This is a genomic window from Gammaproteobacteria bacterium, from assembly GCA_019911805.1.
Taxonomy (GTDB): Bacteria; Pseudomonadota; Gammaproteobacteria; order Thiohalobacterales; family Thiohalobacteraceae; genus JAHJQQ01.
Genome location: JAIOJV010000052.1, coordinates 1 through 115,343, shown reverse-complemented (window position 1 = coordinate 115,343; position 115,343 = coordinate 1). Strand labels below are relative to the sequence as shown.

Genomic DNA, 115,343 nt, shown 5'->3' with positions numbered 1-115,343 from the left:
CCGATCGCGGCTGTCGACGAGAAAGCGCCACGACTGCAGCAGTGCGGCCGGCCCGAGAAACTTGTCCGGATTCCACCAGAACGACGGGCAGCTGGTGGAACAGCAGGCGCACAGGATGCACTCGTACAGGCCGTCCAGCCGGGCGCGCTCCTGCGGCGACTGCAGGCGCTCGACCTCGGGCTGCGGGGTGTCATTGATCAGATACGGCCGCGCGGCACGGTACTGGGCGAAGAACTGGCCGAGGTCGACGATGAGATCGCGGATCACCGGCTGCCCCGGCAGCGGCCGCAGCTCGATCGGCGTCCTGAGCCCGGCCAGCGGCGTGATACAGGCGAGTCCATTCCGACCATTGATGTTCATGGCATCCGAACCGCACACGCCCTCCCCACAGGACCGCCGGAAGCTCAGACTCTCGTCCTGTGCCTTCAGCTCGATCAACGCCTCCAGCAACATCATACCGGGACGGACCCGGGCATCGTCCAGCTCGTAGTCCCGCATGTACGGCTGACTGTCCTGGTCCGGATCGAAACGGTAGATGGAGAATTTCATGGGTGAGCTCCGGGGAGTGAGGCGTTAGGCGTTAGGCGTTAGGCGTTAGGCGGAAACCCATTATGGCCACGGAAGCACACGGAAGCACACGGAAGCACACGGAACAACACGGAAAAATATAGTATGGAAAATTCCACAATGCCATACCGTCTGCGCCGCATCCGAAGGCTACCTCCGCCGGTTGTTACGCTTCATCACAGGGCCCTAAGGGGTTTAGAGCCATAGATCTTTCCGTGTATTTCCGTGTGCTTCCGTGGCCAAGATCTTTTCGCCTCACGCCTCACGCCTCACACCTCACACCTCACGCTAATACACCCGCGGCTGTGGCGGGAAGCTGTCCACGCTCATCGGCTTGAGCCGTACCGGCTTGTAGTCGACGCGCCGGTCTTCGCGGTAGAACAGGCTGTGGCGCAGCCAGCGGGCGTCGTCGCGTTCGGGGTGATCGACGCGCGAATGTGCGCCCCGGCTTTCGCGGCGGTGCAGCGCTGCGCATACCGTTGCCAGACCGAGTTCCATGAGGTTCTCCAGCTCCAGGGCCTCGATACGCGCGGTGTTGAACACACGGCTGTGATCGGTGATCGCCACCTGCTGCAGACGCTCCTGCAGCGCGAGCACCTGCTGCAGACCTTCACTCAGCACCGCCTCGCTGCGGTAGACGCCGCAGTAGCGCTCCATGACCCCCTGCAGTTCGCGCCTTACCCCGTCGATGCTTTCATTGCCGGTGCGGCGATCCCAGCGCGCGAGTCGCGCCATGGCGCGCTCGACGCTGGTCTCGTCCAGTGGCCGGTGATAGCGATTGACGGCGAGAAACTCGCTGATGTGATTGGCGGCCGCGCGACCGAATACCAGGATATCCAGCAGTGAGTTGCCGCCCAGGCGGTTGGCGCCGTGCACCGACACGCAGGCGCATTCTCCGGCGGCGTACAGACCTACCACCGGCTCCTCCGGACCCGTATCCTCCGGCACCACCACCTGGCCGTAGCGGTTGGTGGGGATGCCGCCCATGGCGTAATGCGCCGTCGGGTACACCGGGATCGGCGCCTCGATCGGGTCGATGTGCAGAAAGGTCTTGACCATCTCGCGTATGCCGGGCAGGCGCTGTGCCACGATATCCGCACCGAGGTGATCGAGCTTGAGCAGGACATGATCCTGCTGCGGCCCACAGCCACGGCCTGCGTGCACCTCGGTGTAGATGGCACGGCTGACCACATCACGGCTGGCGAGATCCTTCGCCTGGGGGGCGTAACGCTCCATGAAGCGCTCACCGCGACCGTTGACCAGATACCCCCCCTCACCCCGTGCACCCTCGGTGATGAGCATGCCCTTGCCGGCGATGCCGGTCGGATGGAACTGGAAGAACTCCATGTCCTGCAACGGGATCCCCGCGCGCAGTGCCATGGCCATGCCGTCACCGGTATTGATCAGCGCATTGGTATTGGTGCGGAACAACTGCCCCGCCCCGCCGGTGGCCAGCAGTGTGGTCTTGGCCTCGATCACCAGCGGCTCGCCACTGGCGATATCCAGCACCAGCGCGCCGAGCACGGTGCCCTGGTCGTCGGCCAGCAGGTCGACGGCGAAGAATTCGTCGAAAAAATGCGTGCGGGCGCGGATATTCTGCTGATACAGCGTCTGCAGAATCGCGTGTCCGGTACGGTCAGCGGCGGCGCAGGTCCGGACCGCCTGCTCGCCGCCGAATTCGCGGCTCTGACCGCCGAAGGCGCGTTGATAGATGCGACCGTTGTCGAGGCGTGAGAACGGTACGCCCAGGTGCTCGAGTTCGTAGACGATCCGCGGTGCGGCGCGGCACATATACTCGATGGCATCCTGGTCGCCCAGCCAGTCGCTGCCCTTGACGCTGTCGTACATGTGCCAATGCCAGTTGTCGGGCAGCCCGTTGCCCAGCGCGCCGGTCAGCCCGCCCTGGGCCGCGACCGTGTGCGAGCGTGTCGGAAACACCTTGGATACCACCGCGACATGCGCCTCGGCCTGCGCCAGCTGCAGCGCCGCACGCAGCCCACCGCCGCCCGCGCCGATGATCAGGGTGTCGAATTTGCGCCGCTGCAGAGTCATTGAAAGCTCCCCTGTGGGGAGCAGATGCAAGATACAAGGTGCAAGATACAAATACCTTTCCGCTCCAACATGGGCGGGGAAATGGTTTTGACTTGCATCCTGTCTCTTGCCTCTTGCCGCTTCATTATTTGCATCTGCATTATTTCAGTTCATCACCAGAAACAGCAGTCGCAGCATCTACAACCCGTTCGGGGGGCAGATACAAGATACGGGGTCAGATACAAGATACGGGGCCAGATACAAGATACAAGGTGCAAGATACAAACATCCTTCCGCTCCAACACGAGCGGGGAACCGGTTTTGACTTGCATCCTGTCTCTTGCCTCTTGCCTCTTCATTATTTGCATCTTCATTGTTTCAGTTCATCACCAGGAACAGCAACCGCAGCATCCACAACCCACAACCCGTGAGCGTCAGGGCCACCAGCGCGAACAGTGTTATCCGCAGACCGGTAGCGTGTACGTAGTCCATAACGACATCCCGCATGCCGACCCAGGCGTGGATGAGGATGGACAGCAGGAACAGGCCGCTGGCGAGGTTGACCAGTGGATCGGCGAGCCAGCGCTGCCAGTCCGAAAATTCGTGTGCCGGCGCCGCCAGCCAGTGGATCAGGACATAGGGCAGGAACACCGCCATGTAGACGGCCGAGAAGCGCTGCAGCAGCCAGGCACGCAAGCCGTGCGCCTGGCGGCTCACCACAACCTCCACAGTATGATCAGTGTCAACACGGGTGCGGCGAGATTCACGACCAGCGCCGAGCGGCGCGCGGCCATACGACTGGTGCCCCAGCCCAGGTCGAAGGCCAGGAAGCGCAGGCCGGCCAGAAAGTGGTGCAGCAGCGACCAGGCGACCCCGACCTGCAGCACCCGCAGCCAGGGTGACTGCAGCAGCTGCACGGCGTGTGCGAAGCCATCCGATCCCTGCAGCGACAGGTCCAGTAGGAAGGCCACGAGCGGCAGACACAGGAACAACAGCAGGCCGGCGACACGGTGCGCGAACGAGGCCACGGCACCGACGGGCATGCGGATGACAAGAAGGTTCAGAAATTTTGGTCGGGGTGCGGTAGAAGGCATATTGGATTTGCGGTTGTTTCACCCTGTGTCAAAAACCGCAGGCCCCGGAATGTCACGAGAAAACACCCACGGGAACCAAGGCCGCAGTCAGACAGCGTAGTCACCTGCAAGCCGGAGAACAACCGCTTACAGGGCGGCCAAGCGTTGCCGTGCCTGCCATATGTTACCGTGGCTGAAATAATTTTTTCAGGTTTATAGCACTGCCGTACGCACCATACCACCCCGTCGCCGGCGGGGTCGGATAGCGGCTGACACCGTCGTCCAGATTGACTACCATGGCCAGGCTTGGACACGGGGGTGCGAGACATATGAATGCGCAGTGGAAGACTTTCCTGGAAGGCACCGGTGCGGAGTTCAACGGCAGCGGGTGCGTCGTGAGCTTCGGCAATCCGCAGCATGAGTTGAGCGCCGCGCTCAACGGCAATGTCTTCGCCGACCTCTCCCACCAGGGGCTGCTGGCGGTCGGTGGCAACGATGCGCTGGAGTTCCTGCAGGGCCAGTTCACCAACGACCTGCGCCATCTCGGCCAGGATACCAGTCAGCTGAATGGCTACTGCAGCGCCAAGGGTCGCCTGCTCGCCAGCTTCCGCGTCATCCCCGAGGCCGACGGTGTATTGCTGCGCATGCCGCGCGCCATGATCGAACCGATATCCAAGCGGCTGCGTATGTTCGTGCTGCGCGCAGCCGTGACTCTGGAGGATATCGGCGATTGCCGGATCCGCCTGGGCGTCTCGGGCCCGAGTGTGGAAAGCGAGTTCGGTACGCTGCTGCCGGCGCTGCCGCAGGCGGTCGACGGCATCACCCGCAGCGGCGGCTATACTGCGATCCGCCTCCCTGGTGTGCATCCCCGCTTCGAGATCCACGGCGATCTGGAGGCGATGCGCCGACTGTGGGACACGCTCAATGTGCGCTGTGCGCCCGTGGGCGAGGCGGCCTGGGGCCTGCTGGATATCATGGCCGGTATCCCGACCATCCATCCGCAGACCAGTGACGCCTTTGTGCCGCAGATGGTCAATCTGCAGCTGCTCGGCGGCGTCAGCTTCAAGAAGGGCTGCTATCCCGGCCAGGAGGTGGTCGCGCGCATGCAGTACCTGGGCACGCTCAAGCGACGTATGTACCTGGCACGGGTGTCAGGCGAGGCCCAGCCGCGCCCGGGCGACGACCTGTTCAGTCCGGAAGGCGGCGAGCAGAGCGCGGGCAAGGTGGTCGACGCCCAGCCGCACCCCGATGGCGGTTTCATGCTGCTGGCGGTGATCCAGATCGCCAGCCGCGAGGCGGGCGACATCCGCTACGGCGCCACCGACGGGCCACCGCTGGAATTTGTCGATCTGCCCTATCCCCTGGCGCCGGTGGCGTAGCACCCGCGCCGGATCTGCAGCAGAAATTCATTGGCCACGGAACCACACGGAATATAAAACCCATTATGGCCTGACACCGGTAGGAGCGGCATTCCTGGCGCGATGCTGGCGGGTCGTGGCGGGTCGCCCGCCCAACCCGATCGCGCCAGGAATGGCGTTCCTACAGCAAAAGATCTGCTGTGTCGCTCGCCCAATCCAATCGCTGCGTGATACCAGATCTACCGCGGGTGCCCGCCGCGCCGACGCCGCGCTCAGGCAGGTCGTGGCAGCCACGAGGTATCCGCCAGAAACTGCGTGAAAGCCTCTGCCGGTAGCGGTGGACCGAGATGATGCCCCTGTACATACCGGCAGCCCATCGACTGCAGCAGCTCCAGCGTGCGCGCATCCTCGACGCCCTCCGCGATCACACCCAAGCCGAGATTTCGCGCCAGATCCACGGTCGAGCTGACGATCACCGCAGCGTCGCGGTTGGTCTTCATGTCCTTGACGAAGGACCGATCGATCTTCAGCTCGCTGACCGGGAGCCGGCGCAGTCGGCTCAGCGACGAATGGCCGGTGCCGAAGTCGTCGATGGAAAACAATACGCCGTGGCTACGCAGCAGCGCGAGTACCTGCCGCACCTTGGCGTGCTCGCGCAGGAACACGCTCTCGGTGATCTCCAGTACCAGGCGCAGTTGCGGCAGGACGGACTGTCCCAGCCGCTCCAGCAACTGCTGGGGAAAGTGCGGGTCCAGCAGGCTCTGCATGGACAGGTTCACGGCCACCGAGAGATCGAGCCCCGCGGACCGCCAGGCGACGCACTGCTGCGCGGCGTGCTCGATGGCCCAGAGCGTGAACGGCCGGATCAGGCCGGTCTGTTCCATGACGTCGATGAACGCCTCCGGCGCGACGGCACCGCGCTGCGGGTGCGTCCAGCGTGCCAGCGCCTCCACCCCGTAGATCTGCCCACGTTCCAGATCGACCTTGGGTTGGTAGTACAGCTCGAATTCCTGGCCGGCCAGGGCCTGGCGCAGATCTCCGGACAGGCTCAGCCGCCCGGTCGGTGGCAACGTCGTGGCCGCCTCGAACAGTGCATAGCCGAAATGCATCTGCTTCGCCGAGTACATGGCGATATCCGCCCCCTTGAGCAGCGCCGCCACGTCCCGCCCGTGCTCCGGGAAGAGTGCCACACCGATGCTGGCAGACACCGAGAACCGTGTACCTTCGATCTCGAAGTCGGCCTCCAGCGCCGTCAGCAGAGTACGGGCGACCTGGGTCGCGTTGGCGGCATCAATGTGAGGCAGCACCAGCGCGAACTCGTCGCCACCCATACGCCCGACCGTATCCGTATGCCGCAGGTCGGCGGTTAAGCGGGTGGCGACCTGCTGCAGCAGCTGGTCGCCGGCCGCGTGACCCAGCGTGTCGTTGACCTCCTTGAAGCTGTCCAGATCGATGACCATCACAGCGATGCTGTGGTGATCGCGCTCGGCCGCGAACAGTGCCTGCTGCAGCCGGTCTTGTACCAGCGAGCGGTTCGGCAGCCCCGTCAGCTGGTCATGCAGGGTGAGGTATTCCAGCTCGGAGTTGATGTGGGTGAGGGTACGATTCAGCTGGCTCAGCTCGTGCTGATAAGCCTCCGCCTTGGCCTTGGCCTTGGCGAGTTCCGCATAGGCGATGGCATTCTCCACCGCGATACTGACCTGCGAGGCGAACAGTGACAGCAGATTCAGGTCACGGCGTGTGAAGTCACCCCCACCGACCTTGTCGATGCCGGCGAGTCCCCCGAGGAACTGCGCCTTGCCTCGCAACGGTACCAGGATCAGGGTCCCCGCCTCGCGTTCCCAGCGGTTGCGCTCGGTCGCGTCGAGTTCGTCCAGCATCCCGCGCCACCAGGGCCGGTTGTGGCGCCACACCCAGCCGCACACCCCGAACTCCAGCGGCAGGGACTGTCCCACGATCTCGTCGGCATGGCGGCCCGCACCGGCCCGGTAGGTGTAGTTTTGAGCGCCCTCGTCCAGCACCGGGATGAGCAGCGTCTCGGCCTGAATGAGCCTGCGCGCCCGGTCGGCGATCAGCTGCAACACGCGATCGAGGTCGAGCTGGTTGCCGACCGCCTGGGCAGTCTCCTTGAGCAGTTCGATCTCATACTCGCGATGACTCAGTTCCAGCTCGAGTTCCCGCAGGTAAGCGGCCGAAGAGACCTTGTCGTCGGGGTGGTTCACAGGCGGCAGCATCCATTGGACAGATGGAGAACAACGCCCGCGTCCCTGCAGCGGCGGTTTGGTGCGTTATCGGAGGCACCCCCGGTTTATATCAAAACCCCATATCAAAACTTCTCACTACTGTCCCATAAACCCCAAAAACTCATTTCAGCCACGGAAGCACACGGAAAAACACGGGCAAGATCATATGGCTCTACACAACAGCTCACGTCACCCGCCAGGTGTTGCGGCAGGGCTTCGTGATGCGATTTCATTGCGGTGTTTTTCCGTGTGCTTCCGTGGCTGAAATGCGTTTTATTTTTAGGGTAAAGGCAATTGGGACGGCAGTGAAAACTCCTGAATCTTACCTAAATGCATTCCTGAATACATTTACCCGCTCGTTACACCGTGTCATATTCCCGACTGAATATAGATACTACCACCGATATACTAAATAAATACATGATAATAAAGATTAATATATCATGCCAGTGGCCGCAGATGCGGGAACAGTAACACGTCGCGGATCGACGGCGCGTCGGTGAACAGCATGACCAGGCGGTCGATGCCGATGCCCTCGCCCGCGGTCGGCGGCATACCGTGCTCCAGGGCGCAGATGTAATCGGCGTCGAAGTGCATGGCCTCTTCGTCGCCGGCCTCCTTGTCCTCCACCTGGCGGCGGAAGCGCTCGGCCTGGTCCTCGGCGTCGTTCAGTTCGGAGAAGCCGTTGGCGATCTCACGGCCGCCGACGAAGAACTCGAACCGATCGGTGACGAACGGGTCGTGGTCGTTGCGGCGGGCCAGCGGTGAGACCTCGGTCGGATAGGCGGTGATGAAGGTCGGCTGCGCCAGGCGGTGCTCGACCGTCTTCTCGAAGATCTCGACCTGCAGCTTGCCCAGACCATAGCCTGGCTTGAGCACGACGCCTGCGTGTACGGCGATGCGTCGTGCGGCCTCGAGGTCGTCGAGCTCGGCGGCGACGATGTCCGGATTGAAATGCAGGATGGATTCCTTGATCGTCATACGCGCGAACGGCCGGCCGAGATCGTAGTCCTCGCCCTGATAGGCGATGGTCGTGGTGCCCAACAGCGCCTGTGCCATGCTGCGCAGCAGGGTTTCGGTGAGGTCCATCAGGTCATGGTAGTCCGCATAGGCCTGATAGAACTCCAGCATGGTGAACTCGGGGTTGTGGCGCGTCGACAGACCTTCGTTGCGGAAGCTGCGGTTGATTTCGTAGACCTTCTCGAAGCCCCCGACCACCAGGCGCTTGAGATACAGCTCCGGCGCGATGCGCAGAAAGAGTTGCATGTCCAAGGCATTGTGATGGGTGATGAATGGCCGCGCCGTGGCGCCGCCGGGGATCGGCTGCATCATCGGCGTCTCGACCTCCAGAAAGCCACGTTCGTCGAGGAACGTACGGATGTACTGGATGATCCGGGTGCGCAGCCGGAAGATGCTGCGCGAGGCCTCGTTCATGATGAGATCGAGATAACGCTGCCGATAGCGCGTCTCCTGATCCGCCAGGCCATGGAATTTCTCCGGCAGCGGCCGCAGTGATTTGGTCAGCAGGCGGATCTGCTCCACCTTGACGCTGAGTTCGCCGGTGCGGGTCTTGAACAACACACCCTCGGCGCCAACGATATCGCCGATATCCCAGCCCTTGAACTGCTGATAAACACCATCCGGCAGGCTGTCGCGGCCCAGGAACAGCTGGATACGCCCGGACATATCCTGGATGTGCGTGAAGCTGACCTTGCCCATGATGCGCTTGGCCATCATGCGCCCGGCCACGCGTACGCGGCGCGCCCCGGCGTCCAAGGACTCGGTGGACTGGTCGCCATACTCGGCATGCAGCTCGCCGGCCAGGGCGTCACGGCGGAAATCGTTCGGAAAGGCGATGCCCGCGGCACGCAGCAGCCGGAGCTTCTCGCGGCGCTCAGCGATCAGCCGATGCTCGTCCTGTTGCTTGTCTTCACTGTCGTTCATGGTTTTCTCTGGTGAGGAGTGAGGAGTAAAACCTTTATTGGCCACGGAAGCACACGGAACAACACGGAAAAATTATTCCAAAATCATAGCGTGGACGACCGTAGCCCCTGGAGCCGGCTTGGGCAGTGGTGCAAACGTTGCAAGCGTGCGAGCCCCTAGCCTTATAGATATTTCCGTGTATTTCCGTGTGCTTCCGTGGCCAATATCTTTTCGCCTCACTCCTCACGCCTCACTCTCAAAGTCCACTCTTCAGACTGGCCTCGATGAAGTCGTCCAGGTCGCCGTCGAGCACGGCCTGGGTGTTGCCGACCTCCACGCCGGTGCGCAGATCCTTGATCCGCGACTGATCGAGCACGTAGGAGCGGATCTGCCTGCCCCAGCCGATGTCGGATTTGTTTTCCTCCACGATCTGCTGATCGGCGCGGCGCTTCTGCATCTCCATTTCGTAGAGTTTCGCCGCCAGTTGCTTCATGGCGGTGGAGCGGTTCTTGTGTTGCGACCGGTCGCTCTGGCAGGCCACCACGATGCCGCTGGGGACGTGCGTGATGCGGATTGCCGACTCGGTACGGTTGACGTGCTGACCACCGGCGCCACTGGCGCGGTAGGTGTCGACCTTGAGATCCGCCGGATTGATCTCCACTTCGAAACTGTCATCGACTTCCGGTGAGACGAACACGGAGGTGAACGAAGTGTGGCGGCGGTGGCCGGAATCGAACGGCGACTTGCGCACCAGCCGGTGTACGCCGGTCTCGGTGCGCAGCCAACCGAAGGCGTAGGCACCATCGATTTTCACGGTGGCGCTCTTGATGCCGGCGACCTCACCCGCAGAGGCCTCGATGATCTCGGTCTTGAAGCCGTGGCGTTCGGCCCAGCGCAGGTACATGCGCAGCAGCATCTCCGCCCAGTCCTGCGCCTCGGTGCCGCCGGAACCGGCCTGGATGTCGACGAAGGCGTTATTGGGATCCATCTCACCGGAGAACATGCGGCGGAATTCGAGTGCGGCAATCTGCTTCTCCAGGGCGGCGAGATCGACACGCACGGATTCCAGCGTCGACTCGTCGTCCTCCGCGCCGGCCATCTCCACCAGCTCCGCGGCATCCTCGAGGTTATCGTTCATGTCGCCCAGGGTCAGGACGATCTCTTCCAGGCGCGCACGCTCGCGCCCGAGTCCCTGGGCGCGCTCGGGATCATCCCAGACGTTGGGCTGTTCCAGCTCGCGCTTTACCTCTTCCAGGTGTTCGCGCTTGCCTTCGTAGTCAAAGATACCCCCTCAGGCTCTCGGCGCGGCCTTTGAGGTCTTCGATGGTGTGGAGGACGGGATTGATTTCCAACATATGCTCAGTACTGCCCGGTGTGATAAAGCCGCAGATTGTACCTCAAGAACGCATGGGCTGGCGCAGTTGTAGTTGCAGGGATGCCCCGGTGGTGCTGGGCCCTGAGCCCCATGCCGGAGGCGAATCTGTCAGGGGGTAAACCCACGGCATCCGGCTGCCGACCGGGCCACGCCGTGAAGCCGACTTGCGACAGCCGGAGGCGGAAGGGTGTGGCCCGGTCGGCAGGCCTGCACCAAGGCCGGTTCCGTCACCCCGCACACCGACCCATCCCCGCATTGTGGAGCTTGACGTGGAGACAGTATCTACAGTCTAAAACCTAAGAGGCAATCCACTACCCTGCGCCACGGCGCCAGTTCGTGATCGGGGCGATCAGGACGCGACCTTGCTGTCCGGTACGCCGCGCCGCGTGCGTACGGCCTCCGCCAGCATTTCCAGCACGGTGACGCTGTCATCCCAGCCGAGGCAAGCGTCGGTGATACTCTGGCCGTAGGTCAGTGCCTGCTGCGGTATGACGTCCTGGCGACCGGCCTGCAAGTGACTCTCGATCATCGCCCCGATCAGGGCACGGTTGCCGGCAGCGATCTGCGCGGCCACGTCGCGGCCGACCTCGATCTGGCGCTGATGATCCTTGAGGCTGTTGGCATGGCTGAAGTCGACCATCAGGCGCAGCTGCAGACCGGCGGTCTGCAGGTCCGCGATCGCCCGGGCCACGCTGGCGGTGTCGTAATTCGGCTGCTTGCCGCCACGCAGGATGATATGACAATCCTCGTTACCGGCGGTCGAGAAGATCGCCGACCGGCCGTCCTTGGTCAGCGACAGGAAGTGGTGCGGGTGGGAGGCGGAGCGGATCGCGTCGATGGCGACCTTGAATGTACCGTCGGTGCTGTTCTTGAAGCCCACCGGACAGGACAGCCCGGAGGCGAGTTCACGGTGCACCTGGCTCTCGGTGGTGCGCGCGCCGATAGCACCCCAGCTCACCAGGTCGGCGACATACTGCGGGCTGACCAGGTCAAGGAACTCGGTCGCTGCCGGCACACCCAGTTCGTTCAGGTCGAGCAGCAGCTTGCGGGCGATGCGCAGACCTTCATTGATACGGAAACTGCCATCCAGCTTCGGGTCGTTGATCAACCCCTTCCAGCCGACGGTGGTGCGCGGCTTCTCGAAATAGACGCGCATGACGATCAACAGGTCCTCGCCCAGGCGCTCGCGCAGCGCCCGCAGGCGGCGTGCATACTCCAGTGCCGCTGCCGGGTCATGGATGGAACAGGGGCCGATGATCACCAGCAGGCGATCGTCGTGGCCGGTCAGGACGTCGTGGATGGCGTGGCGCGTCGCCACCGTGGTGCGAGCGGCGGCCTCGGTGACCGGCAATGCCTGGTGCAGCTCTGCCGGCGAGGTGACCTCCTTGATGCTGAGGATGCGGAGGTCGTCGGTAGCGTATTGATTCGTCATGGAGTGCAGGTTCTTACCGGGGTGTCGCCCCGCTTCTGGGGCCAGGCGCTGAAGCACGCGGAAAGACGGATTATCCCAAAAATGGGCGGCAGTGTCAGTGCCTCGTCCAAACCGCCGCCCCGCTCGAGGCAGGCCGCGGCCCGCCCCGGTCAGACCGGGGACTCAAGCGCGTACCGTAGCGGGATTACTCGTAGTCGAAGCTGGGCGGCGGTGGGTGGCCGTCGTAGATGCGGTCCCAGCGGTGTTGCCGGTAGGCCTCGCGGGTGAACAGGTAGGGGTCCAGGGCCGCCGTGTCACGGAGCCTGGTGGCGCTCAGCAGGCGCGCACGGGTATCGACCACGCTCAACGCGGCCAGGGAGTTGCGCTCACGCACCTCATCGTGCTGCGCCAGCGGATCGATCTGATAATCGACCACCATACCGACACCGTCGCGCACGGTGCTCGGTCCGAGGATGGGCAGCACCAGATACCAGCCTTCACCCACCCCCCAGCGCCCGAGGGTCTGGCCAAAATCCTCATGGTGCTTCTCCAGCCCCATCTGCGTCGCCGGATCGAACAGCCCGAACACACCGAGAGTCGTGTTTACCAGCAACCGTCCCGTATCCGCCACCCCCTGCCGCGGCTTGCCCTGCAGCAGGTTGTTCACGATCACGATGGGCTCGCGGAGGTTACTGAAGAAGTTGGTCACACTGCTGCGCGCCAGCGGCGGCACCGCCTTTTCGTAGACCTGGGCCGTCGGCTTCAACAGCGCGCGATCGAACTTGTCGTTGAAGGTATCGACGGCCCGGTTGACGGGTTCGAGCGGATCGCTGATGTCTTCGTACGGCGGTCGGTTGGCGCAGCCGGACAGTGTAGCCAACAGACCCAAGGCGATCATCCGAGAAGCAACATTCATGTCCACAGACTTTCCTGATCCGTTTATACAATCCGGGCGATGTTGCATGCCGGCGGTGCTGTCGCGACGTCTGGAAACCGGAGCAGCGGCAAGCTTCGGTGAAACTTGACGATTGCCGAAGCCCTTCGGACCAATACCGCGGCAGCATGGGTGACAAGCGCACATTATAGAAGTCGACACGCCAAATGATCTACTCGGTCATCTCTTTCCCGTGAAGGCGGGTGTCCGATCACCACTTCCGGATCAGGTTATTGGCCAGGACGCCGACTCCTGAATGATCGCGGGGTGCAACCTTCTTGTACGTGATGCCATCCGTTATGTCCGGTTATAGCCCCACCTGCAGACCGATCTCCAGGACCCGTTCCTCGGGCAGGCGGTAATATGCCGTGGCCCGTGCAGCATTGCGCGCGAGCCAGACAAAGATCAGTTCCTGCCAGTACGGCAGCCCGGGTAGATCGCGCCGGGCGAGCAGGGTCTCGCGTCCCAGGATGTAGAGTACGGCGTCGGTATCGATGGGAATACCGATGTGCTCACCGAGTTTCAACGCTACCGGGATGTTCGGTGGCTGCGAGAAACCGTACTGGACGCGCATCCGCACCACGCCCTGCCCCAGGTTTTCGAAATCCAGACGGTCGGTGGCGGCTACATGGGGACGGTCGGCGGTGGCCACGGTAAGAAAAATGACCTGCTCATGCAACACATGTGTGCAGGCCAGGTGGTGCACCAGCGCGGCCGGCACATACTGACCGTACTGTCCGGTCAGCACCACGGCGGTACCCGGCACGCGATAGGGGGGATTGATCTCGATCTGCTGGAGGAATGCGTCCTGCGAGACGGCCCGTTGCGACAGCCGGGCCGCCAGCAGGGCCCGGCCTGCCCGCCAACTCCACATCAGCAGAAACATCACCCCCGCGACCAGCAAGGCATACCAGCCACCGTCGGGTATCTTGCTCAGATTGGCGCCGAGGAAGGCACTGTCGATAACGATGAACAGCGCCCCGGCCCCCACCGCCAGCAACGGGTGCCAGCCGAAACGCCATGCCACACTCACCGCCAGCAGTGTAGTCACGACCATATCCAGCGACACGGCCACGCCATAGGCCGAGGCCAGCGCCGCGGAGCTGCCGAAACCCAGCACCAACGCCACGCAGGCCACCATCAATAGCCAGTTCACCAAGGGTAGATAGACCTGACCGGATTCTTCCGCCTGGGTGTAAATCACCCGCATACGGGGCAGTTGGCCGAGCTGGACGGCCTGCCGGGTGAGCGAAAAGGTCCCGCTGATGACCGCCTGCGAGGCGATGACAGTCGCCATGGTGGCCAGCGCCACCAGCGGCATGGCCGCCCAGCCCGGTGCCAGATGGAAGAACGGCGAGCTGATTGCAGCCGGTTGAGCGATCAGCAGCGCGGCCTGGCCCAGATAGTTCAACAGCAGCGCCGGAAACACGATCATGAACCAGGCGCGCCGGATCGGTGACACGCCGAAATGTCCCAGACTGGCATACAGTGCCTCGCCGCCCGTAACGACCAGGAAGACCGCGCCCAAGGTAAAATACCCGGTCAGACCGTTGCTCGCGAAGAACGTCACTGCATAGTAGGGGTTGAACGCGGCAAGGACGGCCGGCTCCATGAGGATGCCGCGCACCCCCAGCAACCCCAGCACCACGAACCACACCAGCATCACCGGGCCGAACAGCCGCCCGATCCGGTCGCTGCCGCTGCGCTGCACACTGAACAATGCAACCAGTATGACAATGGTGAGCGGTATCACGAAGACATCCAGCCCCGGCGCGATCACCTGCAGGCCTTCGACGGCGCTCAGCACCGAAATGGCCGGGGTTATGGTCCCGTCCCCATAGAGCAGGCAGGCCCCGAACAGTCCCATGAGCATCAACAGATGCCGCGCCGCGCCTGGCCTGGCGTGCCAGGGGTTGAGCAGCGCCACCAGGGCAATGATGCCACCTTCCCCCTGATTGTCCGCGCGTAGCACGAACACCAGGTATTTGACCGATATCACCAGTATCAGCGCCCACAATATCAGCGACAGGATGCCCAGTACGTCCGGCCGGTCCAGCGGCGGTGCGCCGACGCCATTGAAGCTCTCGCGCAAGGCATAGAGTGGACTGGTTCCGATATCACCGAACACCACACCGAGGGTGGGCAGCAGTACCATCCCATCCGCTGGTGGCGATCCGGTGGTGGTTGCGGCCAGATCAGACATTATCCTTCGGCCTCCCCTGTCAGCGTTATCCCTGTGTACCTACCCGGATTCAACCTGATACAGGTGGGCCGCTGTCGGCTGCATCCGGTTTTGTGCGAAACAGCAGCAACAGCGGTGCCAGCATCACGAAACTCAAAGCCACGATCCAGAAGGCATCTATGAAACCGATCATGCTGGCCTGACGTTCAAGTTCTTGGGCGAGCAGTTGGGGGGTCAAGGGATCAGTCAGATCAAGCTGCCTGGTGGTCAGCCACTGCTGCAAGGCGGGATTATACGGGTTGATGTCGCCACCGAGGCGATTCCAGTTGACCTGCGACATGCGCGTAAATACCGTCACGGCGATGGATATCCCCATGGAGCCGCCGACCGTACGCGCCAGGTTGAAAATGGCCGACGCCTGATCGGTGGCCGCAGGCGGCAGGCTCGCGTACACCAGCGTCGACAGCGGTACGAAAATCATCCCCATACCCAGCCCCTGCACCACGCTCGGCCAGACGAACCAGCCGACGGACAGGCCGAGATTGTAGTAGGTCATCAACCCGGTGCCGCTGGCAGCCAGCACCAGCCCGGCCAGTATCAGTCGCGGCGCGCCCAGCCGGTTGATCAGGCGCGACACCAGGAACATGCCGAGCGCCGATGCCAGGCCGCGCGGCGCCATCACCAGACCGGTGGTCTGCGCCGGGTAATCGAACAGACCTTCGAGCATGAGGGGCTGCAGTGCGATCGTACCGAACAGTCCCATACCGAACACCGCCATCATCAGTGAGGCCAGCGCCAGGTTGCGATCTTTCAGCAGACTGAGTTGCAGCACGCTGTCACTGCGCGACCAGCTGCGCAGCACAAAGGCCACCAGCCCGGCCACGCTCACACCGACCAGCATCACGATCAGGCCCGAGTGCAGCCAGTTCTCCTGATTGCCGCGATCGAGCAGTGTCTGCAAAGCGCCGATCCCCAGTGCCAGCAGCAGCATCCCGATCCAGTCGACCCGTACGCTGCGCGCAGCCTCCGGCCTGACCAGGCGGGCGATCAGCAGCAGGTTGACGATACCGACCGGCACATTGATATAAAACACCCAGCGCCAGTCGAGTTGCTCCGTGATATAGCCACCCAACGTCGGCCCCAGGATCGGCCCGAGCATGATGCCGACACCCCACAATGCCATGGCCTTGCCGCGCTCTTCACCCGGGAAACTGTCGACCATGATGGACTGGGACAGGGGGATCACCGCGGCACCGAACCCGCCTTGCAGCAAACGAAACACCACCATCTCGGGGAGCGAGTCCGCCTGGCCGCACAAGGCGGAGGTCAGGACGAAACCGGCAATACTGATCAGCATCAGCCGGCGGCGTCCCAGCCAGGTCGCAAGGAAGCCGCTCAGCGGGATGACGATGGCCTCCATGACGATATAGCCCGTCAGTACCCAGGTGATCTGGTCGGCGGTCGCGCCGAGTGACCCCATCATGTGCGGCAGGGCCACGTTGACGATGGTCATATCCAGGATGACCATCACCGTGGACAGCATCACCGCAATACTCAGCAGCCAGCGGGGCGCACCGGCACCCGCGGACGACGGTGGCGCGGCGATGCTCATCGGGCTTCTGCCATGCCGGGCGGCATATCAACGTCCGGCCGGCGGCGGCTGTGGCGCAGACAACCCGGGATTCTGCACGGTTCGGGTGGTATCGATCGTCACGGCACAGCTGGCACCGATGCGCAGCGGTGAGTCACTGCCGCCACCAATGATCCGCACGCGGACCGGAAACCGCTGGGTCACCTTGACCCAGTTGCCGGTGGCGTTCTCGGGTGGCAGCAGGGAAAACGCCACACCGCTTGCCGGACTCAGTGACTCGACGACACCCTGAAACGCTGCGTCCGGATACATATCCATACGGATCGTCGCAGGCTGCCCCGGCCTTATGCGCTCGAGATCGGTTTCCTTGTAATTGGCCTCGACCCAGAAAACCCGATCCTCCACCAGGGGAAACAGCTGTTGGCCCACTTGTACAATATCGCCGGGCCGGATCGGGATCTCCCCCAGGGTGCCCGACGCCGGTGCGGTGATGACGGTATACGACAGATTCAGGCGCGCCTGGTCGAGCGCCGCCTGGGCGACTCCGATACGCGCACCAGCCTCGCCCTGTTGGTGCAGGGACTGCTGATAACCGGCCTGGGCGGCGTGCAACTCGGCCTCGGTCGCACGCAGTCTGTCGTGATCGGAATCCACCTGCGCCTGCGACACAGCCTGCGTTGCCAGCAGGCGGGTAGCGCGCGTATAGGCGTGCCGCGCATCGTCCAAGCGTGCCTGCTGCTGGCTGATCGTCGCGCTGGCGGCCGCCAGCGCCGCCGTGGCGGCCAGCTGCTGCTGCCGGGCGAGCGCCAGTTCCGCCTGCGCCTGCTGCACGGCGATGCGGTAAGGCTGTGCATCGATCTCCAGCAGCAACGCACCCTGGGTCACGTGCTGGTGATCCCGGACCGGCAACTTGATGACCCGCCCTTCGATCTGCGGCCCGATGCGCACCACGTGCGCGGTTACATAGGCATCGGATGTGCTCGGATAGGCCTGTTCATACCGCCAGAACGCGTACCCACCGGCCACCGCCACCACCAGCAGGATCGACAGCATCACCCAGCGGAATCTGATCATTTCCACAGTAGTTCAACTTGGCTCATTCTTGTCGGGAAACCGGCCGTGCCGGGGTAACCGGACCGGATTACCGCAGCGATAAAATCCCATAGCTCCCTTTGTGACGCTCGCCCGGCTAGCCGGCATCGCCACACAGCCGGCCACGCACAGCGTCTCAGGCCTGCTGACGGGCGAGGGATTGACGGTGGGAACAGGCGGTATCAACGAGGGATCAGTCACCTCCAAGACGCACAGACCACTGGATACAGGCGTGCGCGCCAGCGTACCAGCCCCCGCGTCGCGGCCGACCATGATGGTGCCGGCCTCTACCTCAGCCGCCGTGACTGAAGTCGGGATAGATCAACATACCGCCGTCGACCGCCAGCGTGGTACCGGTGATATAGCTGGCAAGATCACTCGCCAGAAATGCCGCAACGCGGCCGATTTCATCCGGTTCCCCTGGTCGGGCCATGGCGATTTTCTGATCGAGGTCACGCAGACCATCCGGGTTGTTCCACACATCGGCGTTGATCGGCGTACGAATGGCACCGGGTGCGATCGCCAGTACGCGCACACCCTGGGTGGCCACTTCCTGTGCCACGGTCTTGGTGAACATCGACAGTGCCGCTTTGGCACTGGTGTAGGCACTGTAGCCGGCCCAGGGGATGAATTCGTGCACCGAGGTAATGTTCAGGATCACGCCACGCTGTTGTGGCAACATGCGCTTGAGTGCGTGTCGGGTACAGTCATACGGGCCCCGCAAATCGACGTCGATCACCTTCTGCCAGTGTGCGAGGTCGCTGTCGACGCACAGCGCCCGTATACCATCCAGGCCGGCGTTGTTGACCAGGATATCCAGCCCGCCGAAGGCCGCGTCGACGTCGGTAAATAGTTTCTCCACCTGTACCGGCTGACTGACATCACCATAGACCGCCACCGCCTCACCGCCCGCCTGCTGAATCTGTTCGATTACGGTTGCGGTACTGACCGGATCATTCAGGGCGTGCACGGCCACGCGTGCACCGGCGGCGGCAAGATTGAGTGCGATGGCACGACCCAATCCGGAATTTGCACCCGTGACGAGTGCGCGTCGGGTTGCTAAATCGATGTTAAGCATGGTAGGTCCTTTACTACGATGACCGTTTGAAACTCCTTGCCTGCCAAGCGGCACGGCCTGGCCAGCAAAATGTGAAATTAAATGCCTGACACAGAGATTGCCCGGTACCTTCCGCTCATCGGGATGGTGGCTACTCACCCGGACCGCGAATGCCCATGCACAGTGAGAGTTATAGACCATAAACATCACTACGCTGATCGCCCCGAGCTCAGGCGTGATGATCTTCCGCGGCGTGACCGAACCGTTTTTCTGGATAGTCCCCGCCTACACGGGCGTGGCCACCCGTGCCTTTCGCGAAGCACCGCTTCGCGCGACCCGAACGCCCTGAGGCTATGCCGAAGGGCCGGGAATCCGAACGCGCCGGGCAACGAAAAAAGCCGTTCGTGAGAACGGCTTTTGGAGTTGGTCGGGGCGCGAGGGTGAGGGGCGTGCCTTTCGCGAAGCACCGCTTCGCGCGACCCGAACGCCCTGAGGCTATGCCGAAGGGCCGGGAATCCGAACGCACTGGGCAACGAAAAAAGCCGTTCGTGAGAACGGCTTTTGGAGTTGGTCGGGGCGAGAGGATTTGAACCTCCGACCACCTGCACCCCATGCAGGTACGCTACCAGGCTGCGCTACGCCCCGAAAAATACAGTGATCAAGCTTTGACCGCCCTTTGCGGGCGGGGCGCCATCATAACCGAATCCCGACGCAGTGGAAACGACCGGTGGGTCAGCGACGCAGCAACTGCAGGAGGTCCTCGAGTTCCAGACGCATCTGGCGGATGATCTGCTGACTTTGCGTGAGGTCGTCCTTGGCCTCTTCACCCGACAGGCGCTGGCGCGCGCCGCCGATGGTGAAGCCCTGCTCGTACAGCAGACTGCGGATCTGACGGATCATGATCACGTCGTGCCGCTGGTAGTAGCGACGGTTACCGCGACGCTTCACCGGCTTCAACTGTGGGAATTCCTGTTCCCAGTAGCGCAGGACGTGTGGCTTCACACCGCACAGTTCACTCACCTCACCGATGGTGAAGTAGCGTTTGCCGGGAATCAGCGGGAGGACGCTGTTATTGCTGGCTTCCAGCATATGCCTCTACCCTGGACTTGAGTTTCTGACCTGGCCGGAAAGTGACGACGCGCCGCGCGGAGATCGGAATCTCTTCGCCCGTCTTGGGGTTGCGGCCCGGACGGCGGTTCTTGTCGCGCAGATCGAAATTGCCGAAACCCGACAGCTTGACCTGATTGCCGGACTCCAGCGCCTGCCGGATCTCTTCGAAGAACATCTCGACGAGCTCCTTGGCCTCACGCTTGTTGAGACCCAGCTCTTCGAACAAGGTTTCGGCCAATTCCGCCTTGGTCAGCGCCATATGGTTCACTCCCTCAGATTTGCCCCAAATGATGCGTTCAATGCGGTCTGCACGTCAGCCAGAACCGCCTCCACATCCTGCTCCGCTAGTGTGCGTGACGAATCCTGTAGAATCAAGCCCAAAGCGATGCTTTTTCGTCCCGATTCTACTCCTGGGCCCTGGTACAGATCGAACACCGCCAGGTCCCGCAGCAACGGCCCGGCGGCGGCACGGGCCACGGCACTGAGCGCGTTGGCCGTAACCTGCGCGTCGACGATGAAGGCGAGATCGCGCCGGATGGCCGGGAAACGCGATATTTCCTGGAAACGCGCAATGGCGCCGGCCGCGACCCGCTGCGCCTCCAATTCGAATACCACCGTGTTCTCAGGGACATCCAATTCGGCCGCGAGTTCCGGGTGCAGCGTACCCAGCCAGCCCACGGTCTCAGCGCCCCGTTCGATCCTGGCCGTGCAGCCGGGATGCAGGCTCGGATGGCAGTCTGCCCGGAAGGTGAAGGCCTCGCCCACACCGCCCGCCGCGAGCAACGCCTCGACGTCGGCCTTGACGTCGAAGAAGTCCAGCGGCGTCGCCGTGACACCCCACTGCTCGGGCAGGCGACTGCCACAGGCCAAGCCTGCAATGTATGAATCTTGCGTTAATTCATCATCATGGATTATATAGTTGAGTCCATACTCGAAGAGACGGACGCGCGCCTGCTGCCGGTTCAGGTTGTGCTGCGCCGCCCGCAGCAGCCCCGCCCACAGGGTCGTGCGCATGACCGACATCTCCGACGAGATCGGATTGGCCAGTGCCACCGGCGGTCGCCCGGGATCAAGCCGCTGCTGCAGCCGGGGATCGACGAAACTGTAGGTGATCGCTTCCTGATAGCCGCGTTGCACCAGTATCTCGCGCCACTGGCCGATGCTCACCCGCGCCTCCGAGGGCGGCGTCGCCCGCAGGGCCGCGCGCGGACGGAGGCTGGGCAGCCGATCGTAGCCGTGAATGCGGCCGATGTCCTCGATCAGATCGGCCTCGATGGCCATGTCGAAGCGGTACGACGGCGGTTCCACGTCCCAGCCGTCGGCGGTCGCGTTCAGCCTGGCGCCGAGCCGCAGCAGGATGGCCTCGACCTCGGCATCGGCCAGTTCCACGCCCAACAGCCGCCGGATGCGGGCGCGCCGCAACCGGATCACGTCGCGGCGCGGCAACCGCTCCGGCGCGCAGACCTCGATGATGGGACCCGCAGTCCCGCCGACCAGGTCCAGCAGCAGCGCGGTCGCCCGCTCCATGGCGCGGTGCTGTAGTTCGAAATCGACGCCGCGCTCGAAGCGGTGGGAAGAATCGGTCTGCAGGCCGTAGCGCCGCGCCCGCCCGGCCAGGACCTCCGGGCTGAAGAAGGCACATTCGAGGAACAGATCGCGGCTGTCTGTGCCGACGCCACTGTCCGCGCCGCCCATGACGCCGGCGATGGCCAGGGCCTTGGCGGCATCGGCGATGACCAGCGTCTCCTCATCCAGCGTCAACTCGTGGCCGTCCAGCAGTTGCAGCGTCTCGCCGCTGTGTGCGTAACGCACCTCGATATGCCCGTCCAGCCGCGCCAGATCGAAGGCGTGCATGGGCTGACCGAGCTCCAGCAGGATGTAATTGGTGACGTCGACCACCGGGCCCAGGCTGCGCAGCCCGCCGCGGCGCAGGCGTTCCTGCATCCACAGCGGTGTGACTGCCGCCGGGTCGAACCCGCGGATGATGCGGCCGAGATAGCGCGGACAGCCCTCGGGCACCGCCACGCGCACCTCGAAGCGGTCGTCACAGCCGGCCGTTACCCGGCTGATCTGCGGCGGCGTGACGGCGCAGCCGTTGAGCACGCCGACCTCGCGGGCGATGCCCGCCAGCCCGAGGCAGTCGCCGCGGTTGGGCGTCAGGTCGACCTCGATGATGCGGTCGTCGAGGCCGAGGTAGGCACGGAAATCCTGACCCACCGGCGCCCCGGCCGGCAGCACCATCAGACCCTGGTGATCGTCGGCAAGCCCGAGTTCGCGGGCCGAACACAGCATGCCGCTGGAGACGACGCCGCGCAGCTTGGCCTGCTTGATCTTGAGATCGCCCGGCAGGCGCGCGCCGACCAGCGCGGTCGGCACCTTCATGCCCCTCCTGACGTTGGGCGCACCGCAGACGATCTGCAGCGGTTCACCACCCGTAGCGACGCGGCAGACGCGCAGTTTGTCCGCGTCCGGGTGCGGCTGCACCTCCAGCACCTCGCCCACCACCACATCGCTGAATTCGGGCGCGGCCAGCTCGACACCGTCGACCTCCAGGCCCGCCATGGTCAACTGTACGACCAGCTCATCAGTCGACACCGGCGGGTCGACCCATTCACGCAACCAGTTTTCGCTGAATTTCATAAGTCAGATGCAAGTCATAAAAAGATTGGCCATGGAAACACACGGAAATACACGGAATGTAAAACCCGCTGCATCCCCGGCTTCCGTGTATTTCCGTGTGCTTCCGTGGCTAAAATAAATTCCCCATCAGAGTCTTCCAGGTGTTTCCGTGGCTAAAACGGGTTTTTAAAGATTACCTGAATTGGCGCAGGAAACGCAGGTCGTTCTCGAAGAACAGGCGCAGATCGTTCACACCGTAGCGCAGCATGGCCAGGCGCTCGACGCCCATGCCGAAGGCGAAGCCCGTGTAGCGTTCGTTGTCGATGCCGACATGCCCGAACACCTTCGGGTGAACCATGCCGCAGCCCAGCACCTCCAGCCAGCCGGTCTGCTTGCAGACACGGCAGCCCGTACCACTGCAGATCACGCAGGCGATGTCGACTTCCGCCGATGGCTCGGTGAAGGGGAAATAGGATGGGCGGAAGCGCACGGCGAGATCGCGCTCGAAGAAGTTGCGTAGAAAGTCATCCAGCACGCCCTTGAGATCGGCAAAGCTGACGTCCTCATCGACAAACAGCCCCTCGACCTGATGGAACATCGGCGTGTGCGTCAGATCCGAGTCGCAGCGGTAGACACGACCCGGTGCGATGACGCGCAACGGCGGCGTGCGGTTCTCCATGACGCGGATCTGCACCGGCGAGGTGTGCGTGCGCAGCACTGTATGCGCATCGAAATAAAAGGTGTCGTGCATGGCGCGTGCGGGATGATGCGCCGGGATGTTGAGGGCCTCGAAGTTGTGGTAGTCGTCCTCGATCTCGGGGCCTTCGGCGATCTCGAAACCCAGTTGCGCGAACATGGCCTCGATGCGCGCCAATGTCCGGGTGACCGGATGCAGCCCGCCCGGCGCCTCGCCGCGTCCCGGCAGCGTCACGTCGAGGGCCTGCGCGGCCAGCCGCTCGGCCATGAGCGCGCCTTCCAGTGCCGTCTTGCGCGCATCCAGCAGCGCCTGCACCTGTTCCTTGGCCACATTGATGACCTGGCCAGCCGCTTTGCGCGCCTCCGGGGCAAGCTGTCCCAACTGCTTGAGTTGTTCCGTCAGCACGCCCTTCTTGCCGAGCACGCGCACGCGCACGTCGTCGAGCGCCTTGAGGTCGGCGGCTGCGGCAATGGCCTGTTCGGCGTCGCGGGCGATTTGTTGTATGTCGTTCATGCCCAAAACCCCCAGATCAGTGAGGCGTGAGGAGTGAGGCGTGAGGCGTAAAACCCAAACCCCAAACCCAAACCCGGTTTTAGCCACGGAAGCACACGGAAATACACAGAAATATCTATAAGGCTACGGGCTCGCACGCTTGCAACGTTTGCACCACTGCCTAAGCCAGTCCCAGGGGCTACGGCCATCCGCGCTACGGTTTTGCAATAATTTTTCCGTGTTGTTCCGTGTGTTTCCGTGGCCAATATCTTTTCGCCTCACGCCTCACAATAAACAAAAAGGGGACGGCCTTGTCAGCCCTCCCCTTTCCGTATCATCACGACATGCCGGCCGCGGCCGGTGGTCGTTCAGCCCAGGCTGGCCTTGGCCTGCTCGGCGATGATGCCGAATGCGGCCTTGTCGAAGACCGCGATGTCCGCGAGCACCTTGCGGTCGATCTCGACGTGTGCCTTGCGCAGGCCGTTGATCAGCCGGCTGTAGGACAGGCCGTTCTCCCGGGCCGCGGCGTTGATGCGGGCGATCCACAACGCACGGAACTGACGCTTGCGCTGACGACGGTCCCGATAGGCGTATTGACCGGCCTTGATGACGGCCTGCTTGGCGATGCGATAGACCTTGCGGCGGGCGCCATAGTAGCCCTTGGCCTGGTCCAGGATCTTCTTATGTCTGGCGTGTGCGATCACGCCGCGCTTGACGCGTGCCATATGCTATCTCCTCAGCTGTACGGCAGCATGCGGCGGACAGCCGCCACATCGGACTCGTGCACCTGGGCGGGGCTGCCCAGCTGACGTTTCCGTTTGCTGCTCTTCTTGGTGAGGATGTGCCGCAGATGGGACTGCGCGCGCTTGAAGCCGCCGCTCGCCGTGCGCTGGAAACGCTTGGCTGCGCCGCGGTTGGTTTTCAACTTCGGCATTGGAATGCACTCCGTATTCGTCATATCAATAGTCATCCGTACAGGGCGCCACCCGCAACCTGCGCGCGACGACTTTGGCCTGACGGACCGCTCACTTCTTCGGGGACATCACCATGACCATCTGGCGGCCTTCCATCCGGGGGAATTGCTCGACGACTCCGAGTTCCTCGAGGTCTTTCTTCACCCGTTCCAGAAGTTCCGTGCCCAGTTCCTGATGCGCCATTTCGCGCCCGCGGAACCGCAGCGTCACTTTCACTCTGTCCCCTTCTTCCAGGAAACGTATCAGGTTGCGGAGCTTGACCCGATAATCCCCTATGTCGGTGCCGGGACGGAATTTGATTTCCTTCACCTGCACCTGCTTCTGCTTCTTGCGGGCGACGGCCTGCTTCTTGTTCTGCTCGAACAGGAATTTGCCGTAGTCCATAACGCGGCAGACCGGTGGCTCGCTCTGGGGTGCGATCTCGACGAGATCCACGCCCGACTCTTCCGCGAGCGCCAGGGCCTGCTCGATGGTCATCACGCCGGCCTGTTCGCCTTCGACATCGATGACGCGTACCTGTCGGGCCGTGATCCGCTCGTTGACCCGGTATTTCTCTTTTCCAGCGCTGATACTCAGCCCTCCAAAACAGTTCGGCCGCGGCTCGCGATCTCGGCGTTCAGGCGCGCGACGACGGTCTCCACCGGCATCGCGCCCAGATCCTTGCCTGCTCGCGTGCGCACGGCCACAGAATTCGACTCAGCCTCGCGATCGCCGACTACCAACAGGTAGGGCACGCGCTGAATCGTGTGCTCGCGGATTTTAAAGCCGATCTTCTCGTTTCTCAAGTCCGATTTCACCCGGATACCCTGATTTCGCAAGGATTCCTCGACCGCCAGGACGGCCGCGTTCTGACGGTCGGTGATACTCATGACCACCGCCTGCACCGGGGCCAGCCAGGCCGGCATGATGCCTGCGTGGTGTTCGATGAGGATACCGATGAAGCGCTCCAGGGAGCCGAGGACCGCCCGGTGCAGCATCACCGGCACCCGGCGGCTGTTGTCCTCGGCCACATATTCCGCCCCCAACCGGCTGGGCATGACGAAGTCCAGTTGCAGGGTGCCGCACTGCCAGACCCGCCCGAGGCAGTCCTTCAGGGAGAATTCGATCTTGGGCCCGTAGAAGGCCCCCTCGCCCGGCTGCAGGTCCCAGTCCAGGCCCGTGGCATTGAGGGCCCGTTCCAGGGCGTGTTCCGCCTTGGTCCACACCTCATCGCCACCCACGCGTTTATCCGGGCGGGTCGAGAGCTTGAACAGGATGTCCTCGAAGCCGAAGTCCCGATAGACCTCCAGCACCAGTTCGATGAAGCGCTCGGCCTCATCCTGCATCTGCTCCTCGGTGCAGAAGATGTGCGCATCGTCCTGCGTGAAGCCACGCACGCGCAACAGGCCGTGCAGCGCGCCGGAGGGTTCGTTGCGGTGGCAGGAGCCGAACTCGGCCATGCGCAGTGGCAGGTCGCGGTAGCTGCGCAGGCCGTGGTTGAAGATCTGGACATGGCACGGGCAGTTCATCGGCTTGACCGCGTAGTCGCGGTTTTCCGATTGGGTCGTGAACATGTACTCCCCGTAGAAGTCCCAGTGGCCGGATTTCTCCCACAGGCTGCGGTCCACCACCAGGGGCGTACGCACCTCCTGATAACCGTGGGCGTCCAGCTTGGCGCGCATGTACTGTTCCACCGCCTGCCAGATGACCCAGCCGTTGGGGTGCCAGAACACCATGCCCGGCGCCTCCTCCTGCATGTGAAACAGGTGCAGCTGTTTGGCGAGCTTGCGGTGGTCGCGCTTCTCGGCCTCTTCCAGACGGTACAGATAGTCCTGCAACTCGGCCGGGGTACGCCAGGCCGTGCCGTAGATGCGCTGCAGCATGGCGTTGCGGGAATCGCCGCGCCAGTAGGCGCCGGCCACACTCATGAGCTTGAAGGCCTTGCCGAGTTTGCCGGTGCTGGGGAGATGTGGGCCGCGGCAGATATCGAACCAATCGCCCTGACGATAGACGGAGACCGCCTCGCCCTCGGGGATGAGGTCCTCGATGATCTCGACCTTGTAGGCCTCGCCGAGGTCGCCGAAGACCTTGATCGCCTCGCTCCGGTCCCAGACCTCGCGATGGATCGGCAGATCCCGTTTGACGATCTCGTGCATGCGCGCCTCGATCCGGGTCAGGTCCTCGGGCGTGAAGGCTTCGTCGCGGGCAAAGTCGTAATAGAAGCCATGCTCGATGGCCGGGCCGATGGTGACCTGGGTACCCGGATACAGCTCCTGCACCGCCTGGGCCATCACATGCGCGGCGTCATGACGCAGCAACTCCAGGGCGTCCTCGTCCTTACTGGTGACGATGGCCAGGCTCGTATCCCGGTCGATCACATGGGAGGTGTCGACCATGCGCCCGTCGATCCGACCGGCGAGTGCGGCCTTGGCCAGCCCGGGGCCGATGGCGGCGGCCACGTCCTGTACGCTGACCGGCTGATCGAACTGGCGCTGACTGCCGTCGGGAAGGGTGATGGTGGGCATGGTCGTCTCCAGTGGTGACCTGTACGCGGGGCCACGTGGTGTCCTGGAAACCCGGGCCGTTCGGGGCGGGTTCCCTGAATTCGCCTCATCAGAGGGTGAATCGCGCCCCTATCAATCACTTACAGGGCATCATCGGAGCGCGGATACTACACGTCGGTGGTCGGGCGGGTCAAATCACGGCGCGCTGTTGTCACACAAAAATCCGTCCTTCAATTAGAAGGCAGGGCGTTTGCGCGTCTTCATCCAAACTGCACTGTCCGCTATGGCCGGGAGACTGTCGGGATACCTACCACCGACCCAAACCGTATACTCATGCGAATTCATTCGAGATAACAAGGAGATAGAATGGTCTATCGGCGATCGGCCTGTCGAGAACATTTACAGATCACCTTAATAGAATAACCGTCAGCGCGCCCCGAGCCTGACAGATAAAGGGATCAAATTCATCTGATAACAAGATGTTATCGCTCGCCTGGGCTGAAACGGAACAATACTTGCTGTGTATGCGCGGGACGTTATACCGTCTGACCGGCAACCAGTCGGCAAGTCGAACATATTCCAAAAAATTATTCTGGAGGGGAAGGTGGCTATGAGGAAATACATCTGCGCGGTTGTGTGCTCACTCGCCCCACTGTCCATCCATGCCGCATCGCTGGGGAGTCTCGGTAACTTCCCACCACCCGTTTCCGACACACGGGTAGGGCTTACGCCGGGCAGCTACGATGACTATTACACGTTCTTCGCTGTCGCGGATACCGCCGACGCGATCATCAGCTTCAGTCTGGTGCCATCGGGCACCGGGATCTTTCAGGCGGGTGCCTTCTCTATCGAGTTGTATGCGGGGGTTTCATCCCCGGCTGGCTCCCCGATCGCCTCCGGCCTGAGCGGCGGCGGACAGTCAAGTGTCTCCTTTTCAGCAGACTTGGTGAACAATACGACGTACACGGTACGCACCGCTTTCAGCTTCGGCGTGGCGGGAACTGACGTGGCCGTTGATGCGACGACCCAAGTGAGCCCGATACCGGTACCGGCGGCTGTCTGGCTCCTGGGCTCCGGCCTGTTGGGGCTGGTCGGGGTCGCTGGGAAAAAGAGACGTCACTAGTACCGGAGAGGGTCACAGCCTCTGGCCGGTGATAATCCGAGCTGCCAGTACAAAGTTGTTGACGTTCCAGGGTATGAACGAACTGAACCCTGCGCACCGATGAAGTGCGCCCATGCCAGGCGCAGACGACAAAGCCCCGGAACGCCCGGGGCTTTGCAATAGCCGCTACGACACCCGTCAGAGTTTCGCTGTCCGCAGGTAGGGAAAGATCTCCTTTACCTTGCCGTACTTCTTCTTCGCATCCTCGGTCGAAACGGACGTCGGCACGATCACGTCTTCGCCGACGTTCCAGTCGGCCGGCGTGGCGACATTCTCCTTAGCCGCGGTCTGCAGCCCGTCCAGTGCCCGCAGGATCTCGGCGAAATTGCGGCCCACGTTCATCGGGTAGGTCATGGAAAGTTTCAGCTGCTTATCCGGCCCGATGATGTAGACCGACCGCACGGTCGCGCTGTCGGCCGGGGTGCGGCCATCCGGCAGGTAGGCCTCGGCTGGAAGCATGCCATAGAGCTTCGACACCTTCAGGTCTTCGTCCGCAATGATCGGGAAATCGACGTCGGCACCGCTGAATTTCTCGATGTCGCCGATCCATTTCATGTGATCCTCGACACCGTCGACGGAGATACCGATGACCTTGGTATTGCGTGCCTTCCATTCATCGTTCAACTGCGCCACAGCGCCGAATTCAGTGGTGCACACCGGTGTGAAATCCTTCGGGTGGCTGAACAGGATCGCCCAGCTGTCACCGATCCAGTCGTGAAACCGGATCTTCCCCTGGCTGGTATCAACCGAGAAATCGGGCACAGTATCGTTGATGCGTAAACTCATGTCGGTCTCCTTGTGTGTTGTGTACTTCAGGGCGGCGACCCTGCGGCCCCCGTACTCCAGGATCATCAATATATATATGGATGGTCCCGACGCCTTTCAAGTGTGCCGACAACCATTCTGACGCAGGGGTACGAGCTGCAGGGCGCTTACTTGAACCAGGTTCTTGGAAATATGGCCAGGGAATCCACGGAACAACACGGAAAAAAGCTCGTGGTGTAAAGCCCGGATAATGATCCTGGATTTACAGGGGGTAGTGGTGGGCAAGAACCGCCTCCAGCGGAGGCCTGCACGCGACACCACGTGGTATCTTGGACCCGGGCGTTCGGGGCGACCGGCGCAGGATTTCCGACAAGGGTTCCGATAGTGCGGCCCTGGTACCGGGTTCAGGGGTGGATCATGCCACTATCAATGTATCGCCCGAGTCAAATGCTCGAACAGGCGTGGTTGGGGAAGGGGCATGCATGACAAAAGCCAAGCTCCTGCTTGCGGACGTTGCGAGCGATAGCACGGATTTGCATACTCCCCGGAAGCACGGGTTCAGCGCACACAGCCGTCACGAAAATACCACGTAAGCAGGGGGCGCCTCTTGTCAGCAGACCCAGATCTCACCTGTCCTGAGTCATTGCATCGTCCGGCCCCACGGCCGCCGGCCCCGCCGCTGGCAGACTCCGCAACCGTTGCAACGCCCCCGCTGTGAGCCCGCAAATCTCAGCGACCTCTTTCTGGGAAACGTTCTTCGGTCTGCGTCTGCGCGCACGCCTGTTCCTGCTGGTGACACTCGCGACCCTGCCGGCCCTGGGCGTGATGGTCTACACGGCAACCGAGCAACGCGCCACGGCGGCGGCGGCGGCGGAGAGCGACGCGCTGCGCGCCGCCCACATGATCGCCAACAGTCAGGCGCTGCTCACCGAGAACGCCCGCTATGTCCTCCAGGCGCTTGCCGAACTCCCACCGGTACGCGCGGCCGATGCTACCGTTTGTACGAGCCATCTCGCCCCGCTGATCGCCGAGCAGGGGCGCTACATCAATGCCGGCCTGATCCGGCCCGACGGCGAGATCCTCTGCAGCGTGCGACCGATACTGCGCCCGGACGATCTGCGCCAGTGGAGTTTCTTTCGCCAGGTGATCGAAACCCAGACCTTCAGCGTCGGGGACTACCACGCAGCCTTTGCAGCGAACCAGGCCGTGTTGCATCTCGCCGTGCCGGTCTTCGCGGCACCGGGCAGCATTCGTGCCGTCCTGTTCGTCGCATTGGATCTCGGCTGGCTCAACGAATACCAGGCGAAGACCGAACTGCCAGCGGGCTCCGTGCTCACGCTCTGGGACCGCACCGGCGTTGTCCTCAGCCGGTACCCCGACCCGCAGGACTGGCTGGGACGGGACATGCGGGATTCGCCGCTGTTCCGCCACGTTGCCGCGCGCGCCCACGAGGGTACCGCGGAACTGACCGACACCGGCGCCGTGCAGCGCCTGTATGGGTTTCTGCCGATCCGGCACACAGAGCGCGACCTGGACGCCTATGTGGCCGTCGGCATCCCCACGGCCATCGCCTATCGTGATGCGGACCGTCTGCTGTGGCGCAATGTGATCATCCTGACCCTGGCTGCGGCCCTGACCATCGCCATGGCCTGGCTGGGCGCCGACATGTTCGTGCTGCGCCAGGTCCGCACCCTGGTCGCCGCGTCGCACCGCTTGGCCGGCGGCGAACTCGGCGCCCGGACCGGGCTGCGACACGGCCCCGGCGAGTTCGGTACACTCGCGCGGGCCTTCGACGAGATGGCGGCCAGTCTCGAGCGCGCCGACCGGGCGCGCGGCGCTGCCGAGGCCGAACTGCGCCATCTCAACGCCGAGCTCGAACACCGTGTCCAGGCCCGCACGGCGGAGCTGCAGAAGGCCAATGTCGCCCTCAAGACCGTCAATACGGAACTGGCCAGCTTCGCCTATGTCGTATCACACGACCTCAAGGCGCCGTTGCGCAGCATCGGCTCACTCGCAGACTGGCTGTCGACGGATTACGCCGAGCAACTCGACGGTCAGGGGCAGGAGTTTCTCCGGCTCCTGAGACAGCGGGTGCGCCGCCTGGATGGGCTGATCGACGGCATCCTCGAGTATTCACGCATCGGGCGGGTGCGCGAGACCATCGTACCGGTACACCTGCAGCAACTGGTGGAGGACGTCGTGGATGCCCTCCACCCGCCGGAGAACATCCGTGTAACCATCGAGAATCCGCTGCCGACCGTAGAGGCCGAACCCACGCGCATGCAGCAGCTGTTCCAGAACCTGATCGCCAACGCCATCACCTATCTGGACAAGCCGGAGGGCGACATCCGCGTCGGCTGCACCGCCGCCGGCGGGATGTGGAAATTCCACATCACCGACAATGGGCCGGGCATCGATCCCGCCCAGTACGACAAGGTATTCCAGCTCTTCCAGACACTGCAGCCGCGCGACCGGGTCGAGAGCACCGGCGTCGGCCTGGCGATCGTGAAGAAGATCGTCGACCTGTTCGGTGGGCGGGTCTGGGTGGAATCCACGCCGGACACGGGCAGCACTTTCTTTTTCACTCTGCCCATGGAACATGCACATCAAGCGACCGGAGAAGTGAACGATGAGAAAGACCGCACGCCCCATTCTGCTGATCGAGGATGATCAGGTCGATGTCATGACCGTGCAGCGCGCCCTCAAGGAGCTGCACGTCACCAACCGTCTGGACGTCGCGGAGAACGGCCAGCAGGCGCTGCACAGGCTGAAGGCGGCGGACATCGAGCGGCCGTGCCTGATCCTGCTGGACCTCAACATGCCCATCATGAACGGCATCGAGTTCCTGCGGGTCGCGAAGAACGACCCCGAGCTGAGGCGCATCCCGGTGGTGGTCCTGACCACGTCCGAGGAGCAGCGCGACAAGATAGAGAGTTTCGATCTGGGCGTGGCCGGTTATATGTGCAAGCCGGTCGACTACCGTCAGTTCGTCGAGACCATCCGCTCCATCGACACCTACTGGACCCTGAGCGAACTACCCGAATGACTGGAACGCCCATCCAGCTGCTGATCATCGAGGACGATCGGGTCGACCGCATGGCCTGCCGGCGTGAGCTGACACTGCAGACGGACGTCGAGTACCACTTCAGTGAGGCGGACACCGGCCGCGAGGGGTTGCGGCTGGCGCGGCGGCTGCAGCCGGACTGCATCCTGCTCGATTACCAGCTACCGGATCTGAGCGGTACCGAAGTATTGGTCGGCCTGGCCACGGACGCAGGCAAGATTCCGGTGCCGGTGATCATGCTGACCGGCGCGGACCGGGCCAGCCTGGCGGTCGAGAGCCTGCGCCTGGGTGCGCACGACTATCTGGTCAAGGATACCGAACGCCAGTACCTGAAACTCCTGCCGACCGTGATCGAGCGCGCCCTGCGCGAACGGCGGCTGCGTACCGAAAAGCGCGAGGCCGAAGAACGGCTGCAGGCAGTGGCCAACGGTTTTCCCGGCCTGCTGAGCTATGTCGACCGGTCGGAGCGCCTCCGCTACACCAACCAGCGTTATGCCGAATGGTTCGGGCTGACGTCCGAGGTATTGTATGGCATGACCCTGAAGGAATTCCTCGGCGAGAGCTACGCCGCGACCCACTCCGATATCCAGGCAGTGCTCGCCGGAGAACCCCGTGAATTCGACCGCACCTTCAGCGTCAACTGCGAGCAGCGAAAGCTGCATGTGCGCTACCTGCCACATATCGGGCGACAGGGCGGAGTACTGGGTTTCTATGTGATCGCGCTGGACATCACCGAGCAGAAACGTGCAGAGAAGGAACTGCAGCGGCGCCGCAGCGAGATGGAGCGCCTCATGCATCTGAACACGGCCAGCCAGACCGCCGCGGCCATCGCGCATGAACTCAACCAGCCGCTGAACGCCGTGGCCGCGTATACCGAGGCATCGTTGCGGATGCTGCACGATGGCGCAGACATGGCCAAGGTGCAGCATGCCCTCGGGCAGAGCGTCAGGCAGGTCCAGCGCGCCGGCAACGTCATGCGCGAGCTGCTCGCCTTCCTCCACCGCGGCGAAGTCGCCACCGAATCACTGGACCTCAATACCACCATCCGGGATGCCGTGGTGCAGTGCGAGGCCATCGACTGCCTCAACGGCCAGCCTCTGCGGCTGATGCTGGCGACGGACCTGCCGCGTGTGCGGGCCAGCCGTGTACAGACGGAGAAGGTCGTGATGAACCTGCTGCAGAACGCCGGCGATATCCTGTGCACAAAGGATGGCAGTGATGCCACGATAACCATCCATACCCTCATCAACGCCGAGGGTCAGGTGCAGACCACCATCGAGGACACCGGCCCCGGCCTCCCTCCAGCGGTACTGAGCCGGATCTTCGACCCCTTCTTTACCACCAAATCCGATGGACTGGGGATGGGACTCGCTCTCAGCCGCACCCTGATCGAGGCGCAGGGCGGGCGACTCTGGGCCGAGTCGCCCGGGACCGGTGCCCGCTTCAGCTTCATCCTGCCGGCGGACGAATCATGAGCGCGACACCCACCGTCTATCTGGTCGATGACGACACCGCCGTACGCGATGCGCTGTCCATGCTGCTGGAGGTCTCGGGCTTCCGTGTGGAGCGTTACGCCGGCGGTGAAGCCTTCCTGGCGGCCTGCAGGGACATCGTCCATCCGGCCTGTCTGATCCTGGACGTGCGCATGCCGGGCATGAACGGGCCGGCCCTGCAGCAGGAGTTGAACCGGTGCGGCATCCACCTGCCGATCATCTTCCTGACCGCCCATGGCGACATCCCCACCAGTGTGGCGGCGATCAAGGCCGGGGCAATGGATTTTCTGACCAAGCCGGTCGAGGGCGGGCTGCTGATCGACCGCGTCCGGGCCGCCCTGGCGACCGCCGCCCGGCAGCAGGCGCAGCGCGACGAGTCCGAGGCGCTGCGGTCGCGGTATGCCTCGCTCACGGACCGTGAACGGGATGTGCTCGCGCTGGTGGTCGCCGGGCACAGCAGCAAGGAGATCGCCCGGGTGCTTCGCATCAGCCACCGCACCGTAGAGACCCACCGCACGCACATCATGCAGAAGATGGCGGCCCGCTCGGCCGTCGATCTGACCACCATGAGCCAGGCCCTGGGCCTGCTCGACACCGATCCCGCACGCCCCTAAAAGCCTGACGGACTTGGGACTGATCTACTGCGCCGGCAGGATAGCCGCTGTGGTGCGCCACGATCATGACGCCCTCCGGGCCACCTCGACCTTGTATCCCGGGATACACCGCGATGAACTACGTACTTATACGTACGTAGACGCCCGGATTTTCCCATCCGCGCGAAGACGCTTTAATTGCGACAGCCCCGCCAGACGAACGGGATACCCAAACGAAGGGAGTCGGCATGAGAGCAACCACCCACGCAACTACAGCCCCCCGCCGGGGCCGCGCAGCAGCGGCCCACCCGGCCTTCGAGATCGGCAACGCAGCCACACCGTTTGACGACGATGAGGTGCGTGAAACCGGGAATACGGCATCAACAAACCGTCGCACCGGCAGCGTCCCTGCCGTCGATGCCCAGTGGGACGCCACCCGTCTGTACCTGAACGAGGTCGGCACGTCACCCCTGCTGAGCGCCGCAGAAGAGGTCCATTACGGCCGGCTGGTACGGCAGGGCGACGCGTCCGCCCGCCGGCGCATGATCGAAAGCAATCTGCGCCTGGTCGTCAAGGTCGCCCGCCGCTACCTGAACCGCGGCCTCCCTTTCCTCGATCTGATCGAGGAAGGCAATCTCGGTCTGATGCATGCCGTCGAGAAATTCGACCCCGAGCGCGGTTTCCGCTTTTCCACTTATGCCGTGTGGTGGATACGCCAGAACATCGATCGGGCCATCATGAACCAGTCCCGCACCATCCGTCTGCCGGTCCACATCGCCAAGGCGATCAATACCTGTCTGCGTGCCCAACGGACCCTGACACAACACCATGGTTTTGAGCCGAGCATCGAGGAGATCGCGGCACACCTGAACAAGCCGCAGGATGAGGTCAGACAGATGCTGGCGCTGCGTGAGGTGACCGCCTCGGTGGACGACACTCACGGTCATGATTCCGACAAATCACTGTTCGACTGCATCCCCGACGAGAACAGCAGCGACCCGCTGGAGCTGCTTGCTGACGATGATCTGCACAAGCAGATGGAAGGCTGGCTCGGCCAGTTGAACAGCAGGCAGCGGACCATGCTGGAGCGGCGCTTTGGCCTGAATGGCCGCAAGGTCGCTACCCTCGAGCAGATCGGTGCGGAGATCGGCCTGACGCGTGAACGCGTGCGTCAGATCCAGCTGGAGGCCCTGAAGCGATTACGGGAGATCCTCGAAGATGAAGGCGTCTCGGTGGAGACATTGTTTGCGTAGGGAACACGGCAAGAGCCCGCGCAAGGTTGAACACGATCACATTCCGGCTGTCCGTACTCTGCAATAGTCAGATCAAGACGAGGAGGATACGTGATGGAACACCGTTGGGGAAGCCGCAGACATGCCGAGATCGTAGTGCTGGTCGATCTGGGTCAGAACGTGTTGGAACGTGGCGTCATTCTCGATGTCAGTGCCAGCGGTCTGCGGGTACGCATGCCAGCCGGCCTCGAGCTGATGCCGCATTCGATGATGACAGTCCTGCACGTGGAGCGCGGTCCCGAACGACCGCATCGGGTGCGCCCCATCGAAGCACTGGTGGTGCGGCAATCGGGCCACGACGTCGGCGTGACCTATGCCGAGTTCAATCCCCCTGAAGCCTCTGCGCTGCTGCATCTGGCGGAGGCCGGGTCGGCCCTGTCGGCACGGGTTCCGGCGGCGCCAGGCACTGGTGCTGCGCGCCGGGTCGGGGCCTGAATGGGAATCCGCAGGCCCGTCCCAGCTTGCTAAAACTTTTACCACGAAGGACACGAAGGACACGAAGGCAACACCAAGTGTATGTTGGCTGATTTTACACTGGCCAGATTCTTCTTCGTGTCCTTCGTGTCCTTCGTGGTTCCTGGGTCAGATCTATCCCCTCCCCCGCCTTCGGGCCGATCGCTTCAGCCTCGTCAGAATTTTCTTAAACCATTTCTGGCCACGGAACCCACGGAACGACACGGAAAGAATTCATTGTATACACCCGGGACCATTACCCGCGGGTTGATCCTGGGGCTTTATGCAATGAGCCTGCTTCCGTGGCTGGCTTTCCTCTCTGCAGTCACGCATGGTGCAGGTCGGTGACCGGACGGCAGGCCTGACCCGCGCAGCCAATGTGGGATTTTACGGTTGGGATACCCTCGGGGTGCAAGGAACAGCTCTTGACTCTATAGTAGGCTACAGGGTTTAGAATGCCTGCATCGCGATGAGGGGTGACCATGCAGACCTTGACCGTGGGCAAGTTGGCCAGACAAACCGGTGTGGCGGTGGAGACCTTGCGTTATTACGAACGGCGCGGGTTGTTGCCCGAAGCCGAGCGTACGGCATCCGGCTACCGTTTGTTCCGTGCAGATGCGGTACGGCGCCTGCGCTTCATCCGGCGCGCACAGGCCCTGGGTTTCTCACTCGATGAGATCGCCGAACTGCTGTCGCTCAGTGATGACCCGGGCAAATCGGCGGCCGAGGTGAAGCGGCTGACCCAAAGCAAGATTGCCGATATCGATGTGCGTATCCGTGACCTGCAGCGTATGAAACGTGGGTTGTCGAAGCTCGACCGGCGTTGTTCCGGCCACGGTTCAACCGAAGAGTGTCCGATTCTCGCGGCGCTGGCAGACAACGCGGCCTGAATGCAGGCCTTGAAGCACCCTGTTCCGACCGAATTCACATAAGAGGTCTCAGTTATGAAGCAACTGCAGTTGGGTGTTGAAGGGATGACCTGCGCCTCCTGTACGGCGCGCGTCGAGCGGGCCCTGTCAAAGCTGCCCGGCGTGACTGAGGCGAGCGTCAATCTTGCCACCGAGCGCGCCAGTATCAGTTACGACCCGGCCGTGCAGGAGCCGGGGCGCATCGTGCAGGCCGTGACTGACGCCGGGTACACGCCGATCGTGGCGGAATACGAGGTCGGGGTCGAAGGCATGACCTGCGCCTCCTGCACGGCACGCGTGGAGCGGGCACTCAACAAGTTGCCGGGTGTGCTCGAGGCCGGTGTCAATCTGACCACGGAACGGGCGACGGTACGCTATCTGCCCGCCAGCGTGAGTCCCGATGAAGTGATCGCCGCCATCGAAGAGACCGGCTATGCCACCTACCGGCTGGATGCCGGCCCGGATGGGTCCGGGGAGGAACGCGAGGCCGAGGTGCGCGCCGCGACACGGCAGGCGATGCGGCGTGATGTCGGACTGGCCACCGCGCTGACTGCACCGGTCATGCTGATCTCGATGGGTGGAATGCTCATCCCGGCGATCGACCAGGGCCTGCGCGCACTCGCACCGATCGCGGTCTGGGACTGGGTGCAGGCGATCCTGACCACCATAGTGCTGTTCGGGCCGGGGCGGCGGTTTTTCCGTCCGGGCTGGATCGCCTACCGGCATCTCTCACCCGACATGAACAGCCTGGTCATGACCGGCACCGGTGCCGCGTGGTTATTCAGCATGCTGGTGCTGCTGTGGCCCGGCCTGTTTCCGACGGAGGCCCGCCATCTCTATTTCGAGTCGGCCGCGGTCATCGTCACCGTCATTCTGTTCGGCAAATTCCTGGAGGAGACGGCGAAGGGACGCACGTCCGCAGCGATCAAAAAGCTGATCGGCCTGCAGGCCAAGACCGCCCGGATACTGCGTGAAGGTCAGGAGCAGGAGGTGGCGATCGCACAGGTGCGTCAGGGCGATGTCGTGGTGGTCCGCCCGGGTGAGCGTCTGCCGGTCGACGGCGAGGTGACCGAGGGCGAGAGCTATGTCGACGAATCCATGCTCACGGGCGAGCCGGTGCCGATTCTCAAGCGGGTCGGTGACAAGGCGGTCGGTGGCACGGTGAATCAGCACGGGCTATTGCAGATCAAGGCGACTCAGGTGGGCACACAGACCGTGCTGGCGCAGATCATTCGCCTGGTCGAACGTGCCCAGGGCTCCAAACTGCCGATCCAGGGCCTGGCCGACCGGGTGGTGAACGTGTTCACGCCGATCGTGATTGTCATCGCCCTCATCAGTTTCTTTGCCTGGCTGTCATTCGGTCCGGAGCCGGCGATCACGCTGGCCCTGGTCAGTGCCGTGGCGGTACTGATCGTGGCCTGCCCCTGCGCGATGGGTCTGGCCACACCGGCGGCGATCATGGTCGGCAGCGGTCGGGCCGCCGAATTGGGCGTGCTGTATCGCAAGGGCGAGGCGTTGGAGACGCTCTCCCACGTGGATACTGTCGTATTCGACAAGACCGGCACCCTCACCGAAGGCCGTCCCCGCCTGACCGATCTCGAGGCGCTGGACGGTGACCGCGCCACCGCACTGGCGTTTGCGGCGGCGGTGGAAGTGGGCAGTGAGCACCCGATCGCCCGCGCCATCGTGCAGGCAGCCAAAACGGAGGGTGTGCCATCGTGGCCGGTGACTGAATTCAGTGCCGTACCGGGTTACGGTGTCCAGGCCCGTGTGGATGGCCACCAGGTACAGCTTGGCGCCGATCGCTTCATGACCCGTGAAGGCATTTCTCTGCAGTCGGTGTCAGAGCGGGTCACCGCGCTATCCGATCAGGGTAAGACGCCCATGTATCTGGCGGTGGACGGTCAGCTGCGTGCCATACTCGCCGTGGCAGATCCCCTGAAACGCGAAGCAGCAGCGGTGATCGCTGCACTCAAGCAGCGGAATCTGCACGTGGGCATGATCACTGGTGACAATCGTCGCACAGCCGCCGCGATTGCCGCCCTCGCCGGGATCGAGACGGTGCAGGCGGAGGTCCTGCCCGAAGGCAAGGCCACCGCAGTGATCGCGCTGCAGCAGCAAGGGCGCAAGGTCGCCTTCGTGGGTGACGGCATCAACGATGCGCCAGCCCTGGCGCAGGCCGAAGTCGGCATCGCCGTCGGCTCCGGCACCGATATCGCCATCGAGGCAGCGGACGTCACGTTGACGCGCGGTGATCTGTCCGGTGTGGTGACCGCATTGCAGGTCGCGCAGCGCACCATGAGCACGATCCGCGGCAATCTGTTCTGGGCGTTCTTCTATAATATTCTATTGATTCCATTGGCCACCGGTATGTTCTATCCCTGGACCGGCTGGCATTTGAATCCCATGGTGGCCGGCGTGGCGATGGGCCTGTCCAGTGTCTTCGTGCTCAGCAACAGTCTGCGCCTCAGGCGCCTGCGGGCGGTCGCCTACGGCACGCAAACACCCTCCGACGGCACCCCCCTGCACAGCGGCCAGCAGGCCAGCGAAGTGCGCACGGCCCACGGCACGCGGTAACGAACCGACATGGCAGTAAAGACAAAGGAGCGACAGCGATGCAAACGATCCTCAAGATCTCCGGTATGACCTGCGGCCATTGTGTAGCCGCCGTGAATAAGGCCTTGCAGCAGGTCCCGGGTGTGGAACAGGCCGACGTCAGCCTCGACCCACCGCAGGCCGTGGTGACGGGGAGTGCCGATCCGCAGGCACTGGTGACGGCAGTCAAGGGAGAAGGGTATGACGCGAGTGTGCAGTGATCGCGGTCAAGGCGATCACCCCGATGCGCCGGGGCACCCGACATGGACGTAAAACCCCCACCCGTGCTCCTCTACACGGCGCCCGGCTGCCCCGATTGCGCGGCACTCAAGCAGTGGCTGCAGCAGCGGCAGATCGCCTACGAGGAACGTGATGTGACCGACCCGGGCGTCGCGGACGAGGCCAAGTCCCGTTATGGCGTGCGGGTCGCGCCCATCACGGTGATCGGTGATGCCTTCTTCTATGGTACTTTCGCACAACAAAGGGCCAGGCTCGAAGCGGCACTCGAACAGCGTGGTACGCTGCTGACGTGATCCGCTCGCATCGCCTATGGGGTAAGATTCCACAGGAAAATGCTCACCCCCCCATCACGTACGCAGATGCTGCGGCACCACACCGTTCGAAGCTGTACTCACAAGGACCCCGCCGATGAAATCGAAAGCCGCTGTTGCCTGGGAACCGAAAAAGCCCTTGTCCATCGAGATGATCGATGTGGAAGGCCCGAAGGACGGCGAGGTGCTGCTCAAGGTCATCGCCTCGGGTGTATGTCATACAGATGCCTTCACCTTGTCCGGTGACGACCCCGAGGGCGCGTTTCCCGCCGTACTCGGCCACGAGGGTGGTTGTGAAGTGGTGGAATGTGGCCCCGGCGTGAAAGGGCTGCAGCCGGGCGATCATGTGATCCCCCTGTACATCCCGGAATGCGGCGAATGCGTGTACTGCCATTCCACCGAGACCAATCTGTGCCAATCCATCGCCGCGACGGTCTGGACCGGCTACATGCCCGATGGCACACGACGGTTTTCCATGAACGGTAAACCCATCTATCACTACATGGGCTGCTCGACGTTTTCCGAGTACACCGTCGTGCCGGAGATTGCGCTGGCGAAGATCAACAAGGCGGCCCCGTTGGACAAGGTCTGTCTGCTCGGTTGCGGTGTCACCACCGGCATCGGCGCGGTGCTCAATACGGCCAAGGTGAAACCCGGCTCCACCGTCGCGGTGTTCGGTCTGGGCGGTATCGGCCTGTCCTGTATCCAGGGGGCGGTGATGGCCAAGGCGGGGCGTATCATCGCCGTGGATATCAATCCGGGCAAATGGGCCATGGCCAAGGCACTGGGCGCGACCGATTTCGTCAATCCCAGGGAACTGAGCGGCAGCGTCAAGGAGGCCATCGTGGACATGACCAACGGCGGTGTCGATTATTCCTTCGAGTGCATCGGGAATGTGCAGGTGATGCGAGAGGCGCTGGAGTGCACGCATATGGGCTGGGGCGTATCCACCGTCATCGGCGTCGCCGGCAGCGGCCAGGAGGTTTGCACCCGCCCTTTCCAACTGGTCACGGGCCGCACCTGGAAGGGTTCCGCATTCGGTGGCGTCAAGGGCCGCACGGAGCTGCCAGGATATGTAGACCGCTACATGAGCGGTGAGATCGAGCTGGACAAGATGGTCACCCACACCATGCCGCTGGAGGACATCAATCGCGCATTCGAGCTGATGCACAGCGGTGAGAGCATTCGCAGCGTGATTATCTTCTGAGTCGCCCCCACTTGCTTGCGTCTCATTATTTTCACCCTGCAGACACGCATTTCAGCCACGGAAACACAGGGAAAAACACAGACGAGATCATAGAGGTTCATTAATGTCTTGCGTGTGCTTCCAAGGCAAATGGGATTTTTGGGTTTACGGGACAACAGTGGACATACTACTGATATCCTCTCGATGATTTCACCATCAATCGATTCACTCCAGGGCACCGCATCATGAAACAGATCGAAAGCATCAAGGAATCCGGCGGCTGGCTGAACCGTTATCAGCATGAATCCACGAGCTGCCATTGCACGATGACCTTTTCGGTGTATCTGCCGCCGCAGGCAGCCACGGAAAAGGTTCCAGCCGTCTATTGGTTGTCGGGGCTGACCTGCACCGATGACAATGTCCGCACCAAGGCCGGCGCGCAGCGCTATGCCGCGGAACTCGGGTTGGCATTGATCTTTCCGGACACCAGTCCGCGTGGCGATGACGTGCCCGACGTACCGGAGCGCTACGACCTGGGCAAGGGCGCCGGCTTTTACGTAAATGCCACGCAGGCGCCCTGGGCGACGCATTATCGAATGTATGACTACGTCACCGTGGAACTCCCGGCCCTGATCGAGGCCAACCTGCCCGTGCTCCCCGGTGTCAAGTCCATCAGTGGTCATTCCATGGGCGGTCACGGCGCGTTGATCTGTGCATTGAAGGAAAAGCACGCCTATCGCTCGGTATCCGCCTTTGCACCGATCTGCCATCCGGTGAAGTCACCCTGGGGCGAAGGCTGCTTTGGCGCCTATCTGGGTGATGATCAGGCGCAGTGGAAGGCCTACGATGCCACGGAACTGATCCTGGCCGGACACGAGCCGGTGCCCGTATTGATCGATCAGGGGACCGACGACGAGTTCCTGGCCGGACAGCTGTTCCCGCAGGATCTGCAAGCGGTCTACGTCGCCCGCAGCGGAGAACTCAAGCTGCGCATGCAGGACGGCTACGACCACAGCTATCATTTCATCGCCAGCTTCATCGGCGACCATCTGGCGTATCACGCCAAGGCGCTGCGGGAATAGGCCAGCATGGGGCGGCAGACGCTGCGGTCGCAGCCGCGGCTGTGGCTGGCGATCGCCACGCTGCTGCTGGCATTCAACATGCGCTCCACACTGGTCGCCGTGGCACCGGTGATGGACCAGATCCGCGCGGAGTATGTGATCTCCGCGGCCGGGGCCGCACTGCTGACCGGCCTTCCCGTACTGTGCTTCGGTGCACTCGCCCCGCTGGCGCCGGCGCTGAGCCGCCGCGTCGGGACCAAGACCGTGTTGTACTACTGCGCCGCCCTGATCGGGCTGGGCGGACTGCTACGGGTCGTGCCCGGTCTCCCCGCGTTGCTGGCCGGGACACTGTTGTTGGGCGGCGCCACCGCCCTGGCCAATGTCCTGCTGCCCGGACTGGTGAAGCACTATTTCGCCACCCAGGTGGGCCTGATGACCGGTCTCTATCTGGTCGCCATGAACGGTGGCGCCAGCGTGGGGGTCGTTCTGACGGCCACCTGGGTGGAGGCCGGCGCCAGCTGGCGTCTGCCGCTGGGGGTACTGGCGCTCCCGGCACTGGTCGCCGCGCTGGTCTGGCGGGCGCGCCTGCGCACGGCGGAGGCCGTGCAGCCCGCTACCACAGCACCGTCCGCACTCTGGCGCGATCCTCTGACCTGGCAGATCACCGCCTATATCGGGCTGCAATCGTCGGCCTTCTATGCGATCGTCTCCTGGCTGCCGAGCATCCTGACCGACGCCGGCCTCAAACCCGCGGCGGCCGGCGCCCAACTCGCGCTGCTCACCGTCATCGGGGTTCCGGCTGCCCTGCTCACGCCGCTACTGGCCGTGCGCCTCGCCGATCAGCGCCTGCTGGCCATGGGCCTGGCGCTGATCACCGCCAGTGGGTTTACCGGTATGGCCGTCTGGCCCGGGGTGATGAGCTCGCTGTGGAGCAGCTTGATCGGGATCGGATTGGGTGCGGCATTCAGTCTGTCGATGACCTTGATCGTACTGCGCAGCCGCGACCCGCAGCAGGCCGCCAGCCTGTCCGGCTTTGCCCAGTCCGGTGGCTACCTGCTGGCCGCCAGCGCCCCGATCCTGGTCGGTGCCCTGCGGGATACCAGCGGCGGTTGGGAGTCGGCACTGTGGCTGCTGGTGGGCCTCGCGATAGCGCAGGCCCTGTTCGGGCTCGCGGCCGGCCGCGATCGTTATGTCGGCCCGCAACCGCCGCACCCGGAGCGGCTGGCAGAGGCCGAATGGGCCGCCATCGCGGCCACGGCAGCGGCGGCGGATAAGGCCACCGGCGACGACCTGGATTCGTAGTCCCCCGCCCTTCCGACAGGGCTGAAGCGCCGGTGTGCCCCCGAGCACGTTTCTCACCAGCCTGTTAATCTGAGCACAGGCTGTACGCATCCAGTGTGAGATCCGGCCCGCCCATCAACCTGAAAGACTCACTTCAGCCACGGAAGCACACGGGCAAGATCGTACGCTTCATACAACGGTCTCCTCACTCGCCAGGTGCTGAGCCGGAGCCTTACGACACTGTTTCATCTCGGTGTCTTCCATGTGCTTCCATGGCAAATATGGTTTTTTGGATCATTCAGGGAAGACCTATGTTCAGCCTCTCGTATCATTCTTCGACCAGACAAATCCGCCAGCGGCTAGTGATGATCGGGGTTCTGTGCCTCAGTGCCGGGTGTTCAGAGCCTGTTGAGCCGCCCCAGGCCACACCGCCCTCGGTTTCCGTTGTGGTCCTGGAAAGCTCTGAAGTCCGCCCATCCCGCGACTTTGTCGCCAGAACGGCAGCGTCAGCCAGGGCCTGGCTCACACCGCGCATCGAAGCCGAGATCAGAGAGATTCTGTTCCGGGAGGGATCCCGGGTGCGTGAAGGGCAGGTTCTGGTCAGGCTGGAAGATACCCGTGTCCGTGCAGATCTCCAGCAGGCCAAAGCAGAGCTGACCGCCGCCAGGGCGGAGGCCGAATCCGCCCGGAAAAACCTCAACCGAGGTGAAGAAGTCGCTGCCAAGGGGTATCTGTCCGAGGCGGATATGGACACGCTCAGGGATCGCTCCAATGCTGCGGCAGGTCGCCTGGAGAGCGCAGAAGCCGCGGTGCAGAAAGCCACTACCAATCGGGAATACGCCGAGATCAAGGCACCGTTTGACGGCTGGATCGGCAGGCTGAATTACGATGTCGGTGCCGTCGTCGGCCCGGCCAGCGGACCGATTGCGGAAGTGCTGGTAACGGATCCGATCTATGTGGAGTTCCAGCTCAATGAGTCCGACTACGTCGCATTCCGCCGCTTAGGCAGCAGCTCTGGCGCGAGCATCGTCAGCAAATTGTCGCTTCGCCTGACGCTGCCGGACGGTAAATATTACAACCAGAACGGTATACCCAACTTTGCCGATGTGCAGACCGATGCCAGTACCGGCACCGTCGCCATGCGGGCGGAGTTCCCCAATCCGGATGCCGTTCTGTTGCCCGGGCTGTATGTCACACTGCATATCGAAGGGCGGGCCGGTGAGCCTCAGGTCCTGGTGCCACAAGCGGCCGTACAGGAGACCATCGAAGGTAAATTTGTCCTCGTCGTAGACGACCAACAGAAGGTCATCCAACGGTTCATCAAAACCGGCTCGCGTCAGGGCGCTATGCTGGCCACCGAGAGCGGCCTGGAGGTGGGCGAGCGCGTAATTGTCGAAGGTCTGCAGAAAGTCCGCTCCGGGGTGACCGTCAATCCGGTACCGAAACAGATAGACCCGGATACCGGAGTACTCACCGACCTCACCCTTGGCGGTGAGGTTGACCAATGATCCTGAAAAACTTTCTTCAGCCACGGAAGCACACGGAAATACACGGACAAGTTCATATGCTTCACACAACAGCCCTCGCCACCTACCAGGCACTGCGTCGGGGCCTTGCGACGCTGCTTCATCTCAGCGTCTTCCGTGTGTTGCCGTGGCAACCAGGGCTTTCGGGATGATCAGTCGCGTCTTCATCCAGCGCCCCAGGTTTGCGTTCGTTATTTCGATCGTGATAACCCTCGCCGGCCTGCTGGCATTGCAGACGCTTCCCGTCAACATGTATCCCGACATGGCGCCGCCCAAGATCCGGGTCATGGCAGTGCTCCCCGGAGGGAGTCCCCAGATCGTCGAAGAGGCGGTCATCCGCCCGATAGAACAACAGCTCAACGGTGTCGAGGGCATGATTTATATCGAGTCGTCGGCCTCCGATGATGGCTCGGCGATGATCACGCTGTCGTTTGAAAGCGGCACCGATACCGATATTGCCCAGATCAACGTGCAGAACCGGGTTGCGCTGGCTGAACCCTTCCTGCCGGAAGAGGTCAGGCGACAGGGCGTTGCCGTCAGCAAACAGACCGGCAACATGTTGATGGGCATCAACCTCATATCACAGCGCCCCGACCTGGATGCTGTCTTTCTGAGTAATTATGCCTCCAGTCATCTGGTTGAAGCCCTGGGGCGGGTACCTGGCGTTGCGTCCGCCGAGGTCATGGGTGCCAAGGACTACAGTATGCGTGTCTGGCTTGATCCCCGGCGCATGACGTCTCTGCGGGTCACTGTGGCCGAAGTGGTCGCAGCGTTACGGGAACAGAACCAGATCGTCGCGGCCGGCAAACTGGGACAGGCGCCCGTTCCTGAGGGGCAGCAATTCGTCTACAGCATTCAGAGTAAAGAGCAGTTGTCAGACTCCGCCGAGTTCGCCCAGACGATCATCCGGGTAAACCAGGACGGTGGATTTTTACGCCTTAGTGACGTCGGACGGATCGAGTTGGGCTCACGATCCTATACCTCGACTGCCAAACTGAATAATCAGGATACTGCATTTCTGGTCATCTATCAGTTACCCGATGCCAACGCCCTGGAGGTCGCCGGACAGGTAAAAGAGGCTGTCGAAGAGTTCGCTCGGAGCTTTCCCGACGGGGTCACGCACAGCATACTTTTTGACTCTACTGAGTTCATCAGCCGGTCAATCCGAGAAGTAGTCATTACGCTTGTCCAGGCCGTCGCACTGGTCATCCTGGTCGTGTTTCTGTTTCTGCAACGCGGACGGGCAACACTCATTCCCGCCATTGCCATACCGGTTTCCCTGATTGGTACTTTCGCAGTCATGGCGGCACTGGGTTATTCGATCAATATCATTACACTGTTTGGCCTGGTACTCGCGATCGGAATCGTTGTCGATGATGCCATTGTGGTTGTCGAGAACGTGCAGCGGATAACGCAAGAAGAGAAGCTGCCTATCCAGGAGGCCGTCACCAAGGCCATGGAGCAGGTAACCGGACCCGTCATCGCGACCACTCTGGTGCTGTTGGCGGTGTTCGTACCGGTGGCATTCATGCCTGGGATCACCGGGAAGCTCTATCAGCAGTTCTCAGTCACGATTTCAGTGGCGGTCATCATCTCGTCCATCAATGCACTCACCCTCAGCCCGGCGCTCTGTGTGTCGTTGCTCGGCCGTGGGGCCAGCCAATCGATCAGCTGGCTGCGACCGCTCGAGCGGTTGATAACCGTCGGCACGAAAGGCTATTCCGGGCTCCTCACAAGATTGCTTCGCAAGAGCGCCTTGGTCGGGATAGCCCTGGTGATCATGCTCGCAGTCAGCACGGGTCTGTTCAACGCTGTGCCGCTGGCGTTCGTACCCCCAGAGGATCAGGGCTTCCTGTTCGTGAATGTGCAATTACCGGTTGCCGCTTCCCAGGAACGAACCGATGTGGTGCTCCAGAAAGTGACGGATATGGTGCTGGAAGACCCCGCCGTCACCGACGTTATTTCCGTTTCCGGTTTTTCTCTGCTGGATGGTGCCGGATCCAATAACGGTCTCGGTATTATCGTACTCAGCGACTGGTCAGAACGAGAAGTGCCTGGCCTCGGCCTGGATGAAATTGTGCCTCGATTGTACTCAAGGTTATGGACGATTCCGGAGGCCCAGGTCATGGTGTTCAATGCGCCACCCATTCCCGGGCTGGGTGTCTCCGCAGGGTTCGATTATCGTTTGCAGGACAATCTTGGGCGCGACATTTCGGAGCTGGTTCAGGTAATGAACGGGCTGATCTTCGAGGCCAATCAGCAGCAGGAGTTGTCCCGGGTTTACAGTACCTACCGTGCCAATATCCCCCAGTACCTGCTCGAAGTAGACCGGAACAAGGCCAAGGCCCTGGGTATTCAGCTATCCGATATCTTCTCCACACTGCAGACCCAGTTTGGTTCGCTGTATGTGAATGACTTTACGTATTTTGGCAGGAACTACCGGGTGCAGCTGCAGGCCGAGGGAGAGTTCCGGAAAGGGCCGGAGGATCTGGCATATTACTCGGTCCGCAACCGTGATGGCGACATGGTGCCGCTATCCACACTGGCCACACTGAAACCCGTGCTCGGGCCTGCCAATATCGCGCATTTCAACCTCAAGCGTTCCGTGACGGTGTCTGGAGAACCGGCAGCGGGGTTTGCCAGTGGTGATGCCATCAGGGCGATGGAAGCGCTTTCTGAGAATCTGCCGCAGGGTTACGAATACAGTTGGGCCGGGCAGAGCCTGCAGGAGATACAGGCCGGCAATCTGGCGATGGTGATCTTCCTGCTGGCAATTGTTTTTGTATACCTGTTTCTGGTCGCACAATACGAGAGCTGGGCCCTGCCCTTTGCCGTCATCGGTGCCGTCCCCATCGCCATTTTCGGCGCCCTGGCCGGACTGTGGCTGACGGGCCTTGCGAACAACATATACGCCCAGGTCGGGCTGGTCCTGTTGATTGGACTGTCCACCAAGACGGCCATCCTGATTGTCGAGTTTGCCATGCAGCTGCGCAAATCCGGGCTGAGTACCGAAGAGGCCGCAACCAAGGCGGCGGTGCTGCGTTTCAGGGCGGTACTGATGACGGCCTTATCGTTTGTGCTTGGCGTGCTGCCACTGGTCTTTGCCACCGGTGCGGGCGCCGGCAGCCGCGTCAGCCTGGGTGTCCCGGTGCTGAGCGGCATGGTTGCGGCCACCCTCCTCGGAACGCTTCTGGTCCCCATCTTCTACAAGTGGGTGCAGACGCTTCGGGATCGCAGGATGATTTGATCTGGCCGGTCAGGGGTGGCCGCCGGTGCGCCGCTGCGCGCCTGTCCTTCTACGGGAGCGTCCCCCTGGTATGTCTCGTGAGGGCGCCGGTCGCCAGCACAATACACCCCCCCCCGGCCGCAGCACACGCCGGCGCAGTGCACATCGGCACCTAAACAAAATCGGCTTACAGCCCGCGCCAATGCTTGATTCTGGATTCGGGCCGAGTCATTTAACCGGACAGTCGTGATTGGAAAAGACTGATTGTCGACACTGATTGAAGCACCTGTGCACCCCGCTTGCAGCGGGCCGGATCCACCGAATCGCATCGGTCTGCTAAAATCTCAGATGTCGGGCGACACAGACGGCAGTCTGGCACTTCGACCCGCCATACAGGAGGTTGATCATGACTGACACCACTAACTGGAGCCTGAAAGGCAACTACTTCGAAGCCTGCAACTGTGAGGTGGGCTGTCCGTGCGTGTTCCTCAGTGCACCCAGCGAGGGGGAATGCACCGCACTCGTCGCCTGGCACATCGACCAGGGAAACTTCGGCGCCGTGAAGGTCGACGGGCTGAACGTCGCGCTTGCGGTGCACTCACCCGGGCACATGGCCGAGGTGAAGTGGAACGTCGCACTCTACCTGGACGAGAAGGCCAGCGAAGCCCAGCGCAGCGCCTTGACGACCATCTTCGCCGGCCAGGCTGGGGGACACCCCGCCATGCTGGCCGCACATATCGGGGAAGTAATCGGTGTGAAGACGGCCAAGATGAGCTTTGAGGCCAAAGGCAAACAACGCAGCTTGCGGATGGAGAAGATCGGTGAAGTCACGATCGAGAGCATCGAAGGCCAGGGCGGGGCGGAGGTGACCATCGACAATCACCCGCTGTGTATCGCGCCCGGCTACGCCATCGCTGTGTCACGATCGAAGGAGGCACGTTACCAGGATCACGGCCTCGACTGGAAGTTCAGCAACCGGAATGGCTTCCATTCTCCGTTCACTTATCAGAGCGCCTAGACGCATTCGTCCATGCCGGCGGTCGACCTGGGTGCGATCCACCGACGCGACCGGCGTGTCGTGGCGGCCGGACTCGTCGGCATCACCGCGCTGTCCTGGGTATACGTCGTATATCTGGCGTTGCACATGTCGTCCACCCTGCCGACATCGGCGATGGCCATGCCCCGTTGGCAACCTTGGGGGGCGGTCGAGTTCGCACTGATGGCGCTGATGTGGGCAGTGATGATGGTGGCCATGATGGTGCCCTCCGCCTCGCCGATGATTCTCACGTTCACGACCGTTCAACGCGATCGTTTGGCACAGGGAAATGCCGTTGTGCCCACCTCGATCTTTCTGGCCGGTTACGTGCTCGCGTGGAGCGCCTTCAGCCTGATCGCGACCCTGGCCCAGTGGGGTCTGCACCAAGCCGCCTTGCTCTCGCCGATGATGGTCGCTACCAGTCCGGTATCCGGTGGGTTGCTGTTGATCACGGCCGGAGCCTATCAAGGGAGCCGGCTCAAGAACGTCTGCCTGTCCAAGTGCCGCACGCCGCTGGGCTTTCTGCTCACCGAATGGCGTGACGGTCACCGTGGCGCACTGCTGATGGGCTTGCGCCACGGCGCCTTTTGCACGGGGTGCTGCTGGGCATTGATGGCGCTGTTGTTTGTGGGTGGCGTGATGAACCTGCTGTGGGTCGCCGCCATCGCGGCGTTCGTACTGATCGAGAAGATCGCCCCGCAAGGATGGCCGGTTGCACGCGTTGCGGGTCTGAGCCTCGTGACTTGGGGTGGCTGGCAGTTGCTCGGCGCGATCTTCTGACGTGGCGAACATCTACCCCGTGCGATCGTTTCGCGCTGTAGCACGATGCGCCACGGCGCTCAACAGACCGTACACCATCGATCTGTGCATCAGATTCTCGCGCCGCAGAAATCGGTGTGTGTGTATCGTCACGATCCTGTGGGCGCGCTATTGCAAAGTGCGTTGCAGCGACGTACTCTGCTGACCGCTGCCTCGACGGAGTGGACTCAAATGTCGGCAGTGCACTGTCAGAACAGTGTGGCATTCACCAATGGATGGAGAGTCGCCCATGCGAGTGGCGCTGGAGTTCAACGGAGTTCAGGTGCGAGGCGCGATCGCACTGCGTGAGCCACTCGTCTGGCCGGTATGGTTTGCCGTCGATGGCGATGCGATGCGTGCGCTGCTCGGGGATGTCACCGCATCATCATGGATCCATGCCCCGGGACCACAGGCCGGCACTGCGGCGCTCGAATGGAATCGCACCCTCGTACCATCCGGTATTCCTGAATCCGCCTCCGGCGTAGGACTGGCACTCCTCTATACCGAGGGCGGGAAATCCAGTACCACGGCACGCGCCCAGTACGAAGCATTCTCCGAACGCGTGCGCCAGATCGCCCTTGACGCGGCGGCCGAGGCTGCTGGACTGGCGCCGTTACTCGCCTTCCGGAATGCAGGGCGCGGGCAGACGCCGAACATCGATGCGCTTACCAAAGGTATCGAGCACGACATTCTGGTCTCACCGGGAACAGACCACGACGCACCGGACGACGATGCGGCCACTGCATTCGCGTATGTGGCAAGGATGCTGGCACCTCTCGCACCCGGTAGTTCCGTGCAGCGCAAGGAGGTGACGCCCTCCCCGGTGGACGTGCCGATCGATGCTCCGATCATCAGCCCGGTCGCTCCGAGCGCGCCCGTGCGGCGGGTGATACCGGGCCTGGTGACATTTCCGGAACGTATTCGACCCAACCTGCCTCGCTCCACCCTGGGCGAGGGAACCGTCGCTGCATCTCTCATACAGTTCTGGCCGTCCACCAACGTCGCCAGGTTGAGGATGACCGACATCCGTCGCTCCCTCCCGACCCGTACCGCGCTGCGTGATACGTTACGCACCTCCCTCACGCTCAGCGGTCGTCTGCGTCGGGAGGAATGACATGGCCTTCGTGCGTGGTGCCACCCTCCTCGATCTCCTTGCCGAGGTACCCCCCGGGGCACAGGGTTTCATACCCGATGAGGTCCAGCGCTTCATAGAACTGCTCAACATCGCCGACCTGACGACGCGCACATCAGGTGCGTTCTTCGTACACGAAGGGCGGGTGAGTTCCGCCACCGATATCGGGCTCGTCCTCGGGCCCGGCTTCCCGATCGAGATCCCGGGGCTGACCGTGGGCGTGCCGTTCCAACTGGGTTGGGTGCGTGCAGTGACGGGTGGCGCGGACACCGACCTCGAGGGCGAACCCACCGGCTGGCTGCTCGACCTGGTGCTCGACCGTGTTGCCGTCGTGATCCCGATCGGCAAGCCGGGTGAAGTCATTCCGGCATCACCGTCGTCACCCGCCTTCATGCGCCCGGCGCCGAGCGGTGGCAGTCGAGTGAAGCTGTATGCGCGCGGCGTGCTGCGCATCGAGGGCGGTGTGTCCGGCACCTCGGTGCGACTCATTGCCGACCCCGATCCGCTGGTACCGACCACACCCAGCGGCACGGTGATCGAAACGGGCTTCTCACCGCCCCACCTGCTGTTACACGAGAGCGGTTTCGGGCTCACGGTCGACCGGGTGGTGCTCGACCTCACCAGCAGCTACACCCCCACCGACATCACGGCGCGTGAGCACGGGCCCGACTTCGAGGGGCTCTCCGTTCGGCAGGCGACGCTCTTCCTGCCGCGCAACATCCCGTTCATCGGCGATGTGAACCTCGGTGTCCGCGACCTGCTCGTGGGATGGAAGCCGACCACATCGTTCCAGGGGGAGGGTCAGCTGGAGCTCGGTGTGCCGCTCAGCGGTGCGCTCACATTGCGCTTCTATCAGGAGATCGAGGGGCGCGTCGTGGAACTGGGCGGGCTCTCCGGGGCCGGCCGCTCGCACACAGTCACCGTGCACGCGGAAACGGGACCCACCGCGCGCATCATTGCGCGCTTCCCGACGCCAAGCACCGACGCGTCATTCTTTCGCCCCGACCATCAGCTCGCGCTCGGCCCGGACTCCGGCTGGTTCGACGTACCCATGGCGCCCGGTGGTCCCACACTGGTGGTGTTCCAGCGCCAGCCGGATGCCGACGGCAAAATGGTGTCGACCGAACACACCTTCGCCTTCGTGCGCTCCACCGACACCACCGCATTACTGCCGCATATCCGCGTGCGCTACGCGAACACCGGCTTCTCGCACGAGTTCGATGAGGTCGTGTTCCTGCGCGGGCCAGGCATAGCGCTCGACTTCGTGCAATTCTCGGCCATCCAGCCGCCTGCCGAGCCGGGACACGCGTGGACCGATGAGGATCGCGACGGCCTGCGCTGGAGGTGGGAGAGCGACGGCAGTACGCGCAGCGGTACGGGGATGACGTTCGACCTCGACACTGGCTGGGCGCAGGGGACGCACACGGTCACGCTCACCGACCGGCAGGAGAAGGTGCGCCGCTGTCGCATCGAAGTGGTGGACGTGGGGCCGCTCTTCGTGGGGCACCGCACCGGTCAGGTGCGGCAGGTGGTCGGTACGAGCAACGTGCCGGCGGCCATCCGGGCGGTGGAGAATTCGTGGAACCTGATGGCGTTCCACGCCACCGATGCACGCATTGCCGCCTCCTCCCCGGCGACGCTGAGCGGGGGTGTGCTCAGCGTGCCGCAGGGCACGCTGGCCGAGGTGACGATCGGCGAGAACACCGATCCCACCGATCCGGCGACGCCACCGCCACCCACGATGTCGCCGCTACGTCATCTGTTTATCCGGATGAACTTCAATGACAACACCCCCACGTCGTGGCGACGCATCCATGCATCCGAGGCACTCCCATTCGGGCCACCCAGACCGTACCCGCGCTATCTCGGGACTAGCGAACAACTGGATTCGCCCGACGATGCGCTCATCGGCGCTCCTCCCGGCACCGGCGACATCAGCGCCTGGGTAGCTTCCCTGCCGGGCGACACGCGGTTCATCGTGATCGGTCGATGCTGTGACATCCGGATCAGCACAGAGACCCGCAATCGCGACCTGGCCAACGAGCGCTTTGCCAAGGGACGCGACATGCTCATCGCGGCGGGCGTCGATGCGGCGCGCATCCAGGGCATCGGCGAGCAGGGGATGGTGCCCGGCCCCGACGGCGCGGCCTACGCCAACGCGACGAACTTCGCGCCTACCGGCCCGATCCGCGACGAGATCGACGAGGCCTGGCGCATCCTCGTGGACTACGACGATGCCACGCGCGCCAGTTGGGGCGACACGCAATCGCGTCCGGAGCGGATCGCGGCGCGCGGCGTGGACATCTACGCGATTCTGAGCGACCCCGCCACCACGCCGCCGGTACCGGACAGCGGCGAGTCCGCCACCCGCGGTGCCGACCTCATGCGCGCCCTGGTGCCGGGCGAGGACCCCGAGACCACGGCTCCGCACGATCCGAGCATGCCGCAACCGGCCTATCGGCTGGCGGTGAAGGCAGCCTGGGATTCGCCGAGCATCGTGAACGATGTGGACTGGATACCCACGCTGGCGCAGATCACGCTCGAGTGGGCGTCCACCGACGTACAGGTACCGGGACTGTCGGGCGGCAGCACCGTCGCGCCGGTCAATCCGAATCCGGGCACCGGTCCCGATCTCTGGCGCATCATCGCCCGCTTCACCACCGACCAGCGCAGCGGACAGACCTCGTTCCTGCTCTCGCTCGACTCCATGGGCGATGCCGATGGACTGTTCGCCATCGTGAAACCGGACGCCGCGAGCCGCGTCGACGAGACGGTGGCCGTGACCCTCGCGCTGGCCCCGGCGCTGCTGGGCAGCATCACGACCGATGATCCGGCCGGCGCCGGCGTGCGCATCGCCGCCCTCACCGCCGCCGCGGCGGCCGCGGCGGCGCTCGAGATCGATGGCGAGCACGTCATCAAGGATGGCAAGGTCATCGTCGAGAAGCTGGAGGGAGAGGCACGCCTGCGGGCGATCGACGCCAGCGACGGGATGAAGGTGCGCCTCGGCGTGGACTACACCGCGTCATTCGGCGTGAGCGCGAACCTGGGCGGCGCAGTGGGCGTGTCCACCAGCGAACCGATCAAGGTCCGCTACAAGAACGTGGGGCTGGAGTACGAACACGACACCACGAAGCCACTGCTCGAGCGGGTACGCTTCGTCTTCGAGGACGCCCAGTTCGAGGTCGCCGATCCCGGGCGGTGGTCCATCACCGGCGCGCTCGGCAGGCTGCTGGGAATCACCGCGATCCGTGTCGGTGCGGGCTCGATCTGGGTGGAGGTGGACATCGAGTTCGCGCTTGATCTGGGCGTGGTGAAGATCTCGCGCACGACCATCCGGCTGGAGATCGATACCGATGTCGAGCCGCCGTCGATCTCGGTAGGTATCCGCGGCATCAAGGCCTCGATCGACGTACCGGCCGCGGTGAAGGGCGGCGGCGAGTTGATGATCCTGCCGGACGGGTTCGGGGCGAGCCTGGAGCTCGATATCATCCCGGCCAAGCTGAAGGCGTGGGGCAGCTTCGCCTATCGCGACCCGAGCATGGTGCATATCGAGGGCGGTGTGCAGTTCGCCACCGGCATCCCGCTGGGCAATACCGGTCTCGGCCTGTTCGGATTTGCCGGTCGCTTCGTGGCCAACGGAGCGCGTAACCTGGACGGGCTGGATCCCGTTGACGTCTACGCCCGCGAGGTCGGCTGGCACAGGCGTTCGTCGCTCACCAAGTACAAGCCGCAATCCAGCCAGTTCGCAGTGGGCTTCGGCGCGATGGTCGGCACGCTCCCCGACGCCGCGTTCACGTTCAACGCAAAGGGGATGCTCACGATCGGCTTCCCCGATATCTCGGTCGTCTTCTCCATCGAGGCGGTATTGGTGAAGCCCCCGGTTGGTGCGGCCGAGGAAGACCGTTCCAGTACACCCGCGGGGGGCGGGCTGCAACTGCTGGGCATCGTCTCCATCGATCCCACGGCCATCGGCGTCGCCATCAGCGCCGATTACGAGATCCCGCGCGTCCTCAAGCTGCAGGTGCCGGTCGGTGCCTACTTCCCGCTGCAGACGAGCACGCAGGGCGGGTACGTGCGTGTGGGCTCCGACGGCGGCGACGACCGGCCCGATCGTCCGGTCACGGTGCAACTACTCCCCGACATTCTCGACCTTCGGGCGACGGCGTTCTTCATGGTGGAGGAGCGTCACCTCCGGAAGCTCGGCAAACGCGACACGCTCAACTTCGAGGGCTTCTCGATCGGGATGGGCGCCGGCCTGAGTGTGAAATGGGGAGGTAGCTCCATCTACCTCAAGGCGTCCATCTCCGTGCTGGTGGGAATGGGCACGCGGCCGTTCGTGCTCGCCGGCGGGCTGTACGTGTCTGGCGAGCTGCGCCTGGTGATCGTCAGTCTCAGCGCCTCGGGCGAACTCGAAGCGCTCATCACCGAGACCGGTTCGCAGCTCGTCGGCAAGTTCTGCGGCAAGGTGGATTTCTTCTTCTTCAGCATCAAGGGCTGCGTCGACTTCACGGTCGGCTCCACCCCCGCACTGGCACCGCCGCCTGCCGACCCGCTCGTGACCAGCCTGGTCCTGGCCGACAAATTCACGCGCGTGGTCGGCGCGGGCCAGGAGGCGCTCGTCGGGCTGGGTAGCGCCCAGACGGCGTGGCCGGATACGGTGCCGGTGCTGCGTTTCGCTCACCGCGTGCGTTCCAGCATCCCGACCACACCCACCGGATTCGCACCCTCACCGACCCAGGGTTGGGGAGGGGTGGAGTGGTCGGGTACGAATCGCGTGCGCTACCTCTACGAATTGCAAGCAGTGGAACTCGTGCGCATAGAGGCCGATGGCAGCGAGTCCACACTCGACACGCACACCTGGCCGGCGGTCTGGTGGATGCCCTCCTTCCGTCCCGCCGTACCCGCGGACGGCAGCACGCCGGCATCCACGCACGAAGGCTGGGATCTGGCGCTGCTGCGTTGGGATCCGGCGCCCTGGTCACGGGCGCACACCGAGGGTGGTGAAGGGCTGTCATCCGATCCGGCTGACAATCTCGGCCGCGTCTGCGATCCGGCGCCACGACCCACGCACTACTGTGTGCTCGGCGGCACCGGTAAGCGGATCGCCCCGGGGCGCGTGCAGTTCACGGCACCGCCGAGCGGCCACACGCCCTACCCGCCCGACTTCTTCGTAGCCGGCATGGAGGGCGTGCCGCCCAGCTTCCCGGTGACGACGCTCAGCGCGCTGGCCGCCATCTTCGGCTTCGGGTTCGAACCCGGGGTGAGTGGGGCGCTGCCGATCCCCTTCACGCCGGCCGGCGAGTCGGTGGCGCTCACGCACGCCTGGCGATTGCCCCGGTACACCCGGGCCTCGGTCACGGCGATGAGCCTGGGTATCCAGGGCACGTTCGTGCCCGAGGTGTCGGAGCCGGAATTACTCCTCGCCGTGTGCCTCACCGTGCCGGACATTGGCGGACGCGAGACGAGCTGCCTCGATATGGCGCAGCTCAAGCGCTACGAGCGCTTCCGCGGCAGCGAGATCAGGATTGGCAACGTGCGCTTCAGCGCCGGGCGTGGCCTGCTCGGTGCGGCCGACAAGTTCCCCGTTAACGCACCGGACGGCAACCACGAGCTGACCTTCAGCGATGGTGCGCTCCAGGCGGCCCTGCCCACGGAGACCGATCGTGTCTCATTACAACTCGGCGCGACCGAGGCTGCGACGATTGCCGCGTACGGTCTCGATGGCGATGGTCGGGTCGTGGCACAGGAGACGTCCCGGGGGCCGGCAGGCATGGTGCACGCGATCACCCTGCGGGGTGCGGGCATCCTGTCCGTGCGGATCAAGATGAATCGTGGCGTGGGACACCTGATCAGCTTCTGCCACGACATCGACACGTTCGTCGGTGAGGAGAAGATCGTGGCGCAGATCATGTCGCTGTTCCAGCCCGCCAGCCTGTCGGCCACGGTGAATCGCAAGGCGCCGCCGCGGCTGCCACTGCCGATCGTATTTGGAACGAGCCAGGGCAAGCCGCAGGCGTGGCCCGGCGAAATCCTGAGCGTGTCGGTGAAGGGGCGCCATGGCTGTGCCTACGTGCGCTACCGGCCGCGCATCGCGGGGCCGTGGACTGCCTTCCAGGTGATGCCCTATCCCTACTTCCACATCGGCGTGGTGCGCATCTGTGGTATCCGGCACGACGCCATCGTCGCTGCCGACAACGACGATGCCGCGCGCGACGAGCTGCGCGATGCGTGGAACAACGCGACCGAAACCGAGAATCCCATCGAACGCTACAGGTTGCTCGACCCTGGCATGCGCTATGCCGTTCAGATCAGGTACCGCGCGGCGGTATGGGTGGGCGAGGAGTCCACCCAGACCCCTCCGTCGGCGTCGACGCTGGATTTCGACGCCCCGCCGTCCGGCGTTACGATCACGGATCACGCACCTCGCTTCCACTTCCGGACGGCCGATGTCGGCACACTTCCCGACGCCGAGCTGCGGGACTTCGCGAAGCAGCAACGGTTCGATCCACGCGCACTCGCACGCTACCTGCGGGGCTTCGACCCGGTGGCCGAAGTGCCGTCCCATCTGCGCGGCGATCCGCTACTGGTGTGGTTCGAGGTGGAGTGGATCGAGGACCTGCTCGACCGCTATGGCTACGCGCTGCAGGTGATCGTGCGCCGCACCGATCCACCGCCTACACCGCCATCGGGCATCCCGGTAGTGATCCTGCCCCTGCTGGAACCATTCGTATGGGGCGGACTGCCGTTCGAGCTGCGCAACCTGGCCGACCAGCGACTCATCAGCGCGGCGGTGGCCGCACCGTGCCTGGAGGATGCACCGGTGGATGGCGCAACGTTGCAGGTGACGGCCGAACTCGCACCACGGGCACGCTACGATCTGGTGGTACAGGCCGTGCCTTCGGCTGGTGGCGCGGCTATCGACATCGGGCTCTCGCACTTCCGCGCCTCACGCTACACCGATGTCACTGAACTCATTGAGGCCACCGGCTTCGGCTTCACGACACCCAATCCGTTCTATCCGCTCGACGTGCTGGTGACCGGCGCGCCGCCGTCCGACGAGCAGCTCGCCGACGATGAACTGTTGGACGCGGCGCTCACTGCCATCGGGCTCGATCCATTCGCGCCGGCCAGCGGCCCGCGGTCGGTGGCGCTCTGGCTTAAGGTTGACACTGAGGTTGACACACAGTGGCGGCTGGTAGGGCTGCTCCTCGATAGTGACGAGGCACTGCTGCGCGCACCACGGCTGATCGATCCGGTCAGCAACCCGCCCCGCCTCGACATCCTCGACGCGAGTATCCCGGGCATAGCGTCCCCCGCTCCCTCCACGCTCGTGCCCGTACGCTCGAACGAGTCGGCGACACGCGTGCTCCTCGCCTGCTCACCCGGCATCGCGGTACCGGAGCAGGCCAGCCTGCAGTTGCGCATCACCGAACCAGCCGGCACGCGCATCGCTTCCCGCAGCATCAACTCCATTCCGCTGGTCGTCCTGCAGGAGCGGACATGAGCGCACTGCCTCCACGCTGGGCCATGGGTGCCTCCGGCATCGACGGTGCCGGCGACCCCCACCTTGTCGACGGCATCCATCTCCGGGTGTACGTAGCGCCGCAGCTCGGGCTGCCGGTCTGCCCTTTCCTCGTCTATCGCGTGGAGAAGGAGATCGTGCAGGACCTCGTCGCGCGCGGCACACGTACCGGCATCGCCTGGGTGGATGCGTACGGACGCGTGCTCACACTCCCGTTCACCGTGACGCCGGACAATCCGGTCACGGGCCACCTCTTGCGCAACAGCGGCGAGGTCGCGATCGCGGTGAGCGTACAGGGTGGGCGGAACCGTCGGACGCCGGTCCTCACCCACCGTCCAATGGAAACGCATGGAACGGAGGATGCGCTGGTCGTAGCGGCCTATGTCGACACAACGGCTGGGCGCCGCTTCATCGGCGAACGCACCGCGTCGCCGTACACCGTGGCCGGTTCGCACATCGATGGCGTGGTGATCTCCGGGGAGGGGGTGGTGCGTGCCGCGGCCTGGGTAGCCGCCGACGTACGCGCGGTGGAGAAGTTCAAGCCAACCAGTTTCCTCGCCCTGCCGTACGAGTCGGCGCCCCGCTACCGGGGCCTGCCGTTCGCGCGCGACACCGCTGAGAACCGGGTGCGCCGCGGCGCACCGCAGCGGCTGGGGCTGCACGACGACCCCACCGTCGCTTCCGCGGCGCTCGCACCACCCGCCACCGACAATGACGAATGGACGCGCGTCGAGCCACTCACACGTGAGCTCGAACCGCATCTCAAGCAGCTACTCGAGGATCTCTCCACGCGCCAGCACGATCTCGGCAGCACGGTCGACCTCGATGAAGGGGTCACCAGCGGTGCCACCGTCGCCACGGCACAACTCAACAGCCTGGATGCGGTGCTGGCCGGTACTGCGGATCCGGGTATGGCGCGCTGGCTGGGCTTCATGGACGTGGACCTGCCACCCGCGGATCCACAGCCCTTCGAGCTCTATTTCATCCGCGGCTTCCTGGCTGTGGACAACGCGAAGCTCGATGTCGCGCAGTTGATATCGCTGCTGGTCGCTGGTGGCCCGATGACCGCGCCAGCGAATGTACTGGCGCTGCCCTTTACGGTGCCGCACCTGTCGGCCGACGGGCTGCCGGTATACGACTTCACCGTGCCGCTGTTCGTCGTCCGCGGGGCACCACCAGCGCGCCCATCGGCACCGCTGGTGGGTACGCCGCTCCTGCCCGCCGAGCAGCTGGGGGCCACCGGCACGACCCAGGCGCTGCCGACGGGCGACGCGCTCGGCACCTGGGTGCCCGAGGTACTGCCACCTGCCGCGCAGCGGGAGATCACCCTGCCGCTCGCCGGGCTCACGGCGGCACCGACGCTGGCCGTCGCTCGCCACGACAGCGGCACCGGCCCGATCGTGAGCCTCAACGCGCGGCACCCGGACAGTGGACGTGCGCTCGCCCTCGTGCCCACGGTTCCCGACGGGGCCACCGAGACAGGCAGCGGCCGCTACGCCGACGATTCGGCGCCGCCGGATGCGGTGGAGTATCGGATCGCGCAGGCCGACTGGTGGGGCCGGTGGAGTGACTGGGGCACCCGCGCCGTCGCCGCCAAACCCCGCACCCGGCCACCTGCGCCGGTGCTGTCGCTGGAGTACGATCTGGCCGACGACTCGCCGCTCGACGATACGCCGCGCTTCGGCACGCTGCGCGCCGTGCTCATCCTGCCGCGCGTCGACGACCTCGCCGCCGGCAGCCGACCGCTGGTGGGCGCCCGGGTCTCGGGGACGGTGGGCGGCGTGACGGTCAACGAGGAGGTGAATCTGCCAGTAGTGCATCCGGCGAAGTTCCCCATCACCATCACACCGCCGGCCGGCATGATCGCACGTACCGGGAGCGTGGAGGCGAGGCTCGTCGCTCACTGGTTCGATGACGACGGCTACGGCGACCCGTCCGAGGAGCAGCGCAAGGTACTGGTGGATCCGCGCCCACCCGCCGCACTCGTGATGGATCCGACGCTCCGCTACAGCGCACGCCCGGACGCCGTGGGTCGGGCACGCGTGGTGTTGTCATGGACCGGCGCGCCGAATGCCCGGTACCGCGTCTACACCAGCGACGAGACGCGGCTGCGCTCGGCGCTAGCGGAGCGGGCTGGCGCCGGGGATGCCGCCGCCGCAGCGGTCGTCACGGCGGTCGACGCCGCGCCCGACGCGGCTCACCGGGGTGCTGTCTGGAGCGATCCTGCACATGCAGCCGTCTTCACGCGCGACCTGTTCAGCAACCTCACCGATGCGCCGCTCCAGGGCACCGCCCTGCGTTACGCGCACGACCTGTCGGGTTCACTGCGCGTGCTCGCCTTCTTCAAGGTCGTGGCGCTCAGCGTGCAGAACGTGGAGAGCGACTTCACGGCCGCGACACTGCTCCCGGTGGCCGTGCCATCGGGCGGACCGCCGCCGCGCCCACTGCTCGACCTCGAGGGCTTCAGCGACGAGGGCGCGGCGCGCTTCACGGCCACGGTCGTCCGTGGACCACAGCCGGCGGCGCGCTGGCGGCTGCGCCGGAGCGTAGCGGACTCGGACCCGCTGCGCATGCCGATCGTCGCCGAAGGTGACATACCGGCACCCGCGCTGGACGCCGATCCGGCCACCGACGGACCGCAGGAGATAGAGCTGCTGGATGCCGGTACGGATCCTTTTGCCGGCGGCTCGCTCCCACCGTGGACGCGCATGACATGGCGCGTGGAGGTGCAGGCACCACCGCCCCCGGGCACCACCCTGCCGGGCGAATGGAGCCCGGCCAGTGGTGCGGTCAGCTCGGCGCTTATCCCGCCCGATCCACCGGCCGCACCCACAGGCCTTGCGCTCGTCGTCAGCGGCACCGCCGCCACGATCACCTGGCGACACCCCGAACGGCTGCGGCGCGGCGCCATGGGCGGCTACCGCTTCGACGTCTATCGACGTCTGCCGGGTGGTCGCGAGACGCGCGTTGGCACCGTGCTCGCGGACGACCCGACGGCATCCACGGGCACCGATCTGGCCCGTACCTTCCACTTCGTGGATGCCGTGGGTGATGACCCGCCCAGCGGCACGAGCTGGCGTGTCGTGACACTGGATCCCGGCGGTCGTCTGAGCGCACCGTCCACCACCGTGACGCGGAGCTGACGGCGATGATCACCCTGACACCCTCCCCTCGCAGCCTGGGCCTGCACAGCCCCGTGCTCGGGCCCTGGTTCTCCGTTGACTCGGTGGAGCTGCCGGTCCCCGACGCCGACCTGGCGGTGCCGCTCACGCTCGGCGGCGAGGTGGAATGGCGGCCACCGGCGGCCGGCATCCTCTCCTTCTATGTGGCCAGCGACCCGCGTCCACTCGGCCTGGCCCACCTTCGCGGGCCGGACGGACTGGCCTTCACCGACGGTCGCCTCATCGCCGTTTACGAGCTCCTGCCGCAGGCGTCGGAGCGACTCGGTGCGCTCATGCGTACCATCCCGACGCTCGGTAATCCGACGGTCGCCGACCGGGCAACGCGGTCTGTGGTGCGAACGCTTGCACTGGAAATAGTGGATACCGTCGCTGGGGTGTCGTGGTTCGACGGACGACTGCCCTTTCCTTATCCAGCCACGGTCGACACCGACGCGAAGCGGCTCGAATACCTGGGACTCACTTCCACCGGCGGTGCGCTCGGCAACGGTACGGCGCCCATGCGCGACCCCTTCCGGCCCGGCGTGACGGCAAGTGAGTCGCAGTTCCTGCTCAAGTTCCCCACGAACACCGCAGTGCGACTCTGGGCCTTTGACCGCCTGGGGCACGCGGTGGACCCGGGAGCAGCAGCCTGCTGGTGGCTGTACATGGCGACGCATGCCGACAACGGCTTCGAGGAGCTGTTCGCTGCAGGGGTGGATACGCGGACGGTGCCGGTGGCGGCGGACGCGGACCGGCTCACCGTACAGCTCGTGAACCCGTTTGGCGGACCGCTGCCGACGGAGGAGCTCGCCCGCGTCACCGTGGGCGGCAGCGTGGCCGGCACGGGTGGTGTGCGTTTCCACGATGGGACCGATTCGGGAGCGGTGGACCTCTCGTTCAGTGCCGCACCGACTGATGCTCCGGATGATTTCCCACTGCCACGGCTCGCTGTGCTGCCTGATGGACGCTTCGGCGACAGCGCGTCGCTCTTCACGGACGGTCCGCTCGACCCGATCCTCCGGCGTGATCACGCGCGCGTGGCCGTGGTGAGCATCGAGCATCACCTCACCGGCCAGCCACGCCATGCAGACGGCGGTGCGGCCGCGCCGGTGCGCACGCGTGCCGCCGACCAGGAGCGGGCGTCCACGCGCATTCTGGCGGACCGTGCCACGCGCCCCGGTCTGCTGCGCACCCCGGACGCTGTGGCTGCAACGGCCCTCGAGGCGCTGCGGCTGCAGGACGGCGGCGCGGCTGTCCCTGCGGGGCTGGTGGCGTCGGCGCTCACGCTCGACTGGGGCCCGGTCACCGGGACGCTGCCCGATGTCGCGGCGCCGACCGCGCTCACCCTGACCGCCGAGGCACTGGTGGGCGGCGGTGCCGAGGTGGGCGGTACCGTGGCCGGTCAGCGCGTACTCTTCACCGCTGACGTGGGCAGCGAGGCCGCCGGTACCTGGGTGCGTTGCTGGACACAGGGTTTCGATCACACCACCGGTACGCGCTACCACCTGGATGGTGGTGCGGGGTTGGTGGACGCGAACGGCGTCGCGCGCATCGTGGCCGCGCTCCCCGATGGCGATGCCGCACCCGAGACGCCCATGGGCGCGAGCGTGCTGGTGGTGACTGCGCAGGGCCGGCGCCACTTTGCCGACCAGCGCTTCAACCGACCGGTACCGGTGGGCGGGTCGGCGGTCGCTGCCGCGAGCGCCAGTGGCCCCTTCCTGCTCTGTGAGGAGGGGCGCGAGATCGCCACGCTCGGCGCCGGCGCGAACATCGCGTCCGGGACGCATGTGGTCGCCCTCGGCGGCGGGAGCACCTCGCTCGTGGACCCGACGACCATCACGACGGCCATGCGTGCTGCGGACACCTTCGCTGCTGCGGCGAGCGCGAACGTCACCCTCCGGCTCACCGCCCCCGCTCTCAAGGGTGAACCCACCGGCGATGGTGAGGCCGTGCTCGCGGCTACCGGCGCTACCGTGCGCCGCACGACGCGCACCCTGCCCGACGCATGGGCGGCCGGCCAGCCCTATCCAGGGCTGGAGCGGCGTGAACTCGTGGCAGCGGCGACTGCGGCGGGCGCCTCTCGTGCAACGGTGGGGGGCGGGCCCGCCCTGGGGGACCGGCACGGCCTACCGCCGCATCAGGACGGCCACCCCCTCTGCCCGGCCGGTCCCGACGTGGTCGCCGTCGGTGCCCGGGTGGAAGGCCCGGCCGTGCGTGGGATCGCCGAGTACGTGCGCGATCGCCTGGCCCCGAACACCGTCGACCTCGTGACCACGGTGACGGACAACGAACTCACAGTGCCCACGGCGCCCACCGCGGACAGCCTGTGGGCGGCGGGGTTGCGCACGGTGGCGGCAGGCGTGGAGGCCGAGGTCGGCCTGTCGGAGCTCGCGGCCCTGGTGGGGGGCAGTGGTTATCCGTTCGGCGCAGGGCTGGAGAGCATCCGGTCCGCGCTTGACGGCATCGGCATAACGATCCCCGCTGGTATCGGCGATCCGGCCAACCGGGTTGCGCGCGCATTGGACCGACGTTTCCTCGCCGCCGCGCGAGGCGCGCGCGAGGGCGCCACGGCGCTGATCCGTGCTATCGGACGCGCCGAGGACTTCATCTATATCGAGACGCCGGCGCTCGACGATCTGGCCTTCGGCGAGGCGGATGATCGCGTGCACCTGCTCGACGCGCTCTTCACCCGCATGAGCCAGCGTCCGGGGTTGCGCGTGCTCGTCTGTATACCCGTGTTCTTCGACACCGGGCTGCCGAAGGCATTCCAGCGCATCCGCGACCAGCTGACACGCGCGGCGCTGGATCGTCTTGTCTCCCAGACGCGGCAATCGCGGGTGGCGGTATTCTCACCGTCGGCGGGACCGGGACGCACGCTCAAGCTGGCGACCACCACCGTGATCGTGGACGATGCGTGGGCGATGGTCGGTACGACGCATCTCTGGCGACGCGGCCTCTCCTACGACAGCTCCTACGCGGTCACGATGTTCGATGATCGTGTCGAGGAGGGACGGCCGCAGGAGATCCTCACCTTCCGTCGACAGTTGTGCGCCGACCGGTTGGGGGTGTCCGTGAACGAGCTCCCCGATCACCCCGCGGACGTCGTCGCGGCGGCGCGGGCACTGGTCGCACGTGGCGGTTCCGGCCGCCTCGCGGCGGAGCGCCTGCGGCCACCGGTGCCCGAGGCGACCACCGCCGACGGCACCTTCACCGAAGCGGACGTCTGGAACCCCGATGGGAGCCCGACGAGCGCGCTCAACCTCGCCTCCGCGGCGTTCGGCCTGCTGCCCACCGCCGTGACGGAGTCGCTCGCCACACCCTGAATGGGTCACCGCCTGCGGCCTCGTGCCCGGCACGGGATCGCGTCCCGCTGCAGCGTCTGCGGCGAGTCCGAACGCGAGCCGGTGCGTGAGAACTCGGAGGCCGGTTCCACCAGAGCCGCACTCAACGCCTCGGGTACGAACTTGTCACCGACGCCACCGGTGGCGTCGAGAAGCAGTTGGGTCATGAGCTTCAGAGTACCGGCCCCCCAGGGTTGGCCCTTACGGCGTGGTGTCGCCGGACGAGTGCGCGGCCGGGGTGTCTGCACGTTACTTCCTGGGCCATGGGAGGGTGTGGAGGGCGGCTGCCACCACCACACCCCAGATGACTCCGAACATCAGGGAGCACAGGGTGTTCACGAGCCAGGCCAGGGTACCGCCCATGTCCGCCACGTGTGCCACGATGTCTTCGAGGAGGTGTACGAGGTCATGCGGCGCGTGGAGCCCGAGGTCGGCCATGCCGACGAGGATGATGTGTCCGCCCACCCACAGCATGGCAAAGATGCCGATGGTGGAAATGGTAGTAAGCACCGCGGGCATCGCTGCCACCATGGCTCTCCCCACCACCTGCGTGCGTTCGGATTCGTGACCAGCCAGCGCCAGGCCCGCATCGTCCATCTTCACGATGAGCGCCACGACACCGTAGACCAGCGCCGTGATCGTGAGCGCCACGATGATCAGGATGATGGTGCGTGACAGGAAACCCTCGGCCGCAACCTCGTTCAGGGAGATGACCATGATCTCGGCGCTGAGGATGAAGTCCGTCCGGATGGCCCCCTTCACCACGGTGCCCTCCGCCTCGGGGCCCTTGAGGATCGCCGGTGTTTTCTTCTGCGGTTCGTGACGACGGATCAACTCCAGCACCTTCTCCGCACCCTCGAAGCAGAGGTAGGTACCACCCAGCATGAGCAGTGGTGTCAGCAACCCAGGCAGGAACTGGCTGAGCAACAGGATGACGGGAAGGATGATGAGCAGCTTGTTGCGCAGGGAGCCGATGGCGATCTTCTTGATGATCGGCAGTTCGCGCTTCGGGCTGACCCCAGCGACATATTGGGGAGTGACAGCGGTGTCATCGACCACCACGCCCGCTGCCTTGACACTGGCGCGTCCAGCCGCCGCTGCAACGTCATCCGCGTTGGCCGCTGCCAGTCGGGCGAGTGCAGCGACGTCGTCGAGGAGTGCAGCCAGACCGCCGCTCATGGGCTGACGACCCTCACCCGCACCGCGACTGTTCCGCACGGATAGTCGTGGAGCACGAGGGCGACGTCGGCCTCCTCGGACGCGACACGCGAGGCGTCAGCAGGCGTGACAATGCCGGACGCGACCACGTTGACTGCTGCATCGACCATGCGCGAGAACAGGCATCCAAAGGTGGCCAGACCCACCTCCCGTGTCTTGAAATTGCGATCGCTACTGGGAACCGAATCGTAGGTGAAGGTACCTGAGCCGGGTCCCGTGACACCCAGAAAATCCCTGCATTGATCGTCGGCGGAACCGGAGAAAAAATGGTCGCCGGCGCGGCATAGGAGGCGTGTCCATAACCCAGTGTGCCAAGGATGATCATGGCGAAATTTGCGAGGTCGGAAGTGACCAGTTGCGTTTTCATGCGAATTGGAGGCGAATGTCGATGATTTTGTAGATTCTGTACCTGGCTGCCAAACAAACGGGTAAAGCATCTGATCGACACAGGCCTATAAACTCCCTGTCGATTCCCGCCTTCACCGTGCCATTTATTCACGGCCATCTCAAAAGGATACAACGATGCAAGAGAATCTGGAACGACGATCGTTTTTCCTGATGCTGGCGCTGGTAACAGTACTGTTCCTGTACCTGCTCAAGCCGTTCTTCGGTGCGGTATTTTGGGCAAGCGTCATTGGCGTGCTGTTTCATCCGCTGTACTACCGGCTACTGGAGCGTTGGAGCCTTAGACCCACTCTGGCGGCGCTAACGACACTGGCTGTTTGCGTGGTCATCGTGGTCATCCCGGTACTGTTTGTCCTGGGATCGTTCTTCCAGGAAGGTGCCGGCCTTTATCAGCGCCTGCAGAGTGGCGAGGTGGACCCGGGGGCCTATCTGGATCAGGTACAGAAGGGATTTCCACTGGTGCAGAATCTGATTGAACGTCTGGGCGTTGACCTGGACAATCTCAAGCAACAGGTCGCTGGCGGTGCCGTCTCTGTCAGTCGATTCATCGCGCAGAACGCCGTGGAGTTGGGGCAGAATACGCTGCAGTTCTTTATGAGCCTCGGCTTGATGCTGTACGTCGCGTTTTTCTTACTGCGTGATGGCGTCAAGCTTATCGACTTGCTGGTACGCGCTCTGCCGCTGGGCGATGAACGCGAGCGTCTGTTATTCGCCAAGTTCGCCGAAGTGACTCGCGCCACCGTCAAGGGCAACCTGATGGTCGCAGCCCTGCAGGGTACGCTTGGTGGGATAATCTTCTGGATGCTCGGCATCCCCGGTGCATTGTTGTGGGGTGTAGTGATGATCCTACTATCATTGATTCCCGTGGTCGGTGCTGGCCTGATCTGGGTACCGGTAGCTATCTATCTGTTCGCAGCAGGCGACTGGATACAGGGCTCGGTGCTCGTCGTCTTTGGCATCGGCGTGATCGGTCTGGTCGATAACATCCTGCGTCCCATCCTGGTCGGCCGCGACACTAAACTACCTGACTATATCGTGTTGCTTTCGACCCTGGGCGGCTTCGTGCTGTTTGGCATGAACGGCTTCGTGGTCGGGCCGCTGATCGCGGCGTTGTTCATGGCATTCTGGGGCATATTCATCCGTGAGTTCAACATTCGGGAGAAAGTGGGAGGGCAGTGATCCGGCCCTAGAGGTCACAAAAGACACATACTGCAGCAGACCAGGACATGAAAATGTTATTATCATGCCCATCAATCCAAGCAATAGACAGACGATATCGTTCGATGAAAGTACCGAAAAGATTACAACCACTGGTCGATGATGGCCTGATCGATGAAGTCCTTTCCCAATTAATGAGCGGCAAAGAAGCGCAGGTCTATGTGGTCCGCTGTGGTTCTGCGATCCGTTGCGCCAAGGTATATAAAGAAGCGAATCAACGCAGCTTCAAACAAGCCGTGCAATATCAGGAAGGCCGTAAAGTCAGAAATACCCGCCAGGCTCGCGCCATGAGTAAACACAGCCGCTACGGTCAAAAAAAGTCGGAGGATGCCTGGCTCAGCGCCGAGGTGGATGCGCTCTATCGTTTGGCCACTGCCGGTGTGCGCGTGCCACAACCTTATGGCTTTGTCGATGGCGTCCTGTTGATGGAACTGGTGACGGACGCCGAAGGCAAGGCTGCGCCGCGCCTCAACCATGTGACGTTATCCGAACAACAGGCGCGAGAGTATCACCAGGTGATAATGGCAGAAATCGTACGTATGCTTTTCGCTGGCCTGGTGCATGGCGATTTATCTCCGTTCAACGTCTTGGTTGATGAGCACGGCCCGGTCATTATCGATCTGCCACAAGCAGTCAATGCGGCCGGCAATAACAGCGCAGGTATGATGCTGGAGCGTGATGTCGACAACATGACAGTACATTTCGGTAGCTATGCCCCGACGCTATTGAAAACCGACTACGGCAAAGAAATCTGGGCGCTATATACCAGTGGAAAGCTTCGGCCTGACAGCAAGCTGACCGGCCATTTCGAGCGCAGTACGGTGGACGCCGATGTGGCAACTGTCATGCAGATAATCGACGACGCGCGGGAGCAGGAAAATGAGCGGCGTTTGCGGGAACTGGCCGCACGGGAAATTGAATAGACTTTTGTAATAGTTAAATAATACAGCGCGAGCTGTGGAAAGCGATTTGTAGGGTAGGTTAATCCCGTGCCGCACCAGAGTATACACACGGCATGATCGACCTGGCCGACAATATCCCGCGTCGCATCCTGATTGGTCGCGACACCAAGCTCCCTGGTTACATCGTGCTGTGCGTTATCCATTCAGATCAGAGTACTCCTCAGGTACGTGCACTATGACAAGCACCACTTTTTCCAGTCTGGGTCTGGACGCCGCTTTGCTCGCCAATCTCGATTCCATGGGCTACCAGTCCATGACTCCAATTCAAGCCCAGGCCTTACCAGTCGTCCTGCAAGGCAATGACCTGATCGCTCAGGCTGAGACCGGTAGCGGGAAGACGGCAGTGTTTGGCATTGGACTGCTGGCACGGCTTAACGCGCGCGAGTTTGACGTGCAGACAGTAGTGCTTTGCCCGACCCGGGAACTCGCCGATCAGGTGAGCAAGGAGATACGGCGTCTGGCGACGCATATCCCCAATATCAAAGTGCTCACCTTATGCGGCGGCGCCCCGTTCGGGCCGCAGGTGGGTTCATTGGAACATGGCGCGCATATCATCGTTGGCACACCTGGGCGGGTAATGAAGCATCTACGCAAGGCGACGTTGAAACTGGATAGGGTCAGCACGCTGATTCTGGATGAAGCAGATCGTATGCTGGACATGGGCTTTTACGATGACATTGCTGAGATCGTCGCTGCGACGCCGAGCCACCGGCAAACGTTATTATTCTCCGCGACCTATCCTGAGATGATCGAGCAACTCAGTGCCTCTATGCAGAAAAATCCGACCCGGATCGTTGTCGAGGCGACGCACACGCAAAATAAAATCACCCAGGTGTTTTATGAAGTAGGCATCCGTGTTGATCGGCTCTCCGCACTGGTGACTCTGCTGGGCCATTACCAACCAGCGTCTTGTGTGATCTTTTGCAATACTAAAATTGAATGCCAGGATATCGCCGATACGCTGGATGAACAGGGTTTCAATGCCCTGGCGTTGCACGGTGATCTGGAACAACGCGATCGTGATCAGGTGCTGGTGCAGTTCTCCAATAAGAGCTGTTCAATCCTGGTGGCAACCGATGTCGCGGCACGCGGTATCGATGTTAAAGACCTTGAAGCCGTGATCAATTATGAGTTGAGCTATGATCCGGAAGTTCACGTACACCGCATTGGTCGCACCGGTCGTGCCGGGAAGGAAGGCTTGGCCTTGAGTCTGTTTACACCCGCCGAAACACATCGCGTAACTGCGGTTGAGGATTATCAGAAGAGTCCGGTCCGTATTGCCCTACTCAGTGAGCTGCATATCAATCAGAAGCAGGATCTTCGGCCAGCCATGGTGACGCTGTGCATCGATGGGGGGCGCAAGGGTAAGCTGCGCCCCGGCGACATCCTGGGCGCCTTGACCAATGCCTCAGGCATTGCCGGTGACCAGGTGGGTAAAATTGATATCTTCGATCATCATGCCTACGTGGCTATCCGGCATGCTGTGGCGGACAAGGCGCTGCATCAATTGAACACGGGTAAAATGAAGGGGCGGTTTTTCAAGGTGCGGAATATTTCCTGACAGTGGCTGTTTATCAATCTGCCCTTCCCCTTCCAGGAAAGTTCGAGATTATAGGGGCCGCGCCAGGTCCGGCTCGTTGCGGGGGTCGTCCTGCGGGGAATCCGCTTCGCCGATCTATGCGAGGGTGGTTATCTGTACCTGATCCAGTCCAGGACCCGCAAACACAGCAAGTGCGTCGCGCTGGGTTGCGCCTGCGCCAGAAGGCAGGTTGGGACCAGAAGCGGGCCCGAGCCCTCAAGGGACACACCAGCGACCGGATGACCGATCACCGTCTGGACGGGCATGACTACGCTACGAGTGAGGATCCGGCCTCGGACTGAGCCCGGAGTTTCAGGAAATTTTGGGGAAGAATTTGCTTATGGCCCAAGAATGACCATAAGCAAATGATCTACAACTGGAATTTGGTAGGCGCGATTGGACTCGAACCAACGACCCCCACCATGTCAAAGTCGTGCGCCCTGCGCTGAAACACCTTGAAATCAAAGGCAAAACTAGGTGTATCGCAGACGTTCAATAGCGCAAGATCGGCACTATACAGATCAACAAGTTATAAGTCCATCTTTCCAGAGCAATCGGAGCATCAGCACACTTTGCAGCTACTCGAGCCGGCGCCCTCTGGACAGGTCAACGACTCGTGCTATCGGAGCTGATCGAGACCAGGTGCAGTTACCAGTTTCCGGCCGGTGGCTTCCTCATACAAACGGACCACGAGCCACTGGACCTCTCGCGGGCATTCGAAAACGTGTGGTGTCACCCACTTTCGCCAGGTGCTGTCTCTACCCAAGAACTCGATGGCATTCCTCAGCTGGGTATCGAGGTTATCAGGTTCGCTGAGGAAGTCTTCACGCTTGACCCTGCCAGCCGCCAGTAAGACATCGATTCTCGGGCAACCCAGGAACTTGGCCGCTGCGGTGGCGAACTCGTCAGAGATGTGCCGTACCTCGCGCACACCCGCTCTCAACTGAGCGATGTAGCCATAAGTGACACCCAGTTCATCGGCCAACTCTTTCAGGGGTATGCCTCGGTTGTTCGCTTCCGTGTAGATCATGGCCAGCAACTGAGCTCCCGGTCGCTCCTGCTCTTCGGGCGTCAGCACACTCCACCCAATACGCTCACCTTCAGCCTTGCGCTCGCGCGTCTTCCGTTTCGCACGTCCATCCGTACCGGCTTCCAGCATCTTCTCCATAAGCCGTTTCTTGGTCATTTGAGATGCCCTGTTTCCGTTAACGTGTCGACCCAGATGTCGATCAGCGCCTTGATGCGATCGAACCGCCGCCGCGGCACCTCAACCCGCCCAAGCTCCCATGCAGAAAGCGTGCTCTGTGGCATCTCCGCGGCGATCATCACCTGCTTCCGCGTCAGTCCGGCTTCGAACCAACGCCGAACCTCCGCAGCGACTTGCTCCTTCGATACCAGCGCCGGCAGCAACTTTTCAGGCTCTGCCTCCATGACCCGTTCGAGCGCGGCTCGGATCTCTTCTTCGTCACCGCGCGGGGATGCGCCGCCGAGCCAACCCACCAACCTTGTCCGCGTCACATGGCGGCCCGTCTCGGCAGCGAGCAGCTCCGCCAATTCCTCTTGCGTCAGCTGCCGTGTCTGTAGAACCGTTTCGAGCAACTCTTGCAGGGATACACTTGCCATGATGTCAAATTGTGACTGATTGATTGGTATACAAAATCATAGCATACCCTGTCACTAACCAACCCTGGATTTTGTCCTTGCCCTACTGAACGGGGCCTTTGAAACGAAAAAACCCGACGATATGGAATCCGTCGGGTTCTGCAATTCACCTATAGGGCGGCGAATTGCATCTTCAGGAACATCCCCGCCATAGCGGGGAAGTACGGCACTTGCTAAGCCGCCTGTGCGGCGGAGATGTCTTGTTGACATATATTTCTAAGCCGCCTGTACGGCGGGGATCAACAGCACTAGCTGGGCCACCTGACCGTGACGACCAGCACTTCAGTAAATCCCCGCTGACGCGGGGAAGATACAGCGCTTGCTAAGCCACCTTGCGGTGGCGAACCAACACCAGCTGAGCCACCTGACCGTGGCGAACATCACTTCAGTGAATCCCGCCGAAGCGGGGAAGTACAGCACCAGCTAATTCCACCTATGCGGTGGCGAACAACTTCAGTGAATCCCCGCTGACGCGGGGAAGATACAGCACTTGCTAAGCCACCTTGCGGTGGCGAAACACACCCGCTGAACCACCTGACCGTGGCGAACAGCGCTTCAGTGAATCCCCGCCGAAGCGGGGAAGTACAGCTACTTGCTAAACCACCTGTGCGGTGGAGAACAACACTTCAGAGAAACCCCGCTTACGCAGGGAAGAACAGCCTTACTAATCCACCTGTGCGGTGGCGAACATCTTCAGTGAATCCCTGCTCGCGCGGGGAAGTACAGCGCTTGCAAGCCACCTGCGCGGTGGCGAACAACTGGGCGCAAGCATCTGGCGGTTACACATACTAGGTCAGTAGCACGCCTCCTCTCCAGATGTGTTTAGTATAGCAACCCGCGCGTCATTATTGCAAGCATTTTTTTGCTCACGAGAACTACCTGCGTACCTGGGGTAATAACCACTTGTTAATTCATGTAGTTAAGTTGATCCCTCAGCAAAATAGCAGCCAGCACCATGCAAAAAACCTCGCTTTTAGGCGACACCGGTCACTTCGGACCGCCCGACATACCCAGGAGCGATATCAGCTATGCCGACTACAGAGGTGCGCATGCGGTCGTACCTTGAATCGTCGACCAGGGAGCCTGCAAACCGAGAAGGGGGCCGTACACGGCCTTCACCGGTCAGGCGACATCAAGAAAAGCGCACCTGCGTGTCCTCCGGTTGACGCGGTCACAGCATCTCTGAGCAATTCAGTGCCCACACCAAACCACGGAACCTCCACGCAGAATAATTTGGCACTCCCCTTGACTCAGTGCTAATAATCAGTTTCACTTATCGACGGTGCTGTTTTTGTTTATACACAACATATTGTGTTTATGATGACCAAAGCGGCCCTACAGGCACGAGATATGGGTATAGTCGCGGGAGGCTTTCTAAAGCGGCTGGGTGGCAGATCTTGCTGGGCGCTGACCATAAGCGTGAAACCTCGGGGCGGAGCATACACAGCGTCGCGTTAGACGATTGAGGTGAATACATGAACCACCGCATGTCCGCTGTTTACGAGCGGCCCAAAGGTATTCAGAAGATCAGGAACTTGCCCGACGAGGCCCTCGGCGCCCTTTGGGAATCAATCGTGGTCGACGAGGACATGAAGCGCCGGCTGTTATCGCAGGCAGTCCTGAATTTTACGATCCGCGGAAAGGTCCCTCGCACAGTCGTCCCCCTGCACGGCGTTATCATGTTGACCGGCCTCCCGGGCACGGGCAAAACCTCACTCGCTCGTGGGCTTGCCCATCGGGTAGCGACCTCGTTCCGGAGAACGGGATTCCGGCTGCTTGAAGTCGAGCCGCATTCGTTGGCGAGCGCCGCACACGGTAAGACGCAGCGCGCAGTCACCGATCTTTTCTCCCAGGCCATTGCCGAGGCCGCTTCCACCGGACCCACCATTGTCCTATTGGATGAAGTCGAGACCCTTGCCGCGGACCGGGCGAAACTGAGCCTAGACGCTAACCCGATAGATGTTCACCGCGCCACCGATGCCGTTCTGGTCCAGCTCGACGCGTTGGCCGAGGAGCATTCCAATCTTCTGTTCATCGCAACGAGCAATTTTCCTCAGGCGGTCGACGAGGCCTTCCTTTCCCGCTGCGATCTGATTCTGGAGGTACCACTGCCAGGCCGGGATGCGTGCGAACGCATTATCAAAGATTGCCTGGTCGGCTTTGCGGCCGTTTATCCGGCGATCGGTAACCTTGTGGAGGCGCGCGGGATCACGGAATGCGCTGCTTCCTGCGTGGGATTAGACGGAAGAGCCATCCGCAAGATGATAGTCAACGCACTCGCTGCCGACCCACAGACTGCGATGAATCCCGAGCGCCTTACGATGACCGCCCTTCAAACGGCCGCCCAGATGGCGCGCGAGACCCGCGTCAAGGAGCGCAGCAAATGACGACTGTGGCGCGCCGCACCTTCCGTAGCACACCGCATCGCGATGCTCACGATACCTGGCGCGCGATCGTCGATCTTCTGACACAAGGTCGTGACGGACCGGCATACTCGGAACTGCTCGCTGTAGCTGGTATCGCTGCCAGCATAATTTCCGACCAGGCGCCGCGAGATTCCGCCATTGTCGTAACCTGCGATGGCCCTCGTACCCGCATCTATTGCCTCTATGACGATGACGCTATCGATGGGTCGGACGCCAACGAAGATCCCTTGGGATACGACCCACTCAAAGGCAACTGGGCCGTCTCGCTGCCTTGCCTAGCCGACGATCTCAATTGGGTGGCAGCAGCAATCAATAAGCACAGTACACGCATCATCGCGCGCGACAGTGCTGAGTCCATTTCAACTGAGGAAAGCAAGGCCACAACGAAAGCCGGCGCGCTTGTCCTCGATCCGACAGGGTTCCTAGGCTCATGACCAGCGTCGCCGTCAATACCTATACACACTCCGTTACGTATGTGGCTGACAATATTCTGAAGAGTTTCAAGGATATCATCCGCCTGAGCGGACTCGATCCCTCAAGGTTCGTGCAGGACTGGGAATTGTACATGCGGGCGCTTAAGACGTGGCTCAGCACCGGTGACCTCGAACAAGTTGTTCTCGAGGTATTCGACCCGTCAACTCGGGCACTCATTGTTCGGTGGGAAATCGACATCGTCTATGGGTGGTCAGGCGACGGCGGCTTTTGGACCGACACCGACCAGCTCAAGTACCACATACGCAAGGCCGGCCTCGCCCCCAGCGACGCCGCCTACGACATACTCCTTAAGACTAAGCCTGGCCGACCCAAAGTGGACGGCTGGGGGCCGGGAAGTTTTCGACCCACGGACGGCTTCGTTCGGCATAGTCTCGGTTCGACGATCGAGCACAACGGTCTCGGGGGAAGCGCCGCCTACTGGAGAAAAAACTGATGCTGACAATCGACGAGGCGTTCCGGAAGTTCAAGAGTCGATTGGAGCTCAACGACCGCGAACAGCAGAATGCTTCGGCACGGCAGAAGGAGGTGCGCGCATTTCTCGATACGAAGTTCGCGATCGAAAACAGCTTCCTGACTGGTTCTTATGCTCGCTATACGAAAACCAAGCCACTCAAGGACATTGACATTTTCTTTGCCCTCAAGCAGACCGAGCACCACTATCGCAACAAGGCGCCCTCTGTGGTGATCGACGACTTCCACAAAGCACTGGTCGATGAATACGGCAAGGATGCTGTGCGCAAACAAGGGCGATCGGTTAACGTCGATTTCGGCATCGTCGTGGACGCCGACGACAACACCGATTACCGAATTCTCAGTGTCGACGTGGTCCCGGCCTTCATTGTGGGCGATGACTATGAGATCCCGGATACCGATATCGGAAAATGGATCAAGACAAATCCAAAGCTCCACGCCGAGAAGGCGACTGCCGCGCACCAGGCTTATTCCAATGAGTGGAAGGGCCTGGTGCGAATGGTGAAATATTGGAATAACAATCCGCGACACGGCAGTTTGAAGCCAATAAAACCGTCCTTCTTGATTGAAGTGATGGCATTGCAGTGCTTATACGGCGGGTGGCAGGGCCGCTTCGACTACGAGATCGAGTCGCTCTTCGCCACCCTAGCTGACCGTATCCACGACACATGGCCCGATCCTGCGGGTCTGGGGCCCCCGGTCAGCGATGGCATGGACAATTCTCGCAAGGAACGCGCCCGCAATCTATTGCTGGCAGCGAGTCGAGATGCGCGCAATGCCATCAACCTTGTCCGGCAAGGACGGAACGGCGACGCGCTTAAGGCTTGGCGCGAACTATTCGGACCAAAATTCCCCTTATCGTGACGGAGGTGCGATTTGGTTGATGCAGTGACAGCAAGCTGGCATGGCAGCAACTATCAGGCCCGCGTTTTTTGGGAGAACGCGCTTAATCTCCTCAATGACAACTCGTGTGTAGTCGAGGTCACCTTTGAAGCCAACGGGCCTAAATCGTTCGACGATGTGGTTGTCCGCTATGACCCGCCTGTCGTCCGTTCCGGACCTGACCGGATCAACGCCGATTATCATCAGATTAAATGGCACGTCGAAACCGGTGGACGGTTTGGCTACGAGGACTTTGTGCGCCCCGACTTTATTGGCGCGCAATCCGTCTCATTGTTGCAACGTCTAAAGAACGCTCGCACCACCGTACCTACGGGCGAGGTGGCGCAATTCTCTTTTGTTACTACATACCGGGTCAAAGATGGTGACCCGCTAGCTGTGCTGATTTCCGGCAACGATCAAACGTTGATGCTCGAAAAGCTGTTTGACGGGACTGGAGATAGAAGTCGCATGGGCAGGATTCGCCGTCTCTGGCGTGATCATCTCGGAGCTAATGGCGATGACGAGTTAAAGGCAGTATTACGCGGATTCCGTATTATTGATGGCTATCGCACGCTGGACGAGCTGCGGAACCAGATAAATTTAAAGGCACAGACTTTCGGTATCACGGGAGTCAGCGCTGACAGATCGGATTTCCGCTATGACGAACTCGCCCGGCAACTGAAAGTCCGTCAGATCAACGCGCTTACCCGTGACACGCTGATTCAATTCTGCCGTGAGGAGGGGCTGCGGGTGGAATGTCCTTCACCAGCCACTACACCAGTACCCATCGCAATCCGGAGCTTTCTCGGTCCAGCGGCGGATATCTCCGACGCAACGCCGGAGAACACGCTTCTGTTGACAGATGAGTTCAGGCAGAGGTATCTGCAAGAAGGGTGCGCCTGGCAACGGGATATCCGGCCTCGGGTAGAGAACTTCCTGCGGGCGGCCGTCCGCAACACGCCACGTCTCCGCCTTATCCTGGATGCCCACGCCTCAATCGCATTTCTTGCGGGCACAGTCCTCAACCTCAAATCAGCCGTTGAAGTGCACCTTATTCAGAAAGGACGTGTCGGTGCCCGCGTCTGGCGAGCGGACGATGGCACGGAAGTAAACACGACCCGATTTTCCGTAAGTCAGCATCATATCGGTTCGGGCAACGATATCGCCGTTGCTATTAGTGTCGCCCAACCCGTCGAATCCCAGGTCCGGCAGTATGTCTCGAAGCTGCTGCCGAGTGTAGGGCAGCTGCTCGCGTTCACTCTTCCCAGTGGGCCGGGGCATCAGACAGTAGCCGGCGGCGGTCATGCGGCGGCACTTGCGGAACAGGTCGCAAACGTCATCCGACAGACAATGCAGGATGATAGCGATGCTACGGCCCATATCTTTGCCGCAGTACCGAACAGCCTGGTGTTTTATCTCGGGCAACACCATCAGAGCATAGCACCGTGCATCATCTACGAATTTGACTTCGACCGAGGTGGTAATAAGACTTATCAGCCATCTTTTGTTCTTGATTAGCGTGCCAGCTGCAAAAGTGGCCTTCTACACACTGCCATCGCCGCTGAAATTGTGATATGAGGTACTCGGCTACTGCGCCGCTTTCCGGGTGGTTCTTGACGAACGCTGCACCTGCGATTGCTGCAATTATGCTGACTGGAATGCCAAGCCAGTAATAACAATTGACCCGCGCTGTCTCTGCATTGAAATGACTCTTGCTGGAATAAATGGCGTCCTCTTCCAGCCTCTCTGCCTCTCTGCGCATGGCCGAACGCCTCGCATGCGCCATGTCCTATACCTCAGTCTCTCGTATATCCATGCACATTTTCATGTGCCTGCTCGCGGCGGCGCTTTCTCAGGACCTGTCCCGGAATGGTAAGTTGCACTGAACACCATATCCGTCAGCCAGCGCTTGAAGTTCGGGTTATCGCTGTACTGCTTGAACAGTTCGGTATGGTCGGCCAGCAATTCCAGTACCACGCGGTTCAGCGCCTTGTCGTGCTCCAGCTTCGCGTTCTGCTTGTCGGAGTGCGCCTGCGCGTTCTGGTAGGCCTTGTCCAGGGCCACGCGCGCCGGGATTTCCTCGGTGATGACCTGGCGGATCTTGTCTTCGTCCTTCCAGTCGACGTTGCCGAACAGGTCGTTGAACTCGCGGATGATGTTCGAGAGTTTGTCGATCTCGGTAGGATGGCCACCGCCTCCACCGCCCGGCGGCACAGGCTCGACGGTCGCATCCGCATCTTCCATGGACAGTGACAGCGACGCGTTAGCCTCCACCCGGTAGCTGTCCATGTCGATGGCTTCCAGGACGCCTTTGGAGAGATCATCTTCCTTCGGCGCCGGGAGCTTCGGGATCAGGAAGTTCAGAAAGATTGCCAGCTTCTCCCAGGCCGGGTAGCCGTAGGTCAGGATGGCGGCAAGGAACCCGTAGCTGCGCACGAACGCCTTGGCCTTGCCTTTGAACTGCACCTGGCCGTCCTCGTTCAGCTTGTCTATATATTCAGCGACGCAGGTGTCGAGAATCGGGTCGAGCGTGTCCCGCTCTGCCCCCGTGACGTACAGCCCCACCAGGTCTTCGACCTGCTGCCAACTGTAGACCTGGCTTCCATCCAAGTCGGACTTCAGGTCATGCAGCCGGTTCGGATCGGTCTCGCCCAACTGCACGGTTGCCCGGTAGTAATCCTGAAAGGCTGCGCTCACGGCCTCGGCATTGTCGGCGAAGTCGAGAACGAAGGTGTCGTACTTGCCGGGGCAGGCCCGGTTCAGGCGCGACAGTGTCTGAACCGCCAGCACGCCGGCCAAAGGCTTGTCTACGTACATCGTGTGCAGCAACGGCTCGTCGAACCCAGTGACGAACTTGTTCGCCACGATCAGGAAGCGATAAGGATCCTGCTTCAGCTTGGCCGGAATGTCCTTGCTCGGGAACCCATTGAGATCCGCCTCGGTCTTCTTCTCACCCGCGATCTCGAAGTCGCCCGAGTACGCCACGATGGCCTGGTACGGGCTCTTGATTTCCTCGAGGTACGTCGACACCTCGCGGTAATAGTCGACGGCTCGGGCAATGCCGCTACAGACAATCATCGCCCGCGCCCTGCCGCCGATCTTGCGCTTACCGGCCACATGGGCAACGAAGTGGTCAACCATGATTTCGGCCTTCTTGCGGATGGCCTTGTCGTGTGACTCCACGTAGTGCCGGATCTTCTTCAGCGCGCGTACCTTGTCGAAGTCGGGGTCGTCCTCGACGGTCTTGGCGACGTGGTAGAAGCTATTCACCGGCGTGTAATTCGCGATCACATCGAGGATGAAGCCTTCCTGAATCGCCTGCTTGGTGGTGTAGGTCAGCTCCTCCGGCGAACGGAAGTGGACCTTGTCGCCCTCCACATAGCGTTCACCGAACAGTTCCAGGGTCTTGTTCTTCGGCGTCGCCGTGAACGCGAAATAGCTCGCGTTGCCCAGCATCTTGCGCGACTCGATCAGCTTGTTGACCGCGTCCTCGACCGATTCTTCATCGTCCTCGTCATCGCCTGGGATGCTGGACAGCGCCATGTGCATCTTGGCCGTCGTCTTGCCGCCCTGGCTGGAATGCGCCTCGTCGATCAGCAGAGCGAATTTCCTGGAGCTCAGATCGCCCAGCTCGTCCAGGATGAACGGGAATTTCTGCACCGTGGTGACGATGACTTTCTTGCCCTTACGCAAGAAGCCGCGCAACTCCTCGGCGCTGTCCGAATGGCCGAACACCGAGGCCACATGGTCGTAGGCCCGGATGGTGCGGGCGATCTGGGTATCGAGCGCCCGGCGATCGGTAATCACGATGATCGAATCGAACTGCGCCTGTGACAGATCTGCCGCCGTCTTGAGCTCGACGAGCTGGTAGGCTAGCCACGCAATGGTATTGCTCTTGCCGCTGCCCGCGGAGTGCTGCACAAGATAGCGTTTCCCGACGCCATCCGCCCGGGCACGGCGCAGCAAGGCGCGCACAGTGCGCAGTTGATGGAAGCGTGGAAATATCTGCTTGCGTCGTTTCTTGCCCTTCTCGTCCTCCTCCTCGACGATCTGGGCGAAGTTCTCGATGATGTTCGCCAGGGATTCGCGGGCCAGAACCTGCTTCCACAGATAGTCAGTTTTCAGACCGTACGGATTGGGCGGATTGCCGGCCCCGCTGTTCCAGCCCTGGTTGAAGGGCAGAAACCAGGAAGACTTGCCGGTTAGATGTGTACAGAAACGCACTTCGGCATCGTCCACAGCCATGTGCGCGATGCAGCGCCCCAGCTGGAACAGCAGTTCCTTGGGATTGCGGTCGGTCTGATACTGGGTAATTGCATCGGCGACGGTCTGCTTGGTGAGCGAGTTCTTCAGCTCGAAGGTGATCACCGGCAGGCCGTTGATGAAGACCACCATATCGAGGGCGCGCTGCGCCTCGTCATTGCTGTAGCGCACCTGCCGGGTCACGCTGAAGACATTCTTGCCGAAGTTCTCGGCCGCTGTGGCATTGCCGGGCGTCGGCAGCAGCTTGTACAGGTCGACATGCACGGTGCCGCCACCGGATGCATGATCGACCCCCTTGCGGAGCACATCGACCACGCCGCGCTTGGCGACCTCACCCTGGATGCGGTGCAGGAACTGGGTGCGTTTGAGGCCTTCGGCCGCCAGTTCCAGCGTATCGACGACCTTGGGTTGGGTGGCGTTCAGAAAGGCCAGCAGTTGCACCCCATCCAGTGCGATGTCGCGGTTGTAGTCCTGCGGCCTGCCCTGGACATACCCGCCGGCCGCATAGTGATCAGGTACCAGGCGGACGGTACTCACGGGCACCTCTTCGGGCGGCGCCTGCCCCGTCAGGTGGCGAACGATCAGGCTCTCCAGGCCCTTTTCGCTGGTATCAGTCGTCGGCATCGCCACCCTCCCCCTCGGCTTCTGATTCTTCTTCATCGCCCAGCGCGGTCAGAACCTCGTCGGTCACGACGTCCTCCGGCCCCGGCATCCAGCCGCGCACATCCACCTGCCCGGTAACCACATCGGCGATCAGACGGTCGCGGTATTCGCGGATTAGTTTTATTTCCTCTTCAGCACGCGAGATTGCTTCTTCCAAGGGTCTGCACTCACCGGTGATCCATTGGCAGATGGCCTTCTGCTCGTCAGTAGGTGGAAGGGGAATGATGGCGTTCTTCACATCGTGCTTTGACAGTGCGAAGCGCGTAACGCCCGTGGCCAACACATGAAACTGCTCGGCTATCCTGGCCGATCCTATGGCACGAAATAGGTACTCGCCAAAGATGCGCTCAGAGTCTGGCCGGAGCAAGCCAAGGTGGTACGCGCACACAACGCCCGGGATGTTTTCTGGGACCCACGCGGGTACCGCGATATCGTCAGGTGTCTCTGAGTCCTTGGTGATGATGACGTCACCAGACTTCAACGTGAGCCGCGCAATTTCGGGTGAGGTCGCCGTGGCCTGCATCAGATCCATGTCACCGGTAATCCGGTCATTTTTGTAAACGTCGGTGTAGTTGCACAGGCGGACAGGAATCTCATGTTCGTGCGAATGCTTATCCACGCCACTGAAACGCACATCAGCGATGTGTTTGAGCAAGGCCACATCCCAATGATTCGGCACCTCACCCAGCCAGTCGATACCGGAGGGTCTCAACTTCACTGACGCATCGAGTCCGTGCGTCACAGCCTGATCGATAATGCGGAGCTTTTGCTCGGTCAGCAGCCCGATGAGGTCGCGCTTGGCTTTGATAAACCGGGCGATATGGGCGTCCTGCGCCCGTAGGTAGGCGACGATCTGGTCTTGTTCGGGTCGGGGAGGTAACGGAATTTCCAACGCCGCGAAGCGATCCGAGTAGAGTCGCAAGAAGCCCGATGTGCCTGTACCGAGCCCCTTTGATTCAGATCGGAACAATCCGCGCATCGGCCACGAGCGGAACAGGTGACCGAGGTACTCGGGATTGTCATCGCGGAGCAAGCGGAACACCGCGTAGTCCGGGCTGACCAAGCCGGGTTGCCGATTGCGGAAGAACATCGCATTGCCCGCCTGCATCCGGTTTAAAACCAGTTCGTCCGGTTGCGCCTTCTTATAGCCGATGAGGTTTTCCGGGTCGATGCGCTTGACCGAAACATCGTTGTGTGGAACTAAGCCACGATGCTGACGCATCGACAGCAGCGTTTCTTCACCCGTTTTCGTGCGGTCGTCGATTTCCCGCAAGAAATTCTTGGCTCGCAGCAACGACCAATGCCTCGGCACTCGCAGAACCCAACGGGAACGAACCGGCTGGTAGTTCGTGTAAGTGTTTGTCGCCACTATCACGCCGTCCCCACGATCTTGTGCAGCAAGCCTTCGGTCTGCTGCTCCAGCTTCAGGATGTCGGCGCGGATCTGATCCAGCGTCCGCAAGGGTTTCGGTTTGTAGAAGTACCGGGCAAACGAGATTTCGTAGCCAATCCGGGTGGTGTCCATCGCGATCCAGGCATCCGAGGCGTGAGGCAGCACCTCGCGGACGAAGAACGCCTCAATGCCGCCGGGTTCCTTGAGCGGCACCTGTTCGGTGTCGCGCAGGTCGGTGTCGGCCTCGTATTCCACTTTGAAGCGATCCTTGCCCACGGTTTCCAGATAGACGCCGTCGTAGCCGGCCTCGAAGCGTTCGCCGGCCTTCAATTTGGTACGCTTGGCGATGACCGGAGGCGCGGTTTCGTCGCGCCAGCTCACCGCCTTGTAGATTGCCTTCTTCTCGGGCGTGCTCGGCTTCTCGCCACGCGCCTGCATCACCGCCTCGAAACGGGCGCGGAATTCGTTGTGGTCATCAAACACCGCCTCCCCTATCTCCTGTTGCGCCAGACGGGCCAGCTCGACCAGTGCCTTGTCGCGCTGCCAGGTCGCCGGATCGAGCAGCTTCTTGCGGCGCTTCTCCGGTACGGCCTTCTTGGCGGGCTTGGCGTCTTCGTCGTCCGAATCGTCGTCGGCCTCTACCTCGTCTTCGCCCCTGAGCCACGTCTCGATCTCGGCCTTGACCTTGCCGAATGCTTCGTAGAGCTTGTCTCCGTACCTGGCGTAGATCTCCGCGCGCAGGGCTTCGTCGCCGCTGGCAAAGCGTAGGGTTTCGATGGCGTTGCGCTTGAGCTGGCTCTTCAGACGCAACGGCCGTTCGACCGTGATCTTCCAATAGCCGAACTCGGCGTTGTCGAACCATTTGCAGACATCACTGCTCTGCGGCTCGTCTAGGTAATGATCCAAAATTCGCTGGATATCGGCCCCCGACAGTTCGCAATTCTTCTTGCCGAGGTTGCGGCGCAGAGGCTGGAACCAGGCTGTGGCGTCGATCAGCTGCACCTTGCCATGCCGGTGTTCCGCCTTGCGGTTCGTGAGCACCCAGATGTAGGTGGCGATACCGGTGTTGTAGAAGATGTTCAGCGGCAGGGCGATGATGGCTTCCAGCCAGTCGTTCTCGATGACCCAGCGGCGGATATTGCTTTCGCCCTGACCGGCGTCGCCCGTGAACAGGGCGGAACCGTTGTGGACCAGCGCGATACGGCTGCCTAGCGGGGTGTTGTGCTTCAGCTTCGAGAGCTTGTTCACCAGGAACATCAGCTGCCCGTCGCTTGAACGGGTGATGAGTTTGAACTCGGGGTCGCCGTCGTGGCTGACGATGAAGCGCGGGTCGCTGAACTCCTTCTTGCCACCCATGCGCTCGAGGTCGGTCTTCCAACTCTTGCCGTAAGGCGGATTGGAGATCATGAAATCGAATTCGCGCGATCCGAACTGGTCCGCTGACAAGGTGGATTTGTCGGCCCCGCCGACGATGTTTTCCGCCTCGTCGCCTTCGCCTTTGAGCAGCAGGTCGGCTTTGCAGATGGCGTAGGTTTCGGGGTTGATCTCCTGCCCAAACAGATGGATCGAGACCTCCTTGTCATGGTCCCCGGCCAGTGCGCGCAGTTCCTCTTCCGCCACAGTGAGCATGCCGCCCGTGCCGCAGGCACCGTCATAGAGTGTGTAGGTGCCGGATTCGATCCGGTCTGCAATGGGGAGGAACAACAGCTTGGCCATGAGCGTGACGACGTCGCGCGGGGTGAAGTGCTCACCGGCCTCTTCGTTGTTTTCTTCGTTGAAACGCCGGATCAGTTCCTCGAACACGGTGCCCATGCCGTGGTTGTCCAGCGCCGGCAGCTTGATGCGCCCGTCGGTGTCTTTGACCGGCAAGGGCGAGAGATTAATCTCGGGGTCCAGGAAGTCTTCAATCAGATAACCCAGCACGTGGGCGTCGACCAGAGTCTGAATCTGGTCGCGGAACTTGAACTTGGTCAGGATCTCCTGAACGTTGGGGGAGAACCCGTCCAGGTAGGCAATGAAGTCGTCCCGTAGCCGCTGCCCGGCGGCACTGGCCGTCAATTTGGCGAGCGTGAACTCGGAGGTGTTGTAAAAGGCCTGTCCCGCGGCCATGCGCAGCGCCCCGTCCTGCTCGGCGACCTTATGTGCATCGAGAAACTTCTTCCGCTCCAGAACGGCCTGCTTGGTCCCTTCCAGCACGGCGTCGAGGCGGCGCAGCACTGTGAAAGGCAGGATCACGTCGCGGTACTTGCCGCGCACATACACATCCCGCAGGCGGTCGTCGGCGATATTCCAGATGAAGTCGGCAACCCACTTCAGCTGGCTCTGGTCTTCTTGTTTCTTCTGCATCATTACGTTCCTCAGCTCGCTGCCGTTCCAGTGGTTTTGTCGTCAGCGACAAGGAGGTTCCAATGTTCCTCGAGTACACCCACTAGGCGTTTCTGGCGTTCGGTCAGGAGCGCGGGCGTCCAGTCGTTTTCCGATCTGACTTCTTGGGTCAGAACGAAGGGCGATGCCACGCCCTTACCCTTGAAGTAGACGTTCTTCTTGGTGGCAAAGTCGTAATTGCTGGCTGCCGGGTTCTTACGGACGTGCAGCGGCACCAGATTGGCCAGTCGGTGCGTCCAGGTGTCGCGCTCATCCTCGTCGGGGAACCACTTGACCCAATCGGAACCCTCGGGCGGTGTTTGCGGGAGGACATGCTCCAGCGACAGATAGTCGAATGCCTGCTTCTTGCTACCGTCGCTAACCAAGGTTTCGAGGCGCAGCATCAGCGCCATCCGCGCCTTCGGCAGTTTGCGGTAAATGTCGCCATCGAGGGCGGCGAGGAACTCGCGCTTCTGTTTGTCAGTCAGGTCGAGCGTTTTGAGCGCGGCCATATCACCATCAAAGGCTTCCGGCTCGATTTCCTTGGTGAGATCGGCATAGGTTTCGATGCGCTCATTGATGCCGACCTTAGTGACAAGCATGAAGTAGGTCAGCCGTTCCAACGCCTTGAAGAAGGCGGCCAGCAGCTTGGGCTGCTGGCGGAAGCGCTTGAAATAGACGAGCGCCGGAGGCACCCAGTCCTTGAAGTCCACGCGGTTGAGCCATGACAGGTATTCGTTAATCGTTTCGGCGTGTTCGGTGGCCTCGAAGCCGGCGTCCCGAATGAAGTCCCATACCTCGGCGTATGGCTTGACCACCTTGTCGACGAGGTCAACGGGTTTTTTGTACTCGGTGACGTGATCCTGGAATTCCTTGACCAGCGTTGCTCGCTGCTTCTGCTTGGCGTAGATCGTGCGGATGTGGCCGAACAGGTCGCCAAAGGCATCGCGGCCGAGCTGGCTTTCGATCTTGCTCCACTCTTTCGAATAGGCACGCGCCTTTTCCTCGCCGCCAATGCGACGAATCGAACCGAGCACTTCCGCCTTGATGATGTCGATAGGCGCCAGATCGAGCCCACGATTGTTCAGCACAGAGAAAATGCGGTAGGCCGCTTCGAGGTCGGGCGTTGAGATAACGACCAGCGAGCAGTCGTTGGCGAGGAATTTCCACAGGGCATTGCGATCATCCGGCGACAGCGCCTTGGTGCCGGTCAGCAGCAGGGCGGCGTTTTCCCGGTAACGCAGGCGGCTGTCTGCGAGTTTGTCGGTGTTGAGCACCAGTTTTTCGAGGCCACCGGGCTCCTGGATATATTGACGGAAGAACGCGGTGTCTTCCTCGCGGGCGGTGAAACGGTAGCCGGTGGCTTTGCCGAGCATCTCGTCCCCCTCTTCGTAGAGAAAGGGGGTAACACTCTTGACGCCTTGCGGATAGGTGGCCGCCTCCCACGCCGCGCGCAAAGCGGCGAACAGCATGGTGAGCGTGGTCAACCGCTGCTGACCATCGACCACCATCGCCCGAGGGTCACGGTCGTTTTTGATGAGGACGATGCTGCCCAAGAAATACTGGCTGGTGGCCCCATTGGTGCGGGCATCCTGCATGGCTGACATAAGGTCGTTGAAGAGCTCTTCGGCCTGTTCGGTGGTCCAGGCATAGGGACGCTGGTAGTCAGGTATAACAAACTGGTAGCTCCCTTCGAAAATTTCTCTGATCAGTTTGTCATGCGCCTCAAGTGTCTTTGCCATTGTCTCTTCGTCTGTTTGATTATTTATTAATGGCCTCAGGGAATGGATGGCAACCAGGCACGCACTCCGCGTTCATGATCACGCAATTCCACATGTGGTCTCTCAGCCCAATTGATGGGCCAAATTTTTATTCGGTACTACTAGTTCCTGTCAGTCAGCGAGTTCAAAGAGGTCCCCCACCTTGCACTCGAAAAGCCGGCAAAGACGTTCAATGGCTTCCAAATCAACTCGCTGGGCTGACTCTTGATACAGCGCAGTGATGGTCGATCTGTTAAGTCCAGTGCGCCGCGCGACCTCTGAGATTTTGAGCTTATCGCGGCCCATTAAGACAGACAGGTGACAGCGGATCATCCCCAGATTCCTTGCCAATCAACGAAATGGTGTTCTGTATAGCATATTGACTTGACGGACGGCAATTTTTGGGAAATAATGTTATCTAGCTGAACATTATGTCGTTCTATAAAACATTATTGCACCGGAGCCGGCGTACACCACCATGAACCGTCTACTGACCCTCATCGCCAAAGGCTTCACTGCCTACGCTCGGGGATCCGCCGAGATCTGGGATTCGATGTTCGGGGGCATAGACCGGACCCTGACCAGTTGGGCATGCCGGCCGGCACAGGCAGTCCGCCCTACTGATCCCGAGATTGACGACGATGAGTCATTTCCTCTGATGGACGAACAACAGCGCAGCGAGGATCCGATCATGGAAATGTATCTGCTGGGCCTCCTCGACCACCACAGCACCAGTGACACGACTGCCACCGATCTATTCGACGACTCGACCAGCGCCTTCGACAACGAAAGCATGTTCTGCAACTCGCTGGATATGTTCTCCGACACCACGTGCATGTTCGACGACTCCTCGACAGGAGGCTGTGAATGAACGTAGTTGACCTCCAGCTGTACAGAGACAGGGCGCGGCGCAAGGAGGCGGAGCGGCTCAGTCGCGCGCTCCACGCCGCAATTAACGACCGCCTACTTCAGCTGCTCAGAGAGGCCGAGCGGCGGTCAAAGACATCAGCGCCGGAAGCGACTGCCAAGGGAGCGAAGGGGGCGTCGCATTGTAAAGGTTTTGATGACAATGCTGCTGAGTAGGCAGATGCCAGCACGACATCGTGCGATTCCGTTTTTGCATTAGCTAAAAGATCTTCGCTTGATACTTCTATCATATTTTCTCCCTATCACGCGCGATACCACCTCAGGTGCGACCGCGTGGTCCCATGAGCTCTGCGCGAAGCACGTGCGGACGTATTTTCGCCGCAACGCGTTTATGGGACTCGGCCTGTTAGTATTCAGTTCAATTGTGCGCATGATGGGCTACGAAGCGTTCGCGCTATTCGGCATCTTCCCCATGGCCTGCCTCTTCGGCGTAATCACTGGCATTATCATGGGTACCGAATCATCGACGACGCATAAAAAGTAATCGTTAATGACCGCGAGTCCGTGATGAGCATTAGGCAGGAGCATGGTGTATGGGCATCATCAAATTCCCGGGCGAATTCGACCCGCAAGACAAAGTGGACATCCAAAAACAGCTCGAAGACTATCGCGCCATTCTATCCTATCTCGATATCGACCCAACGACGGTGCGCTCGAAGGCGCAGCTCGATGCCCTCCTTGCCAACGCCGACGAGGAAGCCAAGAAAATGCTCGCGGGCCTTCCGCCGAATCATCCGCTAAATCAGGTCAATGATAGTATCGAGGGCTATATGCAACACAGGGATGAGGCACGTGCGCGCAAAGATCTCGAAGTGGCACTCAATCGGGCCAGCATGCGTCTGGCGCCGTGCATGCCTGTGAATAAACTCCCGGAGGCGGGCAGCTCGACGGATACTCCGCCAGCATCGTCTATTCTAAAGCCTTAGAATCTTACGGCACGACGATCAACGCGCTTGGCCTACCGGCGATCCTCATCTAGGGGTTCCGCGCAGGCTGATACAGCGTAGAAAACGAAACAAGCGACACGGTCGATGCCCGCAAAGCTCGCAGACCACAAGAATGGCCCCGCATACGCGGGGCCGAATCATTTCGCTACAGGTTCTTGTAGAGCTCCGCATCCTCGATAAAGGGCGGCTCACCGGACTTCCGGTATTCCTGCCAGTGCTCTTCCATCCGATCCGGATCGGTGCGGCAGATGATCACATCCTTCGAGATGTAGACTGCCTCGGTCTCACCGACCACGCTATCCTGAACTTCATTCGCTCTTTTCATGAATTGTCCTCATCAGTATTTACACGAAATGGCCACCCACAATGCCGGGCAAAGTTTGATGACCTATCACGTATAGCGAATGTCGCGGCAGATTCGTAATTCAGGCAGGCCAGCACATAAAAACCCCTCCCGCTTGCGCGGGAAGGGCTGTTGAATCGGCCTATGCCGTCAACGCATGTTGTCCTCCTCTTACGTTGATGTCTGAATTGGGTAGGGAACCACCCCTGCCCCGCTCGCCGCGCTCCGGCGCCAACCGGAGCGCGTACTCACCGCCATGGGTACCACCCCATGTCGTTCCACTCAATTGTCGCGTCGTGACTTTCGAAGATCCCGGTGCCACCCGGGACTGGCGTCCCTCGCCTGCGCAGGCTTTCGGCCTGCGCTTGCTTCTGATCGTCACTCGCTCCCGGTCTGTATGCTGACCACGGCTCGCTACGCCGCTGCCGCCAGGTGCCACCCCGGCGAATTACACAGACTTTCCCGCGTTATGCGCCAGCTCCCGCTGGCCATTCCATTGCGGCAGTTCGATCACATGCGCCGCGCGCCTCACCCATCGATTATGCTTCCGTCCGAACAGACGGTTTCACCGGCCCGAAGATACAAGCGGCTCGGTTACCAACATCGGCGATGCTTCCAGCGCTGTTGCAGTCCACTGCTGGGACCTAAACGGCTCATGTGACCTTACCCCACAGCATCCGTTCTGAATGCCTTGACTGGCTTGAGCTATACACTGACCCGCACGAGTTGCCTCCTGCGGTGCCCCGGAATCCATGTTTCGCTTTCGCGCAGGCCGCTTGGCCTGTGATTCCGGTGCCGTCATCGCTGACGGCCTGAGCCCACCAGTGGGGCCAAGGTTCTACCCTTCCGAGCAGCCCCTTGCAGGGATTCACACCCCTTCCTGCCGGCCCGGTCCTTGCGCATCCATTGCGCTTCCCCTGTTGCCAGGGTGACCGTGTCCGCGTCGCCCATCATCGTTTACAGCACAAGAATGAATATGAGGTAGACGGACGAGATTAGTCTCTTTGCAGAGCATTACTTCGTCCGGCCCCTCTTGCACCCAGCGAGCCCAACTACAGGCACTAGGCGCTACGCGACAACTCAATGGCTGGCAACCATCGAGCGATCTCCAGTTGGCGACCGGAGAGAGGCATCACGCCTCGAAGTGGAACATTGGCGATGTGGCAGGCGGCCCGCTGGACCCTTCCGAAAAGGCCCACCGGGCCGCCCGCCGGCGCGAACAGATGCGCGGTTGCGCATGTCGCTGGCATTGCCTGTCCCTCATTGCGTATAGCGAATCCCGAGTTGCTGCCCATGTATCTTCAATAATGTGTGCGCCAGCTGGCGCACGCACAGTTTGCATTCAATGCCTTAAATCCCTATGCCCGCGCATAGCGGTATGCAGCACCGAGTTACCTATACTGCGTATGAAACTGCCCCCGCAACGGCCGTCAATTGCGAAACTTCGCGTACCGCGTTCGAAGAGCGCGGCAATGTGGGTGCTGATGGACCTCGTCCGCACGGGTCATCGGCATTGGACACGCGGGACGGTCAGGCCCGAGAAACTGGACGCCCTGGTCGATAAACTCGACACGCGCTTCGGCATATTGATGACCGACTCAACTCGTGCACGCCACCGCAGGCAGGCGCGGCCTACCGCGCGGCTGGTCGTCTATCCGGTCGGAGAGGTGTTCTTCTGGTGGCTGCTGATTACCGGGCCTGAGTGCCGTGTTCAGCAATTGTGTACGGAGTATCAGGAGGTGCTGCACGATGCATATCATCCTGAGCACCGCGTGCATTGGGGAGACGAATACATTTTGAAGCCTCGGCAACGCAGTCGGAGCGGCGGCGGAGGTCACGCCTGGACGTGGTTCCTGACACGCCGCGCGATGCACGATGTCGAGCGCGAGATTGTGACGCTGGCTGCCGCACATGGACGCCACAGCGAACGCACAGACGATCTGGAACGGTCGATGCAGCGCTTGCGCAATCGGCCCATGTTCGGCGGCGTACGCGTACAGGCATCCCGCATGTTGCTGCGGGCGCGCAGGGTCTGGTGTAAGACACATGTGACTCCGGCGCCATCATGCATCACTGATCGGCTGCCGTTCTTTGGTGGCAGACCGGTGATCTACTGACCCTTTCAGAGGAAGTGACTTTCGAGGCAATTTCGTAACGAGAGTCGCGCCCGATAGAAAATCGCCCAAAGGTTCGCCGGTGTGATGTTGAAGTGCGCACAGATCGTTTCTGTGCTCTCCTCTTGGAGTTCACGCATAAGAAACAGGCGTGCCTGCCGCTCGGGCATGTGCTCCAGACAGTATTCCAACACCGCCCAGAATTGCCCATCCTCCAGTGCCTTTTCCGGATTACCCCAGTCGGCGATTCTCATCGTCCAGTGTCCATCACCCGAAAAACTGCGTTCGACGATGTCGCCGTCATCCCCCGACGTCTCCGGATCACCCAGCGAGACCTCGCGGGACTCCCGGCGGAACTGGTCAAGGATCTTGTGCTTGAGGATGCCGATCAGCCAGGTGCGCACCGACGCGCCGCCGGTAAAACGCTCACGTGCCTGAAGCGCAGCAAGCAGGGTTTCCTGTACTACCTCTTCCGCCTTGTGCTCGTCCCGCAACCGCGACAGCGCGTAGCGGTAGAGCGCATCTCCGTGCGCCGTCAGCCAGTGTTCCGGACTGTCGATACCACCGTCCATCTTTGCTGTGCCCTGGTCGTTCAACGCAGCGATCTCAGCATGTCGAGGACTGCCAGACGATACGCGTCGATGGCCGCGTTGATGGCGGCCACGCTGGTCTCGGATTCGCCGAGTCCTTCCCATTGTGTTTCCCAGACGGCTCGCAGGCGGTCCGCCTCTCCGGGCACCGGATCCGGAATCACTTGGCTGAGGTCATGAATCGTCAGGATATGTGCCCACCCCGCCCGGGGGCTGCCGTATTCGGTGCTCTGGTCGTAATGGCTGAAGAACACGACACGCTGCAATTCGCCCACCTCGGTCAACACCTCGAACCCGGCAGTGCGGATGTTGCTGTTCTGTTCGGAACGCTCGTTGCGCCAGGTGTTGTAGCCGAGACCCGACAGCGCCACGGTCAAGCTGATGATCGCCACCAGGTTCCGCCGGATCTGTTCGAAGATGGAATCCTTCATGTGTCACCTCCCGCCGGCGGGACGCAGCAATCACGCGATTCATGCCGGACAGCATGCCGCGGGATTGCCAGTGATCTGCACGGGCGGACACGGCATGTCGCCATAGGAGCAGAACACGCAGCAATCGCCAGGTTTCGGCCTGAGCAACGCACGGCATTGTGTGCAGTCGTAAAAATAGAGGCAGGCGTCTGTCGGCATGGCTTCGAGCTTTGCATATCCGCACTGCGGGCAGGTCAGCGTCGAATGCAGCATCAGAGTCTCTGGCGCGCGTTGCGGGGCTGGCTCAGGAATGCAGCGTCGGTTGGCGGGCCAGACCAGGTCCAATATGGCGACGGCCCCCATGAAAACCAATCCGACATAGAGAAGGTAGGTGCTCCAGGTGTACTCCCACAATGGATAGAGCGTCGCCACCACCATGGTCGGCCCCAGTATTCCGAGCAGGCTGCGATGCCACTGACGATGCAGGAAATAACCCAGTGCGTTCGCCGCGAATGCCACGCCGGCAAACAACGGTAGCAGGAGGTTCAGCATCACCCCTTCATACTGGGCGAGAAAACCCAACCCGAAAACGGCCCCGATACTGGCGAGCGCGGGGAAGCACATGGCGCAACTCAATGCCGCTACGACGCTGCCGACGGCACCCGTGCTGTTCGCTATGCGTGCGAGATTGTCTGCGTCCTTCCTCACCACTCTCCCTCCTGGTTCACCTCACCGGCCTGGATACTGCTGAACGCACCGCTGCATTGAGCGCACCACGATCCGGCGATTTCACAAAACCACGATGATGATGCCGAGATTTGACCGACCGGTCTACTATATTCGAGGCCTCCGCTGAAGGCAAGCGTGCCGTACAGCCAGTCCGACGCCACATATAACCCGACGTTCGATGGCAATTCCTTGCTAGTTCCGGCCTGCGATCACTCCGCCGTCGACATCCCAGATCGCACCGGTGACCCAGCCGGCATCTTCGCTGAGCAGGAACGCGATGGCTTTGGCGACATCGTCAGGCATTCCAATTCGTCCAATGGGATGAAAGGCATCGAAGGTGGCGAGGGTCTCGTCCACCCGATTCGGGTCGATGAATTTCTCATAGATGGGGGTTTTGACCACTGCTGGAGAGACTGCGTTGACACGGATGTTCATGTCCGCGAGCTCCATGGACAGATGTTGCGTCAAGGCATGCAGGCCCGCCTTGGCCATGGAGTAGGCAGAGGACGGCGTGGCCTTGATGGCCTGCTTGGCCCACATCGACCCGATGTTCACCATTGAGCCGCCCCCGTTCGCCACCATGTTCTTGGCCACCGCCTGGGTAATGAAGAACATCGAGCGGTTGATGTTCAGATATTTATCGTAGTCGTCCTGCTCATGCGAGAGGAAGGGCGTCGGCTTGAAGTATCCCGCCGCATTCACGAGATACTTGATGTGCTGGTCGGGATTTTCGGCATAGGCAATGACGCGTTGTACATCGCTCTGGTGATAGAGATTCGCCAGGATCGCCTCGACATCGCCAAGCGCAGCCAGCTCGCGTTCAGCCGCAACCAGTTTTTTCATCGAGCTTCCGACAATGACGGTCTTTATGCCTATGTCCAACAACAGCTTCGCCGTGGCCAGCCCTATCCCACTGGTTCCGCCAACGATCAGCGCTACATTTTGACCCGGGTTTTTCATAATGTTTCCTATCTTCAGTCGTGATTGGGAGACGGTAAGTTAAGCAGTTACATGACTTGCTGATCTTGCTCAGGTTTCATGGCTCTTGCTAACCGCGCCAGTATCTGGGATAGCCGGGACCTGCGCGGAGATTGTTGAATAGCAGCGCGACACCGACTACAACGCCGGCACCCAGTAATACCGGCGTCGCAAGAAAGGTCCAGCCAGGCTGAGCGAGCAGCACCACGAGCGGATCGGCACCCGCAGGCGGATGGCCGGTGCGCGTGAGCAGCATGGCGGTGATGCTGAGCCCGACCGCGAGACCCATAACCCACCCTTCCGTCCCCGCGAATGTCAGGAGCAGCAGTCCTACCGCTGTGGAGACGAGATGGCCGCCAATCACATTGCGTGGCTGCGCGAACGGGCTTTCCGGTACGGCGAAGACGAGAAAACAGGACGCCCCGAACGGCGCCATCAGGACAGGTACGCCTGCGGAAGACGTCAGCAGCGTCAGCGCTGATATCGCCAGCATCCCCCCCAGGCCCGCGAGGAACGTCTGGCGGACACTGATGCGCGGCGGCGCGTTGGCACCGCCGCGGAGGCGCTCGACCCAGTACTTCCAGTGCAGCAGCGACCTACTCATTCCCACATCCCCGGCATGCCGACGTAGCCTTCGATACGGCGGATATCGCCGAACCAGCGCAGGATGTTGGCGTACTGTGCGATGTCGACCTGTCCCTCCGGGGAGAGCGCAAGATAGGGATAGATCGCCAGATCGGCGATGCTCAGCTCGTCATCGACCAGCCAGCGGGTTTGTGCAAGCGTATGGTCGATGATGCGTAGCGTTGCGTCAGTGATCGTCTCGGCGCGCGCCACATCGATCGGACGCGCCCACTTGTGATTGACACGCAGGATGGCGGGTCCGGCGGCAATCTCGTTGGCCGCCGTCGAGAGCCAGCTCACGATTCTGGCCAGATGAACCGGATCCTGTGGCCACCAACGTTCGCCGCCGTAGCGACTGGCGAGGTACACGAGGATGGCCTGGCTGTCGCGGATCGCAACATCGCCATCGACCAACACAGGCACCTCACCGAAGGGGTTGAGCGCAAGGTATGCGGGCGTATGCTGTTCGCCGGCAGCCAGATCCACAGTAACCCGTTCGTACGGCAGCCCGAGCATCGACAGCAGCATGCGGACCTTGTGGCAGTTGCCCGACAAGGCGGTTTCATGGAGTCGGATCATGCGACGCTCTCCTTATGCAGCGATCAGTAGAAGGATTCATGCTGCACGCGTTCCGCTGCGATACCGAGCCGATTTGCGGCAACGCGCACGGCTTCGATCAGCGCGATCGGACCGCAGACATAGAACACCGCATCGTCGGCAGCACGCCGCAGCACCTCGGTCACATCCAGGCGTCGGTGACCCGGAACACGGCTGAAATAGGTGAAATAGTCACTCGTCAGCTCGACGGCGAGCTGGTCTCGGTAGGCCATATCCGCAGGCGTCCGCCCCGTGTAATGCAGCTCGAACGGTACGTTGCGGCTGCGCAGCGTCTGGGCCATGGCCCTGATCGGCGTGATGCCGATGCCGCCGGCGATCAGCACCGCGGGACGCGCATCGGTATGCAGCGGAAAATGGTTGATCGGCGGTGCGACGCGCAGCCGCGTGCCGATCCGCCAGGCCTCATGGATCCTCCGCGAACCGCCACGGCCGTCGCTTTCGCAAAGCACGGCAATCTCGTACACATCGTGACACCCGGGATGCGTCATGAGCGAATACTGGCGTGTGACCGTGGACCCGTCGGCTAGGCGCACGGGTACTTCGAGGTGGGCACCGGCCTCGGCCTGCGGCAGGTCTCCCCAGTCTTCGGCATGGAATTCATAGGCGCGGATGCGCGAGGTCAACTGGCGGACGCCGGTGATCGTCAGCGCCAGTTCGCCATTGCCGACCGGTTCCTCGGCCGGTGCCTGCGGCTGCGCGTCTTGCGCCGATCTGGCCTCCTTGATGCGTTGCGCGATTTCGTCCTTCGTATAGCGGGGAGTGATGTACTTCGGGCAGTTCCAGTCGAAGCCCTCGATGCGGATCACGATGCCGCGTTCGACACGTGCCCGGTACTCGGGATTGTCGAGACGCGCCAGCAGTTCGGGATCGCTGTCCTCGTCGATCACCCGCGCACGGCCGAGGATCTTCAGGCGGGCCTGGTTCGGGTAGTCCATCAGGAACAGGCAGACGCGGTCATCGCCGGCCAGATTGCCCACCGAGATGTATTGACGGTTTCCGGTGAAGTCGGCATAGCCGATCGTGCGCGCATCGAGCACCTTGAGGAAGCCGGCCGGACCGCCGCGATGCTGCACATACGGCCAGCCGGTTTCACTCACCGTGCCCTGGTAGAAGCTATTGCTCCCCTTGATGAAGCCGATTTCGGACGGACCGAGTTCGGGCGGCTGCACCGGCCCCTGCTCATGTTGGCTATAGGCACCGCGACTCCCCATCCGTTCCTGAATGGCCTTGACGTTCGCGGTGAATGCAATGTCCATGAAGGCACTGGTCATGGAAGGGCCCTCCTGTTCGTCCGGTTGAAGTCGGGCGGAAGGGGTCGCCCCCTTCCGCCATGACCTCGATCTCAGACGGCGAGTTTCAGATCGATCTTCGGGAAGTCGATGTCGATGCGGCTGGCCCGGCCAAGGATGTTGGTCAGGATGTTCATGCCGACGTGGGTGATGATCTCGACGATCTCCGCATCGCAGTAGCCGGCGTTACGCACATCGGCCAGTTCGGCATTGGTGATGTCGCCAGTGTGTTCGACGAGGGCGCGGGCGAACCGCACGGCGGCGGCTGCCCTGGCGTCCTGACTGGTGCCGGCACGGTTGGCATCGATCTCGGCACCGTTGAGGCCGACCTTGCGACCGATCGCGGTGTGCGCCGACAGGCAGTATTCGCAGGCGTTCTGCTGGGCGAGCGCAAGGGCGATGCGTTCGCCGGTCTGCGGGTCGAGGTGGCCGCCGTTGCCGACCCCGTACAGGCCGAGGAAGGCCTTCAGCGCTGCCGGCGAGTTGGCGAACACCTTGAGGAAGTTCGGGACCATGCCGAGTTGCGACTGGATCGCGTCGTAAAGGGCCTTCTGTTCGGCGTTGGCGGTTTCGTGGGTGACGACGTTGATGCGGGCCATGGTGTTTCTCCTGTGCGTAATGACGGGTTGAGGCGTCGCGGTATGACGACGGTCGCCACTCTGCCAGAGATGCTTTGGCGCAAGAATACCCGTATAATGCAATTCATTATTCCATTAGACGGAATTATCATGGACCGCTTCCACCTGATGAACGTGTTTGTCGCGGTTGCCGAAACCGGGAGTTTTGCCGGCGGGGCCCGGCGCCTGAAGCTGTCACCGCCCGCCGTGACGCGTGCCGTGGTGGCCCTGGAAGAGCGGCTGGGGGTACGGTTACTCACCCGTACCACACGCGTCGTGCGCGTGACCGAAGCCGGTGCGCGCTATCTCGAGGATGCACGCCGCGTCCTGGTCGAGCTGGAAGAAGCTGACGCCGCTGCCGCGGGTATCAACGCAACGCCGCGCGGACAGCTGGCGATCACGGCACCTGTGCTGTTCGGCAAGCTGTACGTGATGCCGATCATCACCGAGTATCAGTCATTATTCGAGCAAACGACGGTGTCGGCACTGTTCGTCGATCGCGTCGTGAACTTCATCGATGAGGGCATGGACGTCGGTGTGCGTATCGGTCCGCTGCCCGATTCGTCACTGCGCGCCATCCGGGTCGGACGCGTGCGCCGGGTCGTGGTCGGCGCGCCTGCCTATCTCGAAAAACACGGCATTCCGCAGACCCCGGATGAATTGGCCAAGCACCGTCTCGTCGCATCGAGCGGGATCGCGCCGACGAACGATTGGGTCTTCGAGTCGGCCGATGAGAAACTGTCGGTGCGCGTGCAGCCACGCATCTTCGTGAACACCAACGACGGGCCACTGGAAGCTGCGCGCCAGGGCTATGGGCTGACGCGCCTGCTCTCTTACCAGGTGGCACCGCAACTCGCCTCGGGCGAATTGAAAACCGTCCTCGGCGACTACGAGGGACCCGACCTCCCGGTGCATGTCATTCACCGCGAAGGGCGGCACGGATCAGCGAAGGTGCGCAGCTTCGTCGACCTCGCCGTCGACCGGTTGCGTGCGGACAAGGCGCTCAACTAGTTTCAGCGGCACATTCCGATGCAAGGCTCGATAGGCGTATACCGAGGGTGCCCCCAGAACGTCTCGTACCAGTGGGCTTGCAATTGACCGCTCGGTCAACTAGGCTTTGCCCATGATCGATGAACATGACACTCGCCAGCGTATCATCGCGAGCGCACGCGACCTGATCTACAGCCGCAGCTATGCGGACGTGGGCGTAGCCGAGATTTGCGAGCGCGCCGCGGTGAAGAAAGGCAGTTTCTATCATTTTTTTCCAAGCAAGCAGGAACTTAGCCTGGCCATCATCGACGACTTGCGGGTCGTGATGGAGGATCGGGTGCTGATTCCCGCCTTCGCCCGCGATCTGACGCCCCTGAACAGATTGCAGCGCTTCGTGGACAACCTGTACGAATTCCAGCGAGGAACGGCCGCCACCGCAGGCCGCCTCCTGGGCTGTCCGTTCGGCAATCTTGCCCTGGAACTGGCCACACGGGACGAGTTGATTCGCCACAAGCTGGAGGCGGTATTTGCCGGCATCCAGGCCCGTTTCGAGAACGTGCTGACGGAAGCCATGGCTGCGGGCGAAGTCGGTGAGGTCGATATCCCCGCCACCGCCCAGGCCATGCTGGCCTACATCGAGGGTGTGCTGATGATGGCCAAAACCGCCAATGACCCAAACGTGATCCGCCGGCTGGGCCCGGCCTTCGCGAGTATCCGGATCCCGCCGGTGGCCAACTGAGTTTTTTTGCCCTGAAACTAGACCGACCGGTCTACTTGTTGAGACAGATGAGACAGCCACATGAGTCACAGCACCCTGGACGCCCGCAACCTGAACTGCCCGCTGCCCATCCTGCGCACCCGAAAGGCCCTGAACGGTCTGGCGAACGGCGACACCTTGGAAGTGCTCGCCACCGATCCCGGTTCGGTGAAAGACATTGATTCGTTCTGCAAGCAGACCGGCAACACCCTCGTCAGCACCAACGAGCAGCAAGGCCAATACACCTTCGTCATCCGCAAGAACTGACACCCATCCACATTAGGAGAAGGCACATGACCGCAAACGCAACTCAGTTGCCAATGGGCAGTGGAAACGCCGATCTCAACGCCTGGTTCGACCGTCGATTCGAAGAAAAGATGGCCGAGCGCGCAGCCAACCACGTTCCCAGCATGACGCTGATCGCCACCAAGGGAACCCTGGACATGGCCTACCCGCCGTTCATTCTCGCCTCGACCGCCGCAGCCTTGGGTTGGCAGGTCTCGGTCTTCTTCACCTTCTACGGACTCAGTCTTCTCAAGAAGGAACTCGATCTCCAGGTCACACCGATGGGCAATCCCGCGATGCCCATGAAGCTGCCGTTCGGACCCGAGTGGTTGAAGAGCCAGGAGATCCACGTCCCGACCCTGCTGATGTCGACGCCGGGTTTCCAGGCTGCCGCGACAAGTCTGATGAAGAAGACCATGCGCAATAAAGGCGTGGCAGATATCGCGGAGTTGCGTTCGTTGTGTGTCGACGCGGACGTGAAGCTCGTCGCCTGCCAGATGACCGTCGATCTGTTCGGTATGAGCAAGGACGACTTCATTCCGGAGATCGCGGATTGGGTCGGCGCCGCCAGTTTCCTGCCGATTGCCCAGACCGCCGACGTCAACCTGTTCATCTGATCCATCACAAGGATATCCCTCATGCAGAAATTTCCCTACCACACCCAGGACACCGCCCCGGCCGAGGCTCGCCCGCTGCTCGACGGCGCCAGGAAGAAATACGGGATGATCCCGAATCTGTACGCCAAAATGGCGGAGGCCCCTGCCCTGTTACAGGCCTATTTTCAGATCGCCGAACTGTTCTCCAAGTCCGGCCTGACAGCTGTTGAACAGCAGGTGGTCCTGCTGACCGTAAGCCGGGTGAACGGTTGTGCATATTGCGTGGGCGCACACAGTGTCCTGGCCGACATGGGCGGAGTGCCTGCGGCCGTGACCGATGCGATCCGCGACGACACGCCGATTACCGATGCCAGGCTGGAAGCGTTGCGACAATTTACGGCCAGGCTGGTAGAGGCACGCGGGTGGCTTTCCGACGACGACATCGATGCCTTCGTCGCATCCGGCTACACGCCGGCGAATGTCCTAGATGTGGTACTGGGAGTGGGCCAGAAGACCCTGTCCAACTATACCAATCACCTGACCGGAACCGAACTGGACGCCGCCTTCGCGGGACGCGCCTGGCAGGCGCCGGCTACCATTTGAGTCACGCTGATGACACCCAGCATCCTCGCGGGGAATGAGCCATGAAACGCAAACCGGGTGACAAAGTGACATCCATTCGACTGCCGGCCATCGACGGGACGCAGTTCGACCTGGATAGTCTGAAAGGCAGACCGTACATGCTGTCGTTTTTCCGCTTCGCCTCCTGCCCGTTCTGCAACCTGCGCATGCATGAACTGGTGACGAAGTTTTCGCAATTCCATAACGGGTTCACGGTGGTCGCCGTGTTCGACTCTCCGCTGGACAACTTGCGCGAGCATGCCGACAAGCATCATTCGCCGTTCCCGGTCCTGGCGGATACGAACAATGCCTACTACAAACTCTACGACATCCAGCATTCCTTCTGGGGCGTGATGAGAGGCATGATTTTCCGCATGCCAAAACTGATGTATGGCATGTTCGCCAAAGGCTATGTCCCGCTCAAGATCAAAGGCAGCATGACGACGATGCCGGCGGACTTTCTGGTGGACCGTCAAGGCATCATCCGCGAGGCTTATTACGGAAAGGATGAGGGTGATCACCTGCCCTTCGAGAGGATTGTCGAATTCTCGAAATCGCAGTGAGCGAGAGATGCATCATCACGTTCTGAAGACACACGATATGTCAGAAGCCCATATCTCAGTGCCCGTCACGTACCAGCGCGAATGGCAGGACGGCTTCGGCGCGCGCGGCTGGAAGCTGGACGTGTCCATCGGCGAACCCTGTGTCATTGCCGCGACTGCCGAACACGGCACGCGGATACCCACCTCTGTGCTCGTGCACGACATCCTCGATCACTATCTGTGCGGATTCGGAATCGGTGGGCACCGTAACGAGGCTATGGCACTGATGCAGCTGGCGTCGCGGACCGGTGCCGATCCGCGCGTGGATTTCCGGCAGATTGTCGACGAGGACCTTATCCATGGGCACTGCAACGGTGAACCGCTGCACGCCTTCCTGCCGGAGGCGTTGACCGCCCTGGTACCGGAGCACATTCGTGGCGATAAGGCCTCCATGGAGTTTCTGGTCCGAGAACTCGGCAGGGACGGACTCCGAGGCACGCTCATCGAGCACTTCGTGACCATCGGTACAGCGGTTCAGGATCAGGTGGTGACTCATTGGCGACACCTGGGGCTCGACTACGGGCGCCGGTCCGCGATGGGCATTGCCCTGCAACGGATCCTGGTGCAGTTGGACGGGCTCGCGCGCGAACATAACTGGCCGTATGCGCACGGACGGTTTGTGATCGGTACCCATCAGTGCGGAGTGGACATCGAAATTCCTGAACGTATCCGCATCGAGTCCCCCGTCGTAGATCGCGATGACGCGACGGATCACCCGGGTTACCCGCCACCGCGGCGACGTACCGCACCGGGCCCATAGCCCATGTGCTGTTTGAAGGCCTTGCGGAAAGCGGCCTCTGACTGATAGCCGCACTGCTCGGCGATCGCCGCGACCGACTGTTCGCTGACACGTAATTGCTCAAACGCGCATTGCATGCGCCAGTGGGTGACATACGTCATCGGAGCCATGCCCATGAGTTCCTGGAACCGCTTCGCGAAGGCGGCGCGCGACATCGCGGCCGTGTCGGCGAGCTTGTCTACCGTCCAGGCCGAACCGGGCGCATCGTGCAGTCGTTGCAGTGCGCGGGCGATTTTACGGTCGGAAAGCGCCGACAGCACGCCGGCAGCCCCGGCATGCTCGCGCATGTACGATCTCACCACCTGGATGAACAATACATCGGCCAGGCGATCGACGACGACATCTGCGCCGGCCTCCCCGCTTTCGGACTCCGCCGCGATGTAGCGGATGAGCTGATCGAGCCAGCCGATGCGCGCGGAGTCCTCGCTGCGGATATGCACCACATCGGGCAGCGCGGCGAGAATCGGATTGACCAGCGGAGTTTCGAACTCGAAATAGCCGCACACCAGGCTGGTGGCAGGACCCTCTCCGCCGGTGGAGACGAGACCGCTGTGCGGCGACAGGTTCACCTGCACGGGGCTGGAACTGATGACATGCACGGCGTCGCGGGGAAACACCAGCAGATCGCCACTCCGCAGCGGCTGCGGATCGCGTCCGGGCAGGTGCAGCCAGCAGGCGCCCCGGGCAATCAGGTGGAAGGTCGCCTTGTGCTCGCCGGATGAATCCACCGACCAGGCGCCGCAGACGCTCGCATGAAAGAACACATTGGCGCGCAACCGCAACAGACGGAGCAGGTCGCTGAGGACATCCACGTCAGACACTCCCTTGGACGATTGAACATGAATTCCAGCGTGTGCGGCATATATCGTCCACGCCACGCGCTCTAGCATGGGTTCCGTCCGGTACCGACCGGACACCCTCCAACCCAACCGAACAGGAGTCATCCCATGTCACTGAAGCAGATCCTTACCCGGGCCCTGGTGGTCCTCGCCTTCGCGACCGGCATTGCCGGCGCCGCAGCGCCGACGACCAAGGACGGCGTCACTACCATCCATCTCGACGAGTACAACGGCTATTTCTCGGCCAAGGAGACACTGGTCGATCTCAAGCCCGGCGTCTACGAGTTCGTGGTCAGCAACAAGGCCGACAAGCTCGTCGGTTTCTGGTTGCAGGACGCCAAAACGCAGGAGTTCCTGGAGCGGTTCCCGCTCGAGCCGGGACAGACCCGCACCGCGCGCGTCACCGTCGGCGAGAACGGCTTCCGCTACCGCTGCCCGATCAATCCCACGCCGTGGTACGAGGTCGAAGTGAGCAAGTAACCGGCCCACGGACAGGCGCGCCGCGATCAGTGGCGCGCCTGTCTGAATCCCCGAACGACATCCCCGCAACGCCATTTTCAGCTGGACAGCCGGATCGGCATCCTCTTCCCAGACGTATCGCCCTGTTGGCCGATGAAGCTCTCCACTTCGGCGCCTCTGATCGGACGACAGAACAAGAAGCCCTGTGCCTCATCGCAGCCGATTCTGTTCAGGAAATCGTACTGGTTCTGCGACTCGATGCCCTCCGCGATCACCTTCAGGCCCAGATTGTGTCCAAGATCGATGATCGACCGGACCAGCAAGGCATCTCCCGCGTCTTGCTCGATATTGCATACGAACGAACGGTCGATCTTGAGCCTGTCGAGAGGCAGTTGCCGCAGATATGCGAGCGACGAATACCCCGTCCCGAAATCGTCCAGTGCGATGCACACACCTAATGCCTTGAGATCCCTAAGCATCTCGATGGAATGGGGCACGTCCTGCATCGCCAGGGTTTCGGTAATCTCGACTTCCAGATACTGCGGAGGCAGACCCGAATGATTCAACGCATCGGAGATTGTCTTGATGATGTCCCGGGTGATGAACTGCCGCGCCGAGAGGTTCACCGCGATGCGGATCCAGGGCATCCCGCCTTCGCGCCACGCCTTGGCCTGGTGACAGGCCGTGCGCAGAATCCATTCGCCGATGGGCTGGATGAGTCCGGTTTCCTCCGCCAGGGGTATGAATTTTCCGGGCGGCAACGACCCGAACACCGGATGCTCCCAGCGCAGCAGGGCCTCGACACCGGCCACGGCCCCGTCGGCGAACGCCACCTGGGGCTGATACGCCAGGCTCAGTTCGCCGCGCTCCAGGGCATGACGCAAGTGATTTTCCAGCAACAGGCGCTCCCGCGCCGCGGCGCTCAGCCCGGATGCATAGGCATGGAATCCCCCACCGCCACCCTTGACCTGCTGCAACGCCTGATCGGCACGACTGATCAGGGATATGGCGTCCTGTCCATCGGCCGGATAATGGCAGCAGCCGATACTCGCTCCCAGGAATAGTTCGTACTGGTCGACCAGCAGCGGATCCCCGAATCGGGTCACAATATCCATTGCCAGCTGCGAAGCCGTACCGGATGTGGCGGGATTGGTCAGCGACACGCCGAAGATTTCGCCCTCGTAGCGGTAGACGTGGGCCGTGACATAGCCTCCGCCGAAATCCGCGACGATCTCCGTGAGCCGGCGCGATAGGATCTGATAGAGCCGGTCGGCGATGCCGTGCCCCATGCTGTCGATGATCCGCTGGGTGCGCTCGATGCCGATCAGCAGCACGGCGCCCTGCTCGCCCAGTTCCAGAGACGTCTGTATATCGGACAGGAACCGGCGGCGGTTTGGCAGGTCGGTCACCGGATCATGGAACGCCATGTGCTCCAGGCGGCGTTCCGCCCGTACCCGCTCGGAAATGTCGCGGAGGTACACATGAAAGACCTTGAAATCCCTGAGCCAGTGCACATTGGCCTCGTAATCTCTGCCGAGGACGGTGTACTGCCAATGCGCCCAGTCGCTAGACTGCGCGGTCAGGTTCCTGACACGCTCCCGCACGTCCTGCGGCAGCAGGCTCAGTGGCGCTTCGGCCGGCACACCCAGGGCCATCAGCGTCGCCCACGCCCCCGGGTTCACATATTCGACGTCACCCGTGCGCGTCAGCCGTAGCACAGGATTCGGATTCTTTTCCACGAACATCGCCAGCCGCTGACGCTCCCGGACGCCCGACAGATAGGCACTGAGAAACAAACCTGCAAGAACGGCGATCACCAGGATCGCGCCGATGTAATAACGTGCGGATGTGTTCACCATGCCGATCCTGTTTTCGACCTGATTCCGGTATTCGTGCATCCGTTGCTGAAGATCGTCCGACAGCGTACTCAGACTCGTGGAGGCGATCAGACTCTTCTCGGTTACCTGTTCGAGTATCTCGCGCGCGCGGTCCCAATCGATCGGGACATCGTTCAGAGTACGTTCGAGCGCGCCGGACAGCGATCGGATCTCCGCTATGACCTGCGTCACGACGTCGGTCCTGGGGTACCTTCCGAATTGATTCGACAACACCGCCCAGCTATCGTCGATGGCGCGCTGATTGTCCTCCCAGCGTGTCTTGAAAACCGGGCTTCCCGTCGTGGCGTAATACTCGTAGAGGATGGACTCCTGTGTCGCGATGTGACCGCGCAGCGCGGCTATCCCGGCGTACATCGCGATCCCGTTGTCCAGGTACTTCACGGTATCCTCGTTCAGAATGGCGCTGTCCCGATACAATGTCACCGACAGTCCGACGCCTATCGCGAACACCAGCGCGTAGAGGGCGCGCACGAACGGGATGGCCTTCTTTTCCATCGCATCACCTCAGCACATCACCGGCTCCTCATGCGCGCGGCGATCAGATGATCGACACTCAGTTTCCCGGCTCCCGAGAAGATCAGCGGCATGAACAGCACGAGATACATCAGCGGCAGCTTGAAGCCATTGTCGCAGACGTTGTAGCCGTTGCCGGCGTGTACGCTGGCCCACGCGACGATCGTCAGAATCACCAGCGAGACACTGAAGAACCGTGTGCCGAGCCCGATTACTAGCGCGACAGCGCCAAGCAGCTCGCTCCAGGTGGCGAGGAACCAGCTGATGTCGACGGGTACGACACTGAAAGGGAACGGGAAGTCCTCCTGGATCGCAGCGAACCAGTTCTCTCCACGGAATTTCTCCACACCGGCCTCCCAGAACTCGTAGGCCAGCAACAGCCGGATGCCCAGCTGTGGCAGAAACTCGCCCAGGCGGTTCAGAAACCCGAAAACGTCCCGCGCCACACAGACCGTACAGGCATTCAACAGCTTCGACATGTTCATCTCCCGTTCAGTAATTCAGTAAACCGCCCCGGCGTGCCGGAGTTTTTCGAGCAAGTTGCGGCCCATCTCGACGATCAGATCCGGGTTTTCATGATTCATTTCGTCCGCGATGCGCAGCATGGCTGCACGTCCCGTCAGGTCCGTGTCGCGGATCAGTTCGAGCAACCGTGCTGATAACGGATTCAGGACAATGAAGCGTACGGCGTGTGCCGCATCGCGATAGACCAGATACCAGTACGCGCCTTTGTCGGTGCCCTTCGGCCTGTAGCGCGGCCGGATGCGGTGTACGGGGTAGCTATAGCCGGCCAGGCGGGCGGTGGGGTTGAGCCTGGGCCGCTCCGCCAAAAGCTCCCGACCAGGTTCGAGACCTGGTGGCACTACTTCTTCCTCGGCGACGGATACGGCCAGTTCCACCCATTCGTAGTGCATGAAGTCGTACAGATACGGTCGCTTCGGAAACAGCGCCTCGGCAAGCGGTTCGAACCAGGCCAGGAACTCGCCGGGTATGTCCCGGAACAGCGGCGAGTGACTGCGGTGCTCCGCGAAGAAGCGCCGCACCATAGCGCGCCATGCGCGGGCGCCGAGCAGCCGGCGCGTGATCGGAAAACACGCCAGCAGGAAGCCTTCCAGATTGTTGTACAGCAGCTCCTCGTAGACGCGCATGCGCCGCGCCGGCACGCCCGGCGGCCGCGGCTGTCCGCGCGGGTCGCGGATGCGCGCCGCCAAACTGGCCTGGAAGGCCCGGAAGTCATGGGGTTCAGGCGACGCGGACATGGCGCTTACCCCGATTCAGACATTGCAGTGCGCGGATATGACGGACTTCGTCGAGCAGTTCACCGAGCGGCGGCAGGTTGAAATCGCGTTCCAGAAGCGTTGGTGGTGTCCCTATCCGTGCGTAGGTTTTATCCAGCAGCTGCCATACCGGATCGATCACCTCGGCACCGTGGGTGTCAACGATCAGATCTTCGGCCTCGCGGTAATGTCCGGCGACGTGCAGGTAGACCACCCGCTCTGTCGGCAGGCGCTGAATGAAGGACCACGGGTCGTAACCGAAATTGACGCTGTTGACGTAGACGTTGTTGACGTCCAGGTGCAGGTCGCAATCGGCCTCGTCGAGCACGGCGCGAATAAACTCGCCCTCGTCCATTTCGGCGATCGGCGGGGCCACGTAATAGGACGCGTTCTCCACGGCGATGCGCCGCTCCAGGATCTCCTGGGTGCGGCGAATCCGCGCGGCGACGTGATGCACCGCCTCTTCAGTGAACGGAATCGGCAGCAGGTCGTAGAGGTGACCGGTATCGCTGCACCAGGACAGATGCTCGGTATAGAGGGCGATGGCGTGTTCGTCCAGAAACGCCTTGACCCGGAGCAGGAACGCCTCGTCCAGCGGGGCCGGACCGCCGAGCGACAGCGACAGGCCGTGCGCGACCAGCGGGCGCTGTTCGGCGATCATTCGCAGATCCCTGCGCCAGGCGCCGCCCATGCCCATCCAGTTCTCGGGCGCGAGCTCAAGAAAATCGATCGCGTCGGGGACACCGGCCCTGAGGTCGGGAAGCAGCTCCCGCCTCAGGCCGAGCCCCGCGCCATGCACGCGTGCGGTTTGCATGTGCGCGGTCCCGCAGTACTACTGCGGGGTACCTTCGGCGGGCATATCCTTCTTCGCGCCGCCGCACTTGCCCTCGCCGCACTTCCCATCCTTGGCCTTGGCCTCGGTCTTGCCGCCGCACTTGCCCTCGCCGCATTTCCCATCCTTGGCCTTGGCATCGGCCTTGCCGCCGCATTTGCCTTCGCCGCACTTCCCGTCCTTGGCCTTGGTATCGGCCTCGGCGACCTGATAGCCCTGCGCGAGCTCCTGCATACCGAAGGGATTGTCACCGGCGAGGGCCAGGCCGGAAGAACCGAGGACGGCGGTCAGCGCCAGCGAAACAGAGGTCTTGGTCACGTTCATGTGGATCTCCTGATGTGTGTCATGTCATTGCCCCGTGCGGGGCCGTTGATGACGATCATCCCGGAGAAACGGTCAGCGAGTCAGTGCGAATGCCGGTCCCGCTCGGCGATGGCCTGGCGGATGCGTTCGCGTGCTTCGGCAGGCAGTTCGACGGCCGGCGACTCCGAATTCGGGCGGTGGGCCATGATCCGCATGGCCTGCCGCAGCAGCCGGATCTGCCGCTCGAAACGCCGGCAGTTGTCGCACATCCAGAGATGCACACGCAGGGCCCAACGCTCCCGGAACCCAAGGTTCCGTTCCTGGCTTTCCGACACCAGTCGCGTCGCGTCTTTACATGTCAGCATCGTCGATCCAACCTCCGGGCCTCGCTGCCCGTTCACTCCGAAAACTGCCAGGCCCGCGGGCCTGAGACAGCATCGTCTGCACATTGGTCGGAGCGGGCGGAGATTCCTGACATGCGTATAACGTTTGATTTCGCGACAGTAACTTAGGCTTATGCAACGACTTGTTTCTCATGGCGTATTTATGAGGGAAACGACCTGCCGGGGGCGGGCCGATCGTGCGGGCACCGCGTTTCGTTAACGGTGAGGCTCCATGCCTTGTAAGGATAGTGCCTCAGCGGCGACTAATGGAATGGGCTGTGTCAATGGGCCGCATCCTGTCCTCCGGATCGGTCGAGACCGGCATCCCAAATGCGCGACGAAAGGCAGCAAACCCAGCCACCTGATCCCGGAGATGAACATGAAACGCTCTTATGCATACCTGCTGTCACTCACCCTGCTCATTGCGCTATCGAACGCATCGTGGGGGGAAGAGCCCGGCCGCGTGCCGCAACTCGGCGAGCGCATTGCCGAGTTCCAGTCGCAGCGGCCGGCACCCGACCCGCAGCGGCGCACCGTCTTGGAGAAGGCCGCAGCGGATCTGGCTCGGGCCATGCCCGCACCAGGCCTCCCGGTCGGCAGCCTTGCGCCGGATTTCGCGTTGCCAGACGCCCTCGGTAACACGGTCCAGCTGCACGACCTGCTCGCACAGGGCCCGGTCGTGCTGGTCTTCTACCGCGGCGCCTGGTGCCCGTACTGCAATCTCCAGCTGCATGCCCTGAAGGAGAGTCTTCCGCATATCCAGCGCTACGGAGCCCGACTGGTTGCCGTCACACCTCAGATGCCGGACCGCTCCCGCAGTCAGATCGAAAAAGACGCCTATCCGTTCGCGATCCTGAGCGATCTCGACAACCGCATCATGCAGGCCTACAACCTCTATTTCGAGCTGCCGGAGGAACTGCGTAGGCTCTACATCGAGGATTTCGATCTGGACATCGCCGACTACAACGGTGAAGGACGTTACGGTCTGCCGGTGCCCGGCACCTTCATCATCGACCGGGACGGCGTCATCCGCACGGCCTTTGCGGATACCGACTACACCCGGCGCATGGAACCGGCGGCGATCATCGAGGCCCTGTCCGACATCGCGGCCACATCGGAAAGCGCGGCCGCTCGGCATCACTCAACGCAATCGCCCTAGATGGCAAAGCGTAAGGAGGACCGTTCATGTCAGCGGACACCCGCCCACTGGTGAAAGTCACCATCTTCTCCGATTACATCTGCCCATACTGCTATCTCGGCTGGTTGCGCCTGGAGAAACTGCGCCGCGACTATGATCTGAGGATCAACTGGTGCATGACCGAAATCCATGCTGACAACCCGCCCGAAGGCTGTCCGCCGACGGACATCGGATTTACCTCCGAACAATGGGGGCGCATGATGGCCGATCTCGACGTGCTCGCCGTCGAAGAAGGCGTCCGCTTCGCGGGCCTCGACTTCACGACCAACTCGCACAACGCACTGTTGCTGGCCGAGGCCGCCAAGGAGGAAGGGCGGGAAGCCTTCTACGCCCTGCACCGCAGACTGTTCGAGGTCTATCTCCGCGAAGGGCGCAACCTGGCCGACAAACAGGTGCTGCGTGAACTGGTGCACGCATTGAAACTCGATCCCGCCCTGCCCGATCGCGCCTGGAACGAACCCCGCTACGAGCGCCGGTTACAGGAGTACACGCTCGCCGCGCGGGAACTCGGCGTCAGTGTGACGCCGACGTTCTTTTTCGGTCCTCAGCCACTTATCGGCCTGCAAACCCTGGACACATTGCAAACCGCGGCCGATGCCTCACTGGCCCACGCAAGCAAGTCCTGAATATGGCGTACTTGTATAGAACGCATGCACAGCGATTGATTCCGGCAGTTCCAGAAGGTTAGTATCCTAACCACCATGGAGCAGGCCGATACCCACCGATTCAAAACATTGCTGGAACGCATTCGCGATGAACTGCTTGCCACGGACGATACCGGCCGAGACGCGGCCGGCACGGTCGTTCTGGACCAGTCCAGCGTGGGCCGTTTGTCGCGAATGGATGCCATGCAGAGCCAGGCAATCGCTATCGAGGCGCAACGGCGACGGGAACTGCAACTCAAGCGCATCGAGCTGGCATTGGCGCGAATCGCTGCGGCCGAGTACGGTGTGTGTATGGACTGTGACGAATACATCGACCCGCGAAGGCTGGAGATCGACCCTACGGCGACGCTATGCATTGCCTGCGCCAACAAACGCGACAGTTGACGGGCGATGGATGGTCAGCGTAACAGCAACACCGGCACCGTCGCATTACGGATCACGTTCGTGGTGGTGCTGCCGACCAGGAACCGGCGAATCACCGAGTGGCCGTAGGCGCCCATGATCAGCAGGTCGATGTCCTGCTCTCTCCGATAGTCGCACAGCACGCGCTCAACCTCCCCCGACCGCAGCACCGCGGGCGCCTCGAAGCCGGCGGCCGTGAGCGTGTCGCGCGCCCAGTCCAGTTGCGCGCGGTGCTCGGCGCTGTCCGCGCCGACCATCACCACATGGCAGGGCAGCCTGCGGAACAGCGGGCTGGCGGCGACCATCTCGACGCCCTTGCGCGTGGTCGCGCTGTCGTCGAAGGCGATCATCACCCGGCGCGGTTCGCGGTATTCGGGCGTAGTGACCAGGATCGGCCGGTGCAGCGTGCGCACCACGTTCTCCAGACGGCTGCCGACATGCTCGCCGAGATTTTCATCGTGCTTGCCCATGACCAGCAGACGGATCTGGTCTTCGAGCTCCACCAGGGTCTCCACGAGGTTGCCATGGCGCTGGAGTGTGGCGGGCTCGGCGACACCGTCGGCGACCGCGCGCTCGCGCGCCGCCTCCAGCATCAGCCTTCCCTGTTCCAGCGCCAGCCGCCCGCGCTTCTCGTCGAGCGCGGCGAGTTCCTCGAGCAGTGCTTCGCGGCTGCCCAGGCCGATGTTGCCGCTTAGATTGCTCTGGATCGGGTATTCGGACTTGTCGAGCACGTGCAGGAACACCAGCGGCGCCGTCATGCGCAGGCTGGCCCAGGCCGCGTAGTCGCATACGGCGGGTGATACATCAGTACCGTCGATGCAAGCAATAACCTTGCTCATCATGATCCCCTTGTCAGTGACCCATCAGCTTGGCGACGGCATCCGGTTTGTCGTGCACGGCGAAGCGGTCGACGATGGTTGTGCTGGCCTCGTTGAGACCGATGATCTCCACTGCCGTGCCCTCGCGGCGGAACTTAAGAACCACCTTGTCCAGCGCGCTCACGGCCGTGATATCCCAGAAATGTGCCTGGCACAGGTCGATCGTCACCTTGTCGATGGCTTCCTTGAAGTCGAAGAACTCCACGAACTTGTCCGCCGAGGCGAAGAATACCTGGCCGACCACGCTGTAGGTCCGATGCAAACCGTCCTCGCTCAGCTCCGAGGTCACGTATTTGAAGTGCGCGACCTTGTTGGCGAAGAACATCGCCGCCAGCAGTACGCCGACGAACACGCCATAGGCCAGATTGTGGGTCGCGACAACCACGACCACCGTGGAGGTCATGACGATGCTGCTGCTCGGCGGGTGTTTCCTGAGATTCCGGAGAGACTCCCAGCTAAACGTGCCGATGGCCACCATGATCATCACCGCCACCAGCGCGGCCATCGGGATCTGCGCCACCCACTCGCCCAGAAACACCACCATCACCAGCAGGAACACGCCGGCGCACAGGGTCGACAGCCGGGTGCGGCCACCGGATTTCACGTTGATTACCGACTGGCCGATCATCGCGCAGCCGGCCATGCCGCCGAGCAGTCCGGAGGCGATGTTGGCCACGCCCTGGCCCTTGCATTCACGGTTCTTGTCGCTGGTGGTGTCGGTCAGGTCGTCGACGATGGTCGCCGTCATCAGCGACTCGAGCAGTCCGACCATGGCCAGCGAAACGGAATAGGGAAGGATGATGCCAAGCGTTTCCAGGTTCAACGGCACCTCCGGCCACAGAAACACCGGCAGCGTGTCCGGCAGATCGCCCATGTCGCCGACGGTGCGGATATCCATATCGAGCGCCATCGCGATCGCCGTCAGCACGACGATCGTGATCAGCGGCGACGGAACGGCCTTGGTGAGATAGGGAAACAGATAGATGATCGCGAGACCGCCGGTCGTCATGGCATAGACATGCCAGGTCACGTCCGTCAGTTCGGGCAGCTGTGCCAGAAAAATGAGAATCGCCAACGCGTTCACGAAACCGGTCACCACCGAGCGCGACACGAAGCGCATCAGCGAGCCCAGCTTGAGATAACCCGCGCCGATCTGCAACGTCCCGGTCAGCAGCGTCGCCGCCAGCAGGTATTGCAGGCCATGCTCCTTGACCAGCGTGACCATCAGCAGCGCCATCGCGCCGGTGGCCGCGGAGACCATGCCAGGACGACCGCCGGCGAAGGCGATGACCACCGAGATGCAGAACGAGGCATACAGCCCGACCTTGGGGTCGACCCCGGCGATCACTGAGAAAGCGATGGCCTCGGGGATCAGAGCCAGGGCCACGACCAGACCGGCGAGCACATCGCCACGCAAATTGGAGAACCAGTTGGACCGTACCGACGAAATCATTCCATCTTTCCTGTGAACCACGGCACGACCGGTGACGCAATGTCGCGAGGCCGGACAGACATCGCTGCCGGACGGCATGGTGGGTGTGTGCTGGGCAGATCAATAACAGCAAGACCGCATTCATTCCTGCGGCCCGCGGGAGAGTTCTGATAAGCGGAGTTATGGGGGTTGGATACGCATGAAGGGCGGCATCTTAAACGACCTCGGCCCCGCGATCAAGGCAGCACAGCGGATGCCGATTTTCCGCCTTATTCGCCGTCCACATCTGCCAGGACCATCCCGGCAACGGGCGAATGCGCCGCCGGACCGTTACTGTGGACCACCCAGGTGTTCTTGCCCTTCTGCTTGGCAAGATACATGGCATGGTCGGCGCAGGCGATCAGCTGATCCAGATCCTCACCATGCTCGCGATAGAAGCTGATACCGACACTGACGCTGATGCGGTAGGCGTTTCCGTCAACCTCGAACGGCTGGGCGATGGCGCGGATCAGCTTGTCGGCAATGCCGAACACGACCTCCCGGGAATAAAGGTTCGACAGCAGGAGGATGAATTCGTCGCCGCCGTGCCTAGCGATCGAATCGGTCGCGCGCAGGCTACGTTGCAGCCGCTTGGCCACCTCTTTGAGCACCTGATCGCCGACGGCGTGGCCCGCCGTGTCGTTGATCGACTTGAAGCCGTCGAGATCCATGAAAAAGACCGCGATGGGATGCGGATCGTCGCGCTTGGCCAGATTCACCGTCTGCTCGAATCGGTCGCGCAGCAGGACGCGGTTGGGCAGGCCTGTCAGGTAATCGTGTTCAGCCAGAAAGCGGATATGCTCGTCACGCGCCTTGCGCTCGGTAATATCGGAGAAGATCGAGATGTAATGGATGATCTCGCCGGATTTGTCGCGCACCGCCGTCAATGCCAGCCAGGCAGGATATACTTCGCCGTTTTTGGTGCGGTTGTGCACTTCTCCCTTCCAATGTCCGTCGCGGCACACCGCATCCCACATACACTTGTAAATCGCATCTTCCTGTAAGCCCTGACGCAGGAAAGCGGGTGAACTGCCCAACACCTCGTCGAGGTCATAACCGGTCATGGCAGTGAAGGCGGCATTGACCGACAGAATGCGATCCAGGGTATCGGTGATCATGATGGCCTCGCCGCTGTGCTCGAAGACCTTGGCGGACAGCTGGAGCTCGGCGGACTCCTGATGCTGTCGCGTCACATCCCGCAACTGCATCACGATCCCGGTCTCTGAGCCGCCCGGCACCTCATAACGGCTGGCGGCGCCTTCGGCGACGAACAGCGCGCCGTCGAAGCGGCGCATCGCCAGGTCATAGAGTTTCGACGGCCTGCCCGGCTCCAGCGCGAGGAGATTTTCCAACAGGTGTACGCGACCGCTACGGCGCGTATCGGTTGTCGAGTCCAGCAGAGTATCGAAGAGCATCCCGCGCGCGGTATCGGCAGTGACGGAGAACAGCCCCTCGGCGCTCGCATTCAGCCAGCGTATCCGCAGTTGCGTGTCCAGCACCAACAGCGCTTCGCCGGCGGCGTGCGCGAGATGGTACCAGCGGGAGTGCTCAACCTCTCTGGCAGGGTCTTCGGTCATTTGTGGCAGACGCCTGATATCTTGATATTTTTTGATTCTCTAGGAGATGATTTCAGCCGGAGTCAGCGACCTGATGGCACGCCGTGACCTGATTCGGTATTAGGAGAATACCTGCGCTGCATCCGGGTATCCTACAACAAGCGGGCACCCTCATCGACCTGTAAGCAGGACGCCCGACTGCTTAACGGCCTGATCGGGCAGCGAGCTTCGCCTCCTCAGTCAGTAAAGACCTTTAACCGAGGGGCTTTGCCCCCTCGCTTCGCGAGCCTCCCCCAAAACAAGCGCTGCGAGCAAACCCGGTGAAATGATTCGGAGGGAGGGAGTGAAGGAGCGGATCGGTCACGGCTTACCCTACTGACCGAGGCCAGTAAGGTTGCCGTGCCGTGGAGACTATGACCCGTCAGTCGGTCGGTCAGTCGCTACACGGAGACGAGCCGGATGCCCGCTCGTCCTGCCTGGTTCAAGGCAGCATCGCCTCCCCCACCGGGTCCAGGCCATACAAGCTCCGACTCCGCACCCAAGGGTCATCCCCAATGTAGGTGCCGGGAGCCCGTATCAGGCTTTCCGTTGCGGTCTGTGAGGGTCCCATTCTACCGCTTGGGCAGCATGCCCCACGCCGTGCCGAACCGAGACTGTGGACGCATAAACACGGCGCGGTAGGCTTCGGTTGATCGATGCCTACGTAGCCGTATAG

Annotated in this window: 96 protein-coding genes, 1 tRNA gene and 1 pseudogene (1 of these 98 running past the window's edge); 45 read left to right on the top strand and 53 right to left on the bottom strand. The window is 62.2% G+C overall.

The genetic code is table 11. The features are described 5' to 3' along the window. The 4 genes from K8I04_05850 to sdhC form a co-directional block, all read right to left on the bottom strand. On the bottom strand, nt 1–549 hold the 5' portion of the coding sequence (locus tag K8I04_05850) for a succinate dehydrogenase iron-sulfur subunit (protein MBZ0071231.1). 153 nt of this gene lie to the left of the window's left edge; 549 of the gene's 702 nt are visible here — the first part of the coding sequence; the start codon lies at nt 547–549; its stop codon lies beyond the left edge, outside the window. A 306-nt stretch (nt 550–855) separates the two neighbouring features. After that, nucleotides 856–2,619 carry a succinate dehydrogenase flavoprotein subunit gene (gene sdhA / locus K8I04_05845; GenBank protein ID MBZ0071230.1) on the bottom strand — a complete coding sequence of 588 codons (1,764 nt, stop codon included), beginning with the start codon at nt 2,617–2,619 and terminating at the stop codon, nt 856–858. A gap of 357 nt (nt 2,620–2,976) precedes the next feature. Next, nucleotides 2,977–3,315 carry a succinate dehydrogenase, hydrophobic membrane anchor protein gene (gene sdhD / locus K8I04_05840; protein MBZ0071229.1) on the bottom strand — a complete coding sequence of 113 codons (339 nt, stop codon included), beginning with the start codon at nt 3,313–3,315 and terminating at the stop codon, nt 2,977–2,979. Next, a complete protein-coding gene (gene sdhC, locus K8I04_05835; GenBank protein MBZ0071228.1) occupies nt 3,312–3,692 on the bottom strand; it encodes a succinate dehydrogenase, cytochrome b556 subunit in 381 nt (126 codons plus the stop codon). Before sdhC ends, sdhD begins: the two co-directional genes overlap by 4 nt. 308 nt (nt 3,693–4,000) lie before the next feature. Between sdhC and K8I04_05830 the strand changes: the two genes are divergently transcribed. Further along, nucleotides 4,001–5,050, top strand: a complete 1,050-nt coding sequence (locus K8I04_05830) for a folate-binding protein YgfZ (GenBank protein MBZ0071227.1) — start codon at nt 4,001–4,003, stop codon at nt 5,048–5,050. Nucleotides 5,051–5,301: 251 nt separating this feature from the next. Here the strand turns inward: K8I04_05830 and K8I04_05825 are convergent, their stop codons facing one another. The 18 genes from K8I04_05825 to thrS all read right to left on the bottom strand — a co-directional run bounded on the left by K8I04_05825 (nt 5,302) and on the right by thrS (nt 27,233). Further along, nucleotides 5,302–7,251 carry a bifunctional diguanylate cyclase/phosphodiesterase gene (locus K8I04_05825; protein ID MBZ0071226.1) on the bottom strand — a complete coding sequence of 650 codons (1,950 nt, stop codon included), beginning with the start codon at nt 7,249–7,251 and terminating at the stop codon, nt 5,302–5,304. 462 nt (nt 7,252–7,713) lie between these two features. After that, the gene (lysS, locus tag K8I04_05820) at nt 7,714–9,216 is read right to left on the bottom strand and encodes a lysine--tRNA ligase (GenBank protein ID MBZ0071225.1); all 1,503 of its coding nucleotides are present in this window, start codon (nt 9,214–9,216) and stop codon (nt 7,714–7,716) included. A gap of 235 nt (nt 9,217–9,451) precedes the next feature. Further along, nucleotides 9,452–10,550, bottom strand: a protein-coding gene (gene prfB, locus K8I04_05815; protein MBZ0071224.1) for a peptide chain release factor 2 whose coding sequence is annotated in 2 segments (ribosomal slippage) — nt 9,452–10,474 and nt 10,476–10,550 — 1,098 coding nt in all. Because the reading frame shifts where the segments join, the coding sequence is not laid out codon by codon here. A 369-nt stretch (nt 10,551–10,919) separates the two neighbouring features. Further along, nucleotides 10,920–12,002: a 3-deoxy-7-phosphoheptulonate synthase AroG gene (gene aroG / locus K8I04_05810; GenBank protein MBZ0071223.1), complete on the bottom strand. Its 1,083-nt coding sequence runs from the start codon at nt 12,000–12,002 to the stop codon at nt 10,920–10,922. 184 nt (nt 12,003–12,186) lie between these two features. Then, nucleotides 12,187–12,897, bottom strand: a complete 711-nt coding sequence (locus K8I04_05805) for a VacJ family lipoprotein (GenBank protein ID MBZ0071222.1) — start codon at nt 12,895–12,897, stop codon at nt 12,187–12,189. Nucleotides 12,898–13,222: 325 nt separating this feature from the next. After that, nucleotides 13,223–15,070, bottom strand: coding sequence for a potassium transporter Kup (locus K8I04_05800; protein ID MBZ0071221.1), 1,848 nt, complete (start codon nt 15,068–15,070; stop codon nt 13,223–13,225). Nucleotides 15,071–15,167: 97 nt separating this feature from the next. Further along, a complete protein-coding gene (locus K8I04_05795; protein ID MBZ0071220.1) occupies nt 15,168–16,709 on the bottom strand; it encodes a DHA2 family efflux MFS transporter permease subunit in 1,542 nt (513 codons plus the stop codon). Between the two features lie 27 nt (nt 16,710–16,736). Next, nucleotides 16,737–17,768, bottom strand: a complete 1,032-nt coding sequence (locus tag K8I04_05790) for an HlyD family secretion protein (protein MBZ0071219.1) — start codon at nt 17,766–17,768, stop codon at nt 16,737–16,739. Nucleotides 17,769–18,072: 304 nt separating this feature from the next. Continuing rightward, nucleotides 18,073–18,858 carry an SDR family oxidoreductase gene (locus tag K8I04_05785; protein MBZ0071218.1) on the bottom strand — a complete coding sequence of 262 codons (786 nt, stop codon included), beginning with the start codon at nt 18,856–18,858 and terminating at the stop codon, nt 18,073–18,075. A 547-nt stretch (nt 18,859–19,405) separates the two neighbouring features. Next, nucleotides 19,406–19,482, bottom strand: a tRNA-Pro gene (locus K8I04_05780). 87 nt (nt 19,483–19,569) lie between these two features. Further along, nucleotides 19,570–19,926: a MerR family transcriptional regulator gene (locus tag K8I04_05775; protein MBZ0071217.1), complete on the bottom strand. Its 357-nt coding sequence runs from the start codon at nt 19,924–19,926 to the stop codon at nt 19,570–19,572. Further along, the gene (gene ihfA, locus K8I04_05770) at nt 19,907–20,206 is read right to left on the bottom strand and encodes an integration host factor subunit alpha (GenBank protein ID MBZ0071216.1); all 300 of its coding nucleotides are present in this window, start codon (nt 20,204–20,206) and stop codon (nt 19,907–19,909) included. The genes K8I04_05775 and ihfA overlap by 20 nt, the downstream gene beginning before the upstream one ends. A gap of 5 nt (nt 20,207–20,211) precedes the next feature. Further along, a complete protein-coding gene (gene pheT, locus K8I04_05765) occupies nt 20,212–22,587 on the bottom strand; it encodes a phenylalanine--tRNA ligase subunit beta (protein ID MBZ0071215.1) in 2,376 nt (791 codons plus the stop codon). 172 nt (nt 22,588–22,759) lie between these two features. Further along, entirely contained in the window at nt 22,760–23,776 is a 1,017-nt protein-coding gene (gene pheS, locus K8I04_05760) for a phenylalanine--tRNA ligase subunit alpha (protein ID MBZ0071214.1), read from the bottom strand. Between the two features lie 347 nt (nt 23,777–24,123). After that, complete coding sequence (rplT, locus tag K8I04_05755; protein MBZ0071213.1) at nt 24,124–24,480, bottom strand: 50S ribosomal protein L20; 357 nt, start codon at nt 24,478–24,480, stop codon at nt 24,124–24,126. An 11-nt stretch (nt 24,481–24,491) separates the two neighbouring features. Beyond that, nucleotides 24,492–24,689 carry a 50S ribosomal protein L35 gene (gene rpmI / locus K8I04_05750; protein MBZ0071212.1) on the bottom strand — a complete coding sequence of 66 codons (198 nt, stop codon included), beginning with the start codon at nt 24,687–24,689 and terminating at the stop codon, nt 24,492–24,494. Between the two features lie 91 nt (nt 24,690–24,780). Continuing rightward, on the bottom strand, nt 24,781–25,305 hold the full coding sequence (infC, locus tag K8I04_05745) for a translation initiation factor IF-3 (protein MBZ0071211.1): 525 nt from the start codon (nt 25,303–25,305) through the stop codon (nt 24,781–24,783). Next, entirely contained in the window at nt 25,302–27,233 is a 1,932-nt protein-coding gene (gene thrS, locus K8I04_05740) for a threonine--tRNA ligase (GenBank protein MBZ0071210.1), read from the bottom strand. Before thrS ends, infC begins: the two co-directional genes overlap by 4 nt. A gap of 589 nt (nt 27,234–27,822) precedes the next feature. Between thrS and K8I04_05735 the strand changes: the two genes are divergently transcribed. Next, nucleotides 27,823–28,335, top strand: coding sequence for a VPLPA-CTERM sorting domain-containing protein (locus tag K8I04_05735; GenBank protein MBZ0071209.1), 513 nt, complete (start codon nt 27,823–27,825; stop codon nt 28,333–28,335). A 177-nt stretch (nt 28,336–28,512) separates the two neighbouring features. Here K8I04_05735 and K8I04_05730 read toward each other — a convergent pair whose 3' ends face one another. Continuing rightward, a complete protein-coding gene (locus K8I04_05730) occupies nt 28,513–29,160 on the bottom strand; it encodes a peroxiredoxin (GenBank protein MBZ0071208.1) in 648 nt (215 codons plus the stop codon). A 1,383-nt stretch (nt 29,161–30,543) separates the two neighbouring features. Between K8I04_05730 and K8I04_05725 the strand changes: the two genes are divergently transcribed. From K8I04_05725 to K8I04_05625, 21 genes are all read left to right on the top strand, one after another. Then, nucleotides 30,544–31,809: a HAMP domain-containing protein gene (locus K8I04_05725; protein ID MBZ0071207.1), complete on the top strand. Its 1,266-nt coding sequence runs from the start codon at nt 30,544–30,546 to the stop codon at nt 31,807–31,809. Further along, complete coding sequence (locus K8I04_05720) at nt 31,769–32,185, top strand: response regulator (protein MBZ0071206.1); 417 nt, start codon at nt 31,769–31,771, stop codon at nt 32,183–32,185. The genes K8I04_05725 and K8I04_05720 overlap by 41 nt, the downstream gene beginning before the upstream one ends. Then, nucleotides 32,182–33,678, top strand: a complete 1,497-nt coding sequence (locus K8I04_05715) for a response regulator (GenBank protein MBZ0071205.1) — start codon at nt 32,182–32,184, stop codon at nt 33,676–33,678. Before K8I04_05720 ends, K8I04_05715 begins: the two co-directional genes overlap by 4 nt. Beyond that, nucleotides 33,675–34,310, top strand: coding sequence for a response regulator (locus tag K8I04_05710; GenBank protein MBZ0071204.1), 636 nt, complete (start codon nt 33,675–33,677; stop codon nt 34,308–34,310). Before K8I04_05715 ends, K8I04_05710 begins: the two co-directional genes overlap by 4 nt. A gap of 227 nt (nt 34,311–34,537) precedes the next feature. After that, nucleotides 34,538–35,542 (top strand): RNA polymerase sigma factor RpoS, encoded by a 1,005-nt coding sequence (gene rpoS, locus K8I04_05705; protein ID MBZ0071203.1) that lies wholly within the window; start codon nt 34,538–34,540, stop codon nt 35,540–35,542. 93 nt (nt 35,543–35,635) lie between these two features. Beyond that, a complete protein-coding gene (locus K8I04_05700) occupies nt 35,636–36,016 on the top strand; it encodes a PilZ domain-containing protein (protein MBZ0071202.1) in 381 nt (126 codons plus the stop codon). Between the two features lie 500 nt (nt 36,017–36,516). Beyond that, on the top strand, nt 36,517–36,924 hold the full coding sequence (locus tag K8I04_05695; protein ID MBZ0071201.1) for a heavy metal-responsive transcriptional regulator: 408 nt from the start codon (nt 36,517–36,519) through the stop codon (nt 36,922–36,924). 54 nt (nt 36,925–36,978) lie between these two features. After that, a complete protein-coding gene (locus K8I04_05690; GenBank protein MBZ0071200.1) occupies nt 36,979–39,519 on the top strand; it encodes a heavy metal translocating P-type ATPase in 2,541 nt (846 codons plus the stop codon). Nucleotides 39,520–39,557: 38 nt separating this feature from the next. Next, a complete protein-coding gene (locus K8I04_05685; protein MBZ0071199.1) occupies nt 39,558–39,758 on the top strand; it encodes a cation transporter in 201 nt (66 codons plus the stop codon). 42 nt (nt 39,759–39,800) lie between these two features. Next, a complete protein-coding gene (locus tag K8I04_05680; protein ID MBZ0071198.1) occupies nt 39,801–40,070 on the top strand; it encodes a glutaredoxin family protein in 270 nt (89 codons plus the stop codon). A 115-nt stretch (nt 40,071–40,185) separates the two neighbouring features. Then, a complete protein-coding gene (locus tag K8I04_05675; GenBank protein ID MBZ0071197.1) occupies nt 40,186–41,295 on the top strand; it encodes an S-(hydroxymethyl)glutathione dehydrogenase/class III alcohol dehydrogenase in 1,110 nt (369 codons plus the stop codon). A 224-nt stretch (nt 41,296–41,519) separates the two neighbouring features. Next, on the top strand, nt 41,520–42,356 hold the full coding sequence (fghA, locus tag K8I04_05670; protein ID MBZ0071196.1) for an S-formylglutathione hydrolase: 837 nt from the start codon (nt 41,520–41,522) through the stop codon (nt 42,354–42,356). A gap of 6 nt (nt 42,357–42,362) precedes the next feature. Continuing rightward, nucleotides 42,363–43,637, top strand: coding sequence for an MFS transporter (locus tag K8I04_05665; GenBank protein ID MBZ0071195.1), 1,275 nt, complete (start codon nt 42,363–42,365; stop codon nt 43,635–43,637). Between the two features lie 290 nt (nt 43,638–43,927). Beyond that, nucleotides 43,928–45,124, top strand: a complete 1,197-nt coding sequence (locus K8I04_05660; protein ID MBZ0071194.1) for an efflux RND transporter periplasmic adaptor subunit — start codon at nt 43,928–43,930, stop codon at nt 45,122–45,124. Nucleotides 45,125–45,290: 166 nt separating this feature from the next. Beyond that, nucleotides 45,291–48,389 carry a multidrug efflux RND transporter permease subunit gene (locus tag K8I04_05655; GenBank protein ID MBZ0071193.1) on the top strand — a complete coding sequence of 1,033 codons (3,099 nt, stop codon included), beginning with the start codon at nt 45,291–45,293 and terminating at the stop codon, nt 48,387–48,389. A gap of 385 nt (nt 48,390–48,774) precedes the next feature. After that, nucleotides 48,775–49,386, top strand: coding sequence for a DUF1326 domain-containing protein (locus K8I04_05650; GenBank protein ID MBZ0071192.1), 612 nt, complete (start codon nt 48,775–48,777; stop codon nt 49,384–49,386). A gap of 12 nt (nt 49,387–49,398) precedes the next feature. Beyond that, nucleotides 49,399–50,184 carry a DUF2182 domain-containing protein gene (locus tag K8I04_05645; GenBank protein ID MBZ0071191.1) on the top strand — a complete coding sequence of 262 codons (786 nt, stop codon included), beginning with the start codon at nt 49,399–49,401 and terminating at the stop codon, nt 50,182–50,184. Nucleotides 50,185–50,452: 268 nt separating this feature from the next. Beyond that, entirely contained in the window at nt 50,453–51,316 is an 864-nt protein-coding gene (locus K8I04_05640) for a hypothetical protein (GenBank protein ID MBZ0071190.1), read from the top strand. A 1-nt stretch (nt 51,317) separates the two neighbouring features. After that, nucleotides 51,318–58,838, top strand: coding sequence for a hypothetical protein (locus tag K8I04_05635; protein ID MBZ0071189.1), 7,521 nt, complete (start codon nt 51,318–51,320; stop codon nt 58,836–58,838). Next, nucleotides 58,835–61,999, top strand: coding sequence for a hypothetical protein (locus K8I04_05630; GenBank protein MBZ0071188.1), 3,165 nt, complete (start codon nt 58,835–58,837; stop codon nt 61,997–61,999). The genes K8I04_05635 and K8I04_05630 overlap by 4 nt, the downstream gene beginning before the upstream one ends. 140 nt (nt 62,000–62,139) lie before the next feature. Next, nucleotides 62,140–65,340: a hypothetical protein gene (locus K8I04_05625; GenBank protein ID MBZ0071187.1), complete on the top strand. Its 3,201-nt coding sequence runs from the start codon at nt 62,140–62,142 to the stop codon at nt 65,338–65,340. A gap of 5 nt (nt 65,341–65,345) precedes the next feature. On the opposite strand, the gene K8I04_05620 is transcribed toward K8I04_05625, so the two are convergent. The 3 genes from K8I04_05620 to K8I04_05610 form a co-directional block, all read right to left on the bottom strand. Beyond that, nucleotides 65,346–65,525, bottom strand: a complete 180-nt coding sequence (locus tag K8I04_05620; GenBank protein ID MBZ0071186.1) for a hypothetical protein — start codon at nt 65,523–65,525, stop codon at nt 65,346–65,348. An 82-nt stretch (nt 65,526–65,607) separates the two neighbouring features. Next, entirely contained in the window at nt 65,608–66,537 is a 930-nt protein-coding gene (locus K8I04_05615) for a DUF808 domain-containing protein (protein ID MBZ0071185.1), read from the bottom strand. Further along, complete coding sequence (locus K8I04_05610) at nt 66,534–66,722, bottom strand: hypothetical protein (protein ID MBZ0071184.1); 189 nt, start codon at nt 66,720–66,722, stop codon at nt 66,534–66,536. The genes K8I04_05615 and K8I04_05610 overlap by 4 nt, the downstream gene beginning before the upstream one ends. A gap of 376 nt (nt 66,723–67,098) precedes the next feature. On the opposite strand from K8I04_05610, the gene K8I04_05605 reads away from it, so the two are divergent. The 3 genes from K8I04_05605 to dbpA all read left to right on the top strand — a co-directional run bounded on the left by K8I04_05605 (nt 67,099) and on the right by dbpA (nt 70,722). Continuing rightward, the gene (locus K8I04_05605) at nt 67,099–68,160 is read left to right on the top strand and encodes an AI-2E family transporter (GenBank protein MBZ0071183.1); all 1,062 of its coding nucleotides are present in this window, start codon (nt 67,099–67,101) and stop codon (nt 68,158–68,160) included. Nucleotides 68,161–68,264: 104 nt separating this feature from the next. Next, complete coding sequence (locus K8I04_05600) at nt 68,265–69,122, top strand: serine protein kinase RIO (protein ID MBZ0071182.1); 858 nt, start codon at nt 68,265–68,267, stop codon at nt 69,120–69,122. Between the two features lie 214 nt (nt 69,123–69,336). Continuing rightward, on the top strand, nt 69,337–70,722 hold the full coding sequence (gene dbpA, locus K8I04_05595; GenBank protein ID MBZ0071181.1) for an ATP-dependent RNA helicase DbpA: 1,386 nt from the start codon (nt 69,337–69,339) through the stop codon (nt 70,720–70,722). A gap of 637 nt (nt 70,723–71,359) precedes the next feature. Here the strand turns inward: dbpA and K8I04_05590 are convergent. After that, complete coding sequence (locus tag K8I04_05590) at nt 71,360–71,926, bottom strand: helix-turn-helix transcriptional regulator (GenBank protein MBZ0071180.1); 567 nt, start codon at nt 71,924–71,926, stop codon at nt 71,360–71,362. Continuing rightward, entirely contained in the window at nt 71,923–72,363 is a 441-nt protein-coding gene (locus K8I04_05585; protein ID MBZ0071179.1) for a hypothetical protein, read from the bottom strand. Before K8I04_05585 ends, K8I04_05590 begins: the two co-directional genes overlap by 4 nt. A 1,514-nt stretch (nt 72,364–73,877) precedes the next feature. Here K8I04_05585 and K8I04_05580 point away from each other — a divergent pair. From K8I04_05580 to K8I04_05560, 5 genes are read left to right on the top strand one after another with little or no spacing between them, the layout of a single operon-like run. Further along, nucleotides 73,878–74,789 carry an AAA family ATPase gene (locus K8I04_05580; GenBank protein ID MBZ0071178.1) on the top strand — a complete coding sequence of 304 codons (912 nt, stop codon included), beginning with the start codon at nt 73,878–73,880 and terminating at the stop codon, nt 74,787–74,789. Then, a complete protein-coding gene (locus K8I04_05575; protein ID MBZ0071177.1) occupies nt 74,786–75,262 on the top strand; it encodes a hypothetical protein in 477 nt (158 codons plus the stop codon). The genes K8I04_05580 and K8I04_05575 overlap by 4 nt, the downstream gene beginning before the upstream one ends. Next, nucleotides 75,259–75,756 (top strand): HORMA domain containing protein, encoded by a 498-nt coding sequence (locus tag K8I04_05570; GenBank protein ID MBZ0071176.1) that lies wholly within the window; start codon nt 75,259–75,261, stop codon nt 75,754–75,756. The genes K8I04_05575 and K8I04_05570 overlap by 4 nt, the downstream gene beginning before the upstream one ends. Then, nucleotides 75,756–76,658: a nucleotidyltransferase gene (locus K8I04_05565; GenBank protein ID MBZ0071175.1), complete on the top strand. Its 903-nt coding sequence runs from the start codon at nt 75,756–75,758 to the stop codon at nt 76,656–76,658. Before K8I04_05570 ends, K8I04_05565 begins: the two co-directional genes overlap by 1 nt. 12 nt (nt 76,659–76,670) lie before the next feature. Next, entirely contained in the window at nt 76,671–78,194 is a 1,524-nt protein-coding gene (locus K8I04_05560) for an SAVED domain-containing protein (GenBank protein MBZ0071174.1), read from the top strand. A gap of 306 nt (nt 78,195–78,500) precedes the next feature. Here K8I04_05560 and K8I04_05555 read toward each other — a convergent pair whose 3' ends face one another. The 5 genes from K8I04_05555 to K8I04_05535 form a co-directional block, all read right to left on the bottom strand. Continuing rightward, nucleotides 78,501–81,563, bottom strand: a complete 3,063-nt coding sequence (locus K8I04_05555; GenBank protein ID MBZ0071173.1) for a type I restriction endonuclease subunit R — start codon at nt 81,561–81,563, stop codon at nt 78,501–78,503. Continuing rightward, nucleotides 81,550–82,974, bottom strand: coding sequence for a restriction endonuclease subunit S (locus K8I04_05550; protein MBZ0071172.1), 1,425 nt, complete (start codon nt 82,972–82,974; stop codon nt 81,550–81,552). Before K8I04_05550 ends, K8I04_05555 begins: the two co-directional genes overlap by 14 nt. Continuing rightward, on the bottom strand, nt 82,974–85,343 hold the full coding sequence (locus tag K8I04_05545; protein MBZ0071171.1) for a type I restriction-modification system subunit M: 2,370 nt from the start codon (nt 85,341–85,343) through the stop codon (nt 82,974–82,976). The genes K8I04_05550 and K8I04_05545 overlap by 1 nt, the downstream gene beginning before the upstream one ends. A gap of 8 nt (nt 85,344–85,351) precedes the next feature. Beyond that, nucleotides 85,352–87,100 (bottom strand): DUF262 domain-containing HNH endonuclease family protein, encoded by a 1,749-nt coding sequence (locus tag K8I04_05540; GenBank protein ID MBZ0071170.1) that lies wholly within the window; start codon nt 87,098–87,100, stop codon nt 85,352–85,354. Between the two features lie 150 nt (nt 87,101–87,250). After that, on the bottom strand, nt 87,251–87,451 hold the full coding sequence (locus tag K8I04_05535) for a helix-turn-helix transcriptional regulator (GenBank protein MBZ0071169.1): 201 nt from the start codon (nt 87,449–87,451) through the stop codon (nt 87,251–87,253). A 145-nt stretch (nt 87,452–87,596) separates the two neighbouring features. Between K8I04_05535 and K8I04_05530 the strand changes: the two genes are divergently transcribed. Both K8I04_05530 and K8I04_05525 read left to right on the top strand, forming a co-directional pair. Beyond that, on the top strand, nt 87,597–87,989 hold the full coding sequence (locus K8I04_05530) for a hypothetical protein (GenBank protein MBZ0071168.1): 393 nt from the start codon (nt 87,597–87,599) through the stop codon (nt 87,987–87,989). A 589-nt stretch (nt 87,990–88,578) separates the two neighbouring features. Next, entirely contained in the window at nt 88,579–88,971 is a 393-nt protein-coding gene (locus tag K8I04_05525) for a hypothetical protein (protein ID MBZ0071167.1), read from the top strand. A gap of 166 nt (nt 88,972–89,137) precedes the next feature. Here the strand turns inward: K8I04_05525 and K8I04_05520 are convergent, their stop codons facing one another. Continuing rightward, complete coding sequence (locus K8I04_05520; protein MBZ0071166.1) at nt 89,138–89,317, bottom strand: hypothetical protein; 180 nt, start codon at nt 89,315–89,317, stop codon at nt 89,138–89,140. 1,502 nt (nt 89,318–90,819) lie between these two features. Here K8I04_05520 and K8I04_05515 point away from each other — a divergent pair. Further along, nucleotides 90,820–91,452 carry a hypothetical protein gene (locus tag K8I04_05515; GenBank protein MBZ0071165.1) on the top strand — a complete coding sequence of 211 codons (633 nt, stop codon included), beginning with the start codon at nt 90,820–90,822 and terminating at the stop codon, nt 91,450–91,452. A gap of 5 nt (nt 91,453–91,457) precedes the next feature. Here the strand turns inward: K8I04_05515 and K8I04_05510 are convergent, their stop codons facing one another. The 9 genes and pseudogenes from K8I04_05510 to K8I04_05470 all read right to left on the bottom strand — a co-directional run bounded on the left by K8I04_05510 (nt 91,458) and on the right by K8I04_05470 (nt 97,286). Beyond that, the gene (locus K8I04_05510; protein ID MBZ0071164.1) at nt 91,458–92,021 is read right to left on the bottom strand and encodes a sigma-70 family RNA polymerase sigma factor; all 564 of its coding nucleotides are present in this window, start codon (nt 92,019–92,021) and stop codon (nt 91,458–91,460) included. Between the two features lie 20 nt (nt 92,022–92,041). Further along, the gene (locus K8I04_05505; protein MBZ0071163.1) at nt 92,042–92,470 is read right to left on the bottom strand and encodes a hypothetical protein; all 429 of its coding nucleotides are present in this window, start codon (nt 92,468–92,470) and stop codon (nt 92,042–92,044) included. Between the two features lie 39 nt (nt 92,471–92,509). Then, complete coding sequence (locus K8I04_05500; protein MBZ0071162.1) at nt 92,510–92,722, bottom strand: hypothetical protein; 213 nt, start codon at nt 92,720–92,722, stop codon at nt 92,510–92,512. A 15-nt stretch (nt 92,723–92,737) separates the two neighbouring features. Continuing rightward, nucleotides 92,738–93,157, bottom strand: a pseudogene (merC, locus tag K8I04_05495) (organomercurial transporter MerC). A gap of 213 nt (nt 93,158–93,370) precedes the next feature. Next, nucleotides 93,371–94,138 carry an SDR family oxidoreductase gene (locus tag K8I04_05490; GenBank protein MBZ0071161.1) on the bottom strand — a complete coding sequence of 256 codons (768 nt, stop codon included), beginning with the start codon at nt 94,136–94,138 and terminating at the stop codon, nt 93,371–93,373. An 88-nt stretch (nt 94,139–94,226) separates the two neighbouring features. Next, complete coding sequence (locus tag K8I04_05485) at nt 94,227–94,760, bottom strand: HPP family protein (GenBank protein MBZ0071160.1); 534 nt, start codon at nt 94,758–94,760, stop codon at nt 94,227–94,229. Next, the gene (locus K8I04_05480; protein MBZ0071159.1) at nt 94,757–95,359 is read right to left on the bottom strand and encodes a glutathione S-transferase family protein; all 603 of its coding nucleotides are present in this window, start codon (nt 95,357–95,359) and stop codon (nt 94,757–94,759) included. The genes K8I04_05485 and K8I04_05480 overlap by 4 nt, the downstream gene beginning before the upstream one ends. A 23-nt stretch (nt 95,360–95,382) precedes the next feature. Next, nucleotides 95,383–96,669, bottom strand: a complete 1,287-nt coding sequence (locus tag K8I04_05475) for a pyridoxamine 5'-phosphate oxidase family protein (protein ID MBZ0071158.1) — start codon at nt 96,667–96,669, stop codon at nt 95,383–95,385. 71 nt (nt 96,670–96,740) lie between these two features. Further along, complete coding sequence (locus tag K8I04_05470) at nt 96,741–97,286, bottom strand: carboxymuconolactone decarboxylase family protein (GenBank protein ID MBZ0071157.1); 546 nt, start codon at nt 97,284–97,286, stop codon at nt 96,741–96,743. Between the two features lie 129 nt (nt 97,287–97,415). On the opposite strand from K8I04_05470, the gene K8I04_05465 reads away from it, so the two are divergent. The 7 genes from K8I04_05465 (at nt 97,416) to K8I04_05435 (ending at nt 101,915) form a co-directional block, all read left to right on the top strand. Beyond that, nucleotides 97,416–98,315: a LysR family transcriptional regulator gene (locus tag K8I04_05465; GenBank protein MBZ0071156.1), complete on the top strand. Its 900-nt coding sequence runs from the start codon at nt 97,416–97,418 to the stop codon at nt 98,313–98,315. A 112-nt stretch (nt 98,316–98,427) separates the two neighbouring features. Next, nucleotides 98,428–99,033, top strand: a complete 606-nt coding sequence (locus K8I04_05460) for a TetR/AcrR family transcriptional regulator (GenBank protein MBZ0071155.1) — start codon at nt 98,428–98,430, stop codon at nt 99,031–99,033. A gap of 60 nt (nt 99,034–99,093) precedes the next feature. Beyond that, complete coding sequence (locus K8I04_05455) at nt 99,094–99,318, top strand: sulfurtransferase TusA family protein (protein ID MBZ0071154.1); 225 nt, start codon at nt 99,094–99,096, stop codon at nt 99,316–99,318. Between the two features lie 26 nt (nt 99,319–99,344). Beyond that, nucleotides 99,345–99,953, top strand: a complete 609-nt coding sequence (locus K8I04_05450) for a DsrE/DsrF/DrsH-like family protein (GenBank protein ID MBZ0071153.1) — start codon at nt 99,345–99,347, stop codon at nt 99,951–99,953. Nucleotides 99,954–99,974: 21 nt separating this feature from the next. After that, nucleotides 99,975–100,535 carry a carboxymuconolactone decarboxylase family protein gene (locus tag K8I04_05445; protein MBZ0071152.1) on the top strand — a complete coding sequence of 187 codons (561 nt, stop codon included), beginning with the start codon at nt 99,975–99,977 and terminating at the stop codon, nt 100,533–100,535. 41 nt (nt 100,536–100,576) lie between these two features. Further along, on the top strand, nt 100,577–101,116 hold the full coding sequence (locus K8I04_05440) for an AhpC/TSA family protein (protein ID MBZ0071151.1): 540 nt from the start codon (nt 100,577–100,579) through the stop codon (nt 101,114–101,116). 37 nt (nt 101,117–101,153) lie between these two features. Next, a complete protein-coding gene (locus tag K8I04_05435) occupies nt 101,154–101,915 on the top strand; it encodes a hypothetical protein (protein MBZ0071150.1) in 762 nt (253 codons plus the stop codon). Here K8I04_05435 and K8I04_05430 read toward each other — a convergent pair. Beyond that, nucleotides 101,876–102,766: an AraC family transcriptional regulator gene (locus tag K8I04_05430; protein ID MBZ0071149.1), complete on the bottom strand. Its 891-nt coding sequence runs from the start codon at nt 102,764–102,766 to the stop codon at nt 101,876–101,878. The two genes, K8I04_05435 and K8I04_05430, sit on opposite strands and share 40 nt — an antisense overlap. A gap of 135 nt (nt 102,767–102,901) precedes the next feature. Here K8I04_05430 and K8I04_05425 point away from each other — a divergent pair, with 135 nt between their 5' ends. Further along, nucleotides 102,902–103,273 carry a hypothetical protein gene (locus K8I04_05425; protein MBZ0071148.1) on the top strand — a complete coding sequence of 124 codons (372 nt, stop codon included), beginning with the start codon at nt 102,902–102,904 and terminating at the stop codon, nt 103,271–103,273. 77 nt (nt 103,274–103,350) lie between these two features. Here K8I04_05425 and K8I04_05420 read toward each other — a convergent pair whose 3' ends face one another. The 6 genes from K8I04_05420 to K8I04_05395 all read right to left on the bottom strand — a co-directional run bounded on the left by K8I04_05420 (nt 103,351) and on the right by K8I04_05395 (nt 108,440). After that, nucleotides 103,351–105,645, bottom strand: a complete 2,295-nt coding sequence (locus K8I04_05420; protein ID MBZ0071147.1) for an EAL domain-containing protein — start codon at nt 105,643–105,645, stop codon at nt 103,351–103,353. A 17-nt stretch (nt 105,646–105,662) separates the two neighbouring features. Further along, the gene (locus K8I04_05415) at nt 105,663–106,142 is read right to left on the bottom strand and encodes a DoxX family protein (protein MBZ0071146.1); all 480 of its coding nucleotides are present in this window, start codon (nt 106,140–106,142) and stop codon (nt 105,663–105,665) included. A gap of 21 nt (nt 106,143–106,163) precedes the next feature. Further along, nucleotides 106,164–106,922, bottom strand: coding sequence for a putative DNA-binding domain-containing protein (locus K8I04_05410; GenBank protein MBZ0071145.1), 759 nt, complete (start codon nt 106,920–106,922; stop codon nt 106,164–106,166). Then, nucleotides 106,906–107,754, bottom strand: a complete 849-nt coding sequence (locus K8I04_05405) for a DUF692 domain-containing protein (protein ID MBZ0071144.1) — start codon at nt 107,752–107,754, stop codon at nt 106,906–106,908. The genes K8I04_05410 and K8I04_05405 overlap by 17 nt, the downstream gene beginning before the upstream one ends. Before the next feature lie 18 nt (nt 107,755–107,772). Continuing rightward, nucleotides 107,773–108,096: a hypothetical protein gene (locus tag K8I04_05400; GenBank protein ID MBZ0071143.1), complete on the bottom strand. Its 324-nt coding sequence runs from the start codon at nt 108,094–108,096 to the stop codon at nt 107,773–107,775. A gap of 80 nt (nt 108,097–108,176) precedes the next feature. Continuing rightward, nucleotides 108,177–108,440, bottom strand: a complete 264-nt coding sequence (locus K8I04_05395; GenBank protein MBZ0071142.1) for a zf-HC2 domain-containing protein — start codon at nt 108,438–108,440, stop codon at nt 108,177–108,179. A 397-nt stretch (nt 108,441–108,837) separates the two neighbouring features. Here K8I04_05395 and K8I04_05390 point away from each other — a divergent pair, with 397 nt between their 5' ends. The 3 genes from K8I04_05390 to K8I04_05380 all read left to right on the top strand — a co-directional run bounded on the left by K8I04_05390 (nt 108,838) and on the right by K8I04_05380 (nt 110,705). After that, entirely contained in the window at nt 108,838–109,617 is a 780-nt protein-coding gene (locus tag K8I04_05390) for an AhpC/TSA family protein (protein MBZ0071141.1), read from the top strand. Between the two features lie 26 nt (nt 109,618–109,643). Next, nucleotides 109,644–110,282, top strand: coding sequence for a DsbA family protein (locus K8I04_05385; GenBank protein MBZ0071140.1), 639 nt, complete (start codon nt 109,644–109,646; stop codon nt 110,280–110,282). 75 nt (nt 110,283–110,357) lie between these two features. Further along, nucleotides 110,358–110,705: a TraR/DksA C4-type zinc finger protein gene (locus tag K8I04_05380; GenBank protein ID MBZ0071139.1), complete on the top strand. Its 348-nt coding sequence runs from the start codon at nt 110,358–110,360 to the stop codon at nt 110,703–110,705. A 14-nt stretch (nt 110,706–110,719) separates the two neighbouring features. On the opposite strand, the gene K8I04_05375 is transcribed toward K8I04_05380, so the two are convergent. The 3 genes from K8I04_05375 to K8I04_05365 all read right to left on the bottom strand — a co-directional run bounded on the left by K8I04_05375 (nt 110,720) and on the right by K8I04_05365 (nt 114,649). Next, entirely contained in the window at nt 110,720–111,562 is an 843-nt protein-coding gene (locus K8I04_05375; GenBank protein ID MBZ0071138.1) for a universal stress protein, read from the bottom strand. A gap of 13 nt (nt 111,563–111,575) precedes the next feature. Then, nucleotides 111,576–113,054: a SulP family inorganic anion transporter gene (locus tag K8I04_05370; protein MBZ0071137.1), complete on the bottom strand. Its 1,479-nt coding sequence runs from the start codon at nt 113,052–113,054 to the stop codon at nt 111,576–111,578. Nucleotides 113,055–113,302: 248 nt separating this feature from the next. Next, complete coding sequence (locus K8I04_05365; GenBank protein ID MBZ0071136.1) at nt 113,303–114,649, bottom strand: diguanylate cyclase; 1,347 nt, start codon at nt 114,647–114,649, stop codon at nt 113,303–113,305. Nucleotides 114,650–115,343 lie beyond the last annotated feature (694 nt).

Bases quoted from the DNA above. Each gene is read 5' to 3' on its own strand.
- K8I04_05675 (MBZ0071197.1), top strand. From the start codon at position 40,186: ATGAAATCGAAAGCCGCTGTTGCCTGGGAACCGAAAAAGCCCTTGTCC.
- K8I04_05685 (MBZ0071199.1), top strand. From the start codon at position 39,558: ATGCAAACGATCCTCAAGATCTCCGGTATGACCTGCGGCCATTGTGTA.
- rpoS (MBZ0071203.1), top strand. From the start codon at position 34,538: ATGAGAGCAACCACCCACGCAACTACAGCCCCCCGCCGGGGCCGCGCA.
- K8I04_05480 (MBZ0071159.1), bottom strand. From the start codon at position 95,359: ATGATCCGACTCCATGAAACCGCCTTGTCGGGCAACTGCCACAAGGTC.
- K8I04_05720 (MBZ0071206.1), top strand. From the start codon at position 31,769: ATGAGAAAGACCGCACGCCCCATTCTGCTGATCGAGGATGATCAGGTC.
- K8I04_05440 (MBZ0071151.1), top strand. From the start codon at position 100,577: ATGAAACGCAAACCGGGTGACAAAGTGACATCCATTCGACTGCCGGCC.
- K8I04_05555 (MBZ0071173.1), bottom strand. From the start codon at position 81,563: ATGCCGACGACTGATACCAGCGAAAAGGGCCTGGAGAGCCTGATCGTT.
- K8I04_05690 (MBZ0071200.1), top strand. From the start codon at position 36,979: ATGAAGCAACTGCAGTTGGGTGTTGAAGGGATGACCTGCGCCTCCTGT.
- K8I04_05630 (MBZ0071188.1), top strand. From the start codon at position 58,835: ATGAGCGCACTGCCTCCACGCTGGGCCATGGGTGCCTCCGGCATCGAC.
- K8I04_05505 (MBZ0071163.1), bottom strand. From the start codon at position 92,470: ATGAAGGATTCCATCTTCGAACAGATCCGGCGGAACCTGGTGGCGATC.
- K8I04_05455 (MBZ0071154.1), top strand. From the start codon at position 99,094: ATGAGTCACAGCACCCTGGACGCCCGCAACCTGAACTGCCCGCTGCCC.
- K8I04_05525 (MBZ0071167.1), top strand. From the start codon at position 88,579: ATGGGCATCATCAAATTCCCGGGCGAATTCGACCCGCAAGACAAAGTG.
- K8I04_05545 (MBZ0071171.1), bottom strand. From the start codon at position 85,343: ATGATGCAGAAGAAACAAGAAGACCAGAGCCAGCTGAAGTGGGTTGCC.
- K8I04_05645 (MBZ0071191.1), top strand. From the start codon at position 49,399: ATGCCGGCGGTCGACCTGGGTGCGATCCACCGACGCGACCGGCGTGTC.
- K8I04_05380 (MBZ0071139.1), top strand. From the start codon at position 110,358: ATGGAGCAGGCCGATACCCACCGATTCAAAACATTGCTGGAACGCATT.
- K8I04_05660 (MBZ0071194.1), top strand. From the start codon at position 43,928: ATGTTCAGCCTCTCGTATCATTCTTCGACCAGACAAATCCGCCAGCGG.
- rpmI (MBZ0071212.1), bottom strand. From the start codon at position 24,689: ATGCCGAAGTTGAAAACCAACCGCGGCGCAGCCAAGCGTTTCCAGCGC.
- K8I04_05530 (MBZ0071168.1), top strand. From the start codon at position 87,597: ATGAACCGTCTACTGACCCTCATCGCCAAAGGCTTCACTGCCTACGCT.
- K8I04_05425 (MBZ0071148.1), top strand. From the start codon at position 102,902: ATGTCACTGAAGCAGATCCTTACCCGGGCCCTGGTGGTCCTCGCCTTC.
- K8I04_05585 (MBZ0071179.1), bottom strand. From the start codon at position 72,363: ATGGCAAGTGTATCCCTGCAAGAGTTGCTCGAAACGGTTCTACAGACA.
- rplT (MBZ0071213.1), bottom strand. From the start codon at position 24,480: ATGGCACGCGTCAAGCGCGGCGTGATCGCACACGCCAGACATAAGAAG.
- K8I04_05490 (MBZ0071161.1), bottom strand. From the start codon at position 94,138: ATGAAAAACCCGGGTCAAAATGTAGCGCTGATCGTTGGCGGAACCAGT.
- thrS (MBZ0071210.1), bottom strand. From the start codon at position 27,233: ATGCCCACCATCACCCTTCCCGACGGCAGTCAGCGCCAGTTCGATCAG.
- lysS (MBZ0071225.1), bottom strand. From the start codon at position 9,216: ATGAACGACAGTGAAGACAAGCAACAGGACGAGCATCGGCTGATCGCT.
- K8I04_05620 (MBZ0071186.1), bottom strand. From the start codon at position 65,525: ATGACCCAACTGCTTCTCGACGCCACCGGTGGCGTCGGTGACAAGTTC.
- K8I04_05695 (MBZ0071201.1), top strand. From the start codon at position 36,517: ATGCAGACCTTGACCGTGGGCAAGTTGGCCAGACAAACCGGTGTGGCG.
- K8I04_05510 (MBZ0071164.1), bottom strand. From the start codon at position 92,021: ATGGACGGTGGTATCGACAGTCCGGAACACTGGCTGACGGCGCACGGA.
- K8I04_05785 (MBZ0071218.1), bottom strand. From the start codon at position 18,858: ATGCTTAACATCGATTTAGCAACCCGACGCGCACTCGTCACGGGTGCA.
- K8I04_05395 (MBZ0071142.1), bottom strand. From the start codon at position 108,440: ATGCTGACATGTAAAGACGCGACGCGACTGGTGTCGGAAAGCCAGGAA.
- ihfA (MBZ0071216.1), bottom strand. From the start codon at position 20,206: ATGGCGCTGACCAAGGCGGAATTGGCCGAAACCTTGTTCGAAGAGCTG.
- K8I04_05570 (MBZ0071176.1), top strand. From the start codon at position 75,259: ATGACCAGCGTCGCCGTCAATACCTATACACACTCCGTTACGTATGTG.
- pheT (MBZ0071215.1), bottom strand. From the start codon at position 22,587: ATGAAATTCAGCGAAAACTGGTTGCGTGAATGGGTCGACCCGCCGGTG.
- K8I04_05715 (MBZ0071205.1), top strand. From the start codon at position 32,182: ATGACTGGAACGCCCATCCAGCTGCTGATCATCGAGGACGATCGGGTC.
- dbpA (MBZ0071181.1), top strand. From the start codon at position 69,337: ATGACAAGCACCACTTTTTCCAGTCTGGGTCTGGACGCCGCTTTGCTC.
- K8I04_05615 (MBZ0071185.1), bottom strand. From the start codon at position 66,537: ATGAGCGGCGGTCTGGCTGCACTCCTCGACGACGTCGCTGCACTCGCC.
- K8I04_05650 (MBZ0071192.1), top strand. From the start codon at position 48,775: ATGACTGACACCACTAACTGGAGCCTGAAAGGCAACTACTTCGAAGCC.
- K8I04_05565 (MBZ0071175.1), top strand. From the start codon at position 75,756: ATGCTGACAATCGACGAGGCGTTCCGGAAGTTCAAGAGTCGATTGGAG.
- K8I04_05600 (MBZ0071182.1), top strand. From the start codon at position 68,265: ATGAAAGTACCGAAAAGATTACAACCACTGGTCGATGATGGCCTGATC.
- K8I04_05485 (MBZ0071160.1), bottom strand. From the start codon at position 94,760: ATGAGTAGGTCGCTGCTGCACTGGAAGTACTGGGTCGAGCGCCTCCGC.
- K8I04_05450 (MBZ0071153.1), top strand. From the start codon at position 99,345: ATGACCGCAAACGCAACTCAGTTGCCAATGGGCAGTGGAAACGCCGAT.
- K8I04_05680 (MBZ0071198.1), top strand. From the start codon at position 39,801: ATGGACGTAAAACCCCCACCCGTGCTCCTCTACACGGCGCCCGGCTGC.
- K8I04_05520 (MBZ0071166.1), bottom strand. From the start codon at position 89,317: ATGAAAAGAGCGAATGAAGTTCAGGATAGCGTGGTCGGTGAGACCGAG.
- K8I04_05640 (MBZ0071190.1), top strand. From the start codon at position 50,453: ATGCGAGTGGCGCTGGAGTTCAACGGAGTTCAGGTGCGAGGCGCGATC.
- K8I04_05605 (MBZ0071183.1), top strand. From the start codon at position 67,099: ATGCAAGAGAATCTGGAACGACGATCGTTTTTCCTGATGCTGGCGCTG.
- K8I04_05415 (MBZ0071146.1), bottom strand. From the start codon at position 106,142: ATGTCGAAGCTGTTGAATGCCTGTACGGTCTGTGTGGCGCGGGACGTT.
- K8I04_05385 (MBZ0071140.1), top strand. From the start codon at position 109,644: ATGTCAGCGGACACCCGCCCACTGGTGAAAGTCACCATCTTCTCCGAT.
- K8I04_05795 (MBZ0071220.1), bottom strand. From the start codon at position 16,709: ATGAGCATCGCCGCGCCACCGTCGTCCGCGGGTGCCGGTGCGCCCCGC.
- K8I04_05590 (MBZ0071180.1), bottom strand. From the start codon at position 71,926: ATGACCAAGAAACGGCTTATGGAGAAGATGCTGGAAGCCGGTACGGAT.
- K8I04_05500 (MBZ0071162.1), bottom strand. From the start codon at position 92,722: ATGCTGCATTCGACGCTGACCTGCCCGCAGTGCGGATATGCAAAGCTC.
- K8I04_05735 (MBZ0071209.1), top strand. From the start codon at position 27,823: ATGAGGAAATACATCTGCGCGGTTGTGTGCTCACTCGCCCCACTGTCC.
- K8I04_05420 (MBZ0071147.1), bottom strand. From the start codon at position 105,645: ATGGAAAAGAAGGCCATCCCGTTCGTGCGCGCCCTCTACGCGCTGGTG.
- K8I04_05655 (MBZ0071193.1), top strand. From the start codon at position 45,291: ATGATCAGTCGCGTCTTCATCCAGCGCCCCAGGTTTGCGTTCGTTATT.
- K8I04_05370 (MBZ0071137.1), bottom strand. From the start codon at position 113,054: ATGATTTCGTCGGTACGGTCCAACTGGTTCTCCAATTTGCGTGGCGAT.
- sdhC (MBZ0071228.1), bottom strand. From the start codon at position 3,692: ATGCCTTCTACCGCACCCCGACCAAAATTTCTGAACCTTCTTGTCATC.
- K8I04_05515 (MBZ0071165.1), top strand. From the start codon at position 90,820: ATGGACCTCGTCCGCACGGGTCATCGGCATTGGACACGCGGGACGGTC.
- K8I04_05475 (MBZ0071158.1), bottom strand. From the start codon at position 96,669: ATGACCAGTGCCTTCATGGACATTGCATTCACCGCGAACGTCAAGGCC.
- K8I04_05710 (MBZ0071204.1), top strand. From the start codon at position 33,675: ATGAGCGCGACACCCACCGTCTATCTGGTCGATGACGACACCGCCGTA.
- sdhA (MBZ0071230.1), bottom strand. From the start codon at position 2,619: ATGACTCTGCAGCGGCGCAAATTCGACACCCTGATCATCGGCGCGGGC.
- K8I04_05465 (MBZ0071156.1), top strand. From the start codon at position 97,416: ATGGACCGCTTCCACCTGATGAACGTGTTTGTCGCGGTTGCCGAAACC.
- fghA (MBZ0071196.1), top strand. From the start codon at position 41,520: ATGAAACAGATCGAAAGCATCAAGGAATCCGGCGGCTGGCTGAACCGT.
- K8I04_05700 (MBZ0071202.1), top strand. From the start codon at position 35,636: ATGGAACACCGTTGGGGAAGCCGCAGACATGCCGAGATCGTAGTGCTG.
- K8I04_05400 (MBZ0071143.1), bottom strand. From the start codon at position 108,096: ATGAACGTGACCAAGACCTCTGTTTCGCTGGCGCTGACCGCCGTCCTC.
- K8I04_05410 (MBZ0071145.1), bottom strand. From the start codon at position 106,922: ATGTCCGCGTCGCCTGAACCCCATGACTTCCGGGCCTTCCAGGCCAGT.
- K8I04_05665 (MBZ0071195.1), top strand. From the start codon at position 42,363: ATGGGGCGGCAGACGCTGCGGTCGCAGCCGCGGCTGTGGCTGGCGATC.
- K8I04_05535 (MBZ0071169.1), bottom strand. From the start codon at position 87,451: ATGATCCGCTGTCACCTGTCTGTCTTAATGGGCCGCGATAAGCTCAAA.
- K8I04_05830 (MBZ0071227.1), top strand. From the start codon at position 4,001: ATGAATGCGCAGTGGAAGACTTTCCTGGAAGGCACCGGTGCGGAGTTC.
- K8I04_05580 (MBZ0071178.1), top strand. From the start codon at position 73,878: ATGAACCACCGCATGTCCGCTGTTTACGAGCGGCCCAAAGGTATTCAG.
- K8I04_05540 (MBZ0071170.1), bottom strand. From the start codon at position 87,100: ATGGCAAAGACACTTGAGGCGCATGACAAACTGATCAGAGAAATTTTC.
- K8I04_05365 (MBZ0071136.1), bottom strand. From the start codon at position 114,649: ATGACCGAAGACCCTGCCAGAGAGGTTGAGCACTCCCGCTGGTACCAT.
- K8I04_05805 (MBZ0071222.1), bottom strand. From the start codon at position 12,897: ATGAATGTTGCTTCTCGGATGATCGCCTTGGGTCTGTTGGCTACACTG.
- K8I04_05800 (MBZ0071221.1), bottom strand. From the start codon at position 15,070: ATGGTACTGCTGCCCACCCTCGGTGTGGTGTTCGGTGATATCGGAACC.
- K8I04_05725 (MBZ0071207.1), top strand. From the start codon at position 30,544: ATGCGGGATTCGCCGCTGTTCCGCCACGTTGCCGCGCGCGCCCACGAG.
- K8I04_05375 (MBZ0071138.1), bottom strand. From the start codon at position 111,562: ATGAGCAAGGTTATTGCTTGCATCGACGGTACTGATGTATCACCCGCC.
- K8I04_05390 (MBZ0071141.1), top strand. From the start codon at position 108,838: ATGAAACGCTCTTATGCATACCTGCTGTCACTCACCCTGCTCATTGCG.
- K8I04_05575 (MBZ0071177.1), top strand. From the start codon at position 74,786: ATGACGACTGTGGCGCGCCGCACCTTCCGTAGCACACCGCATCGCGAT.
- K8I04_05460 (MBZ0071155.1), top strand. From the start codon at position 98,428: ATGATCGATGAACATGACACTCGCCAGCGTATCATCGCGAGCGCACGC.
- K8I04_05435 (MBZ0071150.1), top strand. From the start codon at position 101,154: ATGTCAGAAGCCCATATCTCAGTGCCCGTCACGTACCAGCGCGAATGG.
- K8I04_05405 (MBZ0071144.1), bottom strand. From the start codon at position 107,754: ATGCAAACCGCACGCGTGCATGGCGCGGGGCTCGGCCTGAGGCGGGAG.
- K8I04_05775 (MBZ0071217.1), bottom strand. From the start codon at position 19,926: ATGCTGGAAGCCAGCAATAACAGCGTCCTCCCGCTGATTCCCGGCAAA.
- pheS (MBZ0071214.1), bottom strand. From the start codon at position 23,776: ATGAACGACATACAACAAATCGCCCGCGACGCCGAACAGGCCATTGCC.
- K8I04_05445 (MBZ0071152.1), top strand. From the start codon at position 99,975: ATGCAGAAATTTCCCTACCACACCCAGGACACCGCCCCGGCCGAGGCT.
- K8I04_05470 (MBZ0071157.1), bottom strand. From the start codon at position 97,286: ATGGCCCGCATCAACGTCGTCACCCACGAAACCGCCAACGCCGAACAG.
- K8I04_05730 (MBZ0071208.1), bottom strand. From the start codon at position 29,160: ATGAGTTTACGCATCAACGATACTGTGCCCGATTTCTCGGTTGATACC.
- K8I04_05635 (MBZ0071189.1), top strand. From the start codon at position 51,318: ATGGCCTTCGTGCGTGGTGCCACCCTCCTCGATCTCCTTGCCGAGGTA.
- aroG (MBZ0071223.1), bottom strand. From the start codon at position 12,002: ATGACGAATCAATACGCTACCGACGACCTCCGCATCCTCAGCATCAAG.